Genomic DNA, 115,343 nt, shown 5'->3' on the forward strand with positions numbered 1-115,343 from the left:
GGGAGAAATCTTCGTGGATGAAACGATGGCGGTGGCGGCAGCAGATCGGCTTGTTCATCACGGTTATCTGTTTGAACTAAAGGGAGAAAGTTATCGAAAGAAAATGGCAAAGATAAAAACCGAGGCGGCATCACTGGCGCCGTAGTGAACCGGCCATTTTAATTGTCGCCGACCGGCCAAAATAATTGACGCGAGATAACTCACCATTAAAGCATCATCGAGCATCAGCGTATCGCCCGGTACCACCCGCCCATCCTTAGGCTTTTGCACCAGAGAATAACGAATGGTCATCGGGGAATTTAATTCTGAAGCAGAGTGTTCCCCTCTCCCCCTCAACGTTCTGTCACTTATCTTGTTGGTGATTTCTGCGCGGACCCACTGTTGGCCATCGTTAAAACCGAAAATCGCGGCCTGCGAGTCTTTCGTCGGAAGTTTGATGGTGTAGGAAAAGTTGCTTTTGGACTTGCTGCAGTTAAAGGTGCCGATGTACTGGGTATTGTATTGCGCCTCCCATACCGGCGTATTGGCGCTCAGCTTATCGGAAAGATCGACGAAAATCGGCGACGCAAACTCCACCCCCTTGCCATAGCAGGAAGCATAGCTATAGCCGCTGAACAGCCCAGACAGCAGCAGCAAAAAAATCAGCCTGATCATAGGTTCGGTTATCCTGTATTAGCGGCAAACGCCGGGCGACGCGTCGAGCGCCAGAGTCGGTTTGGCGATGCGGCAACGGCCGTCGCGCAGTTGCACCGTCAACGCCGTCGGCGGCTGTTCGGCGCGCAGGTACAGTACGCTGGCCTGGCCGACAAAGCCTATCGATCGGCCGTTTTCATCCAGCACTTCGGCACCGAACGGCAGCGGTGCGCCATCGGCACGCTGCGCTCGCAGCTGGAATGGCCGACGTGGGTCAGTCTCGAATTTCAGGTAGCTGACCGCACCGTAGTACGGCACGTGGTTGGCAACGTTGCCGCTGATTTCCGCCCCGCTGCTGTGGCCGGTATCCGACAGCGTGACCGAATTTTGCCGGTACGGCGTAGCATAAGGCACCAGCGCCAGGCCCTGCGCGTTGGTCACAATGCTTTCGTCGCCGTTGACCATCAGCCCTTCGGCCTGCGGCGCTTCGACCACCGTCATGGTGTTGCCGATTTCGTTCGACGCCAGCACATGCCAGGGGATCGCCACCAGGCTGCCGCGCGCGCTGAGGCCGCTCTGGCGATAGTCGTTGCCTTCGCTGTAGGAGACGCCGAGCGTCGAGAGGCGGGTGCGATAGGCCGCATTGAGGCCGGCCATGTTGTCTCCGCCGCTGCGATTGCTGCCGCTCAGCGAGTAGCTCAGGCGGTTGGATTCCAGCGCGTTGCCGCTCAGGCTGACCGTGCTTTGCTGATAGTGAGAGTCCGTCGCCGACAGGCCGGTGCTGAGATAAGCGTTGTTGTCGAACACCGACAGCGGCAGGCTGAACGACAGGTAATAACGCGTTTCTTCCTCACGCTGGCTATTACGCACCCGACTGGCGGAAACGGAGTAGCTGACGCGCCCCAGATTGTTGGAGTATCCCAGCTGGTATTCGCGGCTTTTCGCGTTGGCCGTCCAGTAATCGCGCTGGGAACCGGAGAAGAACAGCGTGCCCCACCCTTCGTTAAGACGCTGGTTCAGGTTAAGCGTAAAGGTATTTTTCGGCCGGGCGGAACGCAGCGCGTCCCAGGTGTTCATATCCAGTTCGGACACGCCCTCCTCGTCGCGCCAGCGGTCAAACTGCCGTTCCAGTTGGCGGTAGCCGTCATTGGAGTAAATGGCGTCGGTAAAGCTGTAGTAACCGCGGGTGGAGTAACGGTAGGCCGCCAGCGTGAAGTTGGTCGCGGTGACGTCGAGGAATTTACTGTAGGCAATGCGGAAACTTTGCCCGCTTTCACGGCGGTTTTTCAGGCGGGTATCGGCATGCGTCAGGTCGATGGACACCGCCCCTATCGGCAGGTTCCAGCCACTGCCGAGCAGCCAGGCCTGATAGTCGTCGCTCAAAATGCTGCCGGCATAACCGGTCACCAGGTTGTTGAAACCGTACTGCAGGGTACCCTGCACAAAGCCGGGATCGTAATCGGTATTGCTTTCGTTCACCTTGCCGGCCAGCACGCTGTATTGGCTGACACCCTGTTTCAACATGTTGGGTACGGCGGAAAACGGCACGCTGAACGACTGTTCGCGCCCATCCGCCTCTTTGACCGTCACCCACAGATCGCCCGCCGAGCCGGTCGGCTGAATGCTGTCGAGGGTAAAGGCGCCCGGCGGCACGTTTTCCTGGTAGATCACGTTGCCGTTCTGCATCACTTTCACCAGGGCGTTGGTTTGCGCCACGCCCCGCACGACCGGTGAAAAGCCCTGCTGCGAGTTGGGGCGCATGCTGATGTCCGACGCCAGCGCCACCCCGCGGATGCGTACCGAGTCGAACAGATCCCCCGGCGAATAAAAATCACCGGCGGTCAGGTTGGACTTGATGTCGGCGAAGCCGCGCTGCAGGTAGCGCGTGTTGTTCTGCCAGTGGCTCCCCCGCCCGCTGCCGTGGCGAAAGCTGCTGCTGTCGCGAAATTGCCAGCCGGCCAGATTGATCCCGGATTCCAACCCGGTATAAAAATCGTCATTGTTGCTGTGATTGCCGTCGCCGCGCGCCTCGGCGTGGTAGTACGTCGCGTTGTAAGCCAGCGTCAATGCGGAGATGCCGCGATTCCAGAAGGCCGGATCCACGTATCCCGCCTCCGACCGGTTGACCCGCGCCTGCGGCACCGTCAGCCGCAGGCTCAGCGCACCGACGTCCATATCGAACCGCCCACCCTGTACCAGCGTGGCGATCGACAGCGTCGTCAACGGTGCCTGGGGCCTCGGCAACTGACTCAGATCGATGCCCAGCCGCTGCGCATCCTGGTAGTCGATTTGGATATCGTCGCGTTGTGTGCCAAACAGCAGCGCATAGCGCCCTTTCCAGTCATGGTTGACATACACATCGATCTCCTGTCGGCCGGCAGGCATGTCATTATTGAGGTAAAAACGCGAGAGATCGGAATCGCGTGATTCGCCGGCCAACAGCGAAGTGTCGAACGTCACCGCCCAGGCCGTATCCGGCAACAAGAATGAAGAGGCGGTCAGCAGCGAGAGGACTTTTTTATTCAGCTTCATTGTTGTTCTTTCAGGTTAGTGTGCGGTGATGGCTTTAGACTTGTAAGCCCCCAGATCGTCGATATACATCAGGTCATAACGGACGTTTTTACTGACCGATCGTTTGCTGGCAGCAAACTGGGAGGAAAACGGCGCGACCATCAGCGAATCAACCAGCAGATGCTTGTCCGTACCCTGGCCGATATTCGCTACCGTGATGAAATACGGGCTGTTGTTGATGACGTTGAACCCTTTGCCATTGGCTTGCAGCGTCAGTTTTTCCATCGCGTTTTCTACGCCGCGGGTTAGCGTCTGCGGGCGGTAGAACAGCTTGATGCGTGACTTGATCGCCAACTGCAGCGTATTGGTGCCCTGGAGGTTTTCTGGCGTCGGCGGGATATCCAGCACGTTGAGATAGAACACCGATTCGCGATCCGCCGCCAATGCGGCGCCGACTTTCTGAATGCGCAGCTGCTGCCCGCTGTTGCCGTTCACTTTCACCACCGGCGGCGACAGCAAAAACGGCACGTTGGCGGTTTCCGGGGTGGAATTGATATCGCCGTCGTCTATCCAGGCCTGAACCAGTGAGGGATCGGCGCCGTTATTCAGCAGTTGGACAATCACATCCTTGTTGTTTGCCGGGTAGATCACCCGCGTCCCGTTAACCACCACATTGGCCTGGGCACCAACGGAACCGAGCAACAACGCCGCTATCATCATGTATTTTTTCATCGTTCCCCCGGGTGGCCAGGCCCATCAAGGGCCTGGCTGTCAGCGCGATTACAGGTAAGAAATGGTGTAAGTCACGTTGGAGCTCAGAGCGCCCACTTTTGCCGCTTCGGCGTTGGTTTTGTAGTAGTACGCGTCCAACGTCAGGGTTTCTGAATCCGGTGCCGCTTTGTCGCCCATGATGTCGGTGACATAAGGCACGTTCAGCTGGATGGGGGTGGAAGAACCGGTTTCCGCCAGAGAGAAGCCCACGTTCTTCGCGACGGAAGCGTCGTTCTCGTTGACCGAGTTGTTCAGCAAATATTTGCCGTCGGTGGAGATGTTATCCGCCGAGGAGAAGTAGATTTTCAGCGGAGTGCCTGCGGTACCGGCCGCCGGCGAACAGCCGGAGAAGGTCAGCGAGAAGGACTTCTTGTTCTTGGTGATTGGCCCAACGGTGTTACCCGCGTCAGTCACCGAGATCGGGCTCAGCGCTACGGTGAAATCCGCGCTCTTGCCGCCGTTAATCGTACAGGTGGTGTCGGTAATGGCGCCGGTAAAGTTAATGACGCCACCGGCGGAATTGTCTTCAGCAAAAGCCACTGGCGCAGCGACCGCAGCCGCCATGATTGCAACAGAAAGCATCTTCTTCATCATGAGATAAAACTCCATAACAGTTTGGTTTGAGGGAATAAATAAAAAACGGCCGCTGCCGGCGGGATGAAATAATCCCTCCCCGTAATACAGAGGCAAAAGGGTGAACACATTCCTGTTTTTATAAAATCAAGCCATCGAGTTATTCGTCAGCCGGTAATGAAAACGGTGAACATAACGATTTCTAGATAACCTCCGAGAAACCGGATGAAATCTCCAATAAGTTGTGCACTCGATTTTTCAATCCCATTTTGCGTAACGCACTGCATTTATGCGTGCTGACCGTTTTTACGCTTTTATCAAGAATTCGGGAAACCTGAGTCACCGTATAGCCGAAGGAAAGCAAATGGAGCGTTTCCACCTCACTTTCCGTCAGGCGGTTTTTCGTATTGCGAACCGTTCCGCCCTCAACGTCTCCATTTAATGCAGAGCACTGCGTGACCTTATCCACCAGAAAAGAAAACTCTTTACTCATACCGGGGATACTGATTTTTTTATCGAGCACAACCACATCACGCGAGACGGAACGGAATAAAAGACGGCGTTTTTCTTCCGTCGTCAAAAAAACCTTTACGCCATGAATAGCAGACAATAATGTCATCGCCATGCTAAAGCGCAGCATGCTTTTTACCGCATCATCGACGATCAGAATATCGTGGCAATTACGCCCCATAGCCAAAGGCAGATCGTCGTAGTAGGCAATAACGTGATCTTTATGAAAAATCCTTGGCATCAATATTCTTTTTATCGCCTCTCTGAAAAAGATGTTTTCAGATACGATACCGATACTGAGCATACTTCCTCCATCCATGGCTAAGGATAACGGCGATACCTTGCACTAAATACCCGCCGTCTTCTTGGAAAATTCGCATTGCCGTTCGGGAGCAAACAATAAGCGACTGGCACGTAAACCGGTGTCGTAAAACACTAAGATAATTCTGCATCAAACCATTAACAACAGGAACATTATTTTTATTAACGTAAATTTTAATTATTATAATCTATAAAATATTGCATTTTCAGAATTTAACACCAAAAAAGACCGACAAGAGGGTAATTCACCGCACATTCCTTTCGCCGGAAAAATAAAAAAAGACCTGAATTATTTATGTTTTCCGTCCGGAACCTTGACCTCTCCGAAGTTTCACTAAATACTAGCCGCGAACTGGAAGCCTATATCATTATAAAAACCTGAATACATGAAATATATTATCGACCTCTGCGTTATCTATGACGCAAACGCGTGTCGTCTCCAACTCATTGACAATGATGAGTCATCGATACGGATATCCAACCCGGCTTCACGCCTGTTAATTGAAATGCTGACTCATCCGAATATCCCATTGAAACGTGAGATGTTGATATAAAAGGTATGGGAAGAGTATGGTTTTTCAGGCTCATCGATCAGCCTCAATGTGGCCGTCAGTGAAATAAGGAAAGCATTCAAACTGCTGGGGAGAGAAACCTCCCCCATAAAGACCCTGGCGAAAGTCGGCTTTTGCTTTACCGCCATGATTGATATTTATCCATCACCGCAGACAACCGTGAACGAAACGCCGCCCTCTTCCACATCAGAGCCGCTTTCGCCTCCCCAGCCGGTTGTCGGATCTCATATCACGTCACCGCAGAAGAAGGTAAAGATTAGCGCTATTGCCGCTATCTGCGGCGTATGTATTCCGCTGTTGTTCATCGCGGCCTTCTATCCTATTGAACCGCCCGATCAACCGAGAGAAAAATTAGTTCCGCTAGGAAAAAAAGACCGCTGCACCTTGTATTCTCTGGATGCGGACAAGCATATTGATGACAATCTGGAAAAAAGCATGGTTAACCAAGCGTTAGAGAGCAGCGGCGTCGATTGCATCAACAGCAAGGCGGATATCTATTTCTCCTCCGTAAAGCACACGTTGACTTATAACACCTTTCTCGGTGTGTGTTATCTCAGTGCGCAAGATCAATATACCCAGTGTGTCACCTACAAAATTCTCAACGGAAAATAAATGGCCGCATTGCACAATCCCAAAATACTGATTATCGGATTTTTGGCGGTGATCCTCTTCATTGTCCTGTTTCGCGTTTTAACACCCGCCGCACCTGTGCATATGAATTGCCAGGCCGATACGATAACTAAAAAACGATTAGCTTCAGGCGATGACCTGGAATTAAAAGTGACGGGCAGTTTATTCATCTATGACGAACACCATGCCATGATCGTGCAGCGCGGGGACATTACCGTAAGAGGAAAAACCTATAGCCTGGATAGAAAAATAAACTTAGATATAAGGAGGTTAGCTCACGGGTTTTACATGACTACCCACCGAGAAATCAGCAAAACCCCCGACGACAACGCACCGGACGAACTGACCAAAGAAATCCCCATGATCTCTCTCGGCATTAAGAACGGCGTTTTTTCGATGCGTAAAGTTCGGCAGGATGCGTACATCGTTCATGGCGTGCTTTTCCCGGTCACGCTATGCCGTTAACGTGAAAACAGAATGTAATGGAGAGGCAGAAACAGTACAAAGGGCGCGTTTATGGCAAACACGCCCCAGATACCGATTGGGGAGGGACTATTTTACCGACATATCCGTGCGGACGATGCCGTGATTCTTCATCACCTCTTCCATGGTGAGGTTCTCATCATACGGCTTATCATCCACCACGACGTCTTGCGGGCGCACATAGGGTTTGGTCGCGCGTTTGAACATCCACCACCACACGAACACCAGGAAAGCGCCGGACTTCAAAAATATCATGGTCCATAGGGCGACTTGATACCAGTTCATCTCTGTCTCCATAAGAGCATTAAGCGAAATTGATAAGGTGGCGTTGATTATCACCCCGGCGGCGCCTGGCAGCAGCAGGCATCCGGGCAGCCAACCTTGATGACCGCATAATCTCACCGATGCGTGGCCCTTATCAATAGCCGATCGCGTTTCCTGCAAAAGCTCCCCAGTTTCTGAGCACGCAAAAGCAAAAAACCCCGTGCTCAGAGAGCACGGGGTCAGAATGTATGGCGGAGGAGCAGAGATTCGAACTCTGGAACGGTTTCCCGTCGACGGTTTTCAAGACCGTTGCCTTCAGCCACTCGGCCACCCCTCCGCAACGACGCGCACTATAAACAGACCTCATTCGCTTGTAAAGCCCAAGCGCGTTCAACCGCGCGAAAAATCGGCGAAGGCGCAGCAAACGGCGAACAAACGCGCACCTCCCCCCCGCTGTTGCCGTAATGATAACTAAGGGTAAAGATTGGTAAACAAACTTTAATCAAGCGCTTGCGCTGCCTATTATCGGGATTATTTTGTGATGGCTTGATAAGAGAGAGCATTATGGACCGCATTGTCGTCTCATCTTCTTCGCGCGACTCGCTGCTCAGCACGCATAAAGTCCTGCGCAACACCTATTTCCTGTTATCCCTGACCCTGGCCTTCTCAGCCCTGACCGCAACCGCCAGCACGATGCTGGGTCTGCCGGCTCCGGGTCTGCTGCTGATGCTGGTCGGTTTCTATGGCCTGATGTTCCTGACCCATAAACTGGCCAACAGCCCGGCGGGCATTCTGGCGGCGTTCGCGCTGACCGGTTTCATGGGATACGCCCTTGGCCCAATCCTCAGCTCGTTCCTGAACGCCGGCGCGGGCGACCTGATCATGCTGGCGCTGGGCGGTACCGCAGCCGTCTTCTTCTGCTGCTCGGCGTACGTGCTGACCACCCGTAAAGACATGTCGTTCCTGTCCGGCATGATGATGGCCGGTTTTGTGGTGCTGCTGGTGGCGGTGATCGCCAACCTGTTCCTGCAGATCCCTGCCCTGCACCTGGCTATCAGCGCGCTGTTCATCCTGTTCTCTGCCGGCGCGATCCTGTGGGAAACCAGCAACATCATTCACGGCGGCGAGACCAACTACATTCGCGCCACCGTTAGCCTGTACGTGTCGCTCTACAACATGTTCATCAGCCTGTTGAGCATTCTGGGCTTCGCCCGCAGCAACTGATCGCACGTTACGCATGCCTTCCTGGCCCCGCTCCGGCGGGGCTTTGTTTTTTGCGGCCGAAAAAATTTGCTAAACTGACGGCCGTTCCGAATTATCCGTTATCGAGGCAGTATGTTGGAGTTTGAAGGTCGGGTTATCGACACTGACGCGCAGGGCTATCTGAAAAACAGCGCCGACTGGCATGAAGGGCTGGCGCCACTGCTGGCGGCACAGGAAGAGATCGTGCTCACCGAAGCACACTGGGAAGTGGTGCGCTTCGTGCGCGACTTCTATCAGGAATTTAACACCTCCCCGGCGATTCGCATGCTGGTCAAGGCCATGGCGCAAAAATACGGCGAAGAAAAAGGCAACAGCCGCTATCTGTATCGCCTGTTCCCGAAGGGGCCGGCTAAACAAGCCACCAAGATCGCCGGATTGCCGAAACCGGTAAAATGCATCTGACCGCTCCGCCCGCAGCGCCGCTGCAGCCCGGCATTCAATAGCGAATGCCAAACCCGGCGTAATCGACCACGCCCTGCGGCTCCACCAGCACGCGTTCGACGCGCGCGCTGCGCGGGCCGCCCTGTTTCAACCACGCCACCAGCTTGTCCACCTGCGCCTGCGTGCCGCAGGCCACCACCTGAACGCTGCCGTCATCAAGGTTGCGCGCATAGCCGGTCACCCCCAGCGCCTCGGCCTGCCGCTGTGTGGAATAGCGGAACCCGACCCCCTGCACCACGCCATACACATACGCAGCTATGCAAACTTGTGTCATAATCGCCCCCTTATTCAGTTTTCGTTATGGCATTGCCGTGCTTTTGCACCGCCGTGTCACTCTTTTTCTCCTAGCTGGCAGCATTATTAATTATGACCGTACGCCTGTTTCTCGCCAAAGGACGTGAAAAGTCCTTACTCCGTCGCCACCCTTGGGTGTTCTCCGGCGCCGTTCAACGCGTTGAGGGCAAAGCCCACTCCGGTGAAACCATCGATATTCTCGACAGCCAGGGAAAATGGCTGGCGCGCGGCGCCTATTCGCCCGAGTCGCAGATCCGCGCACGCGTCTGGACCTTCCAGCCAGATGAAGAGATTAACATCGATTTCTTCATCCGCCGCCTGCAGCAAGCGCAAAGCTGGCGCGATTGGGTCGCGCAGCGCGACGGTCTGGACGGATACCGCCTGATCGCCGGCGAGTCCGACGGCCTGCCGGGCATCACTATCGATCGTTTCCAGAATTTCCTGGTGCTGCGGCTGCTGTCCGCCGGTGCCGAATACCAGCGCCCGGCCCTGCTTTCCGCCCTGCAACATTGCTACCCGGAATGTTCGATCTACGATCGCTCCGACGTTGCGGTGCGCAAAAAAGAAGGCCTGCCGCTGGCACAGGGCCCGGTGCTGGGCGATCTGCCCCCGGAACTGCTGCCGATCACCGAACACGGCATGAAGCTGCTGGTGGACATTCAGCAGGGGCACAAGACCGGTTTCTACCTCGACCAGCGCGATAGCCGCCTGGCGGCGCGCAATTACTCCGCCGGCCGTCGGGTGCTGAACTGCTTCTCCTACACCGGCGCCTTCGCCGTTTCCGCTCTGATGGGCGGCTGCGCGCAGGTAATCAGCGTGGATACCTCGCAGGCGGCGCTGGATATCGCCCGGCAGAACGTCGAGCTCAACAAGCTGGATCTGAGCAAAGCGGAGTTCGTCCGCGATGACGTGTTCCAACTGCTGCGCAACTACCGCACCCAGGGCGAGAAATTCGATCTGATCATCATGGATCCGCCGAAGTTCGTCGAGAACAAAAACCAGCTGGCTAGCGCCTGCCGCGGCTACAAAGACATCAACATGCTGGCGCTGCAGCTGCTGAATCCGGGCGGCATTCTGCTCAGCTTCTCCTGCTCCGGGCTGATGCCGACCGACCTGTTCCAGAAAATTTTGGCCGACGCCGCTGTAGATGCCGGACGTGATGTACAATTTATAGAGCAGTTCCGGCAGGCTGCCGATCACCCGGTGATCGCCACGTATCCTGAGGGGCTGTACCTGAAAGGATTCGCTTGTCGGGTGATGTAACTTGAAATGCGCTGCCTTGCCCCCATATATGAGCAAGGCATTGTTTCTCAGGAGGTCATCATGATTGCCAGCAAATTCGGTATCGGACAACAGGTTAGGCATAAACTGCTGGGGTATTTGGGTGTCGTGATCGATATCGACCCGGAATACTCTTTGGAACAACCCAAAGCTGACGAGATAGCGGCGAACGATGAACTGCGTTCCGCCCCTTGGTACCACGTGGTGATGGAAGACGAGGAAGGCCAACCGGTACACACCTATCTGGCGGAAGCACAGCTGGATAGCGAAGCCCAGGAGGCACACCCCGAGCAACCATCGCTGGATGAACTGGCGGAATCCATCCGCCACCAGCTACAGGCGCCACGCTTGCGCAATTGACCGCGCCAAGACCTGAGAAACCCGAGAGGGCCTGGCATCGCGCCAGGCCCTTTTTATTCAGCGCTCCAGCCCCAAACGCGGAATGTCGATTTTCGGACAGCGATCCATCACCACGCGCAGCCCGGCCTGTTGCGCCAGCTCCGCCGCCTGATCGTTAATCACGCCAATCTGCAGCCACAGCGCCTTGGCGCCGATCGCTATCGCCTCTTGCGCCACGCCGTAAGCCGCCTCCGAATTGCGAAACACGTCAACCATATCCACCGGCTGCGGTATAGCGGCCAGCGTAGCGTAAACCGGCTGCCCCAGCAGCGTCTGCCCCGCCAGTTTTGGGCTGACCGGGATCACCTGGTAGCCTTGCGCCAACAGATATGCCATCACCCCATAGCTGGGCCGCGACGGGTTATCGCTGGCACCGACCAGCGCGATAGTTTTCACCTGCTGCAACAGCTCGATAATCTCTTGATCTTGCATCTTTCAACTCCCGTTTATCACACCGCCACTCTCCGCTTCGAGTGTAACCGATCGGCACCCGCTCGGCTAAACGCAACGCGAGGGAAACTTCAGCGCAATCTTATGGTCAGAGGCTGTCGCGGTTCAGCTGCTCATGGTCGTGTCTAATCGCGATAAAATATGTAAAAATGTAAACATAACGCCCGATTGAAAAATTTTGACACAACCTGTGCCGTGTTCAACACTTAGAGCTACGTCACTTTATAAGGAGATAATGATGAAATTTGGTCTGGTGGTTGCGGCGTTGCTCAGCATCAGCATGCCTGCCGCGGCTACGACCCTGAAACTCTCCCCGGACATCGACCTGCTGGTGGTCGACGGCAAGAAAATGACAGGTTCGTTGTTAAAAGGCGCCGACAGTCTTGAACTGGATGGCGGACAGCACCAGCTGCTGTTTAAAGTGACCAAAAACGTCCGCGCCGGCCAGCATACGCAGGCCTATGCTTCCCTGCCGCTGGTTGCCTCCTTCAATACGCAAAAGATCAGCCAGGTGGCGATCGAACTGCCGCGCATCGAGAACGATCGCGATGCGCAACGCTTTGACAAGACGTTGAATTATCTGGTGGTCGATAAAGACGGCAACGCCCTGCCGTTCCGGCATGACGTGCTGCATCCCGACAGCGTCACCTTCAATGCCGATTTGGAAAAGGTGATGACAGATTACAACCGCCAGAATCGCTCCGCCTCCGTCGCGGCCTTCGTTCAGGCGAACGCCGATAATCCCTCAACGCCCTCGCTGGCCGGCACGCCGCTGAACGCTCCAACGGTCACGCTGAAAGGGGAAAACGTGTCGGAACAGATGCTGCAATATTGGTTCCAGCAAGCCGACAAGGAAACACAGAAGCGTTTTCTGCGGTGGGCCAATAAACAACCGGTTCGCTGATCCTTCCCGGCGTCTTTCCCCGCAAAGGCGCCTTTTCTTCGCATTTTCAAGCGCAAACGCTAGGCAGTGAAAAACAGTTTCAGTAATCTGTCGCACATCCCCGATTAGCGAAGGACACCGAGATGGAATTGACCACCCGCACTATCGCCGCGCGCAAACACATTGCGCTGGTGGCGCACGATCACCGCAAACAGGCCCTGTTGGAGTGGGTAGAGAGCCACAAGAGCATTTTGGCGCAGCACCAGCTGTACGCCACCGGCACCACCGGTAACCTGATCCAGCGCGCCAGCGGCATTCCGGTCACCAGCATGCTGAGTGGCCCCATGGGGGGTGATCAGCAGGTTGGCGCATTGATTGCGGAAGGCAAGATAGACATGCTGATCTTCTTCTGGGATCCGCTGAACGCGGTACCGCACGATCCGGACGTGAAGGCGCTTCTGCGGCTGGCGACCGTATGGAATATCCCGGTGGCCACCAACCGCTCGACCGCGGACTTTCTGATCGACTCTCCGCTGTTCAAAAGCGAGGTGGAGATCGCCATCCCCGACTATCAGCGCTATCTGCAATAGCGCCTGAAATAGTCCTCGCGGCCTGGCTACCGCCAGGCCTGATGCCTACGGTTTTTTCTGCACCGGTACGCCAAGATCTTGCAGCTGTTCGACGAACACCGAAGGGCGTTCACGATCCTGCAACAGCCAGACCTGGTGTTTGGCGCGAGTCAATGCGACATACAGCAGGCGGCGCTCTTCGGCATCCGGAAAATCCTCCGGCTGTGGCAGCAGCACCTCTTCCAACACCGACTCGCGCGCCACGGCCGGGAAACCGTCACGCCCGTCATGCAAACCGGCGATGATGACGTATTCCGCCTGCTGCCCCTTGCTGGCGTGGATGGTCATAAACTCCAGATCCAGCTTGGGCCAGCGGGTGGCCGCTTTCGCCAGCGCTTCCGGTTTCAGATGATGGTAGCGCGCCAGTACCAGAATACGCTCGTCCGGCTTGGCATAGCCGCTCAGTTTATCCAGCAAGGGCTCCAGCTGCTCGTGCGGCAGGATCGCCACCGACTTTTTATTGCCCTTGCTCAGGCTGTTGAGCGGTTTTTTCAACTGGTGCGGGTTCTGCTGCACGAACCGGTTGGCTACCTCACCGATACGTTCATTAAAGCGATAAGTGGTGTCCAGCGCGCACTGCGCCCCTTCACCGAAGTGAGTGGTGAACGCCGTGGTTAACGTCAACTCTGCGCCGCTGAAGCGATAAATCGCCTGCCAGTCATCCCCCACCGCAAACAGGCAGGTCTGTTTGTTTTGTCGACGCAGCGCCGCCAGCAACAGCGCACGCTGCGGCGAGATATCCTGAAACTCATCGACCAGAATATGTTTCCACGGGCTGACAAAGCGCCCCTTGTCGAGAATATTGACCGCCTGATGGATCAGACCGGAGAAGTCCACCGCCCCTTCCTCTTTCAAGGCGCTTTTCCAGGCTTTCAGCAGCGGTGCCATCAGCCGGATGCGTTTTGAAAACAGATCGCGGATTTCTTCATCCGCCTGCTCAATCATTTCCGCCTGGCTGCCGCCGTGCATGCGCATCAGCCCCAGCCAGCGTTCCAAGCGGCCCGCCAGCCGATCCGCCAGGCGTTGATCCTGCCAAAAGTCGCCTTCCGGCACTTCCCATTCCAGTTCGTCGCTCAACCATTGACGCCACCCCTTGGCCTGGGCTTTTTTCTCTGCGCACTGTTGTCGCCAATGGGTAATCAGCAACGCTTTGCGCGCTTTGGCATCGGTTTCCAATCGGCTGATGGCCGGGGCTTTGCGGCTGCCCTGTTGAATGATCTGCAGCGCCAATGCATGGAATGTCTTGGCCTGAATGCCGACATCGCCCAAACGCGCTTTGATGCGATCATTCATCTCACTCGCTGCCTGACGGCCGAACGCCAACAGCAAAATTTGGCCCGGCTCCGCCTCCTGACGGCGCAGCAGCCAGCCGGCGCGCGCCACCAGCACCGACGTTTTGCCGCTGCCGGCCCCCGCCAATACCAGAACGGAATCCTCGCCGTTGACCACCGCACGGCTCTGAGAGTCATTGAGCGGTGAACTCTCGACGGTCTGGAAGAAGTCGTGATGTTGCTCCAGCATGCGCTCGGTCCACTGCCGGTTGCGTTGTTCGACGCTGCGCAGCCCCTGCTGCAGCCATTGCAGACACAGATGATAATCAGCCCGGCAGTTATCAAACTCATCCAGACGCGCCACCGGCATCGGCAACGCGGAGAAAGCCTCGTGGATTTGCTGCTGCAGCTTGCCCAGCTCAGACTTTTTAAACCATTTGTCTTGCTGCTCGATGCGCTGGATCTGCGCCACCTGCTGTTGCAACACGCCGGCGCTGACCTCGCTCATTTCTGCGCTCCACTGCTGCCAGGCCTGCTGCAGATAATGATGAAAACGCTGCGTTTCCTGCCATTCGGTGCCGTGCAGCCGCACCACTTTTTCGTCCGGCAATTCAAATTCCAGCTCGCCCCAGACGATGCCGCGCTTGCACCTGACCTGAATCAATTGATTGAAGGGGATCAGGTATTCATGTTTTTCCCCGCTCACCTCAACGCCGGCGTGCAGCAACCGCACGCGGTTATAAGGGTGCTGAGCCAGGTGTTTCCCCAGCGATGTCGCTTTAAGTTCCATATCGTCGCGCCATGACTATGTTGAGATTAAATAACGGATATCTGCCAGTTTACCTGTGATAAGCAGTGGCACTCTAGCGCTAAAAAAAGGGTAGAATAGATTTGCGTTTTTATCGTGAATACGCCCGCATCGCGGTTTGGCCATCATTAGAGCAGAATGACGTCTATGCGTACTGTACTGAATATTCTTAATTTTGTGTTGGGCGGTTTCTTCACCACGCTGGGTTGGCTCATCGCCACGGTGTTCAGCGTGCTGCTGGTCATCACGCTGCCGCTCACCCGCTCCTGCTGGGAAATCACCAAGCTGTCGCTGGTGCCTTTCGGCAATGAGGCAATTCACGTCGATGAACTCTACCCGGAAAAAAGCAATGCGCTGCTCTCCGCCGGCGGTTCGCTGCTCAACATTATCTGGTTGGTGCTGTTCGGCTGGTGGCTATGCCTGTCACACATCGCCGCCGGCATCGTGCAGTGCGTTTCGATCATCGGTATTCCGGTCGGCATCGCCAATTTCAAAATTGCCGCCATCGCGCTGTGGCCGGTGGGGCGCCGCGTCGTCTCGGTAGAAATGGCCCAGCAAGCGCGTATTGAGAATGCTCGCCGCCACTATCATCAGCGTTAATTTTTTCTCCGTTTGAGGAGTTTTTCGTGCTCTCTTTTGCACCCGCAGTTCGTCGTTATACCTACAACAGCAACCTGCTGTATCACCTGCGCATCCTTATTGCGCTGATCGGCACCACCGCCGTTCCCTGGTGGCTGGGCATTCCCAAGCTGACCATCCCGCTAACGCTGGGCGTCGTGGCGGCGGCCCTGACTGATTTGGATGACCGCCTGGCCGGCAGGTTACGCAACCTGCTGATCACGCTGGTGTGCTTCTTTGTCGCCTCTGCTTCAATCGAGCTGCTGTTCCCCTACCCCTGGTTGTTCGCCCTTGGCTTAACCACGTCGACCTGCGGTTTTATCCTGCTCGGTGCCTTGGGGCAACGTTACGCCACCATCGCCTTCGGCGCGCTGCTGATCGCGGTTTATACCATGCTCGGCACCGCCATGTACGATGCCTGGTATCAGCAGCCGCTGCTGTTGGTGATCGGCGCACTGTGGTACAACCTGCTGACGCTGGCGGGCCACCTGCTGTTCCCTATCCGGCCGCTGCAAGAGAACCTGGCACGCTGCTACGATCAGTTGGCCAACTATCTGGATGCCAAAGCCAATCTGTTCGATCCCGATGCCGAGCGCGACGCCGATCTGCCCTGGATGGATGTCGCGATGGCCAACAGCGCCCTGGTCGCGTTGCTTAACCAAACCAAAGCCTCGCTGCTGACGCGCCTGAAAGGCGATCGCGGCCAGCGTGGCACCCGCCGCACCTTGCACTACTATTTTGTCGCGCAGGATATCCACGAACGCGCCAGCTCTTCCCACGTTCAGTACCACGCACTCAGCCAGCAATTCCGCCACAGCGACATTTTGTTCCGCTTCCAGCGTTTGCTGAGCATGCAGGCGCGCGCCTGCCGCCAATTGGCGCAATCGATCCTGCTGCGGCAAAAGTACCAGCACAACCCGCGCTTTGAACCGGCTTTCAGCCGCATTCAGGAGGCATTGGCGCGCATCGCCGAAACCCAGGGCAATACCGAGCAGACCAAGGCGCTGGCGCATCTGTTGAAAAACCTGCATGCGATCGATGCGCAGCTGGCCAATATCGAATCAGAGCAGACGCTGGCCAGCGGGCAAGCGGAAGAGAACAGCCTGGCCGATGACCGCTTAACTGGCTGGAGCGATATCCGGCTGCGCATCAGCCGCCATTTGACGCCCCAGTCGGCCCTGTTCCGCCACGCGATCCGCATGTCGGTGGTGCTGTGCGTGGGTTACGCCTTCATTCAATTCACCGGCATGCAGCACGGTTACTGGATCCTGTTGACCAGCCTGTTCGTCTGCCAACCGAACTACAATGCCACCCGCCGACGCCTAGCATTGCGCATCATCGGCACCCTGGCCGGTATTCTTATCGGCCTGCCAATCCTCTATTTCGTGCCTTCACTGGAAGGACAGCTGGTGTTGATCGTCATCACCGGCGTTCTGTTCTTCGCTTTCCGCACCGTACAATATGCGCACGCGACGATGTTCATCACGCTGCTGGTGCTGTTGTGCTTTAACCTGTTGGGTGAAGGATTCGAAGTGGCAGCTCCGCGCGTTTACGATACCTTGCTAGGCTGCGCCATCGCCTGGGCGGCAGTCAGCTTTATCTGGCCGGACTGGAAGTTCCGCCAACTGCCGGCGGTGGTGGATAAAACGCTGAATGCCAACTGCCGTTATCTGGACGCCATTCTGGTGCAATACCACCAGGGTAAGGATAACGGCCTCGCCTACCGCATTGCGCGGCGAGATGCCCACAACAGCGATGCCGAGCTGGCTTCGGTCATCTCCAACATGTCCGCCGATCCCAAGGCCGACAAGGCGCTGCAGGAAGCCGCCTTCCGCCTGCTCTGCCTGAACCACACACTCCTGAGTTATATCTCGGCGTTGGGTGCGCACCGCGAGCGGCTGAATACCCCTGCCACGCTCGACCTGCTCAATGATGCCGTGTGTTACGTGGACGGCGCCCTGCATCAGGAAGAACAGAACAGCCAGCGCATTGCTCAGGCGCTGGAACAGTTGGCGGAGCGGATTCGCCAAGCCGTTCCGGAACCTGAAAGCAAAGAACAGCTGGTTTTGCAGCAGGTGGGGCTGGTGCTCGAACTTCTGCCGGAACTCACCGCGCTGCACACCCAAATCAATAAGACAGCCTAATCATTCAGGGCCCGCTCGACGGGCCCTGAATCACCGGCTCATGTCCATGGCGGCGCATCGCCATCATATGATCGAACCAGCGCACCAATTCGTTATGCAATTCAGCCGGTAATGCCGCCTGATGATAACCGGCTATCGCCCCGCCCAGCGACAACAGGACTCGCAATCCCAGATTGGTCTGTTGTTGCAGCAGGCTAAGATAGCTGCGTTTCGCGCCCTGCAACCGCAGGTCATAGGCGTTGCGGATACCCGCTCGCCACAACAGCCGCTCCATATTGACATCTATATTCGGCAGCGCCTTCAATCTGCCGTGGTCGCCGGCCTTGAGCCGCTGTTCCCGACGGGCCTCCCTGACAGCTTGCCAAGCCAGCCCCACCAATTCGTTACGTTCCCGCCACAGGGACTCGTCAACCCAGTAATAGCGCAAAGTGATGGGCACTCCGCGCTTGGAATAGACCATATTGACCATGCCCCGAGCGCGAAAGGCCGGTTCCATGCTCGCCGTAGCCCGCAAATACAGCTCGCCTTCCGCTATCACTGCAAACATCACCCCCTCAGCCAACAGCCCATAGCCGCCAAACTGTGACCGCGTGGTGATGGTGCCCAGCGCCGCGAAGCAACTTTTAGCCTGCGTGATTCTTCTCGTCGACATCCTTTTCATAGCATTCCTCCTTTTTAGGTTCCGGTCGTATTATTTCTCTCATCAATGAAAAAAGTAACGTGAACAACTAATTAGAAAAATACGCACTATCCGTCTGCATGCCAATCACAAAAAACACCGGTACAAAAAATGATCGCAATTATGCGAGCCGCTACGAAAATTTGGGTTGATCTTATCCGAAATCAGGGATACTGTATAAACATACAGTAACACGACGGGCGGGAACTTTATGCGTACTCAATCACTCTACCAACCTCATTTTAGCCATGGCTCTTTTACCGCGAACAGCGTTGCGAAGAACACAAATGTCGGCAAAGAGAATGGCTTGATCAGTGAACTTGTTTACAACGAGCGCCAGCCCGCAGTGGCTCAACTGCTGTTGCCCCTGCTGCAGCAACTGGGCAAGCAGTCTCGTTGGCTTCTGTGGCTGACGCCGCAGCAAAAGTTAAGCAAGCAATGGCTGCAGCAATCCGGCCTGCCGGTGGATAAAATGGTGCAGTTGAGCCAAATCAGCCCGGTGAATACGGTTGAGGCAATGGAAAAAGCGCTGCAAACGGGGAACTACAGCGTGGTTCTCGGCTGGTTGCCCGAGCTAACGGAGGAGGATCGTCTAAAATTGAGACGTGCGGCAGAATTGGGTAATGCCTACGGGTTTATCATGCGTCCTCAACGTGACATTGACCCGACTCACGGACACTGTTCCACCCTAAAAATTCACTCTTCTTTGTATCATTAAGTAAATTTAGGATTTTTCCCATCATTTTCGCACCCCGTAGAGGGAACCTTTGCGGGATAAGGCACAAAGCTAGTCCGGCTGCGGTTTGCCAAGCAAAAACGCCCGATGAATCGCCGTTTTTTTAGGCTAAGAATGTTAGCAAATATGTACGATTCCGCGTTTTTTTTTAGAGCCTTATCACATCACACTTGTAACTTTCGCGCCACGTTGTAGACTTTACATCGCCAAGGTTGCTCTATAACGTCAGAAAAACTGGCGAGTAACAAACGAGGGCTTAAACCTTGGCGAAGGAATTTAACCAAGGGCTTAAAACAGCTTTAAAGCTCATTGCCTATTTGGATGATAACGAGGCGCAAAATGAAAAAGACAGCTATCGCATTAGCAGTGGCACTGGCAGGTTTCGCTACCGTAGCGCAAGCCGCTCCAAAAGATAACACCTGGTACACCGGTGCTAAACTGGGCTGGTCCCAGTACCACGACACTGGTTTCTACGGTAACGGTTACCAGAACGGTATCGGCAACGGCCCAACCCACAAAGATCAGCTGGGTGCCGGCGCGTTCCTGGGCTACCAGGCAAACCAATACCTGGGCTTCGAACTGGGCTATGACTGGCTTGGCCGTATGCCTTACAAAGGCAGCGTGAACAACGGTGCTTTCAAAGCGCAGGGCGTTCAACTGGCCGCTAAACTGAGCTACCCAATTGCTGACGATCTGGACATCTACACTCGTCTGGGTGGTATGGTATGGCGTGCAGACTCCAAAGCTAACTACGGCAACGGCACTCGCCTGAGCGACCACGACACCGGCGTTTCTCCGCTGGCTGCTGTTGGTGTTGAATACGCACTGACCAAAAACTGGGCTACCCGCCTGGACTACCAGTTCGTAAGCAACATCGGTGACGCAGGTACCGTTGGCGCACGTCCAGACAACACCATGCTGAGCCTGGGCGTTTCTTATCGCTTCGGTCAGGATGACGTAGTTGCTCCAGTTGCTCCAGCTCCAGCTCCGGCTCCAGTTGTTGAAACCAAGCGTTTCACTCTGAAGTCTGACGTGCTGTTCAACTTCAACAAAGCAACTCTGAAGCCACAAGGTCAGCAGGCTCTGGATCAGCTGTACTCCCAGCTGAGCTCCATGGATCCTAAAGACGGTTCCGTAGTTGTTCTGGGTTACACCGACGCCGTTGGTTCTGCTCAGTACAACCAGAAACTGTCTGAAAAACGCGCACAAAGCGTTGTTGACTACCTGGTCTCCAAAGGCATCCCGTCAGACAAAATCTCTGCACGTGGCATGGGCAAAGCTGATCCAGTTACTGGCAACACCTGTGGCTACAAAGCTGGCCGCGCTACCAAAGCTCAGATCGACTGCCTGGCACCAGATCGTCGCGTAGAGATCGAAGTTAAAGGTATCAAAGACGTTGTAACTCAGCCTCAGGGCTAAGTTTACTCGCCTAATAAAAAACCCCGCATTGCGGGGTTTTTTTTCGTCCTGCTGTTATCAGAACATTCAAGACCCAGTGTAACTAAGGCGCTCTGCCCCGTTTACTTAGGTTCTTTACCGAGAATCGCCTTCAAATCTTCTTTCAACGACGACATCTGATTCGCATACTTCTCTTTGCGCTCAGCATCTTCGATAAGCTGCACAACCGTTTCCGACAGCGTGACGCCACGACGGCGCGCCAGGGCTGCCAAGCGTTGCCAAACCAAAAACTCCAGATCGATAGATTTTTTACGCGTATGCTGGTGTTCTGCGTTAAAATGACGTTTGCGGCGGGCGCGGATCGTTTGCTTCATCCGGTTATCCAGCTCCGGATTCATATGAGCGGCAATCCATGCAAGTACCTTGACCGGCTCATTTTCCAGCTTCAGCAGCTCGTTAACCGCCTCCTGAGCAGCGCTGTTTTCAATGTAGCGGGTAATAAGTTCCCCTTCCCGGTGCTTCTTCACCAGGTACTTCCATTTCCAACCGCTCTCCAGATTTTCCAGTTGCTGATATTTCATCTTGAGCTCTTCAGTGACCGCGTAACTTCAAATAAGCATAACAGCTTTGCGCCGAATTTCCCCGGCAATTAAGCCGTCTTTTAGACTGTTTTTTGCACAGTCATCGCGCGATGTCAAACTCCCTGACGCCAACTGGCACTCCACATGTATCAAGCCGCCGTTATTCTTGTATAATCGCCCTTTCCCTTTTTAACGATTGCATCTAACACTTTGACCAATAACCGACTTGAATGGCAATCTTTATTGCCGGACGTAACGCCTTATCAGGCGATATTTGATACCGCCGCTCAGTTGGCACCCGTGCCCTTTTCCGCCATTCAGCCTCGGCTGGAAAATGCCCTGACGCTATTTTGCCACCCTCAATCGCCACCGCGTTTCATGCTGTTGAAAGCGCAAGAAACGCGAGAGTACCTGGAACTGATCGCTCACGCCGTCACACCACTGCTGGCTAAGAATACGGCATGCCGCGGCAGCCACTATGCCATTCAGGATGGCAAGGTCAGCATAGAGCCGGCCAGCCGTGGCGATGAGCCTTTCGCCGCCGGCGGTGCTTGTCTGTTCCAGGAGTGGATTGAACCGGAGCAGCTGTTTGGTTGCGTACGGATCCACAATGGCGACATTACCCTGCAACCGGGTCTGGTGCACCAGGCCAACGGCGGCGTCCTGATCCTGTCGGCTCGGGCGCTGCTGGCTCAGCCATTGCTATGGCTGCGGCTGAAGCAGATGATCGGCCAGCGCCAGTTCCATTGGGTTTCGCCAGACGAAACCCGCCCGCTGCCGGTAGCCATTCCACCGATGCCGCTGGACCTGCGGCTGATTGTGGTCGGCGACCGTCACGGCCTGGCCGATTTCCACGATATCGAGCCGGAACTGAGCGAACAAGCGGTCTACGGCGAATACGAAGACGATCTGCAGCTGACCGAAGTCGATGATATGGCGCAGTGGTGCGGCTACGTCAACGGCGTGATTGCCGATCGGCAGTTGCCGATGTTAGCGGCCGACGCCTGGTCGCCGCTGATCGTCCAGGCTGTGCGTTACACCGGCGATCAGGGCATCCTGCCACTCTCGCCGGTTTGGCTTGGCCAGCAGCTGTCCGAGGCTGCACTGTATGCCGAAGAGGAGCGCATTACCGCCAAAGCGTTTGAGGCAGCGTTGAATGCCCGCGAATGGCGCGAAAGCTATCTGGCCGAGCGTATGCAGGATGAGATTGAGCTGGGTCAGATCCTGATTGAGACCGAGGGTGAAGTGATCGGGCAGATCAACGGCCTGTCAGTCCTGGATTATCCCGGCCATCCGCGCAGCTTCGGCGAGCCCTCGCGCATCAGTTGCGTCGTGCATCTTGGCGACGGCGAGTTTACCGACGTCGAGCGCAAAGCCGAGCTGGGAGGCAACCTGCATGCTAAAGGCATGATGATCATGCAGGCGTTCCTTATCGCCGAACTGGATTTGGATCAGCAGTTGCCCTTCTCCGCTTCCATCGTCTTTGAACAATCTTACGGTGAAGTGGACGGCGACAGCGCCTCGCTCGCCGAGCTGTGCGCCTTGGTCAGCGCTCTGTCGCAGCAGCCAATCACACAGCAGATCGCCGTCACCGGCTCCGTCGACCAATTCGGCAACGTACAGCCGATAGGCGGCGTTAACGAAAAGGTCGAAGGTTTCTTCGAAGTTTGTTTACGCCGCGGCCTGACGGGCAAACAGGGCGTCGTATTGCCCGTGACCAACGTGCGCCACCTGTGCCTGCGTCAAGATGTCGTCGACGCGGTACGCGAGGGGCAATTCCATCTGTGGGCGGTAGAGAGCGCGGCGGAAGCCTTGCCTTTGCTTACAGGTTGCCTCTACTCTGATGAACAACAGCCGAATTTGTTGGCGGCCATTCAGGAACGGATTGCGCAGGTGAGCCTGCAGGAACGCCGCCGTCCATGGCCGCTGCGCTGGCTCAACTGGTTCAACCACGGCTGATCGGACTTGTTCAGCGTACACGTGTTAGCTAACCTGCGTCCTTCATTAAAATAAGGCTTACTGAGAACATGGTAGATAAACGCGATTCCTATACGAAAGAAGACCTCGAAGCATCCGGCCGTGGCGAGCTGTTCGGCGCCGGTGGCCCACCGTTGCCGGCAGGTAACATGTTGATGATGGACCGCGTGGTCAAAATGAGCGAAGACGGCGGGACTCACAACAAAGGTTATGTGGAAGCGGAGCTGGATATTAATCCGGACCTATGGTTCTTCGGTTGCCACTTTATCGGCGATCCGGTCATGCCTGGTTGCCTGGGCCTGGATGCCATGTGGCAGTTGGTCGGTTTCTACCTCGGTTGGCTGGGCGGCGAAGGCAAAGGCCGCGCGCTGGGCGTCGGTGAAGTCAAGTTCACCGGCCAGGTGCTGCCAACCGCCAAGAAGGTGACTTACCGCATTAACTTCAAGCGCGTTATCACCCGCAAGCTGATCATGGGCGTCGCCGATGGCGAAGTGCTGGTTGACGGCGAAGTGATCTATACCGCTACCGATCTGAAAGTGGGCCTGTTCAAGGATACCGCAGCGTTCTAATCACGCTGACGAGAAGACGGCCACCGCCTTCTTTTCCAACGATCGCGCATGCCGTCACGTCTCTCGTGGCGGCATTTCTTTTATCCCTCAATGCCTTGCACCGCCTCCGCCCTCCCTTTAAGGATCTCCTGTTTACCCACCGCCAGAGCGCCTAAAGCGTGCCTCGTCTATACGAATCACGCTTTCTCGCTCCTCGTCAGGCCAGCGCGAAGCAATAACCCCACTGAGAACGCCCTGGGTGATGCCACCTCAGAGGCCACAAACAAAAACCTCCGCCAAAGGGCGGAGGTTATTCCTTTTATTTGACAGGGAGCCGCTTAAGCGGTCACAGCCCTGTCTTCCATGGCTTCTCGCCAACCTCCCAGCCATTGAGACCGGGCGTCCACTGATGATTGGTAGGGACAATGTTCCCTGGAACGCCCTAAAATACCTGCCTGATACCCTCTCGAATGCGCCCTTTCCAGACGATCGCGTTTCTGTCTCTTCATGCCTCGTTTCCCTCATTTTGGTCTGGTGGAAAGAAAACAATGGCTGCTTTTTGCGCAGCCACGAGTTATCAATAGCGCTAAAAGAAGAGAAGATCAATGCGCAAAATTCACGCCAATGTCATATTTGTGAGCTACGCCCGAGGAAAGTGCTAAGTGGCTGATCTGCCGGGAAAGGGTTTAACTTTTTGAAATGAAAAAGAAATCCCTGCCAGGGAGAAAAAAAGACTTTTCACGCTGACAGGGATTAGACGATTTTAGACCAAATTATGACTAAATGCCGCCCATCTGTGCTGCGATAGCCTGGGCTTCCTGCTGCCAGCCCTGCGCCAGCGTGCGCACCAGGGCATCATAGCCGTCCTCACCCTGTTTCAACTCCAGGCTGAAAGGCCGTTTGATCAAGCGCCCCTGGCGGTTCAGCACCCACTCGCCGCGAACGATCGCCTTGCCGTCAAAGCGGCCATGGAAACCGCTGATGGTCACGTTCAGCACATCCTGATCGCTGCTCATCGGCTGCGAAGAGACCACCCAGCCCGGCAGCGCGCTGCTCAGGTTGGTGACCAGCGTTTGCTGCAGCTGCTGGTCGAGCGGGCTGGCCCACAGGTTGTTCTGGGCTATCACATACTGTACGTCGTTGGTTTGATACACCACGCCGCTCTGCGCCAGATAATCCGCCACGCTCACGTGCTCCAGCCACAGCTGGCGCGTGGAAGCGCCGCTGCTGCTGGCAGCGGCCGGCGCCCCCAGCGCCGGCAACTGATAGTAGGTCTTCTGTGGCGAACTGCTGCAGGCGCTGAGCAACAGCGCCAGGGCTACCGGGATCCATTTCATCATTTCGTGGCCTTCTTCGGCTGAGGGTCAGTGCTGCCGGCGGCTTCAAACACCAGCGCGTTGCTCTTCTCATTCAGGGTGCGCAGCACCGGTTGCAGCTCACGCAACACCTGGTCGAGGCGCTGCATATCGCCCACCATCTTGTTGTAAGCCGGTGAACCAGGCTGGAACCCTTTCATGCTGCGGTTCAGCTCCAGCAGCGTTTTCTGCATGTCCTGCGGCAGCGCCTGCATCTCTTTGCTGGCGATGATGTCGTTCAACGACTTCATGGTCTGCTGCGTCGACTTCATGGTTTTCTGACTTTCCGCCAGCGTCTTGGTCGCTTCGTTGATCATCGGATTGATCGGCATCGCGTTGATCTTGTCCAGCGTCTGCATCAGTTTCTGCTGGATCTGCGCCAGCCCGCCGCTGGTGGTCGGCATCAGCGGATAACCGAACAGTTCGCGCGGCCCTTTCCACGGTTTCTCCTGCGGATAGAAGTCGAGATCGATATACAGCGAACCGGTCAGCAGGTTGGCGGACTTCATCGAGGCGCGCATACCGCGCGATTCCGCGTCCTTCAAATGCCCTTCGATATCGAAATTACCGCCCAGCTGTTTCTGGAAGCGATCCGGCTCGATGCGGATCAGCACCGGAATGCGGTAGTCGTTATCCAGGCGTTGCGCCATGCCCTCTTTATAGAATGGCACCTGAGCCACCGTGCCCAGGCGGATGCCGCGGAACTCGACCGGGGCGCCCGGCTGCAGGCCGCGTACCGAATCGGAGAAGAACAGCAGGTAATCCTTATGCACGGTATACAGCGAATCCTGCGTGCTGCGCTGGTTGTCGAACAGCTGGTACTCCGCCTTCTCTTTCGCCAGTTCGCCGCGATCCCAGCCGTCCGGTACGTCGAAGCTGACGCCGCCGCTGAACAGGGTAGTCAGCGATCCCATCTCCACCCGCATCCCTTGCGCCGACATGTCGAACGCCACGCCGCTGTCTTTCCAGAAGCGCACGTTGGTGGTGACCAGTTGGTCGTAAGGCGCGGTGATGAACAGCTGATAGCGCATGGCGCGTTCTTTAGGATCGAAGTAGCTGGTTTCCACCGACCCGACGCGATAGCCGCGGAACAGCACCGGATCGCCGGCGTTGAGCTGGCCCGATTTCTCGCTGTCCAGCACGATGCGCAGCCCCTTGGCGTCCGGGGAGGCCAGCGGCGGCGCGTCGAGCAGCTGATAGTTGTCTTTGCCGTCTTTGCCCTTGCTGCCCGGCTGCAGTTCGATATAGGCGCCGGACAGCAGCGTGCCCAACCCGGAGACGCCTTCACGGCCGATCTGCGGCTTCACCACCCAGAAGGCGGAGTCCTGACGCAGCAATTTCTCCATACCGGAATTGAGACGCGCTTGCACCATCACCTTGCTCAGATCATCGCTCAGCGTGACGGTTTCCACCACGCCGACGTCCACGCTGCGGCTTTTGATTTTGGTTTTACCCGCTTCCAGCCCTTCCGCCGTCGTGGTGACCAGCGTCACCACCGGCCCCTGATGGCTGAAGTGGTAAAACAGGATCCAGGCGCCGATCAGCGCGGTCACGATGGGAATGATCCACACCGGCGACCAGCGTTTGATCTTCTCAACGTCTGCGACGCTATGATTATTTTCCGTCACCTTGCGGCTCCTTGTTGATTGTTTCACTTGCGCGATCCCAGGTCAGCCGGGGATCAAATGTCATGGCGGCGAACATGGTGAGGATCACCACCAGCGCGAACAGCACGGCGCCCGTCGCAGGATAAATGCTCATCAACTGCCCCATTCGCACCAGCGCCGACAATACGGCGATCACAAATACGTCGATCATTGACCAGCGGCCAACGAACTCGACCACTTCATAAATCAGGTGCATCCGCTCGCTGTCGGCACGCGGCTTCTTCCTGCCGTTGGCATCCCAGCACAGCCAGCCGATCGCCAGCATTTTCAGCGACGGCACCATGATACTGGCGATGAAAATCACCATCGCCACCGGATAAGAGCCGTCCCCCCACAGCAGGATCACCCCTGCCATGATGGTGGAGTTCATCTTGTTGCCCAGCGCCTCGGTCACCATGATCGGCATCAGGTTGGCCGGAATATACAGCATGATGGAGGTCACCAGCAGCGCCAGCGTCCACTGCAGGCTGTGGCGCCGGCGCACGTAGCCCTTGGTGTGGCAGCGCGGGCAGCGTACCTGATTGGCCGGCAGGATCGCCGTGCAGCAGGCGCAGGAGCGCACGCCCTGGCGCATGCCGGTGCGCCCCACCGTCAGTGGGCGATCGATACGCGGCGCCGGTTCGATGTCCTGCCACAGCCAGCGCCGATCCACGCACTGGAAAGCGCGCACCTGCAGCAGGCAGAACAGGCAATAAGGCACGAAGCTGCTGCCGATGCCGATATCGCCGTAGGCCATCAGCTTGACGAAGCTGACCAGCACCCCGGCGAGGAAAATTTCCACCATGCACCAGGTCTTGAACTGAAACAGCACCCGGGCCATCCACTCTTTAAGCCCCAGCGGCAAGCGCACTTTGGCGCACAGCAGAACGATCGCCACCATGCAAAACGCCGGGATCAGCTGCACGAACACCATAAATAAGGTGGCCATACTGGCGTAATCTTCCGCCACCATGACCTCCGGGATTTGAATCAGCCGGATTTCGTTGCCGAGACCGGCGACGCGCATGTTGATAAACGGGAAAATGTTGGCTAGCACCAGCATGAACAAGGCACTGAGCGCGTAACCGATCGGCCGCTTGCGCGGTTCGTCCCAGCGGACGCTGAGCGTGGTTTTGCAGCGCGGGCATACCGCTTTGCTGCCATAGGCCAGCGGCGGTAGCGCCACCAGCATGTCGCACTGCGGGCACAGCATCAGGTTATCCTGGTGCTCCGCCGAAGGTACGGAATGACTATGCTGCTGATGATTGTTGTGGGAACACACCATATTCCTCCTCAATAACGTTGCTCACCGGCACGTCGATAACCGCCCGCAGCAGCGCGCGGGCGGTATCGCAACGGTCAGCCGTTTTTCATCGCTTCCAGCTCTTCCCAACGGGCGAAGGCCTGCTCGAGCGCCTGCTCGGCGTTAGCCAGTGCCGTCAGCACTTCTTGCGTTTCGCTGTGCGGCCGCGTGAAGAAGTCGGCATCGCTCATCTGCGCCTGCAGCGCTTCGATTTCCGCCTCCAGCTGTTCGAGCCGCTGCGGCAGCTGTTCCAGTTCGCGCAGCAGGTTGTAACTCAGCTTGGCCGCCGCTTTCTTCGGCTGTTCGGCCTTTTTCTCCGCCGCCGGTTTGCTCGCGCTCGGCGCCGCCTGACGAATCGGTTTCGCCGTGGCGCGCTGATGATGCGCATCGTAATAGCCGCCGACGAAGGCGTTGATCACGCCGTTGCCTTCAAAGATCCAGCAGTCGGTCACCGAGTTGTCGACGAACTGGCGATCGTGGCTGACCAGCAGCACGGTGCCCTGATAGCCGTCGATCAGCTCTTCCAGCAGCTCCAGCGTTTCGACGTCGAGATCGTTGGTTGGTTCATCGAGGATCAGCAGATTGCTCGGTTTCAGAAACAGCTTAGCCAACAGCAGGCGGTTACGCTCACCGCCCGAAAGTGCCTTCACCGGCGTCATCGCGCGTTTCGGGTGGAACAGGAAGTCCTGCAGGTAGCCCAAGACGTGACGAGGACGGCCGTTGACCATCACTTCCTGCTTGCCTTCCGCCAGATTGTCCATCACCGTGCGCTCCGGATCGAGATCCGCGCGGTGCTGGTCGAAGTAAGCCACTTCCAGCTTGGTGCCGCAGTGCACGCGGCCGCTGTCGGCTTTCAGCTGACCGAGCATCAGTTTCAGCAGCGTAGTTTTGCCACAGCCGTTCGGCCCCACCAGCGCAATCTTGTCACCGCGCTGTACCTGAGCGGAGAAACCGCGCACCAGCACTTTTTCGCCGACCTGATAGTTGACGTCTTCCAGCTCGAATACGATTTTGCCGGAGCGGGTCGCCTCTTCCACCTGCATCTTGGCGGTGCCCATCACTTCACGGCGCTCTGAACGCTCGACGCGCAGCGCCTTCAGCGCGCGCACGCGCCCCTCGTTACGGGTACGGCGCGCTTTGATGCCCTGACGGATCCAGACCTCTTCCTGCGCCAGCTTGCGATCGAACTCGGCGTTTTGCAGCTCTTCCACCCGCAGCGCTTCTTCTTTGCTCTGCAGATACAGATCGTAGTTGCCCGGCCAGGAAACCAGCTTGCCGCGATCCAGATCGACGATGCGCGTCGCCATGTTGCGGATAAACGAACGGTCGTGCGAGATGAAGACGATGCTGCCGTCAAACTCTTTCAGGAAGCCTTCCAGCCAGTCGATGGTTTCGATATCCAGGTGGTTGGTCGGTTCGTCGAGCAGCAGCACGCGCGGCGAGCTCACCAGCGCGCGGCCCAGTGCCGCTTTACGCAGCCAGCCGCCGGACAGCGAGGAAAGCTCGGCGTCGCCGTTCAGCCCCAGCTGCAGCAGCACTTCGCTGATGCGGCTGTCAAGCTGCCAGAGCCCCTGGTGGTCGAGGATCTCCATGATTTGCGCCATGCGCGCCAGGTTTTTCTCGCTCGGATCGCTCTCCACCAGGTGGGAAATCGCATGATACGCCTTCAGGTGTTCCGCCTGCTCCGCGACGCCTTCGGCCACGAAGTCGAACACGCTGCCGCCGATATTGCGCGGCGGATCCTGTTGCAGGCGCGCCACGATCAGATCCTGTTCGTAGATCACCCGGCCGTCGTCCAGCGGGATCTCTTTGCCGAGGATCTTCAGCAGCGTGGACTTACCGGCGCCGTTGCGCCCGACCAGACACACGCGCTCGTTGTCTTCGATATGAATTTCGGTGTTGTCTAAAAGCGGCGCATCGCTGAAAGAGAGCCAGGCGCCGGACATGCTGATTAACGACATAGTAATTATTTTCCTTCGCCGGCGTGAGTCACCAGCCAGCAGTTGTGGATCTGACGGTTACGGGCAAAGTCCTGCGACAGCGTCTTGGCGGTGATCTCTTTCGCCTCCAGGCCCAGCGCGCTCAGCCCTGCCATATCCATTTGGAAACCGCGCTTGTTGTTCGAGAACATGATGGTTCCGTTACGGCGCAGCAACCGTTTCAAATCTTTCATCAGCGCCAGATGATCGCGCTGCACGTCAAAAGTGTTCTCCATCCGCTTGGAGTTGGAGAACGTCGGCGGATCGATGAAGATCACGTCGAACTGTTCGTTGGCGTTGCTCAGCCACGACAGGCAGTCGGCCTGGATCAACCGATGCTGACGGCCGGTCAGGCCGTTGGCGCGCAGGTTCTTCTCCGCCCATTCCAGATAGGTACGCGACATGTCCACCGTGGTGGTGCTGCGCGCGCCGCCCAACCCGGCGTGCACGCTGGCGGTGCCGGTATAGGCGAACAGGTTGAGGAAGTCCTTGCCGTTGCTCATCTCGCCCAGCATGCGGCGCGCGATGCGGTGATCGAGGAACAGGCCGGTATCGAGATAGTCGGTCAGGTTGACCCACAGCTTGGCGTTATACTCTTCCACCAGCAGGAATTCGCCTTTCTGCGCCAGTTTCTCGTACTGGTTCTTACCCTTCTGCCGCTCGCGGGTTTTCAGGATCAGCTGATTCGACGGCAATTCCAGCACCGCCAGCGTCGCGTTGATCACATCGAACAGGCGCTGACGCGCTTTTTGCGCATCGACGGTTTTCGGCGGCGCATACTCCTGCACCACCACCTTGCTGCCGTAGCGGTCCACCGCGACGTTGTATTCTGGCAGATCGGCATCGTACAGGCGGTAGCATTCAATGCCCTGCTGTTTCGCCCACTTGTCGAGCTTCTTCAAGTTCTTGCGCAGACGGTTGGCGAAATCTTCCGCCACCTGCACGCCGCCGGTGGTGGCGCCAGCCGGGTTCGCCGCCAGCTGATAGTTTTTCTGCACGCACTCCAGCGGGCCGTTTTTCGCCTTGAACTGGCGCTCGGCGCGCAGCTGCAGGCAGCTCAACAGCTCCGGCGAGGCGCTGAACAGCGAAAGCTGCCAGCCGCCGAAGGCGCTTTTCATCACGCGGCCCAGCATGTTGTGCAGCGCGATCAGCGCCGGTTCGCTTTCCAGACGCTCACCGTACGGCGGGTTGCTGATCACGGTGCCGTGCGGGCCTTCCGGCAGCGGATTGGTCAAGCGCGCCACGTCGCCGACGTTGAAGGTGATCAGCTCGGCGACGCCGGCGCGGCGGGCGTTGCCGCGCGCCATTTCAATCACCCGACGATCGATATCGGAGCCGAAGAAGCGAGAGGCGGTTTCCTGCAGGCCGCGGCGTGCGCGCACCTGCGCTTCGGTGGTGACTTCACGCCACAGTTCGGCGTTGTGGCCGTTCCAGGCGCTGAAGCCCCAGTGTTGGCGGTGCAGGCCCGGCGCGCGATCGGCAGCGATCATTGCCGCTTCGATCAAGAGCGTGCCGGAGCCGCACATCGGATCGAGCATCGGCGTGCCCGGCTGCCAGCCGGAACGCAGAACGATGGCGGCCGCCAGGTTTTCCTTCAGCGGCGCCTGGCCGGTGAGATCGCGGTAACCGCGCTGATGCAGGCCTTCACCGCTCAGATCGAGCGCCACGCTGGCCATATCGCGCTGCAGGAAGACGTTAACGCGAATATCCGGCTGCTGCTTGGCGACCGTCGGGCGTTGGTCAAGTTTGCGGGTGAAGCTGTCGACGATGGCGTCTTTCACCTTCAGCGCGCCATACTGGCTATTGCGGATCTCTTCGTTCACGCCGCTGAAATGCACGGCAAAGGTTTTATCCACGCCAAAAATGCTCGGCCAGTCTATCGCCTGCACCCCGAGGTAGAGATCCAGATCGCTGTGCACGCGGAATTCGTTCAGCGGCAACAGAATGCGCGAAGCCAGGCGGCTCCACAGCAGGCTTTGGTACAGAAGACGATCGTCACCCTGAAAATGTACCCCACCCTGCACCACTTTGCAGTCGTGAGCGCCAAGCGCTTCCAGCTCGCTTTTTAACAGTTCTTCCAATCCACGCGCCGTGCTGGCAAACAGAGAGTTCATATCGTGCTTATCACCAAAAAGAAAATTGTTGCGCATTATAGCTAATCCGCACCGCTTGTCATAAAGTTGCTCCCTTCTATTTAATAATCGCACGGAGATAAGGGTGATCACGCTTTCCAGACTCTACGTCCATCCGGTTAAATCACTGCGCGGTCTGCAGCTTTCTTACGCCCAGGTCGGCAGCAGCGGTCTGGCCTTCGACCGCAACTTTATGATCACCGAGCCGGATGGCACCTTTATTACCGCGCGCCAATACCCGCAGATGGTGCTGTTCACGCCGGCGCTGCTGCCGGACGGGCTATTCCTGACCGCGCCGGACGGCGAAAGCGCCGCCATTCGCTTCAGCGACTTCGCCGCCGCGCCGCAGCCGACCGAGGTATGGGGCAACCATTTCACCGCGCTGATCGCGCCGGATGAGATCAACCGCTGGCTGAGCGGCTATTTCCAGCGTGACGTGCAGCTGCGCTGGCTGGGGCCGGAGTTGACCCGCCGAGTGAAAAAGCACCCCGAAATCCCGCTGACGTTTGCCGACGGCTATCCTTATCTGCTGATTAACCAGGCTTCGTTCAACGATCTGCAGCAGCGTTGCCCCGGCAGCATCAAGCTGGAGCAGTTCCGCCCCAATCTGGTGGTGAGCGGCGCAACCGCCTGGGCCGAGGACGGCTGGCAGGTGATCCGCGTCGGCGACGTCATGTTCGATCTGGTGAAACCCTGCAGCCGCTGCGTGCTCACCACCGTCAGCACCGAGCGCGGCCGCAAGCACCCGAGCGGCGAACCGCTGAGCACGCTGCAAAAATTCCGTTCCGCCGACAACGGCGACATCGATTTTGGCCAGAATATGATCGCGCGTAACAGCGGCATCATTCGCGTGGGCGATACGGTGGAAGTGCTGTCGACCAAGCCGCCGCGCCCTTATGGCGCCGGGAAAGTGGTGGAGAGCGTGCAAGCGCCGCAAGACAGCGAGCACAGCGTCACTATCGAATACGAAGGAAAGGTGTTTACCGGCAATAACCAGCAGATCTTGCTCGAGCAGCTGGAACAGCAAGGCATCCGCGTACCTTACTCCTGCCGTGCCGGGATTTGCGGCAGCTGCCGCATTACGTTGCTGAGCGGTGAAGTCGCGCCCCTGAAGAAAAGCGCGCTGGGCGACAACGGCACCATCCTGTGCTGCAGCTGCATCCCGAAAAGTGATTTGACCCTGGCGTAATCCGCCTTATACCGCCCTGTCGTAAGCCGGGGCGGCGCTTTCATCCTGCGCACAGGGTTTCAACCGATCGTGCATCACCTTGATGGCATCGCCCAATACCATGGTGCGGCCGGCGACCGTCAGCTGATTTTGCGCCAGCAGGCACAGGCTGGCGTTATCCCCGGCCTCTACCACCAGCAGGCGCGCTTCCGCGCCGCTTTCCATCACTTTCACCGCCGCCAGCTCGCCGTTTTTCGGCTGCAACGGATAATGCTGCTGCGAAAAATGCCAGCTCTTCGGCATCAGCGGTTTCAGGAAACGGTAGGCGACCAGCGCATTCAACACCAGCTCGGCGCGCTGCTCATGGCTGAGTTTGACCTGTTTGCACTGTTCTTCATAGGTGAAATAAAGGGCAGCGTCGTCCACGCAAAAAGCGCATTCATCGAAGGCGTCCGGCGTTAACATTTTGGCCGGGAAACGTGAACGAAAGATCATACCATTAGCTAAATCCAGCATTAGCCGATCGTGTTCGGCATCAAAATACCAACGCCAATTATCGTCAGGTTTTATCTTCATTTCGTATCCTTCTCGCTGCCTATGCCAACGCTGCACTCACCCTAAAAGGCGATTTTATCACCGATAAAATAGCTTAAACATCGGATAATTCCGCGAACGATATTTATGCTAACGAACAAAATATAGACGAGCCGGGGGCAGAAATAAACCCCCGGAATAAAATGAGAGGAAAAATATTAGATATGGGTAACGATATCTTTAATCAAACGCGGGCCGTGATAGATAAATCCGGAATAAATTTGCAGCAGGCTCGCGCCGGCCTCCATTTTTTCGCGCGCCGCCGTCAGCGAATCGATGCCGCCCACGCCGATAATCGGCAGGCGCCCTTGCAGTTCGGTGGAGAGACGGCGGATCACTTCGGTGCTGCGTGATTGCAACGGACGCCCACTTAACCCGCCCGCTTGTTCGCAGTAATTCAGCCCCTGGATCAATTTTCGATCCAACGTGGTATTGGTGGCGATCACGCCATCGATATTATGCCGCACCAGGCTATCGGCAATTTGGATCAATTCTTCTTCTGAAAGATCCGGCGCGATCTTTACCGCCACCGGCACATATTTGTGATGGCGCGCATGTAATTCCTGCTGCTTATTTTTAATCGCCGCCAAAAGATCGTCCAGCGCTTCGCCATACTGTAAGGATCGTAACCCCGGCGTATTCGGTGACGAGATGTTAATCGCGATATAACCGGCATACGGATAAACTTTATCCATGCAGATCAAATAATCGTCTTTGCCCTGTTCGACCGGGGTGTCTTTATTCTTGCCGATATTGATCCCAAGAATGCCGCCGAAATGGGATTTCTTAACGTTTTCAACCAGATTGTCCACGCCATGGTTATTGAACCCCATGCGGTTGATCAGGCCTTCCGCCTCAACCACGCGGAACAAGCGCGGCTTGTCGTTGCCCGATTGCGGGCGCGGCGTCACGGTGCCGACTTCCACATGGCCGAAGCCCATCGCGCCGAACGCATCGATGCACTCGCCATTTTTATCCAGACCGGCGGCCAATCCCAGCGGGTTTTTAAACGACAGCCCCATGCAGCTGACCGGTTTGGTCGGCACGGACTGACGGACAAGAAACGCTAATGGGGTGCCGGTAATACGGCTGAGCTGACGAAAGGTCACTTCGTGCGCACGTTCCGGATCGAGCTGGAACAACGCTTTCCTGATGAGGGGGTAGTACATGGACTCTCCTGATTTCCCGGTTGCAAACCGGGGGCGTATTATCCGGTATCCCCCGCCCAATTGGAATTGATTAAAGGCAAAAAAAGCGGTTTTTACGCAACCGTTTTCCCGCTTCGCCGCCAAATCGGCGCCAATCCGCTTTTGCGCATATCGAAATCAAAAAATGAGATTTAAAAAACGCGCCCGATTGCTGGTAGGTTTAAAACACTTCCTGTTGATTTTCTAATTAAACCTAACTTTTAGTTATAAGGAGTGGCAATGCGCGTTATATCACTGGCCGGCAGCCCACGCATCCCATCACGTTCCGCCGCACTGCTCGCGCTGAGCCAGAACTGGCTGCGGCAGCAAGGGGTGGAAGTGACGGCTTATACCCTGCACGACTTCGATGCCGAAGACCTGCTGTATGCCAACTTCAACAGCCCGGCGATCAAGGCGTTTGCCGACCAGCTGGCGCAGGCCGACGGCCTGCTGATTTCCACGCCGGTTTATAAAGCGTCGTTTTCCGGCGCGCTGAAGACCTTGCTGGATCTGCTGCCGGAACGCGCTCTGGATCATAAGGTAGTGCTGCCGCTGGCAACCGGCGGTTCGATCGGCCACATGCTGGCGGTGGACTATGCGCTCAAACCGGTGCTGGCAGCGTTGAAAGCGCAGGAAGTGCTGCACGGCGTATTCGCCGACGACAGCCAGGTCCAACTGACCGGTGAAGGCGCCACGCTCACCGACGCCGTCGCTACCCGGCTGGAAGAGGCGTTGGCCAGTTTTTATCTGGCGCTTGGCCGCCGCAAACCGCCCGCGCTGCGCGTCGCCTCGCCGCTGGCGGCGCGTCAGACCGCCTGAAAGGCCTGGAAAAGGAGAGCCTGAATGAAAAAACGCATCGCTTTACGGCGCTGGCTGAGCGCCGCTACCCTCACTGGCCTGCTGTCGCTGGTCTGGGCCAATGCCGCCGCTGCGCAGGATCCGGCGCAGTTCCGCATCGGCTACCAAAAAGGATCGGTCAGCCTGGTGCTGGCGAAGAGCCACCGGCTGCTGGAGGAACGTTTCCCCGCCACCCGCATCAGCTGGATCGAGTTTCCCGCCGGCCCGCAGATGCTGGAGGCCTTGAACGTCGGCAGCATAGATCTGGGCAGCACCGGAGATATTCCGCCGATCTTCGCGCAGGCGGCCGGCGCTGACCTGCTGTATGTCGGCGTTGAGCCGCCCAAACCCAAGGCGGAAGTGATCCTGGTGCCGGAAAACAGCCCGATAAAAAACGTCGCCGATCTGAAAGGCCATAAGGTCGCCTTCCAGAAAGGATCCAGTTCGCACAATCTGCTGCTGCGATCGCTGCAAAAGGCCGGCCTGCAGTTCACCGATATCCAGCCCGCCTATCTGACGCCCGCCGATGCGCGCGCCGCCTTCCAACAGGGCAACGTCGACGCCTGGGCCATCTGGGATCCTTATTATTCCGCCGCGCTGCTGCAGGGCGGCGTGCGAGTGCTCGGCGACGGCACCGATCTGAACCAGACCGGTTCCTTCTATCTGGCGGCGCGCCCCTATGTCGAAGCCAACGGCGCCTTTATCAGCCAGGTCTTGACGGTGCTGACCCAGGCCGATGCGCTCACCCGCAGCGACCGGGCGCAAAGCGTGACCCTGCTGGCTAACGCCATGGGGCTGCCGGAACCGGTGATCGCCAGCTATCTGGATCACCGCCCGCCGACCGCCATCACACCGCTCGATGCGCGGACGATCGCCGCGCAGCAGCAAACCGCCGACCTGTTTTACGCCAACCGGCTGGTGCCGGTGAAGGTTGACATCTCGCAACGCATCTGGCGCCCAACCGCACAATAACTCATGGGAGAAGATTAACGATGAGCCTGAACGTTTTCTGGTTTTTACCCACCCACGGCGACGGCCACTATCTTGGCAGCGCACAGGGCGCGCGCAGCGTCGATCACGGTTATTTGCAGCAGATCGCCCAGGCGGCGGATCGGCTGGGATTCGGTGGGGTACTGATCCCCACCGGCCGCTCGTGCGAAGACTCCTGGCTGGTGGCCGCCTCGCTGATCCCGGTCACCCAGCGGCTGAAGTTTTTGGTCGCGCTGCGGCCGGGCATCATCTCCCCTACGCTGGCGGCGCGCCAGGCGGCGACGCTGGATCGCCTGTCCAATGGGCGTGCGCTGTTCAATCTGGTCACCGGCGGCGATCCGGAAGAGCTGGCGGCCGAGGGGCTGCACCTGAGCCATGAAGAGCGCTACGAAGCCTCAACCGAGTTCACCCATATCTGGCGCCGGGTGCTGGAAGGCGAAACCGTCGATTTCGACGGCAAGCATATTCAGGTGAAAGGCGCCAAACTGCTCTTCCCGCCGGTGCAGCAGCCGCGCCCGCCGCTCTATTTCGGCGGATCCTCCGCCGCCGCGCAGGATCTGGCCGCCGAACAGGTAGAACTGTATCTCACCTGGGGAGAGCCGCCGGCGCAGGTTAAAGAGAAGATCGAAGAGGTGCGCGCCAAAGCAGCGGCGAAAGGCCGCCAGGTACGCTTCGGTATCCGCCTGCATGTCATCGTGCGTGAAAGCACCGAAGAGGCCTGGCGCGCCGCCGACCGGCTGATCGCGCACCTCGATGAGGAAACCATCGCTAACGCGCAGCAGGCCTTTGCGCGTTTCGACTCCGTCGGCCAACGGCGCATGGCGGCGCTACACGGCGGCAAAAAGGATAACCTGGAGATCAGCCCGAACCTGTGGGCCGGCATCGGCCTGGTGCGCGGCGGCGCCGGCACCGCGCTGGTGGGAGACGGCCCGACGGTCGCGGCGCGCATGCAGGAATATGCCGATCTGGGCATCGACACCTTTATTCTCTCCGGCTATCCGCATCTGGAAGAGGCCTACCGCGTCGGCGAACTGCTGTTCCCGCACCTCGATCTGGCGCAGGAGGAAACGCCCGCGCGCCTTCAGCCGGTGCGCCCGCAGGGCGAAGTGGTGGCCAACATCTATGTTCCGCAAAAAGTGTCGCAGAGCTGAGGAGCGCCCCGATGGCAAAGAACGCGCAACGCATCCTGTATCGGCTGGCCCCCTGGGCGCTGCCGCTGGCGCTGGTGATCCTCTGGCAGATCGCCGTCGAAACCGGCTGGCTGTCCAACCGCATTTTACCGGCGCCGAGCGCAGTGCTGGCCGCCTTCTGGAGCCTGAGCCAAAGCGGCGAACTGTGGCAGCATCTGAGCATCAGCAGCCAGCGCGCGTTGATCGGCTTTGCCATCGGCGGCAGCATTGGGCTTACCCTCGGCTTTATTACCGGGCTGTCGCGCTGGGGCGAACGCCTGCTGGACAGCTCGGTGCAAATGATCCGCAACGTGCCGCACCTGGCGCTGATCCCGTTGGTGATCCTGTGGTTCGGCATCGATGAATCCGCCAAGATCTTTCTGGTGGCGCTCGGTACGCTGTTCCCGATTTATCTCAATACCTACCACGGCATCAAAAACATCGATCGCGGCCTGTTGGAGATGGCCCGCAGCTACGGCCTGAGCGGTTTCCGCCTGTTTACACAGGTGGTGCTGCCGGGCGCGCTGCCGTCGATTATGGTCGGCGTGCGTTTCGCTCTCGGCTTCATGTGGCTGACGCTGATCGTCGCCGAAACCATCTCGGCCAATTCGGGCATCGGCTATCTGGCGATGAACGCGCGTGAATTTCTGCAAACCGATGTGGTAGTGGTGGCCATCGTGCTGTACGCCCTGCTCGGCAAGCTGGCGGACGTGGGCGCGCAGCTGCTGGAGCGCGTCTGGTTGCGCTGGCATCCGGCCTATCAACTGAAACAGGGAGAAGCACTATGACCCTTCCCGCTCGCCTTGCGCAAGGCACACCGGTGACGCTGGAGTCCATCGGCAAAGGTTACGGCAACCGCACGGTGCTGGACAATATTCAGCTGCACATCTCCGCCGGGCAGTTCGTGGCAGTGGTCGGCCGCAGCGGCTGCGGCAAAAGCACCCTGCTGCGCCTGCTGGCCGGCCTGGAACAGGCCAGCAGCGGCGTGCTGCTCAGCGGCAACGCGCCGCTTGCCGCCGTTAAAGAGGATACCCGGCTGATGTTTCAGGATGCGCGCCTGCTGCCGTGGAAAACGGTGATCGACAACGTGGGGCTGGGGCTGCGCGGCCAGTGGCGCGATGCGGCGCTGCAGGCGCTGGACGCGGTCGGCTTGGCGGATCGCGCCCGCGACTGGCCGGCGGCGCTGTCCGGCGGGCAAAAGCAACGGGTCGCCCTGGCGCGCGCGCTGATCCACCGCCCTCGCCTGCTGCTGTTGGACGAACCGCTCGGGGCGCTGGATGCCCTGACGCGCATCGAGATGCAGGGGCTGATAGAAACGCTGTGGCAACAGCACGGTTTTACCGTGCTGTTGGTCACGCACGACGTCAGCGAAGCCATCGCGCTGGCGGATCGGGTGATCCTGATCGAAGAGGGGCGCATCGGGCTGGATCTCTCCCTCGATCTGCCGCGGCCGCGCCGCAAAGGCTCGGCCCGACTGGCGGAACTGGAAGCCGAAGTGCTGGAACGGGTATTATCGCCGCCGGCTACCGGGGCCAGCCCGCGCCAGGCGGCGAATTGAACGGATAAAAAAAGGGACGGCAAAAGCCGTCCCTTGATCTATTCAGAGTGAAAAAATCAGGCGTCGAGCGCCTTGCTGATCTTCTCGTACAGATCGCCGGACAGGTTTTCCAACCCTTTCAACTGTTCCAGCGCCTTGCGCATCAGCGCCTGGCGGCCCGCGTCGTAACGCTTCAGGCGAATCAGCGGTTCAATCAGGCGCGCGGCGATCTGCGGGTTACGCTGGTTGAGATCGCTGAGGATCTCCGCCAGGAACTGATAGCCGCTGCCGTCCGCCGCATGGAACGCCGCCGGGTTACCGGAAGCGAAACCGCCGATCAACGAGCGGGTGCGGTTCGGGTTGCTCAGGCTGAACGAGCGGTGTTGCAACAGCGCACGCACCTTGCTCAGCACGTCTGCCGCCGGGCTGCTGCCCTGCAGCACGAACCATTTGTCCATCACCAGACCATCCTGATGCCAGCGCTCGTCGAACGCCGCCAGCAGCGCATCGCGGCACGGCAGCTGGGCCGCGACCGCGGCGGACAGCGCCGCCAACGAATCGGTCATGTTATCCGCCTGGCGATACTGTTCGCTCACCAGCTGATCCGCCAGCGCCACATCTTCGCCGAACGCCAGGTAGCCCAGGCACACATTGCGCAAGGCGCGCTTGGCGATCTCGGCGTGCTCCACGCGGTAGCCGTCGGTCTTGTTGGCGTGATACACCGCCAGCCACTCATCGGCCAACTCACGCGCCAGGCAGCGTACTATCGCTTCGTGCACCGCAGCGATCGCTTCCGGATCGATGGTGGCGAACAGCTCGGCGATTTCGTTCTCAGACGGCAGCGTCAGGATCTGCGCCGCCAGCGCCGGATCCAGTTTTTCGTCCAGCAGCACCGCGCGGAACGCATCGGCCACGTGCAGCGGCAGCGACAACGGCTGCTTCTGCTGGTGCCGCGCCACGTTCAGCTTGATATAGGTCGCCAGCAGGCTCTGCGCCGCATCCCAGCGCGCAAATTCATTACGCGCGTGCTGCATCAGGAAGGTCAGCTGCTGGTCGCTGTACGGATAGTCCAGCTTCACCGGCGCGGAGAATTCGCGCAGCAGCGACGGCACCGGCTTGTGCGCCACGCCGTCGAACACGAAGGTCTGCTCCGCTTCGGTGACGTTCAGCACGTTGTTGACCGGCAGACCGCCCTTTTGCAGTGGAATGACGTTGCCTTCGCTGTCGTACAGTTCGATATCCAGCGGGATATGCAGCGGCAACTTCTCCGGCTGATCGGCGGTTGGCGCGGTTTTCTGGCTGACATGCAGGCGATACTGCTGAGTTTGTGCGTCGTATTCGTCGCGTACCGTCAACAGCGGCGTGCCGGTCTGGCTATACCAACGGCGGAAGCGCGAGAGATCGACGTTGGACGCATCCTCCATCGCCTGCACGAAATCGTCGCAGGTGGCGGCGCTCCCGTCGTGGCGTTCGAAATAGAGCTGCATCCCTTTCTGGAAGTTCGCTTCCCCCAGCAAGGTGTGCATCATGCGGATCACTTCGGAACCCTTTTCATACACCGTCAGGGTGTAGAAGTTGTTCATCTCGATCACTTTGTCCGGGCGGATGGCGTGCGCCATCGGGCTGGCGTCTTCGGCGAACTGCGCGCCGCGCATCACGCGCACGTTATCGATGCGGTTGACCGAACGCGATCCCAGATCGGAACTGAACTCCTGATCGCGGAACACCGTCAGCCCCTCTTTCAGGCTGAGCTGGAACCAGTCGCGGCAGGTCACGCGGTTACCGGTCCAGTTGTGGAAGTATTCGTGGCCGATCACCGCTTCGATGTTCAGGTAGTCCTTGTCGGTGGCGGTTTCTGCCTTCGCCAGCACATATTTGGAGTTAAAGATATTTAACCCTTTGTTCTCCATCGCGCCCATATTGAAGAAATCGACCGCCACAATCATATAAATGTCGAGATCGTATTCCAGGCCGAAGCGGGTCTCGTCCCACTTCATCGAGTTCTTCAGCGACGTCATCGCCCAGTCGGCGCGATCCAGGTTGCCGCGATCGACGAACAGCTCCAGCGCGACCTTACGGCCGGAGCGGGTGGTGAAGCTGTCGCGCAGCACGTCGAAGTCCCCCGCTACCAGCGCGAACAGGTAGCAAGGTTTCGGGAACGGATCCTGCCATTGCACCCAGTGGCGGCCATCGGCCAATTCGCCCTGGCCGATGCGGTTGCCGTTCGACAGCAGGAACGGATAGCGCGCCTTGTCGGCCACGATGCGGGTAGTAAAGCGTGCCAGCACATCCGGGCGGTCCTGATAATAGGTAATGTGGTGGAAGCCTTCGGCTTCGCATTGCGTGCACAGCGCATCGCCGGACAGGTACAGCCCTTCCAGGGCGGTGTTTTTCGCCGGGTGAATGTCGTTGACGATGGTAAGAGTGAATTGTGCCGGCAACTCTTCGATGATCAGCTGGTTATCCTGCTGACGATAGGCGCTCCACGGTTGACCGTCGACCTGAATGCTCACCAGCGTTAGATCTTCGCCATCCAGCACCAGCGGGGCGCCGGCCGTGCCCTGACGTTTGATTTTACTGACGGCGGTCACGCGCGTGGTTTCCGCGTCCAGACTGAAGTCCAAATCGATATCGGTCGTGGTGTAATCAGGCGCGCGATAATCGTGGCGATATTTTGCCTGTGGCTGTTGTGTCATAAAAACCCTTAAACGTCTCAGTGAGTTATAGGTGCAGGCCGCTCTTCTCCTCCGCGCCGCAGCTGGTGTGTTCCCCTGCGGCGCACGGCGGACCTGATTGTGAATAAACTGTATCACAGCTGGCCGAAAAGCCCAGAGCCGCCGGGCGACCACGAGAGAGAAATCAGAGGCAAATCATAAATCGCCCGCCAGACGACAGCGCGGGTGACCAATGGCTAAATAGAAATCAGCATTTAATGCTAAAAAACCGCCGTCCGGGCGCGCCGGCATAGTTGAGGCGGCACAGGCGGCATAGTGGTATAATTGCCGAATCAGGCCCAGGGATGACTCGCACTATGAAAATCAAATACGCAATCTATTTTTTTACCCTGTGCCTGATGACCTCCTTCTCGCTGTTCATCGTCGAGGAGCTGCTCGAAGCCCATACCGACTACCGAGATAACCAACTCAACCTGTATAAGATCGATCGCGCCAAAGAAATCTCCGAGGCCTTCCAGGCTTCGCTGCAGGCTCACCGCCTCAAACGATTGAGCCTGATCGATCCGCAAATCACCCGCGCGCAATGTTTGGCCGCCGATCGGGTGGCGCGTGAGAAAATTACCCGGATCCGCGAGCATCTGAACGATCCGGTCGTCAGGCAGCTCGGGGTGCGGCAAAAAATCGCCGCGCTGTCGATGATCGGCCTGATGGAACAGCTGTTGGATAACGACAACCTGCAGCTTTCGCAGGTCAACAACGCCAATGCCAATCTGTTCAACATCAACAGCGCCTATTACATCTCGCAAACCAGCAAGAGCTATTACCGCTACACCTACGATACCCGGATGGTGGATACCGATTCCTTTATGTTTCTCGAGGCCATTCGCCTCAACAACCGGCTGAATATGTCACTGACGGAGTTAAGCGATCAGATTATCGACGTCAACGTCAACCCGCTCGATCGCAAAGACGCCTACCTGAAGTCCATTCAGTTGACCGGCGTGCTGAACGCGCTGAGCACCCGATTGATCTTCATGAAGATCAACTACGACGACGTGCAAACCACCGAGCTCGTCAATCAGTTGCTCACCCTGGTGTCGGCCGAACGTCTCAAGCAGATCACCGATGGGTTATACACCGCCATCAATACTCAAAAACCCTATCCCGCAGCGCTTATTTCGCGCTATGTCGACGAGCTGAGCGGGCTTTCGCAGGCGCTGTATCAACGCAGCTTCGAGCTGGAAACCGTCGCTTCGCGTCACAAAATTTACGATAGCCAGACCACCATTTACGGCATGATCGCGCTCGCCGGCCTGGTGGTGTTGCTGTTCATTTTGCCGGCGCTGGTGTTCTGCACCAACATCAACCGTTGGCTGACCAAGACTCACAACAATATCGTTCGGTTGTCGCGCGGCGAGATGAATATCGATCGCAACGACGCCTTCTACAGCCGGGAACTGATCGCCATCAGCGACGCCATTCAGCAGCTCAGGCAATACCAGCTGGACAAGGTCTCTCTGGAAAGTGAGAAGCAACTGTTGATTAAAGAGCTCGAGGCCTCTTCCTTCCTCGATCCGCTCACCAATATTTATAACCGCCGTAAATTCTTCCTTGAATGCCAGCTGCTGGGTGACAGCAGCTATCCACAGGCCTTTTGCCTGATCGATATCGACAATTTCAAACAGCTCAACGACAGCTATGGCCACGACGTAGGTGACCAGGCGCTGGTGGCATTCGGCCACTTGCTGCAACGCGCGTTCCGCGCCAGCGACATTTTCTGCCGCTACGGCGGCGAAGAGTTCGCGGTGCTGCTGGGCAACTGTTCGTTGGACAACGCACGGGACATCATGGAGCAATTGCGCACTCGTACTCATCGCCTGACGCTAAATCTGACCGACGGACGGCAAGTGCGTTTCACCACCAGCTGCGGCATTGCGCCGGTCAACGCGTTCACCGCGCTGCAGGCGGCGATCAAACAGGCGGACGAAGCGCTCTATTTTTGCAAAAAGAACGGCAAGGATCGGGTCAGCGTACACACTCAGATCGGGTTTATCTGATTCGCTGTTTAAAATAATTAACATTATAATTTTTATGACTAATTAGGCTAAGTCATTCACCTTACAGGCATATCTGGCTTTTTTTCTTCCCCGCCGCCGCCAGGCCGCCATAAAGGCACGTTTAATCCTCGACCCGCTTTGGTGATTTATGGTGTGATGCAGCTTCAATAACAGGATAATCCGGGTATACTCCACCCCCACTTTTATGATTATCCGGATTTGGACACGCGCCTGACGAGGATGCTGTAACGCGCTATGACTCAATACGCTTCCCCGATTTTGACATCACTGCTTGATACCGATGCTTATAAGCTTCATATGCAGCAAGCAGTGTTCCATCGCTATCCCGCGATCAGCGTGGCGGCGGAATTCCGCTGCCGCGGCGACGAACTGCTGGGCGAATATGCCGACGAGATCCGCGCGCAGGTGGCGCTGATGAGCCGGCTGGCGCTGACCGACGCCGAATTCGCTTATCTCTCGGGCCTGCCCTTCTTCCGTCAGGATTATCTGAACTGGCTGCGGACGTTCCGCTACGATCCGCAGCAGGTGATCGTCGAGAACCGCGACGGCAAGCTGCACATCCGCATCGCCGGGCCGTGGCGCGAAGTGATCATGTGGGAAGTGCCGCTGCTGGCAGTGATCAGCGAAGTAGTACATCGCCGCCGCTCTGCGCAGGTGACGCCGGAACAGGCGGTGGCACATCTGCAGACCAAGCTGGCACAGTTCAAGACGCTGGCGGGCGATCTGGACCTTTCGCGCTTCAAGCTGATGGACTTCGGCACCCGTCGTCGTTTCTCTCAGGGCGTTCAGCAGGCCATCGTCAGCACCTTGCAGGCCGAATTCCCGTACCTGTCGGGCACCAGCAATTACGATCTGGCTCACCAGCTCGGCCTGGCGCCGGTCGGCACGCAGGCGCATGAATGGTTCCAGGCGCACCAGCAGATAAGCCCGGTGCTGGCCAACAGCCAGCGCGCCGCATTGCAAGCCTGGCTGGATGAATACCCGGACCAGCTTGGCATCGCGCTCACCGACTGCATCACCATGGATGCCTTCCTGCGCGACTTCGGCCCGCAGTTCGCCGAGCGTTATCAGGGGCTGCGCCACGATTCGGGCGATCCCGTCGAGTGGGGTGAAAAGGCCATTGCCCACTACGAGAAACTGGGCATCGACCCGATGAGCAAAACGCTGGTGTTCTCGGACAACCTGGATCTGGACAAAGCGCTGGCGCTCTACCGCCACTTCTATCAACGCATCAACCTCGGATTCGGCATCGGCACGCGCCTGACCTGCGATATTCCCGGCGTCAAGCCGCTGAATATCGTGATCAAACTGGTCGAGTGCAAAGGCAAACCGGTGGCCAAGCTCTCGGACAGCCCCGGCAAAACCATTTGTCAGGATCAGGCGTTCGTCAGAGCCCTGCGCAAAGCCTTCGATCTGCCGCTGGTGAAGAAAGCCAGCTGATCCTTCTTTGTATAAGAGAAAGCCGGCCCGGTTCACGCGCCGGCTTTTTTGTTTTTATCCCGAACGCCCTCTTTTCAGCCAGCCGCGATAAATGTTGCGCCAATCCGATGATTTCTGCTTGTGCTCTGCACCGCGGCAAGTAACATAGCCATTACCCCCATATTCTTGGGTTGTAAGCTATTTCTAAACCAAATTATTAAAGAGAGAAATCTATGAGCGTAGTGCCTGTAGTCGACGTACTGCAAGGTCGTGCTGCGGTTGACAGTGAAGTCACCGTACGCGGCTGGGTACGTACCCGGAGAGATTCAAAAGCTGGTATCTCCTTCCTGGCCGTCTATGACGGTTCCTGCTTTGATCCGTTACAGGCCGTCGTTAATAATTCTCTGCCGAATTATCAGGATGAAGTGCTGCACCTGACCACCGGTTGCTCGGTTGAAGTGACCGGTAAGGTCGTTGCCTCACCGGGCGAAGGCCAGAGCTTCGAACTGCAGGCCACCGCGATCAAAGTGGTCGGCTGGGTCGACGATCCGGACACTTACCCGATGGCGGCCAAGCGCCACAGCATCGAATACCTGCGCGAAGTGGCTCACCTGCGCCCGCGCACCAACCTGATCGGCGCCGTGGCGCGCGTACGTCATACTCTGGCGCAGGCGATCCACCGTTTCTTCCATGAAAACGGCTATTTCTGGGTGTCCACCCCGCTGATCACCGCCTCCGATACCGAAGGCGCCGGCGAGATGTTCCGCGTGTCCACGCTGGATCTGGAAAACCTGCCGCGCACCGACAAGGGCACCGTCGACTTCAGCGAAGACTTCTTCGGTAAAGAAGCCTTCCTTACCGTTTCCGGCCAGCTGAACGGCGAAACCTACGCCTGTGCGCTGTCCAAGGTTTACACCTTCGGCCCAACCTTCCGCGCCGAAAACTCCAACACCAGCCGCCACCTGGCGGAATTCTGGATGATCGAGCCGGAAGTGGCCTTCGCGACGCTGGACGACGTTGCCGGCCTGGCCGAAAGCATGTTGAAGTATGTGTTCCAGGCGGTGCTGGATGAACGTGCCGATGACCTGAAATTCTTCGCCGAGCGCGTGGATAAAGACGCAATCTCTCGTCTGGAGCGTTTCGTTTCTTCCGATTTTGCCCAGGTGGACTACACCGACGCCATCGAGATCCTGCTGGCCTCGGGCCAAACCTTCGAAAACCCGGTTTCCTGGGGCATCGATCTCTCTTCCGAGCATGAACGTTACCTGGCTGAGAAACACTTCCAGGCGCCGGTGGTGGTGAAAAACTACCCGAAAGACATCAAAGCGTTCTATATGCGCATGAACGAAGACGGCAAAACCGTCGCGGCCATGGACGTTCTGGCACCGGGCATCGGCGAAATCATCGGCGGCTCGCAGCGTGAAGAACGCCTCGACGTGCTCGATCAGCGTCTGGAAGAGATGGGGCTGAATAAAGAAGACTACTGGTGGTATCGCGATCTGCGCCGCTACGGCACCGTGCCGCATTCCGGTTTCGGCCTGGGCTTTGAACGTTTAATCGCCTATGTCACCGGCGTGCAAAACGTGCGCGATGTGATTCCATTCCCGCGCACGCCACGTAACGCAAGCTTCTAATTTATACGATCAACCGTTTTTTAAACGATTTCGTTACAAAACAAAGGCCAGCATTGCTGGCCTTTCGCATTTTTTAATATTGACGCACGTCACAAAGTTCCCTAAAAATTACATTTAGTTACACATACTTTCTTTTTGCAACCTGATTGGGACATTGGTATCATTTTCGTCCTAGATTAACCCGCCTGTGAATGGAACACTGCGTTCAGACACAGGACGACACCAATCTATCAACAATAGTTCCCAAAGAATTATTGGCGGCAGTGGCAAAGGTGTCCGAATAACACCAATGAGGGTAATAATGATGAAGCGCAACATTCTTGCAGTGGTTATCCCGGCTCTGTTGGCTGCTGGTGCAGCAAACGCAGCTGAAATCTACAACAAAGACGGCAACAAGCTGGATCTGTACGGCAAAGTTGACGGTCTGCACTACTTCTCCAAAGACAAAGGTAATGACGGCGATCAGACCTATGTTCGTTTTGGCTTCAAAGGTGAAACCCAGATTACTGACCAACTGACCGGTTACGGCCAGTGGGAATACAACGTTCAGTCCAACCACTCCGAGTCTCAGGGCACCGAAGGCACCAAAACCCGTCTGGGCTTTGCCGGTCTGAAATTCGCTGACTACGGCTCCTTCGACTACGGCCGTAACTACGGCGTACTGTACGACGTGGAAGGCTGGACCGATATGCTGCCAGAGTTCGGTGGCGATACCTACACCATCACCGACAACTTCATGACTGGCCGTACCAACGGCGTTGCGACCTATCGTAACAACAACTTCTTCGGTCTGGTTGACGGTCTGAACTTCGCTCTGCAATACCAGGGCAAAAACCAGAACGACGGCCGCGACATCAAGAAACAAAACGGCGACGGCTGGGGTATCTCCTCTACTTATGACATCGGCGAAGGCGTAAGCTTCGGCGCTGCATACGCTTCTTCCAACCGTACCGATGCTCAAAAACGTTCCAACGAGCTTGGCGACAAGGCTGATGCATGGACCGTGGGCGCGAAATACGACGCCAACAACGTTTACCTGGCGGCCATGTACGCAGAAACTCGTAACATGACTCCGTTCGGTGGTAATAATATCATCACTCCTAATACCACTTGCGCAGCATCTGAAAACTGCGGCGGCTTCGCCAGCAAAACTCAGAACTTCGAAGTGACTGCTCAGTACCAGTTCGACTTCGGTCTGCGTCCAGAAGTGTCTTACCTGCAGTCTAAAGGTAAAAACCTGAACGTCCCAGGCGCGGGTTCTGACCAAGATCTGGTTAAATATGTTTCTGTTGGTACCACTTACTACTTCAACAAAAACATGTCCACCTACGTTGATTACAAAATCAACCTGCTGGATGACAACGCGTTCACCAAAGCAACCGGCACCGCTACTGACGATATCGTAGCTGTTGGTCTGGTGTACCAGTTCTAAGTTGTCTCGCTTAACGGCGGTTTACCGTCGGCTAAGTTAAAAAACAGGGCTTCGGCCCTGTTTTTGTTTGTGTCAGCCGGTAACTTTTTATCCTGCCAATTTCTCCTTCCCCATCATTTTTTCTGCCTAATACTGCCCCTTCGCAAGATCGCGGTGTTTTTGTCGCAAACGGTTGGCAAAGCCGGTAACTGGCGTTACCCTGATGCTTCTGTCTGCTTAACTCCGAGATTTGGAAGCACCTGACATGTTTGAAAAAATCACCGCCGCACCCGCCGACCCGATACTGGGCCTGACCGACATTTTCCGCGCCGACGCCCGCCCGAATAAAATCAATTTAGGGATTGGCGTTTATAAAGACGAAACCGGTAAAACCCCGGTGCTGACCAGCGTAAAAAAAGCTGAGCAGTATCTGCTGGAAAATGAGACCACCAAAAACTATCTCGGTATTGAGGGCATTCAGGCGTTCGCCAGCTGCACGCAAGCGCTGTTGTTCGGCAAAGAGAGCCCGATCGTCGCCGATCGTCGCGCGCGCACCGCACAGACGCCAGGCGGCACCGGCGGCCTGCGCGTGGCGGCAGACTTTATCGCTAACCAGACCAGCGCCAAACGCATCTGGATTAGCAACCCAAGCTGGCCGAACCACAAGAACGTCTTTAGCGCCGTGGGCCTGGAAGTGCTGGAATACGCCTACTACGACGCCGCCAACCACGCGTTGAATTTCGACGGCCTGCTGAACAGCCTGAAACAGGCCCAGGCCGGTGATGTCGTGCTGTTCCACGGCTGCTGCCATAACCCGACCGGTATCGATCCAACGGCGGAGCAGTGGGCGCAGCTGGCCGAACTTTCCGTCGCCAATGGCTGGCTGCCGCTGTTCGACTTCGCTTATCAGGGCTTCGCCAACGGCCTGGAAGAGGATGCTCAAGGCCTGCGTATTTTCGCCGCCAAACATCAAGAGCTGATCGTCGCCAGTTCCTACTCGAAAAACTTCGGTCTGTACAATGAGCGCGTCGGCGCTTGTACCATTGTCGCCGCCGATGCCGAAACCACCGACCGCGCCTTTAGCCAGGTGAAAGCGGCGATTCGCGCCAACTACTCCAACCCGCCGTCACACGGCGCCGCCGTGGTCGCTACCATTCTGGGCAACGACGCTCTGCGCGCGATGTGGGAACAAGAGCTGACCGATATGCGCCAGCGTATTCACCGCATGCGTCAGCTGTTCGTGAATACTCTGCAGGAGAAAGGCGCGCAGCAGGACTTCAGCTTCATCATCCAGCAGAACGGCATGTTCTCGTTCAGCGGCCTGACCAAAGAACAGGTGCTGCGTCTGCGCGAAGAGTTCGGCGTCTACGCCGTGAACTCAGGCCGGGTGAACGTGGCCGGCATGACGCCGGACAACATGGCGCCACTGTGCGAAGCCATCGTCGCCGTGCTCTAAAAGCATCGACGCAGGTCATAAAAAAAGGGGCGCTCTATGCGCCCCTTGATTTTTCCTGCCGGGAAATAATCGTTACCACACCGCCGGCTCTTCGCGCAGGAACGGGTTGGTCTGGCGCTCGTGACCGAAGGTCGACATCGGGCCGTGACCGGGAATAAAGCGCATGTCGTCGCCCAACGGCAGCAGTTTGGTACGAATAGAGGCAATCAGCGCCTGATGGTCACCGCGCGGGAAGTCGCTGCGCCCCACGCCGCCGTTAAACAGCACGTCGCCCACCAGCGCCAAACGCGCCTGCTCATTGATAAAGACGATGTGGCCCGGCGTATGCCCTGGACAGTGCAGCACCTTGAGCGTCATCTCGCCCACCTGCATCTCATCGCCTTCCGACAGCCAGCGGGTCGGCGTCAGCGGCGCGCACTCTTCCAGTCCAAACATCCGGCTCTGCGCCGGCAAACCGTCCAGCCAAAACGCGTCTTCTTTATCCGGGCCGTAGATCGGCACCTGATAATGGTCCGCCAGCTCCGCCGCCGCACCGACGTGATCCAAATGGCCGTGCGTCAGCAGAATCTGAGTGATCGTCACCCCCTGCCGCGCGACTTCCGCTTTGATTTTCTCCGCTTCACCGCCGGGATCGACCAACGCCGCCTGCTGCGTGTTTTCGCACCAAATCAGGCTGCAATTCTGGCTAAAGGCGGTAACGGGAATAAGATGGTATTTCATAAGGCTCCAACGACAATAACGCCGCATCCGCAAGGGGCGGCGTTATTCACTGATGGCACAGCGATTACCAGGTCCGAACCGGGCCGGTATCGATGTGTACGAAGTTGCTACGTGGGTAATATCCTACACCACCGGCGCGCATTTTTAACGCCGCTTTACGGATATTACTCAATTGGATGCCTTCGATATGGAAATCCATCGCCTGGCCTTTGGTGTGGTAGCTGTGCTTGGCCACGCCGCGGCTATGCGCACGCAGTTCGTTGTTGGTATCTACGGAACGGTATCCGGAGATCAGCTGCACCGGCTTGCTGGTGCCCAGCAGCCCCTGCAGGCGATAGAGGTGATCAAACAAGCGGGGATCGATCGATTTAACCTTGTTGGCGCGATAATCGCGGAACAGATGATTTAGCCGCACCAACTCTTCTTTATTGTAACCTTTGCCGTCAAAGAACTCGGCTTTAATAGATTCACCGGTATTCAGGTTATTCAACACTAAAATACGCGGCCGAGCGGTGGAAAGACTGGCAAACGCCTGCCCTGGAAGCAGCGCTATGCCCATAGCGGCGCCACCTAGCGCCAGCCATTTACGGCGGTGATGATCAATTTTGTCCATGACTCTGTTAAACCCGGCAAGAATGTCAAAATAAATGCACAAAGCAGCGCACTGTCCGAACCATAACCGCCTGCGTATGCTGAGTCAACCCGCGATACGCCTAGGTTTACAGGCCCCCGGCGACGAGGGCCTGCGGTATAGCCAAACATTCTGACCGTTATTTATTTATAATTACTGCATTTACTGCATTAATTTTTTGGCCTGAGCCAAAATTTGTGCGCCCGATCGCACCGTATTATCATAATTGTAAATATCTGTACGGAATTGCGGTTGGCCGTCATCCGAAACCCAGGCGGTCAGATAATACAGTTTTACGGGAATACGCTGGCGAATATTCACATAAGTGGTATTCCCCTCTTTCAGCGTGGAAGACACGCGGCTGTTGTTCCAGCCTGCGTCCTGCAGCAGCATATTCGCCAAATCGGAAGCCTTGTTCACCCGCACGCAGCCGGAGCTGAGCGCACGGATATCTTTCTGGAACAGGCTGTGGTTCGGGGTATCGTGCAGGTAGATGGCGTCCGAGCTCGGCATATTGAACTTGAAGCGCCCCAGCGAGTTGGTGGCACCCGGCGCCTGACGGACGCGATACGGGAAATTGCGCGCAGAAACCATGCTCCAGTCGATCATCGCCGGGTTGATCACTTCCGCATCGTTGCTCCAACCCGACAGCACCGTATAGCCGTGTTTCTGGAAGTAATTACCGTCGCGCATCGCCTTCGGCACAATGTCCTCGCGCACCAGCGTGGTCGGCACGTTCCACGGCGGGTTGACCACCACGTTGTTCAACGCGCTGCTCATCAGCGGCGTCTTACGGCTCGGCCGCCCGACGATAACGCGGGAAGACAGCACTTCATTGCCGTTCTGGTAGTAGGTCAGCGAGTAGTTGGGAATGTTCACCATAATGCCGGTGCCGATATGCCCCGGTAAAATTCGCAGGCGTTGGATATTCAGCGCCAGCAGCGCGGCGCGGGTTTTCGGTGACACGTTGAGCCACTCACGGGTGCGCACGCCGATCACGCCGTCCGCCGTCAACCCCTGCCATTTCTGGAAGCGCTTGACGCCCTCCACCAGCTCATTGGTATAAAGATTGTCGCTCACCACGCTGCCAATCTGCGGCGGCGTCTGCTCCGCAGTCAACTCCGTTACCGGCGCCGCCGATGGGCTGACCGTCACGCGGCTTTTCTCTTCGTCTACCGTCAGCCCGCCGTCGTCGGGCTCATTGCTCTTCGCCGAAACCACCGCCGGTTCCGGCTCCGCTTCCGGCGCCGAGGCGGCCAGCATGCCGGTACGCGTCAGGATCTCACGCAGCGCCGGGATATCGTTGCTCATTTGGCCTGGGCGCAGGCTCGGGCCGCTGCCCACCTGTGGCCACGGACGATTGTCCGCCAGCATGTCGCGCAGCGCCTGATGCATCTTGGCGTATTGCGGATGCTGCGGCGCGAGCGAATTCACATAGCTCAGGGTACGCGCCTGGCGCACCGCCAGCTGCCATTGGTTGATCACCGCGGTGGGCGGCAAGCCAAGCTTGTAGGGAATATTGCTGTACAGCCAGTTGTTGCCGTTGGCACCGATGGCAGAGACGAACTGCAAATAGCCCAGCATCGCATCGGACAGCACCGCATCGCGGCCCGCTTCACTGAGCGCCGGATCGGTCAACATCTTCACCCATTGGGTAAACTGCGGCTGCACGCCGGACATCGCCAGTTCGGCCAGCTGCTGCTGAAACTGCTGAACGGCTTCGCGATCCTGCCACATCGGCTGCATGTGATTCGCCGCATACAGCGGTGCCAGCGTGGAAAGGTAGTGCAAATCCATGCCGCGCGGCAACGCGGCCAGCAGCTCAGAACGGCTCTGCGCAACGGACATGCCTGCTGATGCCACCGGCAACGCCGTAACGGTAGCCGATGCGGAAAACGACGACACAAGACTACAGGCGATAGCGCCACTCAGCGCCAAACGTCGTAGAGAGTTTCCCTTTTTAAGCAACATCCCTTGCCCCCTGTATGCTCACAAAAAAAACGTCAAAAACTGCATATAGTTTCAGTATACAAACAGAAAGGCCGTTTCGCCCTGCGGGCGTCGAATAACTGTTTATGTGATTAAACTAACCGCTTTTCAACGGATAAAAAAGCAGGACTATCATCCACGCGCACAAAAAAATAGCCACCCTGCGGCGGCTATTTTCGGATTTTTAGGGCGTTTTTCTGCGTTACGGCGTTTCAACCGGCGCAGTACCCAGCGCCGGCGGCTCGCCGGCGAAACCGCGCAGCCCCACCACGTGCACATGCTCGTGGTTCTGGAACACTTTACGCACCAGTTTATAGGTGGTGCCCTTCTCCGGACTGATGTTTTCCGGCGCCGCGATGATCAGCTGCATCTCCAGACGGTCGCACAGTTCGAACAGCGTAGCGATCGACTTGGCATCCAGACGCGCCGCTTCATCGAGGAACAGCAGGCGACACGGCGAGATGTCTTTACCGCGCAGGCGGCGGGATTCTTCTTCCCAGCTCTGCACCACCATCACCAGGATTGACATCCCGGTACCGATGGCTTCACCGGTAGACAACGCGCCGCTTTCCGCACGCAGCCAGCCGTCGGAGCCACGGTATACCTCCACTTCCATCTCCAGGTAGTTGCGGTAGTCCAGCAACTCCTCGCCGATGGTCTGTGGCGTGCGCTGCCCCATGTCGATCTGCGGATTCAGGCGCTGATACAGCTTGGCCAACGCTTCGGAGAAGGTCAGACGGTTGCTGTTGAACAGATCCTGATGCTGTTCCTGCTGCTCGGAGAGCACATCCAGCAGGGTGGCATGCGCTTCGCGCACATTGACGTTCAGGCGCACGCTCTTCACCTGGCCGAAGGAAACGGCCTGCAGACCCTGGTTCAGCATGCGAATGCGGTTCTGTTCGCGCTGAATGGTTTTGCGAATGATGTTGGCCACGCTTTTCGAACTGATCGCCAGCTTCTGCTCGCGCGCGGTCAGCTCTTCGGTCAGACGGCCCAGCTCAATTTCCATCTGTTCGATGGCCTCGACCGGATCGTCGGTGCGGATGATGTCCTGACGGATGCGCTCGCGCAGGTGCTGGTACACCGCGATATAGAACTGAATCTTACGCTCCGGCCGCTTCGGATCTTCCGACAGGCGCAGCACATCGCGCAGGTGTTCGTTATCCGCCACGGCCAGACGCAGCGCACCGAGCGCCTTATCCGACATCGAGCGCAGCTCGTCGCCATCCATATACGCCAGCTCGCGGCGGTGCAGGCGGCGTTCCACGCCGTTGTCTTTCACCAGGCGCATCACCGCGCACCAGCCCGCCTTGGCGGTCACCACCTGCTCACGCAGCTGATGATAATCGCGTTCCAGCTTGCGCAGTTTCTTCTGCAAGCCGTCCATTTCGGCTTCGCAGAAGGTCAGCTGCTTCTCCAGCTGGTTGCGGCGAGCGCGGTTGTTGCTCAGCGCCGCATGCAGTTCGTCGCGACGCGCACGGGCGCGCGCTTCGGCATTGGCGTCGGCCTGCACGCCGATGTCCACCAGCTCTTGGCTCAGCTCTTTCAGCATGTCGCGCTTGGCGTCGTACGAGCTTTTCAGCGAGGCCAGCACCTGGCTGTACTGGGTGAACTGGGTTTGATACTGACGCAGTTGCTCACGGGCGCGGGCGCGTTCGGCTTCCGCCTGCTCCAGACGCTGGCGCAGCTTATCGTTCAGATCGTTGTTGGCATTCTGCATGCCGGCAGAATCGGTGTAGCTGAAGTGCGCACGACGCTGCACCACTTCAGTGAGCGCGAACGCCTGCTGTTTAGCCTGACGCTGCACGCTTTGCGCCTGCGCGTAATCCTGCTGCAGCTGTTCATGCTGCTGCGGATCGCTCTGCAGCACCGACAGCAGCGGTTCCAGCTTGGTCAGCGACATGCCGTGCTGTTGGATATGACGCGCGGCGTCCTGCGCTTCTTCCAGCTCTTCGCGGATCTCGTCGACGCGGTCCTGCAGCGTTTCATCGTTCAGCAACGACACCAGCGGCATCAGGCGGTTGAGTGCGGAAATGCCCTCTTTGGCCTGTTCGTACTGCTGACGCTGCTGCTGGTTCTGCGCTTCGTGATTGTTCAGCGCACGTTCGATCTCGCCACGACGGGCGTTCAGGCCGCGGATCTCCGCTTCCGGGTCGGCGTCGAACGCCACCGCCAGATGGGTACCAATAAAGCGGCTGAAAGCCTGGTGCGAGCGCTGGGTTTTCTGCACGTCGAACGACAGCGTGGCGTAGCGCTCCGCCAGCGTTTCACGCTCGGCATGCAGCACTTCCAGACGGTTCTCGCGCGCCGCGCGGCCGAACAACGGCACTTCCGGATAACGGGAGTAACGCCACTGGCGATCGGCGATTTTCACCACCACCGCTTTGTCCTGCTCTTCAACGGCGAACACGCTGTCATCGAACGACTGCGGATCCCCTTCGATCAGGTAAAGATCTTCCGGGCAATCTTCCAGCCCTTCAAGCATCTCACGCACCAGCGACAGATCCGGCACCACGATAGCGTGGCGCGAAGGGCCGTACAGCGCCGAGAAGTAAGGCGCGTCGTCGATGGTGACGTCATCGTAAATTTCCGACAGCAGCACGCCGCCGAAACGTTCGGCCAGCGTGACCAGGCGCTGATCTTCCGCGCCGCCCGGCTGGCTGAGACGTTCGATCTGCGCTTCCACTTCACGTTTGCGGGCCGCCACTTCGTCGCGCTCGACGGTGGTTTCACGCTCGCGCTCCAGCAACTGCTGCATGTATTCGGTCACCTGCTGGCTGTTTTCCAGCGGCTCTCCGCTCTGATCGCTGAGCTGGCCCAGGGCGTCCTGAGCCGCCAGCCACACCGGCGCGCGCGCCGTCAGCTCACGGATGCGCTGCTGGATCTGCTCCAGCTCCTGGCGCATCTCCATGCGGCGTTCGCCGGCTTCGCTGACGTTCTGCGACAGCGCTTCCAGGCGCTCTTCCAGCTCCTGCTGCAGCATATCGAGATCGTCAGGCTGGTACTCTTGGCCATGGCGTTTGCAAAACTCTTGCAGCAGACGCTCGGCGTCCTGCTGCGAGCGCAGGCGCTGTTCCAGTTCGCTCAGGCGCAGGCGCAGCGGCTGAACGCGCTCGGCGAGGTGCTGCTGCGAAGGCCAGTCGCGCAGCAATTCGCGCGCGCACTGCCAGGCTTCGCTGCGGCTGACCTGGCCGGCGATTTTCCCCACCAGCTGATAGGCCTGTTCGAACTGGCCGTGCGCGGCGTCGGCCACGCTCAGCTTCTGTTCCAGCATCAGCAACGCTTCGGTCGCTTCCTGTTCGCGGGCCTGGAAGGTGTCTAGCCACTGTTCGGCGTTATCGGCGGTCAGATCCGGCAGTTGGCACAGGGCGCGTGCGCGTTCCAACGCCTGCAGCGCCTGCTGGTACTGAATGGCGCGGGTCTGCTGCACGTCGAGCGCCTGCTGGTAGTCGGCCAGCTGGCTCTTCAGCTCATCCACTTCCAGCTCGGCCGCTTCGGCGCGCGCTTCGTTTTCGGCCTGCTGCTCGCTCGCCTCGGCCACCACTTCGTTCTGCTCTTCCAGACGGTAGGTCAGCTCTTCCAGATCGGCTTCATAGCGTTCGATCTTCTCCTGCTGACGCATCGCCGTCTGCACCAGATTCAGGTGATCGCTGGCGGCCTGGTAATCGGTTTCCAGGTCGGATTCGGCACCGCTCTGTTCGCTCAGCTCACGCGCCATTTCCACATGGCGATACTGTTCGGCGGCCAGCTGCTTGCGGCTGCCCAACAGATCGCTGCGAAGCGCCAGCGCGCCGTCCAGATGGATGCGGCGTTCGTTGGCGTGGCGCATATAGTCCGCCGCCACATAGGAAGTGGCCTCGGAAATCAGATGTTTGAACAGATCGCGGTCCGACTGGGTGACGCGAATCGCCTCCAGCGTCATGCGGTTTTCGCGCAGCGCCGCTTCCATGTCCTGGAACGCCTTGCGCACGCCGCTGTTTTCCGGCAGCAGGTAATCGCGCAGCGAGCGGGTGATGGCGCTGGAAATACCGCCGTACAGCGACGCTTCAATCAGACGGTAGAACTTGCTGCGATCGGCGGACGAACGCAGACGTTTCGGGATCACGCCCAGATCGAACATCAGCGAGTGGTAATCGGTGATGGAGTTGAACTGCTTGAACTGCACCCCCTCCATCTCTTCCACGCGATCCTTCAGCTCCTGCAGCGACAGCACGCGCGCCTGGCGCTCACCCACCGTCTGGGTCAGCAACTCGGTCGGCTGAACCGCGGTCGGCAGGCCCTGGATGGTGAACGGTTTGATGTCGACCTTGCGATCGCGCCCCGCCACCTGCTGCAGGCGCACGCCCACCACCACGCGCTGGTGGCGCGAGTTGACGACGTCGAGAGTCGAGTAACACACGCCGGCACGCAGCTTGCCGTGCAGGCCTTTATCGCGCGAGCCGCTGGTGGCGCCCGCTTCGGTGGTGTTACGGAAGTGCAGCAGCGTCAGATCGGGGATCAGTGCGGTGACGAAGGCCGCCATGGTGGTGGATTTCCCTGCCCCGTTACCGCCGGACAGCGTGGTCACCAGCTCATCCAGATCAAAGGTGCGGGCGAAGAAGCCGTTCCAGTTAACCAGCGTCAGCGAGCGAAATTTACCGCGTTCAATCATTCCTGTTCATCCTCTGCACCGTCAGGAGCGTTATCAACCTGCTGATCCTCAGCCTCATTCTCATCGTTCAGCGACAGGCTGGTTTCAACCGGCATCGCCTCGCCGTCGCGAATCATGCGCAGCTGCGCTTCACGCGGATCGTCGCCGCTGCGCACGTCGGCGCCGAAGCGGAACACCGCCTCGGTAATGCGGAACTTGCTGCTGTCATTGCCCATGAAGTAGACCATGCCGAGGCGGCGCAGGCGGTTCAGCGAGGTGCGCACCTTTTCGTGCAGCTTCTGCCGATCGAGATCCGAGCCGGTGGAGCGCTGGTTGACGAACTTCAGCAGCTTGTTCTCATCGGCCAGGCTCAACAGCTCGTCGTACAGCTCCTGATGGCTGAAAATACCCTCATGCGCCAGGCGCTCGGGGCTGAGATACAGGTAGCACAAGATTTTACCGACCATCATATCCAGCTCGGACAGCACCGAACGCGGGATCAGCGTGGTGGAGCGCGGGCGCAAATAGAAGAAACCTTCCGGCGCCCGAATCAGCTCGACGCTGTAACGGGTGTAAAATTCTTCCAGCTCATCCTGGAAATCCATTAAAAAGGCGTGGTTGTCCAGCTCATCGATACCGATGTGACGACCCGCGCGCAGTTGGCTGTCCAGCGCCGGGAACAGCGAGTTGGACAGTGCCTTGGCCAGCTTGACTGGCATTACTTGTTCAATATTTGTCGATGACATGGGCCTGGACCTTGGCTCCGTAATCATTGATTGCCTGCCATTCCGCCGGCAACCCTGAGAAATCTGCTTCAGCCACACCGAGGCGCACTGCCTGGTCGACCACTAAGCGTGCCACGTCGAAATGACGCGCACGCGGATATTGCGCCAGATAATCGCGCATCACCGCTGCAAGGTTGAGCGGCATCTGCTGTTCCTGATACACCTTCAGCGCCTCTTCGATCATCGCCGCCAGCTGTTCGCGAATTTCGCTGAACTCTTCGAACTCCAGATCCGGCGGCAGTTCCCCGGTCACTTCCTCACTGCGCAGTGCCAGTTCTTCGTCGCGCATGTCCAGCAGACGATCGGCATTGGCATGGGTCAGCGCCCACGGGTGGTCGAAATAGGTTTGCACCGACTGGCGCAAGCGTTGGGCGAACACGCGGTTTTTATCCATATCGATAGCGGTACGGATAAATTTATGTACGTGGCGATCGTAGCCGATCCACAGGTCGATCGCCTGCTGGCCCCAGCTGATGATGCGATCCAGCTTGCTCTGCAGATCGAACACCAGCTTGTCGACGAAGCCCAGCTCCACGTTGCCGAGGGTCGCGTCCTGGATGCGCAGCAGGCTGGCCTGCAGCTTATCGCCCGCCGCATCCAACGTATCTTGCAGCTCGCGCAGGGTGCCCGAGGTTTCCGACAGCAGCATCTCGCAGCTGGAGATCGCCGCCCGCCAGTCTTTACTCAGCAGCGCCGCGATGTCGTTTTTCACGCTCTGCTGCTGCTCGTCCATCACGCGTTGGGTCATGTCTATGCTGTCGAAGATTTCCGCCACCGAATATTTCAACGGCGCGAACACGTTGCGGTGCCAATGGAAATCGTCGCCGCCCTCGTCGGCGGCGTCGGCGGCGCGCTTGAGTTCCTGCGCCACGATCGACAGCTGCATCGACAGACGCAGCGTGGAGAATTCGCGTTGGCGAATATAGTAATCGGTAATGCCGATACCCAGCGGCGTGAGGCGGTAAATCGCATTGCCGTCCGCCAGTTCGCTGGTAAAGCGGTTCAACAGGCGCTGGCGCACCATGTCGTTGATCGCATTGTTGGCGCGCATCGCCACCGTTTCATGCGTCTGTTCAAAACCCTTGCTGACATGGCGAAATGCATCAACCAGCTCACCTTCGCTCATCTCGCCGTCCAGCCGTTCGCCGTTCAGGGTGGCGATGGCGAGCAGAAATGCGAGACGCTCCGTAGGGAGCGAAATAGAGAAATCATTTTTCCGTGCCCAGGCGACCAGTTCGGGTACTGTCTGGGAAAATTCACTCATAGTTCGTCCTTCAGGTTTGGTTTATGCGCCATGACGTGAATATAGCGCCCCAAACTCACGTACGGCTCCTGCCGGCAATAGTGCTGTTCAAGCGCCAGTAACTCTTCAAATTTTTGTGTTTGCAGCTGTCTGCTCTGCAGATAGTCGTGGAACACCCGCACGCCGGTTTTACCACCGATACGCATGCCCAGCTGTTCCAGCCAACCGTAGACCAATAGCGGATCGTGCGGATATTGCGGCGACAGCGAACGCTTGCGGCGCCGCCTGACCTCGGGATCCACCAGTTGGAAATTACCCAACACCACGTTGCGCATCAAGAGGCCGTTGGCGTTGAAGAACATCAGCGACAGCGCGCCGCCCGGCGTCAGGCAGTCATACAACGCCTGCAGCGCCGCTTCGGGCTCGGCGATCCATTCAAGCACTGCATGAAACAATATCAGATCAACCGGCTGTTCCAAATGTTGAGCGATATCCTGCGCAGAACTTTGTACGAATTGCATGTTCTGGCTCACACCTTTCTGTTCCGCCAGCTGCGCGGCGCGCTGGATCATCTCACCAGAAAGATCGCACAACAACACCTGATGTCCTAATTCTGCCAGCTGGCAGGCCATATGGCCTTCACCGCCCCCGGCGTCGAGGATGCGCAGCGGCCGCTGCGGCAACTGCGCCAGCAACCCGGTCAGATCCTGCCAAACCACCGCCTGGCGGATTTTTCCTTTCGTGGTGCCGTAAATATTACGCGCAAATTTTTCAGCAATATCGTCAAAATTGCGATCCTGCATGGACAACGGCTCCGCTGATCTCATTCTTGTCGGCGGCAAAGCGCACGCCGATTCAAACCTGCTATTTTGGCACAGACTGGCTTAGAATGTATCTTCTTGCGGCCTGTTTATGCCTGGATGCCGCTTTTTCACCCAAAAGGATCTGATTTTCGATGCTGTTCAACCTGAAAAAGTTCTTTGGCGCCATGCTGATGCCGCTGCCGCTGTTGATGCTGCTGATGGGGCTGGCGCTGCTGCTGCTGTGGTTCACCCGCTGGCAAAAAAGCGGTAAGACGATTTTTACGCTGAGCTGGCTGTTTTTACTGCTTTTCAGCCTGCAGCCGGTGGCCGACCGGCTGCTGGGGCCGATCGAAGCCCAATACCAGACTTATCGCGGCAACGATCCGGTCAGTTACATCGTGGTGTTGGGCGGGGGCTATACCTACAATCCCGATTGGGCACCCAGCTCGAATTTGCTCGGCAACAGCCTGCCGCGCGTGACGGAAGGCGTGCGGCTTTACCTTGCGCATCCCGGCGCCAGAATGGTGTTTACCGGCGCATCCGCCGGCAGCATGCAAAGCAACGCCGCCACGGCGGCGCTGGTGGCCGAAAGCCTGGGCGTGCCGCGCAGCGATATGGTGATCCTGAGGGAACCGCGCGATACCGAGGAAGAAGCCGCTCAGGTCGCCAAGTTGGTCGGCGAGCAACCGTTCATTCTGGTGACCTCCGCCAACCATCTGCCGCGCGCCATGCGCTTCTTCGAGGCGAAAGGCCTGCACCCGATCCCGGCGCCGGCCAACCAGTTGGCGATCGACTCGCCGCTGAATATCTGGGATCGCGCCACACCGTCCTCGATGTTCCTCGGCCATACCGAACGTGCCTGGTATGAAACGCTGGGCAGCCTGTGGCAGTGGCTGAAAGGCGCGGATCGCGCCGGCGCCGAGTAAGGCCCGTTCAACCGGCCAGCCAGGGCAGCAGCTGTTGCGACGCATAGTCGAACGGCCGCCGCTCCAGCTTGCCGGTATGAACCAAGCGCCCTACCGCTTCCCACACCACATACAGCCAGCGCCGCGCCAGGAAAGCGTCGGCGACCGGCGCGCGCTGCAGATAGCGGAACAGCAGTTGGCTGGGCATGCCCGCCTCGCACAGGCGAAAAAGATCGTATTCGCGCGGCGCCCACAGCACCACGCCGGGATTGAGCATCGCCAGCAGCTGATCGCTTTTGGGATCCTTCAGCATGCTGCGCAGCGACAGGTTACCGTGCACCAGAACACAGGGATCGTCGAAGCCGACGAAGAAATGGGTCAGCGCTTCGCGCGTGCGGTACAGCAAACGCCGATCCGCCATGGTCAGCTGCGGGGTGGTGAGATTGACTACCGTCGCCCACAGCACTTCGACCCGCTGTTGATACCAGCAAAACCAGTCGTTCTCCTGCGTGCTGTCAACGCTGCCGACGCTGCCGTGGCTGTCGATGCGATGCCAGGCCAATATTCCGTCAACGATCTGTTCCATCAGCATGTTCCAGCGATCCGGCGAGCGCGTCGGCGCTTCAGCCGACACGCCGCGCAGGCGCTCGATCAGCAGGATTTCCTTATACGGCGTCTGTTGAGTACATACCACGCCGTACACCGTGGGCAGCCGAATATCCCCGTCGCGCGCCAGCATCGACAGCTTGTAAGCCTCCTGCTGGGCGATGCCTTGACAGATAAAGCTTTTCGCCATCAGCGGGATCGCGTTGCCCTGCCGATCGTACAGCGAATACATATGCGCATAAGGCTGCTCGCTCACCCGCTCCAGCCGGCTGATGGACTCACCCAGCACAATGCTCAGTTCGGCGCGTAACTGCTCCATAAGGCATTCACCTCAGGCTAATAAGGGGGGATGTAACATCATCGAACGGTGAGCAGAAAAATTCTTCAACGCAGATCAACAAAACGGGGAACAATCATGGGGGGTGTTGCATCGTCGGCGCGTTGCGCGGCGCGCCGACGAACTCAGGCTCAGGGTTGGATGCTGTCGCGCACGCGCTGGAGATCTTCCGGCGTATCGACCCCCACGCTCGGGATCGCTTTCGCGACCGCCACGTGGATTTTTTCACCGTACCACAGCACGCGCAGCTGTTCCAACAGCTCGATCTGTTCCAGCTGGCTCGGCGCCCAGCTGACGTAGCGACGCACGAAGCCGGCGCGGTACGCGTAGATGCCGATATGACGCAGCAGGCTGTCGCCGATGCTCTCTTTCGACGCGGCGAAACGCTCACGATCCCACGGAATGGTGGCGCGTGAAAAATAGAGCGCGTAGCCCTGCGCGTCCATCACGACCTTCACCGCGTTGGGGTTGAAAGCCTCTTCGGCGCTCTCGATCGGCACCGCCAGCGTCGCCATACCGGCCTGGCTGCCCGCCAGGTTCTCCGCCACCTGACGCACGATCACCGGTGGGATCAGCGGTTCGTCGCCCTGCACGTTAACGATGATCTGGTCGTCGGCAAAGCCGTAGTGTGCGATCACTTCCGCCAGCCGCTCGGTGCCGGAATGGTGATCCGGGCTGGTCATGCACACTTCGCCACCGGCGGCTTCCACCGCTTTGGCGACTTCAGGGTGATCGGTCGCCACGATGACGCGGCTGGCGCCGGACTCGCGGGCGCGCTCCATGACGTGTACCACCATCGGCTTGCCGTGAATATCGGCCAGCGGTTTACCCGGCAAACGGGTCGAGGCGTAGCGGGCGGGAATAATAGCGATAAAACTCATGCGTGTTTCTCATCCAGCGACAGCGCACGCGCTTCATTTTCCAACAGCACCGGAATGCCATCGCGCAGCGGGTAAGCCAACCCGTCCGCTTTGCACACCAGTTCCTGGTTTTCTTTATTGAAATAGAGTTTGCCGTTGCATACCGGGCAGGCAACGATTTCGAGTAAACGGTGGTCCATGCATCCTCCGTAAGGGGATAGGTCATCTGGGAAAGGCTGTGAGGATAGCATAACGCCCGGCCTCAGGTTAATCACCGGTGGCGCCAACCCACCGATATTTCCTCATCGCGCGGGGGCAACCGCTTGAACTGGGGCGCATCCCAGCGTAGAATTTTGTGATACAAATCACAAAAAGGCCGTGATACGTGATCAAACGTCTGCATAAAATCATCGCTCTGTTCGCTAACTTCAGCCACTGAGCCCCTTTGTAACGAGCGGCGCTGAACTTCGTTTTACCCACCGACGGCGTCGTTCGTTATTCCACTTCCCAGCCGGTCCCCCATTCAGCGGCCAACGCCGCCGGAATGTCGCCCAGCGCGACGCGTTGCGCACCGTGCCATTTGGCCGTACGCGCGATGGCCTGCCGGATATCCTGCGCCCGCTGTTTGCCGAAGCGCACCTGCGGCTCCGCATGGAAACTGATGATCTCGAACACCCCCTGGCGACGGTGCGCCTTGGCGTCAATGCGCCCCACCAGCTCACCGCGGTGCAGCACCGGCAGGGTGAAGTACCCATAGCGACGTTTTTCTTTCGGCGTATAACACTCCAGCCGATAGTCAAAGTTGAACAACTCCAGCGCCCGCCGCCGATCCCAAACCACCGGATCAAAGGGGGACAACAGGCTGGTGACCGTCGATTTGAGTTTGCCCTGTTCCGCCAGCGGCAGCAGTTCCGCCAGAGATTCATGCACATAGAGCGGCCCTTCCAGCCCTTCTACCTGTACGGGCGTAATCTTCCCCTGCTCCTGCAGCTCTGCCAGCAAGGCTTTTGGCGCCACGCGTTTCAGCCGATAGTAATCTGCCAACCATTCAGCGCGAAAGATACCCAGATAGCGGCAGGTGCGGCGCAGCATCTGCCTGCGCGCCTGCTCCGCAGGCAGCGTATGACGCGCATCGTCCCAGGCCGGCAGCAACCTTTCGGTCAGATCGTAAACCCGGTGGAAGTTGCGGCGTTCGGCCACCATCAGCTTACCGGCGGTAAACAGGATCTCCAGGTGTCGTTTCTCCGGTTTCCAGTCCCACCATCCGCTGTTGCCCTTTTTCTCGGCGCTGAAATCGGCGGAGCGCACCGGCCCCTGTTGTTCGATGTGCCGCAGCAGGCTGTCCATCGCCGCCTGGTGCTGCTGCACCCAGTCGGCGGAATATTTCCAGCCCATATCATGAGGCGCCAGCATGCGATGCCGCAGCAAACCAAAATCCTCAATCGGCAGGAAACAGGCTTCGTGCGCCCAATATTCGAACAGTTTGCGGCCGGCAAGCGCCTGCTCCAGCCACTCCGACTGATAGACGCCCAAACGGCTGAACAGCACCAGATACGGGCTGCGGGCGACGACGCTAATGGTATCGATTTGTAACAGCCCCATGCGCTGGATCGCGCTCACGACGTCATCGGGCTTAGCCTGGCGTTTAAGCGGAGAAAGCAGCCCCTGGGCGGCAAGGTGCAGCGCGCGAGCGGCGGTAAGGGAAATTATCGGGGTGGTCATCCTGATATCCGTGGCAAGTAGGCAGTGGCCTGATAATAGTGGATATCGAGGGATTTATCTTCGCCAGTGCTTGCGGGTGGCGACACCGGCACTGGCGAGGAAGGAGGGTGCGATCAGAACGCGATAACGTCTGCCGCGGACAGCCCATGCGAGCTGCGATAGATCGAGAACTCAACGTTCTGACCTTCGTTCAACGACTTATTTTTGGTGTTGGCGATAGCGTTGCGATTGACATAGATTTCGTCGCTGCCATCTACCGGTGAAATAAAACCATAGCCTTCGGCCTGATTAAACCATTTCACGCGGCCCATTTTTAACACAGTATTTTTAAACATAACTTATATCCTTTTACTTGAGCATCCTTGACAACGTCATTTTTTATATTGTCTGGACGCTACCAGCCCATCCTAAAGTTTTTCGTAACAAACCTCTCGTGAGCAAAAAAATAAAAAACCCGCACTAAGGCGGGCTTGTTGAACTTAATATCTTCCGCATGACTCGGCGCTAAAGCGTCACCATGGTTGTATTAAGATCTCTTATACGCGTTCCCTGTAATCTTACAGAGCAACTACGTTGGCGGCAGCCGGCCCGCGCGGGCTGTCCTGGATGGTGTACTCGACGCGCTGGCCTTCAGCCAGGGTCTTGAAACCGTCGGTCATGATTGCGGAGAAGTGTACGAATACATCTTTGCCGCCGTCGTTCTGCTCAATGAAACCAAAACCTTTGCTTTCGTTGAACCACTTAACCTGACCAGTCTTCTTAGACATTACATTTACCTTTAAATATATTTACAAAACCTGCCATAAGAGGCAATTGGGGCCATTTCAGAAACATTACTTATGGGAGGTACTTAGAAGGTTCGTCTTTGAAGCGGAATCGGATGATAACGTTTTTGGAGGAACTGCTTAACTCTAAACTCGAACATAAATAGGTCTGGATTACAGGCCGACTTGCATTTACTCATAAATCTGGTGAATGCACAAGAGGTTTATTGCATTAAATTCGCCATTACGCCGAATTTATTTGTATCCCCCTGAATACACATGAATTAATTTACCGTTCTTCGCAGCCCATCCACCGCCTCTTCCCCCAGGCCGGCGCATCATTTGTCCGTCTGTGCGCTGCAAATGAGAGCTAACGCATAAAACTCTAATATGCTTGGCGCCTCTATAACAAATCCCAAATCAGATGGCTAAACTTGAGGGGAAAACAAGGCAGACGGCTTTTTCGCCAGCACTTTTGCCGCTAAAAACACGATTTTTCAGATTATGCTGAATCAAGGAGCTATGCGCATGACCGCCCAGCAGTTCGTTTCACCTAATGAAATCCGCGCCAGATTCTCCCACGCGATGTCGGACATGTACCAAAAGGAGGTACCGCTGTACGGCGATCTGCTGGAGTTGGTGGCGGAAACCAATCGACAGGTTCTGCGCGAAGACGCCGCACTGGCTCATCAGTTGCAAATCACCGGCGAGATAGAGCGCCTCGCCATGGAGCGCCACGGCGCGATCCGGGTCGGCACCGCGGATGAGCTGGCCACCCTGCGCCGCCTGTTCCGGGTGATGGGCATGGCGCCGGTCGGTTACTATGACCTGTCGGTAGCGGGCGTTCCGGTGCACTCCACCGCTTTTCGCGCCGTACATGAAGACGCGCTGCAGATCAGTCCTTTCCGCGTGTTCACCTCCCTGCTGCGCCTGGAACTGATAGAAGATCCCGCGCTGCATGAACTGGCCGAGCGCTTGCTGGCACGCCGCCGCATCTTTACCGATCGCGCGTTAGAACTGATCGCGCTGCAGGAAGCGCAAGGCGGATTGAATGCAGCGCAGGCGCAGGAATTTGTCGAACAAGCGCTGGAAACCTTCCGCTGGCACAATCAGGCGACGGTCAGCGCCGAAGAATACCGGCAGTTGCACGATCAGCATCGCCTGATCGCCGACGTCGTGGCGTTTAAAGGGCCGCATATCAACCACCTGACGCCGCGCACGCTGGATATCGATCGCGTTCAACAGGCGATGCCCGGCCGCGGCATTACGCCCAAAGCGGTCATCGAGGGCCCGCCCCGCCGCCGCCGTGCGATCCTGCTGCGCCAGACCAGCTTCAAGGCGTTGGAAGAAAGCGTCGATTTCGTTGAGCACGACGGCCACGCCATCGCCGGCCATCATACCGCGCGCTTCGGCGAGATCGAACAGCGCGGCGTGGCGCTGACGCCTAAAGGGCGCGCCCTCTACGACCGCCTGCTGCAGGCGACCAACGATGCACTGCAGGCACCGCCAAGCGAGAAGAACGCCGAGCGCTACTATCAACTGCTGGAGGAAAACTTCCGGGCGTTTCCGGATGATTACGCCACGCTGCGCGAGCAACAGCTGGCGTGGTTCCGCTATTTCCCGACCGAATGCGGCCTGGCGGCCAAAGAGTCGCTGGATAAGCACAGTACCCTGGAGCAACTGATCGAGAAAGAACACGTTCGCTTCCAGCCGCTGGTGTATGAAGATTTTCTGCCGGTCAGCGCAGCGGGGATTTTCCAGTCAAATCTGGGGGACAGCCGCCACGCGCAGTACAATGCCGCTTCCAGCCGGGCTACGTTTGAACAAGCGTTGGGCAGTGAGGTGATCGACGAGCTGGCGCTGTATCAGCAAACCCAGCAGCGTTCGCTGGAGGCATGCGCGCAAGCCCTGGGGCTTGTCACGCTGGCATCCTGAGGTTACTTGGTCAGCAGAGATTCGATATCCTGCAGCAGTTGCTCAGCCTGAGCGGACGGTAGCACCGCGTCAACCGGTAAATACCACCAATTAGGCTGGGCAAAGGCGCGGCACTTCACCGCGTCCTTCTCCGTCATCAGCAGCGTTTGATCGGCTGCAACCAGCGCCGTCAGCTGCGGCTGCTGATATTCCTGATGATCGGCAAACGCCACTTCCTGCACCACCTCGACGTTCAGCTTTTCCAACGTCGCGAAGAAACGCGGCGGATGACCGATGCCCGCCATCGCCACCACGCGCGGCAGCTCGGCCGCCGGGCGACGTTCACCGCTCAGCAGGTTCACCGCGTCACGCGCCTGCAGGCGCATGGCAATCTCCCCCGCCTGCGCCACGCCGCCATTGGCGACGCGCGCATCGACGCTGCCAAGCCGCGCGGCACGCTCGCGCATCGGCCCGGCCGGTAACCACCAGCCATTGCCGAAACGGCGCACGCCGTCGATGACCACCAGCTCGAAGTCACGCTGTAAGGCATAGTGCTGCAAGCCGTCGTCGGTGATGATCGCATCCAGCGGCTGTTGTTGCAGCAAGGCCTGTACCGCCTCGGCTCGCTTGGGCGCGATCGCCACGGGCGCGCCGGTGCGCTGATAAATCAGCACCGGCTCATCCCCCGCCTCGCGGGTCGAGGTATTCTGATTGAGCACCAGGGGATAGACCGCCGACTTGCCGCCGTAGCCGCGTGAAACCACGCCAACGCGATAGCCCCGCTGCTGCAGGTGTTCCACCAGCCAGATCACCATCGGCGTTTTGCCGTTGCCGCCGGCGGTGAGATTGCCTACCACCACCACCGGCACCGGCGCGCGCCAGCTTTTGCGCAGGCCACAGCGGTAGCTGAGGCGAATCAGCCAACTGAGCAGGCCATACAGCCAGGAGAGCGGCAGCAGCGCCAGATAAAGCAGCGAACCGCCGGACCAGATGCGCTCAATCATTATTGACCAAACTGCATGCGGTGCAGCTGCGCATAGGCGCCCTGCCGTTCAAGCAATTCGGCGTGCTCGCCGCGTTCGACGATACGGCCGTCCTCCACCACCAGGATCTCGTCCGCCTTCTCAATCGTCGACAGACGGTGCGCGATCACCAGCGAAGTACGGTCTTTCTGCAACTCGTCCAGCGCAGCCTGGATGGCACGTTCGGACTCGGTATCCAGCGCAGAAGTCGCCTCATCCAGGATCAGGATCGGGCAGTCGCGCAGTAACGCACGCGCGATGGCGATACGCTGACGTTGGCCGCCGGACAGCATTACACCGTTCTCACCGATCACCGTATCCAGGCCGTTCTCCATCTTGTTGATGAAGTCCATCGCGTACGCCATTTCGGCCGCTTTCTCAATCTGCTCGCGGCTGTATTCGCTCTCGCGCGCATAGGCGATGTTGTTGGCGATGGTGTCGTTGAACAGGTGCACGTTTTGCGAGACCAGCGCCACCTGATTACGCAGTGAGGCCAGGGTATATTCACGCAGATCGTGGCCGTCCATCAGGATTTCGCCTTCCTGAATATCGTAGAAACGCGTCAACAGGTTGGCGATGGTGGATTTGCCCGAACCGGAACGGCCCACCAATGCGACGGTCTTGCCTTCGGCGATTTTCAGGTTGATATCACGCAGCGCCGGCGTTTCCTTGGACGGGTAGTAGAAGGTGACGTTGCGGAATTCGATGTCGCCTTTCGCACGCTTCACTTCGCGGGTGCCGGTGTCTTTTTCCTGTTCCATATCCAAAATGGAGAACAGCGTCTGGCATGCCGCCATCCCGCGTTGGAACTGGGCATTGACGTTGGTCAGCGACTTCAGCGGGCGCATCAGCGCGATCATCGACGAGAACACCACGGTAATGGTACCGGCGGTCAGGGTTGACATCACGCTTGGGAAGCTGGCGGCAAACAGCACGAACGCCAGCGCCAGCGAAGCGATCAGCTGAATGATCGGATCGGAAATCGAAGACGCGGAGACCAGTTTCATGCCCTGTTGACGCATGCGGTTGCTGACCGAGTTAAAGCGCTCGGTTTCCACCTGCTGGCCACCGAAGATCAGCACTTCTTTATGGCCTTTCAGCATCTGCTCGGCGCTGGTGGTCACCTGTCCCATGGTGTTCTGCATGTTCTTACTGATGTTGCGGAAACGCTTGGACACCAGGCGAATGGCGATGGAGACGATCGGCGCCAGCACGATCAGGATCACCGACAGCTGCCAGCTGTAGTAGAACATCATGATGAACAGGCCAATGATCGAGGCCCCTTCACGCACCACGGTCACCAGGGCGCTGGAAGAGGAGGAAGCCACCTGCTCGGAGTCATAGGTAATGCGCGACAACAGCGTCCCGGTAGACTGCTGATCGAAGAAGGCCACCGGCATTCTCATCATGTGGCCAAACAGGCGGCGGCGCATCTGCATCACCACCATGCCGGAAACCCAGGAAATGCAGTAGCTTGAAACAAAGCTGGTCACGCCACGCATCAGCATCAGCGCAATCACCGCCAGCGGCATCCACACCAGCACGCTGCTGTCGGTTTTTCCAAACCCATCGTCCAATAGCGGTTTAAGCAGAGACAGCATCAGCGTGTCCCCCGCTGCGTTCATAATCAACGCAATGGCGGCCACAATCAGCCCGGTCTTAAAAGGAGTGATCATCGGCCAGAGTCGACGGAACGTCTGCCAGGTCGAGAGATCTTTATCATTCATCATGCAAATACCAGCATCGGAAGAAATAGCGGCCTATTTTACTCATTATCACCCTCTACGCCAAACCGCTGATGGTACCAACGGGGCATTAATTGTTCGCGAAAGCCTTTAATTTGCCAATCGTTGTCGAAAAAAAGTACCGATAACTGGCCGGAGCGCGTCGTATCACGCCATGTAATGCCATTTGCCCGGTATCTGGCGACCACTTTACGCGCCGGCAATCGCCATTTGTTGTAACGAGATGCTGACGCCAGCGCCACCTCAGGATTGACCGCGCGCAGAAACGGCGGCGTCGAAGACGTTCTGCTGCCATGGTGCCCCACCTGCAATACCGTGGCCGCCAAACGGTCGCGGCGCAATCGAATCAGCTGTGCCTCCGCCTTCTTTTCCGCGTCGCCGGTAAGCAGCAGGCTGTATTTCCCGTCGTCGATGCGAATCACACAGGAGTCGTCATTGACCGGCCTTTTGAGCGTTTTCGGCGGCCACAACACCTCGAATTGCAACGACTGCCATCGCCAACGCTCTCCGGCGACGCAGGGCAAGTGCCCCTCCCCGCGTATCGGGCTGCGCACCGTCGCCTGTGGAAACGCACTCTGTACCGTCGACAGCCCGCCGATATGATCGAGATGAGCATGGCTGATGATGATCTGTTCCAGCTCAATGCCCCGCCAGTTCAGCATCGGCAAAATATGCCGCTCGGCGGCGCTGCCTGCAGGCCAACGATCGCCGGTGTCATACAATATGCCTTTGCCGTTTTGCTCTATCACCATCGCCAGGCCGTGCCCGACATCGAGCATATCGACGCGCCAGCGGTATCCCGGCTCTTTTCCTCGCCACAGCACGCAGCATATCGCGATCGTCGCCAGGCCCGGCGCATAGCGCCACCACCAATGAAAGCGCCAACAGATAACGATAAGCCATCCCGCTATGCTGGCCAGCAGCGAGGCAGCCCCCAAATCTACCCAACCGCGCTGCAGGTAATGCAGCGGCACAAACACCCCGCTCAACGTGAAATCGGCCAACCACCAAAGCCCGTAACTTAGCGAGGGGAAGACGCCGCCGATCACCGCCAGCAAAATCAACGGCACCGTCACCAATGAGACGATGGGCACCGCCCAGAGATTGGCCGGCAATGAGGTCAGCGTCAGGCCTAAAAACAGCGCGACCTGCATCGGCACCAGCAGCAGCGTCATGCCCAGCTGAATATGCAGCCAGCGTACCGGCGCCCAATACCAGGCGGAACGAAATCGCTCGCCGAGCGGCGCCCATTCGAACCAAAAAATCAAACACCCTACCGCCAGCACCGACAGCCAAAAACTGTCTGACAATACCGCCAGCGGATCGCACAACAAAATCAGCCCGACGCACCACAGCCACACTTGCCAGGAAGAACAATGAACGCCGCGCAAGCGCAGCAGCATCCACAGCGTCATCGCCAGCGCGGTGCGTACCGCCGGTGGCTGGGCGCCCACCAACCAGACATAGATCAGCGTCGCCACCCAGCCCGCGACCAGCGGAAAGCGATAACCAATCAGATGGGCGGGAAGAAAAAACTGCAGCGCACGCAGCACCGCCCAAAACAAAATGGCGACCATCGCCACATGCAGCCCCGAAATAGCCATCAGGTGCGCAATGCCGGTTTTCAGCATCAGCGTGCGCAAAGCCTGTTCCAGTGCGGTGCGTTCCCCAAACGCCAGCGCCAGCAACACCGCCTTGTAACGCAATTCACCGATGTTGGTTTCCGCATGGCTGATTATGCGCTGGCGCAGGCCGCAATCGCCATCCAGCAAACGAGCCTGCCTGACCTGCGCGGTCAAAGGTTGGCGCTGCGCGATTGCCCAACGCTGGCTGTCAAAGCCGCCTTCATTGAGCTTGCCGTGCACCGGCCGCAAACGCAGTTTCAACTGCCAGCGCTGCCCGGCGCACAGACGCTGCCGTTCTGGGGCCCACGTCGTGGTAAACGTCAGCGCAGGCACCAACCAATGGCCGTCGACTCGCTCGATGCGCATCAGCGTCTGCTTACTGGCGGCAGGCTCCAGTGCGACACTACTCACCTGCGCCACCGCCGTTACATCCGGCATGCGGCTTAGGTGCTCCATTTGCCCAAGCAGGCTTCCGGCGTTGAAAACCGCCCATATGAATCCCAAACCCAGACAGGCCAAATAACGGCAGATCGGCCAACGGATGCGCAGCAGTAAACCGGCGACAAACAGCATCGGCCACAGCAGCCATGGCTCTGGCAACCGCGGTAAAACCAGCAGCGGCAGGATGCCGCAGATAACGGCGAATATCGCCAGATCCAGCGAAATTTTGATCGCTCTTCTCCCATCGGCTCCACCATGAGCAAAAACGCGTCACGGCAAGCAAGCAGGATCGTTGAGGCGATATGTCGCCGCCAGCGGGCTTTAACGAAGATGCGGTGAGCATGGCAGGATAAGAGAGGCCTATGCAGCAGCCACACCGCAAATGCGGCGCAGTACGCAATTCACTTGCGTGTCATGGAGAATCGCAGGCGAAAAAAAACGGCGCCTTAAAGGCACCGTTTTATATTCTTTACAAGCAACAACGCTATGAGCAGTCAGCGACTAGCCATAGATATTGGCGCGGTCACGCAACTCTTTGCCGGGTTTGAAGTGAGGAACGTACTTGCCGTCCAGCTCAACTTTGTCACCGGTTTTCGGGTTGCGGCCTACACGCGGGGCACGGTAGTGAAGAGAAAAACTGCCGAATCCGCGGATCTCAATGCGTTCGCCCTCGGCCAGCGTTGCGGCCATGTGCTCAAGCATCTCTTTCACTGCATCCTCAACGGCCTTCGCCGGAATATGAGATTGCTGGCCAGCAAGTCTTTCAATAAGTTCAGACTTGGTCATAGTACCTCCAAGCTTTGCAGCTAAACTACCGTATCGGGGCGGTCAGAAACCGCCCCCCGTCATTACTCGCCTTTAGCCGCTTTGAAAGCTTCAGCCATTGCGTTAGAGAAGTTGCCTTCTTCCTGTTTGTTGTTAACAGTTGCGATGGCGTCTTTCTCGTCAGCTTCGTCCTTAGCACGTACGGACAGGCTTACAACGCGGTTCTTACGGTCAACGCCGGTGAATTTAGCTTCAACTTCGTCACCTACGTTCAGAACCAGAGTTGCATCTTCAATGCGGTCGCGAGAGGCTTCAGATGCACGCAGGTAACCTTCTACGCCGCCTGCCAATTCAACTGTAGCACCTTTGGCGTCAACTGCAGTGACTTTACCAGTAACAATAGCACCTTTCTTGTTCATAGACAGGTAGTTATTGAACGGGTCTTCAGCCAGCTGCTTCACGCCCAGGGAGATACGCTCGCGCTCTGCGTCAACTTGCAGAACAACCGCTGCGATTTCGTCGCCTTTCTTGTATTCACGTACTGCTTCTTCGCCTGCAACGTTCCAGGAGATGTCAGACAGGTGAACCAGGCCGTCGATGCCGCCGTCCAGGCCGATGAAGATACCGAAGTCAGTGATAGACTTGATTTTACCTTCAACGCGGTCGCCCTTGTTGTGGGTTTCTGCGAACTGCTGCCATGGGTTGGATTTGCACTGCTTCAGGCCCAGGGAGATACGACGACGCTCTTCATCGATGTCCAGAACCATCACTTCCACTACGTCGCCCACGTTAACAACTTTGGACGGATGGATGTTTTTGTTGGTCCAATCCATTTCAGAAACGTGTACCAGACCTTCAACGCCTTCTTCGATTTCTACGAAGCAGCCGTAATCAGTCAGGTTGGTTACACGACCAGTCAGCTTGGTGCCTTCTGGGTAACGTTTCGCGATAGCAACCCATGGATCTTCGCCCAGCTGTTTCAGGCCCAGGGATACACGAGTACGCTCGCGGTCGAACTTCAGCACTTTAACAGTGATTTCATCGCCAACATTGACGATTTCGCTTGGGTGCTTAACGCGTTTCCAAGCCATGTCAGTGATGTGCAGCAGGCCGTCTACGCCGCCCAGATCAACGAATGCACCGTAGTCAGTGAGGTTCTTAACGATACCTTTAACTTCCATGCCTTCCTGCAGGTTTTCCAGCAGTTGATCGCGCTCAGCGCTGTTCTCGGATTCGATAACCGCACGGCGAGAAACGACAACGTTGTTGCGCTTCTGATCCAGCTTGATGACTTTGAACTCAAGCTCTTTGCCTTCCAGGTGCAGAGTGTCACGTACCGGACGCACGTCAACCAGGGAACCTGGCAGGAACGCGCGGATGCCGTTCAGCTCGACGGTGAAGCCACCCTTCACTTTGCCGTTGATAACACCGGTTACAGTCTCAGCTTCTTCGTATGCTTTTTCCAGCGTGATCCAAGCTTCGTGTCGCTTAGCTTTCTCACGGGACAGCAGGGTTTCACCGAAGCCGTCTTCAACAGCATCCAGAGCAACGTCAACTTCGTCACCAACCTGGATTTCCAGCTCGCCCTGGGCGTTTTTGAATTGCTCAGCCGGGATGGCAGACTCAGATTTCAGACCGGCGTCAACCAGTACGATATCTTTGTCGATAGCAACAACGACGCCACGAACGATGGAACCCGGGCGGGTTTCGATTTCTTTTAAGGATTCTTCAAAGAGTTGAGCGAAAGATTCAGTCATGTTGTTAATCTTCAGGGTTCTTTAGTTTAACGTCCATTTAGCGTCCCGCCGAATGGGGTTGTTTCACATACCCCGCCATTGGCTCCATGCCGACAGGGTTTAAGGTTACAGGGGTAAAATTTTACCCGATATATTGCGATACCGCTATGACAAATATGACAAAAAGCCAATAGCGCCGCCGCGCTTATTGCTGCGGCAACGCCAACACTTTCTGTGCATACATCAACGCCTGCCGGATCACTTCTTCGATCGACATGCTGGTAGAATCCAGCACGAGGGCGTCAGAAGCGGGCACCAGAGGCGCGATAGGCCGATTACGGTCACGGTCGTCCCGTTCCTTTATCTCGGCTAAAAGACGTTCAAAGTTAACATTAAAGCCCTTCTCCTGCAACTGCAGCATGCGGCGGTGCGCGCGCTCCTCCGAGCTGGCGTCGAGGAAAATCTTGACCGGCGCGTCCGGGAACACCACCGTGCCCATGTCACGGCCATCGGCAATCAGGCCGGGCGCCTCGCGGAATGCGCGCTGGCGGCGCAGCAGCGCCTCGCGCACGCGCGGAAACGCCGCCGCTTGTGACGCGGTGTTGCCGACGGTTTCGGTGCGGATCTCATTGCTGACGTCCTCACCTTCCAAAATCACCTGCAGCTTGCCGTCCTGGGCAACTAAGCGAACATCGAGATGTGCGGCCAGCGGAACCAGCGCTTCCTCAGAAGTGATATCCACCTGATGATGCAACGCCGCCAGCGCCAGCACGCGATAGATCGCGCCGGAGTCCAGCAAACGCCAACCAAGGGACTCGGCCAACGCTTTACACAGCGTGCCTTTGCCTGCGCCACTTGGTCCATCAACGGTTATCACCGGGGCTGTAGCCGTCATTTCTCTCTCCTTCAGGTAGAAAACCTCACAGAGACACGGTGCGCTTCGGCTCAAGGCCCGCGCGCCGCACTCTCTGTCACCTGCCCAATCAGGGGCAAATACGGTGGCGTATTATACGCTGCCCTACGGCGATCTGTTACCCTGGAACTGTCCGGTTGTTGAAAATAAGCGCACAACCGCGAAAAAGTATAGAAGAAACGCCGGTCGCCAAAGGTTAAAAACGATAAAGGCCCACAAAGGGGCCTTAAAATAAACGATTTGACGGGTTACGCCGGCTGGCTGATGCGCGCCAGCTGTTCGAAATAGTCCGGGAAGGTTTTCGCGGTGCATTTCGGATCGAGAATGGTGACCGGAGTATCCGACAGCGCCACCAGCGAGAAACACATCGCCATACGGTGATCGTTGTAGGTGCCAATCTCGGCAAACTGCAGTTTGGCCGGCGGCACGACGTGAATGTAGTCTTCGCCTTCGTCCACTTCCGCCCCCACTTTACGCAGCTCGGTGGCCATCGCCGCCAGACGGTCGGTCTCCTTTACCCGCCAGTTGTAGATATTGCGAATGGTGGTCGGCCCCTCGGCGAACAGCGCTGCGGTGGCGATGGTCATCGCCGCGTCCGGAATGTGGTTCATGTCCATGTCGATGCCGCGCAGTTCACCGCGGCTGCATTCGATGAAATCGTCGCCCCAGGTAATGCGCGCGCCCATTTTCTCCAGCACGTCGGCAAACTTGGTGTCGCCCTGCACGCTTTTGCGGCCGATGCCGGTCACGCGCACGGTGCCGCCCTTGATAGCCGCCGCCGCCAGGAAGTAAGAGGCGGAAGAAGCATCGCCCTCAACCAGGTAATCGCCCGGCGCGATATACGTCTGACGCCCCTGGATATGGAACACCCGGTAGTTGTCGTGGCTCACCGATACGCCGAAGGTGCGCATCAGATGCAGCGTGATGTCGATGTACGGCTTGGAAACCAGCTCGCCCTTGATGTGGATCTGCGTATCCTGCGGCGCCAGCGGCGCGGTCATCAGCAACGCGGTCAGGAACTGGCTGGAGACGCTGCCGTCAACGGTGACCTCGCCGCCCTGGAAGCCGCCGCGCAGGCGAATCGGCGGGTAATCGGTCTGCTCGAGGTAATCAATCTGCGCCCCGCCCTGGCGCAACGCGTCCACCAAATGGCCGATCGGGCGCTCTTTCATGCGCGGTTCGCCGGTCAACACCACGTCGCCTTCACCGAGGCACAGCGCCGCCGCCAATGGGCGCATCGCCGTCCCGGCGTTGCCGAGGAACAGTTCCAGCGGCTGGCCGGCCACCAGCGGCCCGGCCACGCCGGTCACTTCGCACACGGTGCGATCGGCGGAAAGCTGATAGTTCACGCCCAACGCCTGCAGCGCGTTCAGCATATGACGCACGTCGTCGCTGTCCAGCAGGTTGGTCAGCCGGGTCGTGCCTTTCGCCAGCGCCGCCAGCAGCAGAGCGCGGTTAGAAACGCTCTTGGAGCCGGGTAAGTTGACGGTGCCATTGACCAGGGCGACCGGGTGTAACGTCAGGGAATCCACCATGTGAACAAAACTCTCCAATTCTGATAAACGAAACGGCTCCGGAATAATGCCGGAGCCGCTTTAATGCAAAAGGACAACAGCCTGAGCAGCCCGCGTCGGGCGAGCTGACGGGATCAACCGTGACGACGTTCGAAGTCGGCCATGAAGTCGGTCAGCGCCTGCACGCCGGCCAGCGGCATGGCATTGTAAATAGAAGCGCGCATGCCGCCAACTACCCGGTGGCCTTTCAGCGCCTGCAGGCCGATGGCTTCGGCTTCGCTGAGGAACACCTTGTCCAGCGCCGCATCGGCCAGCTGGAACGGCACGTTCATCCAGGAACGGTTGGCGATCGCCACCTGGCTGCGGTAAAAGTCGGATTTATCGATGGTCGCGTACAGCAGTTCGGCCTTGGCCTGATTGCGTTTTTGCATCTCCACCAGGCCACCCTGCTCTTTCAGCCATTTGAACACCAGCCCGGACAGGTACCAGGCGAAGGTTGGCGGGGTGTTGAACATCGAGTCGTTTTCGGCCAGCACGGTGTAGTCGAGGATCGACGGCACTTCTTTGCGCGCCTTACCCAGCAGATCGTCGCGCACGATCACCAGCGTCAGGCCGGCCGGGCCGATATTTTTCTGCGCGCCGGCGTAAATCACGCCGAAACGGCTGACGTCGAGCGGGCGGGACAGGATGGTCGAGGAGTAATCGCCGATCACCACCTTGTCGCCGAAGTCCGGCGTTTCATCGATGGCCACGCCGTCGATGGTCTCATTCGGGCAATAGTGGACATAAGCCGCGTCGTCGCTGAGCTGCCACTCTTTCATCGGCTTGATGCCGCTCAGGCCGTCGATACGGGTTTTCACGTCGATGACGTTCGGCGCGCAATACTTTTCAGCTTCCTTGATGGCGCTGTGCGCCCAATAGCCGCCGTCGATATAGTCGGCGGTGGCCTTGTCGCCCAGCAGGTTCAGCGGCAGTGCGGCGAACTGCGCGCGGGCGCCGCCGTGGCAAAACAGCACTTTATAGTTGGAGGGGACTTTCAGCAGATCGCGCAGATCCTGTTCCGCCTGCTCGGCAACGGCGATGAATTCTTTGCTGCGGTGACTGATCTCCATCACTGACGTGCCCAGACCGTGCCAGTTGCACAGTTCCTGTTCCGCACGACGCAACACTTCCACCGGCAGCATCGCCGGGCCAGAGCTAAAATTATAAACCTGAGTCATTTCCCCTCACCACATTCACTGTTCGCCGCAGAAAAGCGACCTGTCGAAAAGACGCCCGAAGTTAACGCTCGCGTTAACCAACCCATCGGTTTTATCACTCACGCCCCATGGCTGCAACGCTTATTCACCCGTCGGCGGCAAACGGCCGCGCCGGGTGATGACAGGCTCTGCGGCCGTCGCGATTGTTTGGACGATAAAACCCTGCGACATGGGGAAATTCAGCGGGTTAACGCGGTGTTTTATGCTGTATTCAGCCAAGATGGCTGCGGGAGCCCCGGTCGGCCCCCGCAGAAGAGAAAACGATCAGTACTGATTAAACATCTGCTGGATTTGCTTCGCATCTTTGGTTTGCGTCAGCGCCAGCTGCAGCAGAATGCGCGCTTTTTGCGGATTCAGCGTGCCGGCGGCAACAAAGCCGTACTTGGCGTCGTCCACTTCCGCATCTTCGGTGGTGGCGCCGGTTGGCACGCGCGATGAACGCACCACCGCCACACCGTTGTGCGCCGCCGTCGCCAGGGTGTCGAACACCGTTTTATACAGGTTGCCGTTGCCGACCCCAGCGCTGACGATGCCCTGATAGCCTTCGGCGATCAGCGCCTTGGCCGGTGCATCGGAGGCGTTGGCATAGTTGTAGACGATGCCGACCTTCGGCAGTTCGTTCAGCTTGCTGACGTCGAACGGCGTATCCCGGGTATGCTTACGCTGCGGCGAGCGCTGGTAATCGATTTTGCCGTTGTGGATATACCCCAGCGGGCCGTAGTTTGGCGACTGGAAGGTCTGCACGGCGGTGGTGTTGGTCTTGGTGACATCGCGCGCATCCAGCACGGTGTCGTTCATCGCCACCAGCACCCCGCGGTTGGCCGATTGCGGATCCGCCGCCGTCACCACCGCATTATACAGGTTGAACGGACCATCGGCGCTCATCGCCGTCGCCGGTCGCATCGCCCCCACCAGCACCACCGGCTTGTCGCACTTCACCGTCAGATCGAGGAAGTAGGCCGTCTCTTCCAGCGTATCGGTGCCGTGGGTGATGACGAAGCCGTCGGTCTTGCCGCAGTCGGCGTCAATTTTCTTCGCCAACGTCAGCCAGACCCGATCGTTCATGTCCTGCGAACCGATGTTCACCACCTGCTCCCCCTGCACGTTGGCGATGTTTTTCAGCGCCGGCACCGCATCGACCAACGCCTCGACGCCCAGCTTGCCCGCCGTATAGTTGGATTTCGTCGCCGAATCGCCGCCGCCGGCGATGGTGCCGCCGGTCGCCAGCAGAGTGATGTTGGGCAGCGCCAGCGCCGAGGCGCTGAAGCCGGTCAACAGGAGGGTTAACGCGCTGAGTTTCACTGATTTCATTAGATTTCTCCGTGACAGATAACTCGCTGAATTATGGCCTTTATCCTTAAAAAAACTGTGACTTTGCCGCCGCTTTAGGAATACGTGGAGCTCCAGCGTAAAACCCCGTATCATTGCGCGTTTTTAGTACGCGCAAAAAGTGAAGACAATGACGCAAACTTTTATCCCCGGTAAAGACGCCGCCCTGGAAGACTCCATCGCCCGTTTCCAGCAGAAACTGAGCGATCTCGGTTTCAACATCGAAGAAGCCTCCTGGCTGAACCCGGTGCCGCACGTGTGGTCAGTGCACATTCGCGATCGCGATTGCCCGCTGTGCTTCACCAACGGCAAAGGCGCCAGCAAAAAAGCCGCGCTGGCCTCCGCGCTGGGTGAATATTTCGAGCGCCTGTCCACCAACTACTTCTTCGCCGATTTCAATCTGGGCAAGCAGATTGCCGAAGGCGATTTCGTGCACTACCCGAATGAGAAATGGTTCCCGATCCCTGAAGACGACGCGCTGCCGGCCGGCATCCTCGACGAACGCCTGCACGCCTTCTACGATCCGCAGCAAGAGCTGAGCGCCAGCGATCTTGTCGATCTGCAATCCGGCAACGCCGATCGCGGCGTGTGTGCGCTGCCGTTTACCCGTCAGTCCGATCAGCAAACCGTGTACATCCCGATGAACATCATCGGCAACCTGTATGTTTCCAACGGCATGTCCGCCGGCAACACCGCCAACGAAGCGCGCGTGCAGGGCCTGTCGGAAGTGTTCGAGCGCTATGTGAAAAACCGCATCATCGCCGAATCCATCAGCCTGCCGGCGATCCCGGACGAAGTGCTGAACCGTTACCCGGGCGTGGTGGAAGCCATCGCCAAGCTGGAAGAGGAAGGTTTCCCGATCCTCTCCTATGACGCCTCGCTGGGCGGCAACTACCCGGTCATTTGCGTGGTGCTGTTCAACCCGACCAACGGCACCTGCTTCGCTTCGTTCGGCGCGCACCCGGACTTCGGCGTGGCACTGGAGCGCACGGTAACCGAACTGCTGCAGGGCCGCAGCCTGAAAGATCTCGACGTGTTCACCGCACCGACCTTCGATGACGAAGAAGTGGCGGAACACACCAACCTGGAAACGCACTTCATCGACTCCAGCGGCCTGATCTCCTGGGATCTGTTCAAACAGGACGCCGATTACCCGTTCGTTGACTGGAACTTCAGCGGCAGCACGCAGGAAGAATTCGCCACCCTGATGAGCATCTTCGACAAAGAAGACGCGGAAGTGTACATCGCCGACTACGAGCACCTGGGCGTCTACGCTTGCCGCATCATCGTGCCGGGCATGTCCGACATTTATCCGGCGGAAGACCTGCTGCTGGCCAACAACAGCATGGGCGCGCACCTGCGCGATACGCTGCTGGCGCTGCCGGGCAGCGAGTGGGAGCCGGAAGAGTACCTGGCGCTGATCGAGCAGTTGGACGACGAAGGGCTGGACGACTTCACCCGCGTACGCGAACTGCTGGGCATTGCCAGCGGCAAAGACAACGCCTGGCATACCCTGCGCGTGGGCGAGCTGAAGTCGATGCTGGCGCTGGCGGGCGGCGATCTGGATCAGGCGCTGATCTGGACCGAATGGACGCAGGACTTCAACGCCTCGGTGCTGAGCCCGGCGCGCAGCAACTACTACCGCTGTCTGCAAACGCTGCTGCTGCTGGCGCAGGAGCCTGAACGCGAAGCGGCGCAGTACTACACCGCGTTCGTGAAGATGTACGGCCAGGAAGCGGTCGACGCCGCCTCCGCCGCCATCAGCGGTGAAGCGCGCTTCAACGGGCTGTTCGCCGTCGATGCCGATCTGAAGGCGCTGCCGGCCCATCAGGCGCTGCTGGCGGCCTACGAGAAGCTGCAGGCGGCCAAACGCCGCCATTGGGCCAAGGCCTAAGCATCATCAGGGGATACTGCCACTTTGGGAGTACCCCTGCTGCCAAACGCCGCACTTCGCTGCGGCGTTTTCATTTTTGCGGTGTATTTCAACGCATTCGCTTTTATTTTCTCGCCGGAAAATTGGCGGTTAAACGACCATAAAAATAAATAAACCGTCAATTGTTGCCGGACGGTGAAATAATAATTAACCGATAATTAAACTTTCAGCGCTGCGCGGCGACAAAACGCCTAAAAATTTAACTTTACCCTACGCCGTCCACCCGGTGAATTCAAAAAATTTTGCAAACATTAAAAAAATGTTTTTACTTAAAAATCAATAAATTAACCATAAAAACCACACAAAAAACACGCCATTTTGCCGCTCTACTTCCCCGCCTTATGATCCAAATCAAATTTTCCCCTATACTGCTTTGCTAGTATCTCATTGCGTTGTTTTAACCCTTAAGAGCGAGAGTTAGTTTGAAAACTGACAGCCCCTTCGATCTGATTTTACCTGCGGCCACGGCGAAAATCGCTGAAGATGCCGGCGTGTATAAAGCCACCAAACATCCGCTGAAAACGTTTTATTTGGCGATCACCGCCGGTGTCTTCATTTCCATCGCCTTCGTCTTCTACATCACGGCGACCACCGGCACCGCCGGCGTGCCTTTCGGGCTGGCGAAACTGGTCGGCGGCATCTGTTTCTCTCTCGGGTTAATGCTGGTGGTGGTGTCAGGCGCCGACCTGTTCACCTCTACCGTACTTATCGTCATCGCCAAGGCCAGCGGCCGCATCAACTGGGGCCAGCTGGGTGCCAACTGGCTGAACGTTTATCTCGGCAATCTGGTCGGCGCGCTGTTCTTCGTGGCGCTGATCTGGTTCTCCGGCGAGTATATGGTCGCCAACGGCCAGTGGGGCCTGAATGTCCTGCAAACCGCAGACCACAAGCTGCATCACACCTTTATCGAAGCCGTGTGCCTCGGCATTCTGGCTAACCTGATGGTCTGCCTGGCGGTCTGGATGAGCTACTCCGGCCGCACTCTGACCGACAAGATGCTCGCCATGGTGCTGCCGGTCGGGATGTTTGTCGCCAGCGGTTTCGAACACAGCATCGCCAACATGTTTATGATCCCTATGGGCATCGTGGTCAAACACTTCGCCACGCCGGAGTTCTGGCAAGCCGTAGGGGCGGTACCTGAGCAATTCGCTCATCTGACAGTAAGCAATTGCATCATCGACAACCTGATTCCGGTCACCATCGGCAACATCATCGGCGGCGGTCTGCTGGTTGGGTTGACTTACTGGGTAATTTATCTGCGCGGGGGCCGCGAACAGCACTAAGCTGTGAGTTACCGCGCGCAGAGTTAGAAATCCACAATCAAAGGTAGGTGTACAATGACCGAACTTAACGAGAAATTAGCCAACGCTTGGGAAGGTTTCAGCAAGGGTGACTGGCAGAATGAAGTCAACGTTCGTGACTTCATCCAGAAAAACTACACGCCTTATGAGGGTGACGAATCCTTCCTGGCTGGCGCAACTCAAGCCACCACCACCTTGTGGGACAAGGTTATGGAAGGGATCAAACTGGAAAACCGCACTCACGCGCCGGTTGATTTCGACACCAACGTTGCTTCAACCATCATTTCTCACGACGCGGGTTACATCGCCAAAGAGCTGGAAACCATCGTAGGTCTGCAGACCGACGCCCCTCTGAAACGCGCGCTGATCCCGTTCGGCGGCATCAAAATGGTCGAAGGTTCGTGCAAAGTGTACGGCCGCGAACTGGATCCGCAGCTGAAAAAAGTGTTCACCGAATACCGTAAAACCCACAACCAGGGCGTATTCGACGTTTACACCAAAGACATCCTGAACTGCCGTAAATCCGGCGTGCTGACCGGTCTGCCAGATGCCTACGGCCGTGGCCGCATCATCGGCGACTACCGCCGCGTGGCGCTGTACGGGATCGACTTCCTGATGGCCGACAAACTGAACCAGTTCAAATCGCTGCAGGAAAAACTGGAAAACGGCGAAGATCTGGAAATGACCATCCAGCTGCGCGAAGAGATCGCTGAACAGCACCGCGCTCTGGCTCAGATCAAAGAGATGGCCGCCAAATACGGTTACGACATCTCCGGCCCGGCCACCAGCGCGCAAGAAGCGGTGCAGTGGACCTACTTCGGCTACCTGGCCGCGGTAAAATCCCAGAACGGCGCCGCCATGTCCTTCGGCCGCGTGTCCACCTTCCTCGACGTGTTCATCGAGCGCGACATTAAGGCGGGCAAACTGACCGAAGAACAAGCGCAGGAACTGATCGACCACCTGGTGATGAAACTGCGTATGGTGCGTTTCCTGCGTACCCCTGAGTACGATGAGCTGTTCTCCGGCGACCCAATCTGGGCAACGGAATCCCTGGCCGGTATGGGCGTCGACGGCCGTACCCTGGTCACCAAAAACAGCTTCCGCTTCCTGAACACCCTGTACACCATGGGGCCGTCTCCGGAGCCGAACATGACCATCCTGTGGTCTGAGAAGCTGCCGCTGAACTTCAAGAAATTCGCGGCGAAAGTGTCCATCGACACCTCTTCCGTTCAGTACGAAAACGACGACCTGATGCGCCCTGACTTCAACAACGATGACTATGCCATCGCTTGCTGCGTCAGCCCGATGATCGTCGGTAAACAAATGCAGTTCTTCGGCGCCCGCGCCAACCTGGCGAAAACCATGCTGTACGCCATCAACGGCGGCGTTGACGAAAAACTGAAAATGCAGGTCGGCCCGAAAGAAGCGCCGATGATGGACGAAGTGCTGGACTATGACAAAGTCATGGCGCGCATGGACCACTTTATGGATTGGCTGGCCAAGCAGTACGTGACCGCGCTGAACATCATTCACTACATGCACGACAAGTACAGCTACGAAGCTGCGCTGATGGCGCTGCATGACCGTGACGTTTATCGCACCATGGCTTGCGGCATCGCCGGTCTGTCCGTGGCGGCCGACTCCCTGTCTGCCATCAAGTACGCGAAAGTCACCACCATTCGCGACGAAGACGGCCTGGCCATCGACTTCAAAGTAGAAGGCGAGTATCCGCAGTTCGGTAACAACGACGCCCGCGTCGATGACATCGCCTGCGACCTGGTGGAACGTTTCATGAAGAAAATTCAGAAACTGCGCACCTACCGCAATGCGGTACCGACCCAGTCCGTACTGACCATCACCTCCAACGTGGTGTACGGTAAGAAAACCGGTAACACCCCGGATGGCCGCCGCGCAGGCGCACCGTTCGGCCCAGGTGCCAACCCGATGCACGGCCGCGACCAGAAAGGCGCAGTAGCCTCCCTGACCTCGGTAGCCAAACTGCCGTTTGCCTACGCGAAAGACGGGATCTCCTACACCTTCTCCATCGTGCCGAACGCGCTGGGTAAAGACGACGACGTGCGTAAAGCCAACCTGGCGGGCCTGATGGATGGTTACTTCCACCATGAAGCCTCCATCGAAGGCGGCCAGCACCTGAACGTCAACGTGATGAACCGCGAAATGCTGCTGGATGCGATGGAAAACCCTGAGAAATACCCTCAGCTGACCATCCGCGTTTCCGGTTACGCCGTGCGCTTCAACTCGCTGACCAAAGAGCAACAGCAGGACGTCATTACTCGTACCTTCACTCAAACGATGTAATACGCCAACCGGGCGGGAAACCGCCCGGTGCCAACGTCGGGGCCGGTTCTGCCGGCCCTTTTCTCCCACCGCTCTCCCCTGACTCTGTACGAGTCTGTTTTGCCGGACATCTATACTGAATGGATAGCCGGCAAAACAGTTATCCGGCAACTGACCGGCCGACAGGCATCATTACCCCCGGTGGCGGGCTCACCCCGCCACTGCATCGCAGATACCTGGCCGGCGGCCACGCGCCTATTTTTAGACTGCGTTTGACAGTCAATATTGGAGAAAAACCCGCAATGTCAGTAACTGGTCGCATCCACTCCTTCGAATCCTGCGGCACCGTCGACGGGCCCGGGATCCGCTTTATCGTCTTCTTCCAGGGCTGCCTGATGCGCTGCCTCTATTGCCATAACCGCGACACCTGGGATACCCACGGCGGCAAAGAAGTGACCGTCGAAGAGCTGATGAAAGACGCGGTGGCCTACCGCCACTTCATGAACGCCTCCGGCGGCGGCGTGACCGCGTCCGGCGGCGAGGCGATCCTGCAGGCTGAATTCGTGCGCGACTGGTTCCGCGCCTGCCACGCCGAAGGCATCAATACCTGCCTGGACACCAATGGCTTCGTGCGCCGCTACGATCCGGTGATCGACGAGCTGCTGGACACCACCGATCTGGTGATGCTGGACCTGAAACAGATGAACGACGAGATCCACCAGAACCTGGTCGGCGTCTCCAACCACCGCACGCTGGAATTCGCCCGCTACCTGGCGAAACGCAACCAGCGCACCTGGATCCGCTACGTGGTGGTGCCGGGTTGGTCAGACGACGATAAGTCGGCGCACCTGCTGGGCGAGTTCACCAAAGACATGACCAACATCGAGAAAATCGAGCTGCTGCCCTACCACGAGCTGGGCAAGCACAAATGGGTGGCGATGGGGGAAGAATACAAGCTGGACGGCGTTCATCCGCCGAAGGCCGAGACCATGGATCGCGTCAAAGGCATCCTGGAAAGCTACGGCCACAAAGTCATTTACTGATTGGCGCAGCGCCAAAGAAAAACCGGCTCATGGCCGGTTTTTTTATGCTCAGGCGGCGGCGAACGGCGTGTGATGGTGATCCGGCTTCTGCTTCTTCAGCAGCATCAGCAGGTAAACCAGCGCCACGGCGGCGATCATCACGAACAGCACGCGATCGGAGTAGTTTTGCATCAGCAGCGCCGTCATCGACGGGCCCAGCAGGCTGCCGATGGTGTAACTCATCAGCAGCGCCTGGTTCATCGCCACCAACTCGTGCGGTAGCGCCTTCTCGCAGGCCCAGGACATCGCCACCGGGTACAGGGTAAAGCCGGCGCAGCCGAGGATGAACAGCGAAGGCGCCATGGCGTAGTTGCCGAGCATCGCTACGCTGGCGAGGATCACCACGAACACCTGAATGCGCAGCACCAGCAGACGCCCGTAACGATCGGCCAGCCGCCCGACCGGCCACTGGCCGACGATGCCTGAGCTGACCAGCAGCGCCATCCAGTAACCGACGTTGGCGTCGCTCATGCCCTGATGGGAGAGGTACAGCGGCATCAGGCCGTACAACGAACCGAGCACGATGCCGGAAATGATGCAGCCATTGATGCCGAGGCGCGCGCTGCGGCGTCTCAGCATTGTCCACACCGCCGCCTGCTGCGGCTCGTCTTCATGGCGGTTGACCCGCGCAAACAGCATCGGCAACATCGCGCTGATCACGATGGCAGTCACCCACGGCACCACGTGCAGCAATTCCGTCGAGGTCATGCTCAACAGCAATTGGCCGGTCACCGTACCGAGGTAATAGACAATCATATAGGCCGCCAGCAGCTGGCCGCGGTTGCTGAGATTGCCGCTGCGCAACAGCGCGCTTTCCACGATCACCCAAATCCAGGCGCAGCCGACGCCGGCGAAGAAGCGCCAGCCCAGCCAGCTCCAAAAATCGATCGACAGCACCATGCCGGCGGTCGCGGCGGCGAACACCAGACAAGAAAGATGATAGCTGCGGGTAAAGCCGACGCGCTGGATCAGTTTGCCCGCCACCAGCGTGCCCAACAGGTTGCCGCTGAAATAAGAGGAGCTGACCATTCCCACCTGCCAGGTCGACAGCTGAGCATGGGTTAACCAAAGAGGCACGAGCGTATTCAAAACGGCAATGGATACCGTGAGCAGCAAGAGGCCACAGAGCAATAAGAGCACTGGGCGGGAGTATGCGGACATAGTGAAATTGTGACCGAACGCGCAATGAGAGTGCGCGCATCATGCCACTGGCGATAAAAAAGTCAATCGCCTCTTATCATTCCACCGCACGATTTGTTTCCGGCTAACTGGCTGAAAAAGCGCTATGCTCAGCGCAGAGCGAATTTGACGACAAAGAGGCAAAATGAGTCAGGCAAATGATGCGGCGGTAGAGGCCCTGCTGGCGGACATCGGCAGTACGCAAGGTGACCTGCTGGCCATTGTGCAGCAGGTGCGGCGGATCGCTGCGGCGAGCGGCAACGGCGTCACCGAATCAGTCAAATACGGCGGCATCATGTTCTCGCATAGCCAATTTTTCTGCGGCGTTTTCGCCTATCGCCACCACGTCACGGTGGAGTTCGGCCACGGCTACCGATTGGAAGATCGTTATCTCCAGCTCGAAGGCAACGGCCAGTATCGGCGGCACATCAAGCTCCACTCGCCCGACGAGGTGAAAAGCAAGCATCTGGCGGACTACATTCAACAGGCTTATACGCTGGCGACGGGCTGAACTCTCGGCATAAAAAAAGCGCCCGCAGGCGCTTTTTTCGTGGTTTGTCGTTTAGCCGATGTATTCCAGGCCGCCCATATATGGACGCAGCACTTCAGGTACCTGAATGCGGCCGTCGGCCTGCTGGTAGTTTTCCAGCACCGCCACCAGCGTACGGCCAACCGCCAGGCCGGAGCCGTTCAGGGTGTGAACCAGACGCGGCTTCTTGTCGGCTTTGCTGCGGCAGCGCGCCTGCATGCGGCGTGCCTGGAAGTCCCACATGTTGGAGCAGGACGAGATTTCGCGGTAGGTATCCTGCGCCGGCAGCCACACTTCCAGATCGTAGGTTTTGCATGCGCCGAAGCCCATGTCGCCGGTGCACAGCAGCACCTTGCGGTAAGGCAGGTTCAGCAGCTGCAGCACTTTTTCCGCGTGGCCGGTCAGCTCTTCCAGGGCATCCATCGAATCTTCCGGACGAACGATCTGCACCATTTCAACCTTGTCGAACTGGTGCATGCGGATCAAACCGCGGGTGTCACGGCCGTAAGAACCGGCTTCCGCACGGAAGCATGGCGTGTGTGCGGTCATTTTCAGCGGCAGAGATTCCTCTTCCACGATCTCGTCGCGCACCAGGTTGGTCAGCGGCACTTCCGCCGTTGGGATCAGCGCATAGTTGCTGCTGTCGGCTTCTTCTTCCAGCGGACGGGTATGGAACAGATCTTCGCCGAACTTCGGCAACTGGCCAGTACCGTACAACGTGGCGTGGTTGACCAGGTAAGGCACGTAGGCCTCCAGGTAGCCGTGCTGCTCGGTGTGCAGATCCAGCATGAACTGGGACAGCGCACGGTGCATGCGGGCGATTTGCCCTTTCATCACCACGAAGCGCGAACCGGTCAGCTTAACCGCGGCGGCAAAATCCAGCCCGCCGGCCATTTCGCCCAGATCGACGTGATCGCGCACCGCGAAGTCGTACTGGCGCGGTTCGCCCCAGCGGGTCACTTCCAGGTTTTCGCTGTCGTCCTTACCATCCGGCACGGCGTCGTCCGGCAGGTTAGGCAGCGTCAGGGCGTAATCGCGGATCTCGCTCTGCAGCGCATCCAGCGCCGCCTTGGCGGCATCCAGCTTGTCACCCAGCTCGTTCACTTCGCGACGCAGTGGCTCGATGTCTTCCCCACGCGCTTTGGCCGCGCCGATGGATTTCGATCGGGAGTTGCGTTCCGCTTGCAGCGTTTCAGTTTCTACCTGCAGAACTTTGCGACGTTCTTCCTGCGAACGCAGCAGATCCAGATCGAGTTTAAAGCCTCGGCGAGCCAGTTTGACGGCGACTGCGTCTAGCTCATTACGCAGCAGATTGGGATCGAGCATGCTAATCCTGTGCTTGTTGTTATTGAAAGAAGTGTTGTTGTTCTATGCGGCTGATTTATAGCCGCATAAAAGAAGAGTGATACCCGCTAACCTTACCGCAACGGCCTCGCTAGCGGTAGCGTTTTGTCGGGCTATTTTGATCCTGCTCAGCCAGCCATGCCAACTTTTCGCCGATTTTCCCTTCCAGCCCACGCGAGGTCGGTTGATAGTAGCGCGTATGGGCCATTTCAGGCGGGAAATAGTTCTCGCCGGCGGCGTAGGCGTTGGGTTCGTCGTGGGCGTAACGGTACTCCGCCCCTAGCCCCATCTCCTTCATCAGCTTGGTCGGCGCGTTGCGCAGGTGCTCCGGCACGTCATAATCTGCCTGCTCTTTGGCGTCGCGCATGGCGGCCTTGAACGCGGTGTAAACCGCGTTGCTCTTCGGCGCGCAGGCGAGATAAACGATCGCCTGCGCGATGGCGCGCTCGCCCTCCGCCGGCCCCACGCGGGTGAAGCAATCCCAGGCGGCGATCGCCACCTGCATGCCGCGCGGATCGGCGTTGCCTACGTCTTCAGAGGCAATCGCCAACAGACGGCGGGCCACATAGAGCGGATCGCCGCCGGCGGTAATGATGCGCGCATACCAGTACAGCGCCGCGTCCGGCGCCGAGCCGCGCACCGACTTATGCAGCGCGGAAATCAGGTCGTAATAACGGTCGCCCTTGTTGTCGAAGCGCGCGCTGCGTTCGCCCGACACCTCTTTCAGCAGCTCCGGTGTCAGCACCCGCACGCCTTTGGCGTCTAACTCCGCCATGTCCGCCATCATTTCCAGGCTGTTCAGCGCCCGGCGCGCGTCGCCGCCCACCAGCTCCGACAGCAGGCGGCGCGTTTCCGCCGGCAGTTCGACGTTCTGATTGCCAAAGCCGCGCGCCTTGTCGCCCATCGCCTGATCCAGCACCTGGCCGATATCTTCGGCGGTCAGCGCCTTCAGCAGGTAAACACGGGCGCGGGACAACAGCGCCGAGTTCAGCTCGAACGACGGATTTTCGGTGGTGGCGCCGATAAAGGTGATGGTGCCGTCTTCAATGTGCGGCAGGAAAGCGTCCTGCTGGCTCTTATTGAAGCGGTGCACTTCGTCGACGAACAGGATGGTGCGGCGGCCGGCGTCGCGATTTTGCCGCGCCCGTTCGATCGCCTCGCGGATCTCCTTGATGCCGGAGGTCACGGCGGAGATCCGTTCGACATCCGCCTGACCGTAACGGCCAATCAGCTCTGCCAGCGTCGTCTTCCCGGTGCCCGGCGGCCCCCATAAAATCATCGAGTGCAGCTGCCCGGCCTCGATGGCGCGCGGCAGCGGCTTACCGGCGGCCAGCAGATGCTGCTGGCCGATATACTGCGCCAGCGTGGTCGGCCGCATACGCGCGGCCAACGGCTGGAACTCGTTCTGGGAAAAATCGAGCGACAGATTATTACTCACTTGCACCTCACTGGCGCTGGTCGTCCAGCGTCACCCCCTTCGGTGGGGTAAATTTGAATTTGGCCGGATCGGCGGCGACGTTCTGCTGGCTTTTCAGCGTGTAGGAACTGCGCTGACCATCCTGCTCCACCGCAGCGAAGCTGCGAATGGTACCGCTGTTGGTCACGCTGATGGCGAACTGCTTCAGGTTGCCGCTGGCGGACTTCGGCGTCAGCTCGAAATCATCGCCCTTTTGCTTCACGTTGTACTGTTTCCAGTCGCTGGCATTATTGCGGGTGATCAGCATAAACGGCGTATTGCCGGTGGCGTTCTTCAGCCAGGTCGCCGTCACCTGCTCGACGAACGGGTTATAGAACCACAGGGTCTGGCCATCGGAGACCAGCACGCTCTCATCAGGCGACGTCATATGCCAGTTGAACAGGTTTGGCCGCTTCACCCACAGCTCGCCTTCCCCCTGTTGCACCGCGGCGCCGTCGGCGCTGGTCACGGTTTGTGAGAAGCTGGCGTGGAAACTGTTCACCTTCGCCAGGCGACTTTGCAGATCCTGCGCGGCATCGGCCAGCACGGAGGTAGAAGCGAATCCCGAAAGCAGACAGCAGGCAACTAACAGTTTTTTCATTATTCCAGATACCTTATGAAATGCGTTAACCGCAGGGCGACGCCGTGCGGGTCAAATCAACCCTTTACCCGCTTACTTTACCCGAAGCCGGCGATCGGCCGGTAGGCCAATGTTCCGAGAAGAAACGGGTTTACGCTTCTTTGCACAAGGGCCGCTTAAGCGGCCCTTTCTTATTGAATTGCAATGGCTAAACGACCATCAATCGTGCCGAGGCGGCGCCAGCACCTCGCGGTTGCCGTTGTGCCCCTGCTCGCTGACGATGCCCTGCGCTTCCATCTGTTCGATGATGCGCGCCGCGCGGTTATAACCGATGCGGAACTGGCGCTGCACGCCGGAGATGGAGGCACGGCGTTTATCCACCACGAAATCCACCGCCTGGTCAAACAACGGATCCAGCTCTTCGTCACCGTCCATACCGCCGCCGGCACCGCCCTCGCCGTCTTCGCCGCCGCTAAGAATGCCCTCTTTATATTGGGGCCGCTCGCGCGCTTTCCAATCCTTGACCACCGCGTGCACTTCCTGATCGCGCACGAATGCGCCATGTACGCGCACCGGAATCGAGGAGTTCGGCGCCAGATAGAGCATGTCACCCATACCCAGCAAGGACTCGGCGCCCCCCTGATCGAGGATGGTGCGGGAGTCGATTTTGCTCGACACGGTAAAGGCGATACGCGTCGGGATGTTGGCCTTGATAAGACCCGTGATCACATCCACCGACGGACGCTGGGTCGCCAGCACCAGGTGGATACCCGCCGCACGCGCTTTCTGCGCCAGGCGAGCGATCAACTCTTCGACCTTCTTGCCGACCGTCATGATCAGATCGGCGAATTCGTCGACCATCACTACGATGTACGGCTCTTTCTCCAATACCGGCGGCGTGATGTCCATGCTGTCGGTCGGCTTCCAGAACGGATCCGGGATCGGGCGCCCCATCGCTTCGGCCTGATCGACTCGCTCGTTGTAGCCAGCCAGGTTACGCACGCCCAGGGCAGACATCAGCTTGTAGCGGCGTTCCATTTCACCCACGCACCAACGCAGCGCATTGGCGGCGTCTTTCATGTCGGTGACCACATCGGTCAACAGGTGCGGAATGCCTTCGTAAACCGACAGCTCCAGCATTTTCGGGTCGATCATGATAAAGCGCACTTCTTTCGGCGTGGCTTTATACAGGATGCTCAGGATCATGGCGTTGACCCCGACCGACTTACCGGAACCGGTGGTACCGGCGACCAGCAAGTGCGGCATTTTGCCCAGATCGGCCACCACCGGCTCGCCGGAGATGTCTTTACCCAATACGATGGACAGCGGCGACGGGTTGTCACGGAAGGCCGGGCAATCCAGCACTTCGCGCAGGTACACCGTTTGCCGCTTGGCGTTCGGCAGCTCCAGACCGACGTAAGGCTTGCCGGGGATCACTTCCACCACGCGCACCGCCGAAGTCGACAGCGAGCGCGCCAGATCGCGCGACAGGTTGGAAATGCGCGCCGCTTTAACGCCCGGCGCCAGATCCAGCTCGAAGCGGGTGATGACCGGCCCCGGCAGGATGTCCACCACATCGGCTTTCACGCGGTAATCGGCCAGGCTGGCCTCCACCAGGCGCGCCTTCTGTTCCAGCGCGAAGGAGTCGACCGGCTCCACCTCTTTCGGCGCTTCGGTCAGCAGATCCAGCGTCGGCAGCGGCGTGGTCGGCTTCTGCAGCGGCTGATCGTTGCGCATCAGGAACGGGTGAATCAAGCTGTCCATCGCCGGATGTTGCTCGGCCTGAGTTTGCTGAGGCGGCTGCTGCACCGGTTGCTGCGGCTGCTGATATTGCGGCTGCGACGGCTGCTGATACTGCTGCGGCTGTTGGTACTGTTGAGGCTGCGAGTGCGGTTGCTGAGGTTGGGCAACCGGCGCGGCAGGCTCAAACTGGCCGAACGGCACGTCGTCCTCTTGCTCGCTTTGCTGTTCAATGCGCTCTTCAAGCTGCGGGGACAGCGTGAACATCGGCTCGCTCGGGCCATCGTCCACTAAATCCGCCATCGGCGAGAAGCTGAAAGCATTGCGGGTATCGACCGGGCTGGCAGCCGGCGCCTGCGGGGCCGGTTCTTGCTGGCCGTAGCGTGCCTGCTGCTGCTCGGCGAACGCCTGGCGCAGCGCGGCCTCTTGCAGCGCCTCTTCGTCGTTCTGTTGATAACCTTCGCCATAACGTTGGCTCTGCTGTTCGGCAAACGCCTTGCTCAGCTCAGCTTCCTGCAGGGCGCTCTCGTCATCTTGCTCCGGCGCATAGGTTTCACCGTAGCGTTGGCTTTGCTGCTCGGCAAACGCCTGACGCAGCGCAGCTTCCTGCAGCGCCTCTTCTTCCTGCGGGCTCACCGCCGTCGGCTGCTGAGGCTCCACCTCGGCCTGGCGCTGTTCCTGCTCGGCCGCACGCTGCGAAGGCAGCTTGATGCCGTAAGAAGCCAGCTCGCGGCGGGTCGGAATACGTACCGGATTCGGCCGCGGCAGCTCAGGGCCGATGCCCTGTTTAACCTGCGGATTGCCGTCGCTGGTGGCCGTGAAAGCCGGCATGAAGGTCGCCGCTGCGGCGCCCGCAGCGGCAGCGGCTGCCGTATCCAGCTGTGGCTTGGCGCCGGTGGCGCTGAAACCACCCGCTCCGCTGACGTCGGCACTGTCGCGCTGCGCGGCGGTAAAATCAAAGGGAGAACGCGCCGGCGACTGCGGCGCAGCCGGCTCTTGCCAATTGCCCAGGCGCGGCTCATCGTCGTCCCGATAAGGATCGACGGGACGCGTCGCCTTAGGCGCAGGCGTTTCTTCCGGGATTTCGAAGGAATACAGCGGCGGCGTGGCGTCTTGCGCCGGGGCGCTCACCGGGTGCTGATTGACCGAGGTCGGCGCGGCCGGCGCCACCGTTACCGACGGCGCCTGTGTGGCGATCGGTGCGGCAACGGGCTCGTGGATCTCTGCCGTCACCGCCGGTGCAGGCGAAGCCGCCGGCGCGATTGGCGCGGCGTCGGCTTCAACCTCACCATCGTCGGCTCGCAGGCCGCTGAGCAACGGATCGGCGGCGTCTTCCGCCGCCTCTTTGGCGCTTTCGGTGACCGAAGGCGCGGAGAACAACACGTCGTCATCGGCGGCCGCGGCTCCGGCGGCGGTCGCGGCAACCGCGGCTGCGGCGCCCTTCCCTGCCTGCTCAGGCTCGTCGTCAACGTAACGTTCGTCATCCTCGAAATAGCGCTCTTCGCGGCGCGAGCGGTTGGTCATCACCGTCGCGACGCCCAGCACAGCACCGCCGATCTTCTCGGCGATCACCAGCCAGGACCAGCCGGTAAACAGCGTCAGCCCCGCCGCCCACACGCACAGCAGCGCCAGCGTGGCGCCGATGCCGTTGAACCACGGCAACATGGCGTTGCTCAGCAGGCTGCCGATCACGCCACCGGAAGCGAAGTAATAGAGATCGTCAACGTTCAGCGCCGCCAACCCACAGGAGGTAAGCACTAACGCCAGGGTGCCGATCAGGCGCAGGGAGAGCGCGAAATAGTCGATGTAGTCTCTGTTGCCGCGCTGGCGATAGGCCGCCCAGCACAGGACCAGCATGATCGGCGGTATCGCGTAGGCGAGCACCCCGAAGGTGAAGAACAGCGTGTCGGCCAACCAGGCCCCAACACCGCCGCCCAAATTGTGAATCGGCTCATGCCACGCGGTCTGTGACCAGCTTGGGTCAGACGGGTTGAAGCTGACCAGCGCAGCCATGAGGTAAACGGCAAAAATCGCTACCACGATAAGCACAGCTTCCAGCAAACGCCGGCCACTGCTGAGTCTTTTCAGGGTAACTTCTTTATCTTCTGTATATTCCTGGCTCAAGAAAGGCTCTCCAGGTTCCTGTTAGCTGACATAGCAACAGCGCCGAGAAGCGTCCCCGGCGCCGAAACTGTATGAATAAACAGGAGTGTAACCAATTTAATCAGGTTTTGCACCTGCACCTTACCGTGTTTTGATAACCAGACGGTTACTCTGTTTCACTTCTTCCATCACTACGTAGGTACGGGTGTCGTTGACCCCCGGCAAACGCAGCAAGGTTTCACCCAACAGTTTGCGGTAAGCCGACATGTCCGGTACGCGGGTTTTCAACAGGTAGTCGAAATCGCCGGAAACCAGATGACACTCCTGAATTTCTTCAAGCTTCTGCACTGCCGAGTTGAATTGCTCAAACACATCCGGCGCGCCGCGGTTCAGCGTGATCTCCACGAAAACCAGCAGGGACGCATCCAGATAATGCGGGTTGAGCAATGCGGTATAGCCATGAATGAAACCCTGGCGCTCGAGACGGCGCACGCGTTCTAAACATGGTGTCGGGGATAACCCCACGCGCTTCGAAAGCTCGACGTTCGAAATACGCCCATCCTTCTGCAGCTCATTCAGGATGTTGCGGTCGATACGGTCAAGATCTTTACCCGGGCGTTTCTTGTTGTCTGCCATTATTATTGTCTCTCTTATTTTCTTCCGTGCACTTGCCACACCCTAGCCAACGTCAATGTGTAAGGGTTCGTTCCAAGCGAAGACCCGATGCCTGTCATATGCTTCTTCACTACCATCATTCCACGCCGCGCAGCCTGTCTGTCCAACCCCGCGCGACGCCGGTAACGACGTTTAGGTCGAGAAAAAATCTGCAAACGCTTGCGCGCCCTGCTCCGCACATCCACCGCGCATTGCCGCCTCGCGGCGCAAATACGTACGATTTGCTGGTGTTACGGGGATAATTTCTTCTTCCTATGATGTTTTCGCAAATGCGCAGCGGATTGTCAAAGTAAAAGAAGCAAAATCAGAACAACGTACCGTCACGAAAAGTCTGCATCCCATTTTTGGTTATGAATCGCTGGCAGATAAACCCCGGCAGGGAGCGGCTGAAGTCGCAGAAGGCGCCGTTTTTGCGCGGTTGGCGATTCGGCAGCCGAATGCGGCTTTGATAAGGTAAATTTCTGCGTTCAGCGTACGATTTGCCGACAGCGGGTGCATTAATAGGCGACAACTATCATACAAATCGTTAACAACGTCGCCCGGCGCTTTTTTTACTGCGCCATTTTCCCTACAATCGGTTCCATTGTCCGCCATTGTGGAATAAAGAGGTTATTCATGGGCACGGCTAAACATAGCAAATTACTGATTCTGGGCTCCGGCCCGGCCGGTTACACCGCCGCCGTTTACGCGGCGCGCGCCAACCTGAGCCCGGTGCTGATCACCGGTATGGAACAAGGCGGCCAGCTGACCACCACCACCGAAGTGGAAAACTGGCCGGGCGACGCCGAAGGCCTGACCGGCCCGGCGCTGACGGAGCGCATGCGCGAGCATGCGGAGAAGTTCCAGACTGAAATCGTCTTCGATCACATCAACAGCGTCGATCTGCAGCAGCGTCCGTTCCGCCTGTTCGGCGACAGCGGTGAATACAGCTGCGACGCGCTGATCATCGCAACCGGCGCCTCCGCCCGCTACCTTGGCCTGCCTTCCGAAGACGCGTTCAAGGGCAAAGGCGTTTCCGCCTGTGCGACCTGCGACGGTTTCTTCTACCGCAACCAGAAAGTCGCCGTGGTCGGCGGCGGCAACACCGCCGTTGAAGAAGCGCTGTACCTGTCCAATATCGCCGCCGAGGTTCACCTGATCCACCGCCGCGACAGCTTCCGTTCGGAGAAGATCCTGATCGACCGGCTGATGGAAAAAGTGAAAAGCGGCAATATCGTGCTGCACACCGACCATACGCTGGACGAAGTGCTGGGCGATGAAATGGGCGTGACCGGCGTGCGTATCCGCAGCACCAAAGCGGAAAACGAAACCCGCGAACTGGAACTGGCCGGCGTGTTCATCGCCATCGGCCACAGCCCGAACACCGGCATCTTCGGCGGCCAGCTGGAGCTGGAAAACGGCTACATCAAGGTGCAGTCCGGCATTCACGGCAATGCGACCCAAACCACCATCCCCGGCGTCTTCGCCGCAGGCGACGTGATGGATCACATTTACCGCCAGGCGATCACCTCCGCCGGCACCGGTTGCATGGCGGCGCTGGACGCAGAGCGTTACCTGGACGGCATCGCCGGCGCAGAAGTCTGCTAAGACTTTCTCGCCACCAGCAAAAAGCGGCTCTCGAGCCGCTTTTTTTGTCCCTTTCTTCAGCGATCCCCTATCGCGTCTGTTATAGCCACATTTGGCCGCTTTATTATTTTCAGTCTGCCGGGTGACGAGGTAACATGGGACCTCGCTTGTTTGCCGCCGATTGCGCCAAACACTATTATTTAACAGTACGTTAACCCAGCCCGTAACAAACGGGCGCCGGCGATGCAGACGCATATCTGATGAAAAAAACCAGACAGCAACAGTTAACCCGTTGGCTTAAAACCCAGAGTTCGTTAGCGCAGCGTTGGCTGCGCCTTTCCATGCTGTTGGGGCTGTTCAGCGGCCTGCTGATCGTGGCGCAGGCGTGGCTGCTGGCCAGCCTGCTGCACGCCCTGATCATCGAGCATACCCCACGCGAACAGCTGATCCCTTCGTTTATCTGGCTGGCCGCCGCGTTCGCGCTGCGGGCACTGTTAAGCTGGCTGCGGGAACGGATTGGTTTCCTGTGTGGGCAGGTGATCCGCCAGCGCATGCGCCAACAGGTGCTGGATAAGCTGCAGCAGCTCGGCCCGGCCTGGATCCAGGGCAAACCGGCGGGCAGCTGGGCCAGCATCATCGTCGAACAGATCGAGGATATGCAGGACTATTACTCGCGCTATCTGCCGCAGATGTATCTGGCGGTTTTCATCCCGCTGCTGATTTTGATCGCCGTCTTCCCGATCAATTGGGCCGCGGGCATCATTCTGCTGGCAACCGCGCCGCTGATCCCGCTGTTTATGGCGCTGGTCGGCATGGGAGCCGCCGACGCCAACCGTCGCAACTTCGTGGCGCTGGCGCGCTTGAGCGGCAACTTCCTCGACCGCCTGCGCGGCCTGGACACCCTGCGGCTGTTCGACCGCGCGCAGGCCGAAACCGCGCAGATCGCCAAATCCTCCGAAGACTTCCGCAGCCGCACCATGGAAGTGCTGCGCCTGGCCTTCCTCTCTTCCGGCGTGCTGGAGTTCTTCGCCTCGATCTCCATCGCCGTAGTGGCGGTGTACTTCGGCTTTTCCTACCTCGGCGAACTCAACTTCGGCAGCTACGGCCTCGGCGTGACGCTGTTTTCCGGTTTTCTGGTGTTGATTCTGGCGCCGGAGTTTTTCCAACCGCTGCGCGATCTCGGCACCTTCTACCATGCCAAAGCGCAGGCGATCGGCGCGGCGGAAGCGCTGGAAACTTTCCTGAGCGCCGAAGGCGAGCAGATGGGCAACGGCACGCGGCAACTGCCCGCCGATCAACCGCTGACGCTGCAGGCGAACGCGTTGGAAATCCTGTCGCCGAACGGCGTACTGCTGGCCGGGCCGCTGAGCTTCACCCTGCAACCGCAGCAGCGCGTGGCGCTGGTCGGGCTGAGCGGCGCCGGTAAAAGCTCGCTGCTGAATCTGCTGCTCGGCTTCCTGCCTTATCGCGGGTCGTTGACCGTCAACGGCATTGAGCTGCGTGAACTGTCCGCCGAAACCTGGCGTCAGCAGCTGAGCTGGGTCGGCCAGAACCCGCACCTGCCGGCGCAAACCCTGCGCGCCAATATCCTGCTGGGCTGCCCGCAGGCCGACGAAGCGCAGCTGCAGCAGGCGGTGGAACTCGCCTACGTCAGCGAACTGCTCCCTTATCTGCCGCAGGGGCTCGACACCGAAGTGGGCGACACCGCCGCTCGCCTGTCGGTCGGCCAGGCGCAGCGCGTGGCGGTCGCCCGGGCGCTGATCGGCCCGCGCAGCCTGCTGCTGCTGGATGAACCGGCCGCCAGCCTCGACGCCCACAGCGAACAACGGGTGATGCAGGCGTTGAATGCCGCTTCGCATCAGCAAACCACCCTGCTGGTAACGCACCAGCTGGAAGATACCGAAGACTACGATCAGATTTGGGTGATGGATAACGGGCGCATCGTGCAACAGGGCGATTACGCCACCCTCAGCGCCCAACCGGGCCTGTTTGCCACTCTGATCGCCCATCGCCGCGGGGAGCTTTAATCATGCGCGTTTTGCTGCCGTTTTTGGCGTTGTATCGCCGCCATAGCCTGCTGATTAGCCTGGGCATCCTTTTGGCGATCGTCACTCTGCTGGCCAGCATCGGCCTGCTGGCACTCTCCGGCTGGTTCCTGGCCGCCTCGTCGCTGGCCGGATTGGCGGGCCTGTTGACCTTCAACTACATGCTGCCGGCCGCCGGCGTGCGCGGCGCGGCAATCTTCCGCACCGCCGGGCGCTATGCCGAGCGAGTCGTCAGCCACGACGCCACCTTCCGCGTGCTGTCGCATCTGCGGGTGTTCACCTTCAGCAAGATCCTGCCGCTGACGCCGGGCGGCATCGCCCGCTTTCGCCAGGCCGAGCTGCTCAACCGCCTGGTGGCGGACGTGGACACGCTGGATCATCTTTATCTGCGGGTGATCTCGCCGCTGATCAGCGCGGCGGTGGTGATCCTGGTGGTCACCTACGGCCTGAGCTGGCTCGATCCTGCGCTCGCCCTGACGCTGGGCGGCATTCTGTTACTGTTGCTGCTGCTGGTGCCGCCGGTGTTTTATCGCGCCGGCAAGCCGATCGGCGGCCAGCTTACCGCCCTACGCGGCCAATACCGAACCGACCTGACCGCCTGGCTGCTGGGGCAGGCCGAGCTGGTGGTGTTCGGTGCCGTCAACGACTTCCGCCAGACGCTGAACGCCACCGAACAGCGGTGGCAACGCCGCCAGTGGCAGCAAGCCTCGCTGAGCGGCAAGGCGCAGGCGCTGATGATCCTCGCCAGCGGGCTGACGGTGACGCTGCTGCTGTGGCTGACCGCCGCCGGCATCGGCGGCGATACCCAGCCCGGCGCGCTGATCGCGCTGTTTGTCTTCGCCGCGCTGGCGTCGTTCGAAGCGCTGATGCCGGTCGCCGGTGCCTTCCAGCATCTCGGCCAGGTGATCGCCTCCGCCACGCGGGTCAAACAGATCATCGCTCGTCAGCCGGAGGTCACCTTCCCGACCACCGGCCCGGCCGCCGCCGATCGCGCTCAGCTTAGCCTGCGGCAGCTGAGTTTCACCTACCCCGACCAGCCGCAGCCGGTGCTGCGCGACGTCACGCTCGAGGTCGCGGCCGGCGAACACATCGCCTTGCTCGGCCGCACCGGCTGCGGCAAGTCCACCCTGCTGCAGCTGCTGACCCGCGCCTGGCGCACCGACGGCGGCAACATTCTGCTCAACGGCGAACCGCTGGAGGATTATGATGAAACCACGCTGCGTCGGATGACCACGGTCGTCAGCCAGCGTGTGCATATCTTCAGCGATACGCTGCGGGAAAACCTGCGGCTGGCCGCGCCGGACGCCGACGACACTCGCCTGAGCGAGGTGCTGCAGCAGGTGGGGCTCGGCAAATTGCTGGACAGCGACGGCGGGCTGAACGCCTGGCTGGGCGAAGGCGGCCGGCAGCTGTCCGGCGGCGAACAGCGCCGTCTGGGCATCGCCCGCGCGCTGCTGCACCCAGCCCCGCTGCTGCTGCTCGACGAACCGACCGAAGGGCTGGACGCCGAAACCGAGCAGCAGATCCTGGCGCTGCTGCGCCGGCATTGTCAGGGCAAGACGCTGATCCTGGTGACGCACCGTCTGTACGGCCTGGAGCATCTCGACCGCATTTGCGTGATGGACGACGGCCGGATTGTCGAACAGGGCGATCACGCCACCCTGATGCGCCGGCAGGGCCGCTATGCCCGCTTTCGCAACCGTATCAGCAACCTGGCGCCGTAATCGGCCCGTAGAGGACGCAGAGAGCCTGTATGCGCATCGTTAAGCTTTCCCCCCAATCGCTGGCGTTTCCCTCGCCTGAGGGCGCCCTGCGCGATCCCAACGGCCTGCTGGCGATCGGCGGCGACCTGACGGCGCCGCGGCTGCTGGCGGCCTACGAGCGCGGCATTTTCCCCTGGTATTCGCCGGGGGAAGCGATTCTGTGGTGGTCACCCGATCCGCGTGCGGTGTTGTTCCCTGCCGAGTTTCATCTCAACCGCAGCCTGAAACGCTTTTTGCGCCACGATCCGTTTCGCATCACGCTCAACCACGACTTCGCCGCGGTGATCGCCGCCTGCGCCCATCGGCCGGATGAAGGCACCTGGATCGGCCCGGAGGTACAGCACGCCTATCAGCATCTGCACCGCCTCGGCTACGCGCACTCGGTGGAGGTATGGCAGGATGATCAACTGGTCGGCGGCATGTACGGCGTGGCGCAGGGCGCGTTGTTCTGCGGCGAATCGATGTTCAGCCGCGTCACCAACGCCTCAAAATGCGCATTGATGGCCTTTTGCCGCCATTTTGCCGCTTATGGCGGGGAATTGATTGACTGCCAGGTGCTGAACGCTCACACTGCCCGCCTTGGCGCGCGTGAAATTCCGCGCCGTCAATTTTTGCAGCAGCTCAGCACCCTTCAACGGCGGCCTTTGGCGCCGGCGTGCTGGGAGCAGCAAGTCATATCCCCACAGCCGGTTGAACCGCCCTCTCCAGTAAACTAATTGATGGAAACGGTGCAATGTTCACCGACACATCTTTACATAATGGGGGTTTTTCGGCATTATCTTGCCGGTTAAAAACTAAGGTAGTTAGACCTAGAGGATTCGATGGCCAAAGAAGACAATATTGAAATGCAGGGCACCGTTCTTGATACGCTGCCGAACACCATGTTCCGCGTTGAATTGGAAAACGGGCACGTGGTAACCGCACACATCTCCGGTAAAATGCGTAAAAACTATATCCGCATCCTGACGGGCGACAAAGTCACTGTAGAGCTGACCCCGTACGACCTGAGCAAAGGCCGCATTGTCTTCCGTAGCCGTTAATCGGCTCACCGCGCGCCACACGCTGGCGGCATCGAGGATGTAATCCCTCGGGAGCCCTTTCCGTTTACCCCCGCAGCGACGTTACACAACGGGTTGCAGGTGCGCAGGTAAACTGAGAGGGCTCACTCGTTTCTGTTGTACGGTGAATCTCACCCATAAAAAAAGCGATGCCGAAGCATCGCTTTTTCTTTGCCTGAAGGCAGCCTTAGTGTACCGCGCCCTCGTCCGCCTTGCGTTTGGCGGCGCTGAGGAAGTGGTAGGTCAGCTGTTTCTTGTCCTTGTCCAGCTCGACCTTCACGGAACCGCCGTCCACCAGCGAGCCGAACAGCAGTTCGTTGGCCAACGGTTTTTTCAGGTTCTCCTGCATGACGCGCGCCATCGGGCGAGCCCCCATCGCACGGTCGTAGCCCTTCACCGACAGCCAGTCGCGCGCTTCGTCGCTCACTTCCAGCGAGACGCCCTTAGCATCCAGCTGCGCCTGCAGTTCGACGATGAACTTGTCGACCACCTGCTGGATCACCTCGGTAGACAGATGGTTGAACCAGATGATGTTGTCCAGACGGTTGCGGAACTCCGGCGTAAACACCTTCTTGATCTCTTCCATCGCGTCGGTGCTGTTGTCCTGCTGCACCAGGCCGATCGATTTGCGTTCGGTTTCCCGTACCCCGGCGTTGGTGGTCATCACCAGGATCACGTTGCGGAAGTCCGCCTTGCGGCCGTTGTTGTCGGTCAGCGTCCCGTTGTCCATCACCTGCAGCAGCAGGTTGAACACGTCCGGATGCGCCTTCTCGATCTCATCGAGCAGCACCACCGCATGCGGATGCTTGATCACCGCATCGGTCAGCAGCCCGCCCTGATCGTAACCGACATAGCCCGGAGGCGCGCCGATCAGACGGCTGACGGTATGCCGCTCCATGTACTCGGACATGTCGAAACGCAGCAGCTCGATATCCATCGCCTTGGCCAACTGTACGGTGACCTCGGTTTTCCCGACCCCGGTCGGCCCGGCGAACAGGAAGGAACCGACCGGCTTGCGCTCGTGGCCCAGACCGGCGCGGCTCATCTTGATCGCTTCGGTCAACGCTTCGATCGCCTGATCCTGGCCGAACACCAGCATCTTCAGGCGATGGCCCAGGTTTCTCAGCACGTCGCGATCGCTGGCCGACACGGTTTTCTCCGGGATGCGAGCGATGCGCGCCACCACGGATTCGATATCGGCCACGTTGACGGTTTTCTTGCGCTTGCTGGCCGGCATCAACCGGCTGCGGGCGCCCGCCTCGTCGATCACGTCGATCGCCTTGTCCGGCAGATGACGATCGTTGATGTATTTCACCGACAGCTCCACCGCGGCGCGGATCGCCTTGGCGGTATAACGCACGTCGTGGTGCGCTTCATACTTGGCCTTCAGGCCGTTGATGATCTGAACGGTCTCTTCCGCCGTCGGCTCGGTGATGTCGATCTTCTGGAAACGGCGCGCCAGGGCGCGATCCTTTTCGAAGATGTTGCTGAACTCCTGGTAGGTGGTCGAGCCGATCACCCGGATCTTGCCGCTCGACAGCAGCGGTTTGATCAGGTTGGCGGCATCCACCTGCCCACCGGAAGCCGCGCCGGCGCCGATGATGGTGTGAATTTCATCGATGAACAAAATGCTGTTCTGATCCTGTTCCAGCTGCTTGAGCAGCGCTTTGAAACGCTTCTCGAAGTCGCCGCGGTATTTGGTGCCGGCCAGCAGTGAACCGATATCCAGCGAATACAGCGTGCAGTCCGCCATCACTTCCGGCACGTCGCCCTGCACGATACGCCAGGCCAGCCCTTCGGCGATGGCGGTCTTGCCGACGCCGGATTCGCCGACCAGCAGCGGGTTGTTTTTACGACGGCGGCACAGCACCTGAATCGCGCGCTCCAGCTCACGATCGCGGCCGATCAACGGATCGATGCCGCCCACACGGGCCAACTGATTGAGGTTGGTGGTGAAGTTTTCCATACGGTCTTCCCCTCCGGACTGCTCTTCGTTCACCGGGTTTTCCGCATTCGGCGCTTGGCCCGGCTCGTCTTTACGCGTGCCATGTGAAATAAAGTTCACCACGTCGAGACGGCTGACGTCGTGTTTGCGCAGCAGATAGGCCGCCTGCGACTCCTGCTCGCTGAAGATGGCCACCAACACGTTGGCGCCGGACACTTCGCTGCGGCCGGAAGATTGCACATGGAAGACCGCACGCTGCAGCACGCGCTGGAAGCTGAGCGTCGGCTGAGTGTCGCGCTCTTCTTCGCCGGCGGGCAGCGTCGGTGTGGTTTGTTCGATGAAGGCTTCCAGCTCCTGGCGCAACGCGGCCAGATCCACCGTACATGCCTCAAGCGCTTCTCGCGCGGCAGGGTTGCTCAGCAACGCCAGCAACAGGTGCTCCACGGTCATAAACTCGTGTCTGTGCTCACGCGCCCTGGCGAAAGCCATGTTGAGACTGAGTTCCAGTTCTTGATTGAGCATAAGCACCTCCCCAATAGATTGCCTTATTCAGGCTTTTTCCAGCGTACAAAGCAACGGATGCTCGTTCTCCCTTGCGTACCGGTTCACATGGACGACTTTGGTTTCCGCCACCTCGGCGGTAAAAACACCACAGATCGCCTTGCCTTGATAGTGGACCGTGAGCATCAGTTGCGTTGCGCGTTCAATATCATAAGAAAAGAACTTTTGCAGAACGTCAATCACAAATTCCATCGGTGTGTAATCGTCGTTGTTAAGTATAACTTTATACATAGACGGCGGTTTTACCGCATCGATTTGTTTTTCTTCGGCCAAGTGTTCAAAGTTTAGCCAGTCGTTGTTATTGCCCATCGCTGCTCATCTTCTCTGCTCTGCCCTCTTATATGGGGGCAGGTTTCGGTTATTCAAAGTGGGGGATAGTTACTATTTTATCATCTTCGGCTTCGTCCCGCCGCACTGTAACGTGCGCAAAAAAACGGGCCAATTGTGACTGAATCGTGGCAATAGCGTTACCTGCTTCAAACTTTGGTGAACTGCTCCCCGCCGACAAAAGCCGATCCCTTGACGGCCCGATCATTTGCTCTAGAGTGTAAATTCGTGGCTGGTGGTCTTTTAACCACCCTTTGTCCACGCTGCTACCCGCCCACGGCGAGTGCGAAATCAGTTATTCATCTCACTTAAAATAGCGTTGCGAGGGATGTAAAAGCATGGAGACGGGTACTGTTAAATGGTTTAACAACGCCAAAGGTTTTGGCTTCATCTGCCCAGCCGGCGGTGGCGAAGATATTTTCGCGCATTATTCCACCATCAAGATGGATGGTTACAGAACGTTGAAGGCGGGCCAGCAGGTCAGCTTCGACGTGCATCAAGGGCCAAAAGGGAACCATGCCAGCCTTATTGTGCCGGTGGAAAGCGAGGCGCTGTCCTAAACGCTTCCGGCAGCGTCGCGCTGCATTGACCGTGACTGCGATAAAAATGCCAGCCGCCGTGTGACTGGCATTTTTTATGCCTTTTACTTACTCGCGCGCCAGCGCATCGATCGGATTCAGCCGCGCGGCATTACGCGCCGGCAGATAGCCGAACACCACCCCGATGCCGGTGGAACACAGGAACGCGCTCAGCAACGCCGCCGGCGGGAAGCTGATCTGCCAGCCCGGCAATACCAGCTGCACCGCCAGACCAATGGCGAACGACAGCGTAATCCCCAGCGCGCCCCCCACCAGGCAGACCAATACCGCCTCGATCAGGAACTGCTGCAACACGTCGCCGGAACGAGCACCCACCGCCATGCGGATGCCGATCTCGCGCGTACGTTCGGTCACCGACACCAGCATGATGTTCATCACGCCGATACCGCCGACCACCAGCGAAATCACCGCCACCAGCGTCAGGAACAGCTGCAGCGTGCGGGTGGTTTTCTCGGCGGTTTGCACCAGGCTGTCCATGTTATAGGTGAAGAAGTCCTTCTTGCCGTGGCGCAGCGTCAACAGGCGCGACAGCTGCTGTTCCGCTTCCTTGCTGTCGTAACCGTCGCGGATGCGCACGGTGATCGAGTCGAAATAATTGTTGCCCATCAGCCGGTTGGCCATGGTGCTGTAAGGCACCCACACGTTCAGCGTCTTGCTGCTGCCGAACATCGACTGCTTCTCCTTGGCCACGCCGACCACCGTCGCCGGCATATTGCCTACCAGGATCACCTCGCCCACCACGTTCTTCTGGTGCGGGAACAGCCGCCGCTGGGTATTGGCGTCGATCACCACCGTCTGCGCTTGCGACTGCACCTGCAGCGGATCGATGCCGACGCCCTGGGTAAAGCTCATGCCGTACACGCGGAAGAACTGCTCGCTGACGCCGTTGACGTTGGCCGCCGCGTCGACGTTGCCCAAGCGCAGCCGCATGCTGCTGCTGATGCTCGGCGACAGCGCGCTGATGTAAGGCTGTTCGCGCAGCGCATCGAGATCGCCGTATTTCAACGATTGCCGGTAGGTCGGATCGTCATCGCCGAAGTCCTTGCCGGGATAGATATCGACGGTGTTGGTGCCGATGGATTTGATGTCCGCCAGCACCATCTGCTTGGCGGCGTCGCCGATCACCAGGATCGACACCACCGAGGCAATGCCAATAATGATACCAAGCATGGTCAGCGCGGTGCGCATCTTGTTGGCCGCCATCGCACGCCAGGCCATCACCAGCGCCTCGCGGAAACGACCGCCCATCTGCCGCCAGGAAGCCGCCGCCGCGGCCAGCGCCAGCGGCTTGGCCTGCGCATTCTCCTGCGGTGCCGGACGCGAATCGGCGATAATCTCGCCGTCGCGGATCTCGATGATCCTCTCCGCCTGGCGCGCTACCGCCGGATCGTGGGTCACCAGGATCACGGTGTGGCCCTGGGCGCACAGCTGTTTGAGGATCGCCATCACTTCTTCGCCGGAGTGGCTGTCGAGCGCGCCGGTCGGTTCATCCGCCAGGATCACCTGCCCGCCATTCATCAGGGCGCGGGCGATGCTGACGCGCTGCTGCTGGCCGCCGGAAAGCTGGCTCGGCCGGTAGTTGACGCGCTCCCCCAGCCCCAGACGCCGCAACAGCGCCACCGCCCGTTCGCGCCGCGCCGCTTTGCCCAGCCCCGCATACACCGCCGGCACTTCGACGTTGTGCGCCGCGCTCAGGTGCGGCAGCAGATGATAGCGCTGAAAGATAAAGCCGAAATGCTCGCGCCGCAGCTGCGCCAGCGCATCGTCGCTCAGGGTGGCCACATCCTGCCCGGCCACCCGATACACGCCGGCGCTCGGTTTGTCCAGACAGCCGAGAATGTTCATCAGCGTCGATTTGCCGGAGCCGGAGGCCCCCATGATCGCCACCATTTCACCGGCTTCAATGCTCAGGCTGATCCCCTTCAGCACCTCCACCGTCTGCTCGCCGGAACGGTAGCTGCGGCGGATGCCGCTCAGCTGCAACAGCGCCGCCATCAGCCGGCCTCCACGCCGCCGCGGCTGACGATCACCTCATCGCCCGCCTCGAGGCCGCTGAGGATCTGCACGTCGATATTGTTGCGCAGGCCGATAGCCACCTCGCGCTTCTCTTCCTTGCCCTGTTTCAGCACCGAGACGTGGTAGCGATTGTCGGCGATCTGATCGCCCAGCGCCGCCAGCGGGATCACCAGCGCCTGCTCGACGCCGGCCAGCTGAATATGCACCTGCGCCGTCATTTGCAAGCGCAGCAACCTTTCCGGGTTGGGCACTTCGAAACGCGCATAATAGAAGATGGCGTTGTTGACCTTTTCCGGCGTCGGCTGAATGTCTTTCAGCACGCCGTCGAAGCGCCGGGTCGGATCGCCCAGCACCGTGAACCAGGCCTTCTGACCCGGCTTGAGGTTAATGACGTCGGCCTCCGATACCTGCGCCTTCACCAGCATGGTGCCGAGATCCGCCAGCGTCAGAATGTTCGGTGCCTGCTGCGCCGCGATCACCGTCTGGCCCTGCAGCGTGGTGATCTGCACCACGTCGCCATCCATCGGCGCCTCGATGCGGGTATAGGCCAGGTTGATCTTGGCGGTATCCAGGCTGGCCTGGTTCCGCGCGATCTGCGCATTGATGGTGCCCACCTGCGCTTTCTTCACCGCCAGCTGCGTCGCCGCCTGATCCAGATCCTGGCGCGACACCGCCTGCAGCTTGGCCAGCGCCTGGTTGCGCTGCAGCGTGACCGCCGCCAGCTGCTGTTCGGCCTGCGCCTGCAGCAGTTGCGCATGCAGTTCACGCAGCGTCGCCTCGCCTTCGCGGATGCTGTTCTGCGCCTGTTGCGGATCGATAACCCCCAGCAACTGGCCTTTCTTCACCTTGTCGCCGATCTCGACATACAGCTTTTCCAGCTGTCCGCTGACCTGCGCGCCGACGTCGACCTTGCGCACCGCGTCCAGTTGGCCGGTCGCCAACACGTTCTGCTGCAGATCGCGCTGGGTGGCCTTTACCGTTTTGAAATCGGTTGGTGCCGGATGGCGAAAGTGCCAAACGGCCGCCGCGGCAAGCGCCGCAATGACCGCCAGAACGAGTATCCAGCGGCGTTTATGTCCTTTAAACCCTGTCAAAATTGACCTGCCTGTGCTTGTGAATATCAACCGCCCATTGCGGCGGCGGAGCTAAATTAGCACGCACCGTAGGGAATAACTAAACCTTAGCTCAACACAATGTGGAGACACGCCTGGTTACAGTTCAGCATTGAACTCCCGTTTAGTGAAGCCTTGATGAAATAGCGCCATTCAATACAGCCAAGGATTTCATCATGTCACAGCTCAGCTACCCACTCGCCTCCGCCCGGCCGCTTAACGGCTGGCAACTGATGACGGCGCTGATCAATGGCGAAAAGGCACCGAGCAACGCCTGGAAAAAAACCTCGTTTCGCCTGAAGTTTCTCGGCCGTTCGCTGCTCAACTGGCGCACTACCAGCGGCCTGCTCAGCACCCTGGCCAGCAACCCGCTGCTGGAAGAGATCCTGAGCGCGCAGCCGAACCTGCCGTGCAAACTGCATCGCCCGTATCTGGCGGCCAACATGAGCAAGATCGAATGCCTGTTCGCCCTGCGCGATCATTACGATCTCATCGCGCAGCGCATGCCGCTGAAGATGCGCCTCGGCCACCTCGGCCCGCAGTCTTTCGTGCTGGCCAGCGCGATGGGCAAAAACGAAGCGCCGATCGCGCTGGAACTGGCGGCGATCGACAAGCTGAATAAGGAAGGGGAAGCCACGCTGCTGCTGCGCAACGCCAACGGCGTGATGCTGGCGGAGATCACCTTTGCGCTGATGCATTATCAGCAGCAACCCACGCTGTTCATCGGCGGCCTGCAGGGCGCCAACCATGAGGTGCCGCACGCCGAGATCCAGCACACCACCAAAGAGTGTCACGGCCTGTTCCCCAAACGCCTGGTGCTGGAAGGCATCTGCACGCTGGCGCGGCACCTCGGTATCCGCCAGATCGTGGCGGTCAGCAACGCCACCCATATCTATCAAAACTGGCGTTACCAGAGTAAGAAGAAGGACAAACTGCACGCCGATTACGATCAGTTCTGGCTGTCGATGGGCGCCAAACCGCTCGACAGCGGCTATTTCCTGCTGCCCGAACGCATCGCTCGCAAGCCGATCGAAGAGATTGCCAGCAAGAAGCGCGCCGAGTATCGCCGCCGCTATCAGCTGCTGGACGAGCTGGAACAAGGATTGGCGGCGCATTTCTGCGCCCGATAACGCCCGGCTGGCCGTCAGTCCGCCCGGCCGCGCGCCAGCCAGATCACCCGTGAGAACATTTTCTTCAGCAGCGGCGGCACCGAGTCCGTGCCCCATTCGCCGGCCTGCATCGCGACCTCGATCGCCAGATCCGGCTTCGACGAGTGGTGGACCGCTTTCAGGATCACCTTGCGCACCGGCATCTGCGCGTTGAGCGGCACCGACGCCATCCGGTGATAAACCGGGCCGAACCCTTCGCGGAACATGAAGTGCTCCATGTCCGGCGCCGGCAGCGCGGTCAGCCGATCGCGCTCGTTGTCTTCATGATTGTCCAGCAGGCTGCGCACGGTATTGGCGTACTTTTTTCCCGCCTCGTCGCCGTCCACCAGCGCATGCCACTCGATGCCCATGCGGCGGGCAAAGCGCAGCAGCGGCTTCAGGCCGCACTGGGCGAATTCGATGACCCTCACCCCTTCCGCCTCGAAATGGTAGCCGCACTGGCGCGCCAGCTCGTTCAGCAGCCACACTTCGGTCTCGCCTTCCACCAGCAGCCAGCAGCGGGCGAACAGCGACGACGGCCGGTTGAAACGGATGTGAAACGCGATGCGCCGCCCGTCTTCGGCGCTCAGCCCGCGCGGCCCGAGACGGTAGGTCGCGACCCGCCCCGACTCGCGCACCAGCCGGGAGACGTGCTCCACCGGCACCAGCGACACCAGTTCGCTGGAGTTGGTGGTGGTGATGCGCTGCAGCGGCAGCTGATTGAGCAGCCCCCAGGCCACCGACAGCATGATCGGGTGCAGGCGAGTTTCCGGGTCTTCCACCAGCAGCAGCGGCCGGGCATGCGGATCCAGCTTGACGTCGCCCTTGGCCTGCAGCAGGGTGGAAAACATCCCGAGCAGGATCAGGCGCATGCTGCGGCTGTTCGGTTCGGCCACCATGCGGTTGATGCCGTCCAGCGCACGCCAGGCATCCTGCTCCGGTTCGCCGCCGCGGCGGCGCGGCCGCGCCACCTGCGAACTCTGCTCGGCAAAATAGTGCTCCAGCAGCTGCTGCATGGCCGCCAGGCCCTGGCGCAGCTCACCGTTGGTCAGCTTCTGCGGATTGCGCACCAGCTCGCGCGTCAGCTGATCCAGCTGCTGCGCCAGCGCTTGGGTATCGGGTTTGCGTTCATCGCCGAGGCTGCTGGGGCGCAGGCGGCGAATAAAGCGCGCGTCGCGCAGGCGCAATACCGGGTGGATGCGGATGATGGCGTGGGCCAGCTGTTCGATATGGTGCAGTTGAAAGGCGTTGCCGTCGGCGTCGAGAAAACCGCGCCAGGTGCACACCGTGCCGTCGTCGGCCAGCTCGCCCTCGCAGCGATAATGAATGCGGCTCAGGCCATCTTCCCCCTTGACCCACAGCGGCGTCAGGTGGCGATAGCGCGGCAGGTGCGCATGGCCGATGTCTTTTTCGCAGAAGGTGAACACCACCTGCAGGTGGCGCTCTTTGGCCGACTCTTCACCGGGGGGAAAATGAAAGTCGTGCGCTTCAAACCGATACAGCTTCTGCTCCGGCGCCAGCAGCAGCGTCAGCGCATCCAGCAGGCTGGATTTACCCCAGGCGTTTTCGCCGAGCAACAGCGTGTTGTCGTCCAGCATCAGGGACAGCCGATTAATGCCGCGAAAACCTACAATTTCGATACGCTCCAAGAACATCCGCCGCCTCCCGTGCGCGCCGTCGCCTCTTCAATGAGGTGACCTTCACAGAGCATGGTCAAAAAACCCCTTGCAGGTCAAGCGGCCAACGTCAAATCTGCCGCTTTACTCCGGCCGGGCTTTTGGTTAGCGTGTGCTCCTCGCCGCCGTTCGGCGCGCTTCAAAACTCAAGGACACAAGCTGCACCATGTACTCAGGACTGTTGATTATTCTGTTACCGCTGATTGCCGGTTACCTCATTCCCTTACGCCATCGCCCGCTGCTGGTGCTGATCAACCGGCTGCTGAGCTGGATGGTGTACGTGATCCTGTTTTTCATGGGTATCAGCCTGGCGTTCATGGAAGATCTCAGCAGTAACCTGGTGCTGATCTTCCAGTACAGCGCGGTGTTCTTCTTCTGCATTCTCTGCGCCAATCTGCTGTTGCTGACGCTGCTGGAGCGGCGCATGCCGTGGCGCAGCAGCCATAAACAGGAAAAGCTGCCTTCGCGCGTGCACATGGCGCTGGAGTCGCTCAAGCTGTGCGGCGTGGTGCTCGGCGGCTTCCTGCTCGGCCTGACGCAGTGGCAATGGCTGCAGTTCGCCCATAAAGGCAGTGAATATGCGCTGATCTTCCTGCTGTTGTTGGTCGGCATTCAGCTGCGCAACAGCGGCATGACGCTGCGCCAGATCGTGCTCAACCGCCGCGGCACGCTGGTGGCGCTGGTGGTGACCGTCGCGTCGCTGGCCGGCGGCGCGCTGGCGGCGCAGCTGCTGGGGCTGCCGGTCAAGGCCGGGCTGGCGATGGCCTCCGGCTTCGGCTGGTATTCGCTGTCGGGCATTCTGATCACCGACGCCTACGGCCCGGTGATGGGCAGCGCCGCGTTCTTCAACGATCTGGCGCGCGAGCTGGTGGCGATCATGCTGATCCCGACGCTGGTGCGCCGCAGCCGCTCCACCGCCCTCGGCCTGTGCGGCGCCACCTCGATGGACTTCACCCTACCGGTGCTGCAGCGCAGCGGCGGGCTGGACATGGTGCCCCCCGCCATCGTGCACGGCTTCCTGCTCAGCCTGCTGGCGCCGGTGCTGATCGCCCTGTTCTCCTGATCCTTTCCCCTGGGGCCGCCCGGCCCCCAAAGCGTAATAATTCCCATCCGCACGGCAAAATTGCGCTAAATCAAACTTGCCCGCAGTAGTCGCACAAAAGCCTTTTGCAACCCCGATCGCCGATCTATGCTTTTAAACAAGCATTACAAATGCAACTTTAAAAATAAAAGGAAGCGACTATGTTCTGTGTGCAATGTGAACAAACCATCCGTACCCCGGCAGGCAACGGCTGCGCGTATGCTCAGGGCATGTGCGGCAAGACGGCGGAAACCTCCGATCTGCAGGATCTGCTGGTGGCGGCGCTGCAGGGGCTCTCCGCCTGGGCGCTGCAGGCGCGTTCGCTGGGCATCGTCGACCACGAGATCGACAGCTTCGCCCCGCGCGCCTTCTTCTCCACCCTGACCAACGTTAACTTCGACTCTCAGCGCATCATCGGCTACGCGCGCGAAACCCTGCTGCTGCGCGATTCGCTGGCCGCCCGTTGCCGGCTGCTGGACGCCGGCGTACGCGTCGATCACCCGATGGCGACGCTGCAGCTGGCCGGTGACGATATGCCTACGCTGCTGCAACAGGCGGCGCAGTTTGCCCTCAACAGTGACAAGGCCGAGGTAGGCGACGACGTCCACGGGTTGCGCATGCTGTGCCTGTACGGCCTGAAAGGCGCGGCGGCCTATATGGAACACGCGCACGTGCTCGGCCAGTTCGACGAGCAGCTCTATGCCGACTACCACGCCTTTATGGCCTGGCTCGGCACCCGGCCGCGCGACGTCGACACTCTGCTGAACAACGCCATGGGCATCGGCAAGATGAACTTCAACGTGATGGCGATCCTCGATCGCGGCGAAACCCAGGCCTACGGCGATCCGCAGCCCAGCGCGGTCAACGTGCGCCCGGTAGCCGGGAAAGCCATTCTGATCTCCGGCCACGATCTGAAAGATCTGCGCATGCTGCTCGAACAAACCGAAGGGCAAAACGTCAACGTCTACACCCACGGCGAAATGTTGCCGGCGCACGGCTATCCGGAACTGAAAAAATTCAAGCACCTGGTGGGCAACTACGGCAGCGGCTGGCAGAACCAGCAGACGGAATTCGCCAAATTCCCCGGCCCGATCGTGATGACCTCCAACTGCATCATCGATCCGAACGTCGGCAACTACGGGGATCGCATCTGGACCCGCAGCATCGTCGGCTGGCCGGGCGTCAACCATCTGGAAGGCGACGACTTCGGCGCCGTGATCCGCCAGGCGCAGGGCATGAACGGCTTCCCTTACACCGAAATTGAGCACCTGATCACCGTCGGCTTCGGCCGCCAGACGCTGCTGAACGCCGCCGACACGGTGATCGATCTGGTGTCGCAGAAAAAACTGCGCCACGTCTTCCTGGTGGGCGGCTGCGACGGCAGCCGCGACGAGCGCAGCTACTTCACCGACTTCGCCCGCAGCGTGCCGCAAGACTGCCTGATCATGACGCTGGCCTGCGGCAAGTACCGTTTCAACAAGCTTGACTTCGGCACCCTGGAAGGGCTGCCGCGCCTGCTGGACGTCGGCCAGTGCAACGACGCCTACTCCGCCATCATGCTGGCGGTCAAGCTGGCGGACACGCTCGGCTGCAGCGTCAACGAGCTGCCGCTCAGCCTGGTGCTGTCCTGGTTTGAACAGAAGGCGATCGTCATTCTGCTGACGCTGCTGTCGCTGGGGGTGAAAAACATCGTCACCGGCCCGACTGCGCCGGGCTTCCTGACCGACAAC

Annotated in this window: 95 protein-coding genes and 1 tRNA gene (1 of these 96 running past the window's edge); 42 read left to right on the forward strand and 54 right to left on the reverse strand. The window is 58.8% G+C overall.

Going from position 1 to position 115,343, the window contains the following annotated elements; all coding sequences use genetic code 11:
- Positions 1-145: ATP-binding protein (locus tag AC4PR2_RS10640; RefSeq protein WP_492175144.1), on the forward strand; the 145-nt coding region annotated here is incomplete at its 5' end.
- On the opposite strand, the gene AC4PR2_RS10645 is transcribed toward AC4PR2_RS10640, so the two are convergent.
- The 5 genes from AC4PR2_RS10645 to AC4PR2_RS10665 all read right to left on the reverse strand — a co-directional run bounded on the left by AC4PR2_RS10645 (position 91) and on the right by AC4PR2_RS10665 (position 5,302).
- A complete protein-coding gene (locus AC4PR2_RS10645; RefSeq protein WP_492175111.1) occupies positions 91-654 on the reverse strand; it encodes a hypothetical protein in 564 nt (187 codons plus the stop codon). The genes AC4PR2_RS10640 and AC4PR2_RS10645 overlap by 55 nt on opposite strands.
- A gap of 18 nt (positions 655-672) precedes the next feature.
- Positions 673-3,165 carry a fimbria/pilus outer membrane usher protein gene (locus tag AC4PR2_RS10650; protein WP_060440255.1) on the reverse strand — a complete coding sequence of 831 codons (2,493 nt, stop codon included), beginning with the start codon at positions 3,163-3,165 and terminating at the stop codon, positions 673-675.
- A 15-nt stretch (positions 3,166-3,180) separates the two neighbouring features.
- Complete coding sequence (locus AC4PR2_RS10655; RefSeq protein WP_060440256.1) at positions 3,181-3,876, reverse strand: fimbrial biogenesis chaperone; 696 nt, start codon at positions 3,874-3,876, stop codon at positions 3,181-3,183.
- A 48-nt stretch (positions 3,877-3,924) separates the two neighbouring features.
- Entirely contained in the window at positions 3,925-4,509 is a 585-nt protein-coding gene (locus AC4PR2_RS10660; protein WP_038875270.1) for a fimbrial protein, read from the reverse strand.
- 181 nt (positions 4,510-4,690) lie between these two features.
- On the reverse strand, positions 4,691-5,302 hold the full coding sequence (locus tag AC4PR2_RS10665; protein ID WP_492175113.1) for a response regulator transcription factor: 612 nt from the start codon (positions 5,300-5,302) through the stop codon (positions 4,691-4,693).
- A gap of 619 nt (positions 5,303-5,921) precedes the next feature.
- Between AC4PR2_RS10665 and AC4PR2_RS10670 the strand changes: the two genes are divergently transcribed.
- Positions 5,922-6,503 carry a hypothetical protein gene (locus AC4PR2_RS10670; protein ID WP_492175114.1) on the forward strand — a complete coding sequence of 194 codons (582 nt, stop codon included), beginning with the start codon at positions 5,922-5,924 and terminating at the stop codon, positions 6,501-6,503.
- Positions 6,504-6,986 carry a FidL-like protein gene (locus AC4PR2_RS10675; RefSeq protein WP_060440259.1) on the forward strand — a complete coding sequence of 161 codons (483 nt, stop codon included), beginning with the start codon at positions 6,504-6,506 and terminating at the stop codon, positions 6,984-6,986. It begins immediately after the preceding gene.
- Positions 6,987-7,073: 87 nt separating this feature from the next.
- On the opposite strand, the gene AC4PR2_RS10680 is transcribed toward AC4PR2_RS10675, so the two are convergent.
- Both AC4PR2_RS10680 and AC4PR2_RS10685 read right to left on the reverse strand, forming a co-directional pair.
- Positions 7,074-7,289: a hypothetical protein gene (locus AC4PR2_RS10680; RefSeq protein WP_038875263.1), complete on the reverse strand. Its 216-nt coding sequence runs from the start codon at positions 7,287-7,289 to the stop codon at positions 7,074-7,076.
- Positions 7,290-7,517: 228 nt separating this feature from the next.
- Positions 7,518-7,605: transfer RNA gene (locus AC4PR2_RS10685), tRNA-Ser, on the reverse strand.
- Positions 7,606-7,832: 227 nt separating this feature from the next.
- Here AC4PR2_RS10685 and yccA point away from each other — a divergent pair.
- Both yccA and tusE read left to right on the forward strand, forming a co-directional pair.
- Complete coding sequence (gene yccA / locus AC4PR2_RS10690; protein WP_004928091.1) at positions 7,833-8,492, forward strand: FtsH protease modulator YccA; 660 nt, start codon at positions 7,833-7,835, stop codon at positions 8,490-8,492.
- A gap of 111 nt (positions 8,493-8,603) precedes the next feature.
- Positions 8,604-8,933 carry a sulfurtransferase TusE gene (gene tusE, locus AC4PR2_RS10695; RefSeq protein WP_033642601.1) on the forward strand — a complete coding sequence of 110 codons (330 nt, stop codon included), beginning with the start codon at positions 8,604-8,606 and terminating at the stop codon, positions 8,931-8,933.
- Between the two features lie 34 nt (positions 8,934-8,967).
- On the opposite strand, the gene yccX is transcribed toward tusE, so the two are convergent.
- Positions 8,968-9,246: an acylphosphatase gene (gene yccX / locus AC4PR2_RS10700; RefSeq protein ID WP_060419652.1), complete on the reverse strand. Its 279-nt coding sequence runs from the start codon at positions 9,244-9,246 to the stop codon at positions 8,968-8,970.
- Between the two features lie 92 nt (positions 9,247-9,338).
- Between yccX and rlmI the strand changes: the two genes are divergently transcribed.
- Positions 9,339-10,529, forward strand: coding sequence for a 23S rRNA (cytosine(1962)-C(5))-methyltransferase RlmI (gene rlmI, locus AC4PR2_RS10705; protein ID WP_492175116.1), 1,191 nt, complete (start codon positions 9,339-9,341; stop codon positions 10,527-10,529).
- Positions 10,530-10,589: 60 nt separating this feature from the next.
- Complete coding sequence (gene hspQ / locus AC4PR2_RS10710; RefSeq protein WP_033637900.1) at positions 10,590-10,907, forward strand: heat shock protein HspQ; 318 nt, start codon at positions 10,590-10,592, stop codon at positions 10,905-10,907.
- Positions 10,908-10,964: 57 nt separating this feature from the next.
- On the opposite strand, the gene AC4PR2_RS10715 is transcribed toward hspQ, so the two are convergent.
- Positions 10,965-11,378 (reverse strand): CoA-binding protein, encoded by a 414-nt coding sequence (locus AC4PR2_RS10715; RefSeq protein ID WP_060419657.1) that lies wholly within the window; start codon positions 11,376-11,378, stop codon positions 10,965-10,967.
- Positions 11,379-11,634: 256 nt separating this feature from the next.
- On the opposite strand from AC4PR2_RS10715, the gene AC4PR2_RS10720 reads away from it, so the two are divergent.
- Together AC4PR2_RS10720 and AC4PR2_RS10725 are read left to right on the forward strand one after the other, a co-directional pair.
- Entirely contained in the window at positions 11,635-12,300 is a 666-nt protein-coding gene (locus AC4PR2_RS10720; protein WP_060419659.1) for a DUF2057 family protein, read from the forward strand.
- A 122-nt stretch (positions 12,301-12,422) separates the two neighbouring features.
- Positions 12,423-12,869, forward strand: a complete 447-nt coding sequence (locus AC4PR2_RS10725; RefSeq protein ID WP_492175117.1) for a methylglyoxal synthase — start codon at positions 12,423-12,425, stop codon at positions 12,867-12,869.
- A 45-nt stretch (positions 12,870-12,914) separates the two neighbouring features.
- Here AC4PR2_RS10725 and helD read toward each other — a convergent pair whose 3' ends face one another.
- A complete protein-coding gene (gene helD, locus AC4PR2_RS10730) occupies positions 12,915-14,969 on the reverse strand; it encodes a DNA helicase IV (RefSeq protein ID WP_060440262.1) in 2,055 nt (684 codons plus the stop codon).
- A 165-nt stretch (positions 14,970-15,134) separates the two neighbouring features.
- Between helD and AC4PR2_RS10735 the strand changes: the two genes are divergently transcribed.
- On the forward strand, positions 15,135-15,587 hold the full coding sequence (locus tag AC4PR2_RS10735) for a YccF domain-containing protein (protein WP_004928120.1): 453 nt from the start codon (positions 15,135-15,137) through the stop codon (positions 15,585-15,587).
- A 26-nt stretch (positions 15,588-15,613) separates the two neighbouring features.
- The gene (gene yccS / locus AC4PR2_RS10740) at positions 15,614-17,749 is read left to right on the forward strand and encodes a YccS family putative transporter (RefSeq protein ID WP_492175118.1); all 2,136 of its coding nucleotides are present in this window, start codon (positions 15,614-15,616) and stop codon (positions 17,747-17,749) included.
- 4 nt (positions 17,750-17,753) lie between these two features.
- Here yccS and AC4PR2_RS10745 read toward each other — a convergent pair whose 3' ends face one another.
- Positions 17,754-18,410, reverse strand: a complete 657-nt coding sequence (locus AC4PR2_RS10745; protein WP_060419667.1) for a TfoX/Sxy family DNA transformation protein — start codon at positions 18,408-18,410, stop codon at positions 17,754-17,756.
- A gap of 229 nt (positions 18,411-18,639) precedes the next feature.
- Between AC4PR2_RS10745 and sulA the strand changes: the two genes are divergently transcribed.
- Both sulA and ompA read left to right on the forward strand, forming a co-directional pair.
- The gene (gene sulA / locus AC4PR2_RS10750) at positions 18,640-19,146 is read left to right on the forward strand and encodes an SOS-induced cell division inhibitor SulA (protein WP_047727899.1); all 507 of its coding nucleotides are present in this window, start codon (positions 18,640-18,642) and stop codon (positions 19,144-19,146) included.
- Between the two features lie 357 nt (positions 19,147-19,503).
- Complete coding sequence (gene ompA, locus AC4PR2_RS10755) at positions 19,504-20,583, forward strand: porin OmpA (RefSeq protein ID WP_060419786.1); 1,080 nt, start codon at positions 19,504-19,506, stop codon at positions 20,581-20,583.
- A 101-nt stretch (positions 20,584-20,684) separates the two neighbouring features.
- On the opposite strand, the gene matP is transcribed toward ompA, so the two are convergent.
- Positions 20,685-21,143, reverse strand: coding sequence for a macrodomain Ter protein MatP (gene matP, locus AC4PR2_RS10760; protein ID WP_019454505.1), 459 nt, complete (start codon positions 21,141-21,143; stop codon positions 20,685-20,687).
- A gap of 210 nt (positions 21,144-21,353) precedes the next feature.
- Here matP and AC4PR2_RS10765 point away from each other — a divergent pair, with 210 nt between their 5' ends.
- Complete coding sequence (locus AC4PR2_RS10765) at positions 21,354-23,102, forward strand: AAA family ATPase (protein WP_060419669.1); 1,749 nt, start codon at positions 21,354-21,356, stop codon at positions 23,100-23,102.
- A gap of 68 nt (positions 23,103-23,170) precedes the next feature.
- A complete protein-coding gene (gene fabA, locus AC4PR2_RS10770; protein ID WP_049200448.1) occupies positions 23,171-23,689 on the forward strand; it encodes a bifunctional 3-hydroxydecanoyl-ACP dehydratase/trans-2-decenoyl-ACP isomerase in 519 nt (172 codons plus the stop codon).
- 317 nt (positions 23,690-24,006) lie between these two features.
- Here fabA and rmf read toward each other — a convergent pair whose 3' ends face one another.
- The 6 genes from rmf to rlmKL form a co-directional block, all read right to left on the reverse strand.
- A complete protein-coding gene (rmf, locus tag AC4PR2_RS10775) occupies positions 24,007-24,177 on the reverse strand; it encodes a ribosome modulation factor (protein WP_004928150.1) in 171 nt (56 codons plus the stop codon).
- 270 nt (positions 24,178-24,447) lie between these two features.
- The gene (gene pqiC, locus AC4PR2_RS10780) at positions 24,448-25,008 is read right to left on the reverse strand and encodes a membrane integrity-associated transporter subunit PqiC (protein WP_049272921.1); all 561 of its coding nucleotides are present in this window, start codon (positions 25,006-25,008) and stop codon (positions 24,448-24,450) included.
- On the reverse strand, positions 25,005-26,651 hold the full coding sequence (pqiB, locus tag AC4PR2_RS10785) for an intermembrane transport protein PqiB (RefSeq protein ID WP_060440264.1): 1,647 nt from the start codon (positions 26,649-26,651) through the stop codon (positions 25,005-25,007). The genes pqiC and pqiB overlap by 4 nt, the downstream gene beginning before the upstream one ends.
- Positions 26,638-27,954: a membrane integrity-associated transporter subunit PqiA gene (pqiA, locus tag AC4PR2_RS10790; RefSeq protein ID WP_197801720.1), complete on the reverse strand. Its 1,317-nt coding sequence runs from the start codon at positions 27,952-27,954 to the stop codon at positions 26,638-26,640. Before pqiA ends, pqiB begins: the two co-directional genes overlap by 14 nt.
- Positions 27,955-28,028: 74 nt before the next feature.
- The gene (locus AC4PR2_RS10795) at positions 28,029-29,933 is read right to left on the reverse strand and encodes an ABC transporter ATP-binding protein (RefSeq protein WP_492175119.1); all 1,905 of its coding nucleotides are present in this window, start codon (positions 29,931-29,933) and stop codon (positions 28,029-28,031) included.
- 5 nt (positions 29,934-29,938) lie between these two features.
- Entirely contained in the window at positions 29,939-32,065 is a 2,127-nt protein-coding gene (rlmKL, locus tag AC4PR2_RS10800; protein WP_087762369.1) for a bifunctional 23S rRNA (guanine(2069)-N(7))-methyltransferase RlmK/23S rRNA (guanine(2445)-N(2))-methyltransferase RlmL, read from the reverse strand.
- Positions 32,066-32,168: 103 nt separating this feature from the next.
- On the opposite strand from rlmKL, the gene AC4PR2_RS10805 reads away from it, so the two are divergent.
- Positions 32,169-33,272: a YcbX family protein gene (locus tag AC4PR2_RS10805; RefSeq protein WP_038874255.1), complete on the forward strand. Its 1,104-nt coding sequence runs from the start codon at positions 32,169-32,171 to the stop codon at positions 33,270-33,272.
- A 6-nt stretch (positions 33,273-33,278) separates the two neighbouring features.
- On the opposite strand, the gene AC4PR2_RS10810 is transcribed toward AC4PR2_RS10805, so the two are convergent.
- Positions 33,279-33,827, reverse strand: coding sequence for a cell division protein ZapC (locus AC4PR2_RS10810; protein WP_004928171.1), 549 nt, complete (start codon positions 33,825-33,827; stop codon positions 33,279-33,281).
- 176 nt (positions 33,828-34,003) lie between these two features.
- Positions 34,004-35,014: a quinone-dependent dihydroorotate dehydrogenase gene (pyrD, locus tag AC4PR2_RS10815; RefSeq protein WP_060421813.1), complete on the reverse strand. Its 1,011-nt coding sequence runs from the start codon at positions 35,012-35,014 to the stop codon at positions 34,004-34,006.
- Between the two features lie 258 nt (positions 35,015-35,272).
- Between pyrD and ssuE the strand changes: the two genes are divergently transcribed.
- Genes ssuE through ssuB form a run of 5 tightly spaced genes read left to right on the forward strand, consistent with a single transcriptional unit; the run spans position 35,273 to position 39,586 of the window.
- Complete coding sequence (ssuE, locus tag AC4PR2_RS10820) at positions 35,273-35,851, forward strand: NADPH-dependent FMN reductase (RefSeq protein WP_060440267.1); 579 nt, start codon at positions 35,273-35,275, stop codon at positions 35,849-35,851.
- Between the two features lie 24 nt (positions 35,852-35,875).
- A complete protein-coding gene (locus tag AC4PR2_RS10825) occupies positions 35,876-36,841 on the forward strand; it encodes an aliphatic sulfonate ABC transporter substrate-binding protein (RefSeq protein ID WP_197801727.1) in 966 nt (321 codons plus the stop codon).
- A 20-nt stretch (positions 36,842-36,861) separates the two neighbouring features.
- Positions 36,862-38,010 (forward strand): FMNH2-dependent alkanesulfonate monooxygenase, encoded by a 1,149-nt coding sequence (ssuD, locus tag AC4PR2_RS10830; protein WP_197801729.1) that lies wholly within the window; start codon positions 36,862-36,864, stop codon positions 38,008-38,010.
- Positions 38,011-38,021: 11 nt separating this feature from the next.
- A complete protein-coding gene (ssuC, locus tag AC4PR2_RS10835; protein ID WP_060440270.1) occupies positions 38,022-38,816 on the forward strand; it encodes an aliphatic sulfonate ABC transporter permease SsuC in 795 nt (264 codons plus the stop codon).
- Entirely contained in the window at positions 38,813-39,586 is a 774-nt protein-coding gene (ssuB, locus tag AC4PR2_RS10840) for an aliphatic sulfonates ABC transporter ATP-binding protein (protein WP_038874242.1), read from the forward strand. Before ssuC ends, ssuB begins: the two co-directional genes overlap by 4 nt.
- Positions 39,587-39,642: 56 nt before the next feature.
- On the opposite strand, the gene pepN is transcribed toward ssuB, so the two are convergent.
- Positions 39,643-42,261 (reverse strand): aminopeptidase N, encoded by a 2,619-nt coding sequence (gene pepN / locus AC4PR2_RS10845; RefSeq protein WP_492175121.1) that lies wholly within the window; start codon positions 42,259-42,261, stop codon positions 39,643-39,645.
- Between the two features lie 335 nt (positions 42,262-42,596).
- On the opposite strand from pepN, the gene AC4PR2_RS10850 reads away from it, so the two are divergent.
- The 5 genes from AC4PR2_RS10850 to AC4PR2_RS10870 all read left to right on the forward strand — a co-directional run bounded on the left by AC4PR2_RS10850 (position 42,597) and on the right by AC4PR2_RS10870 (position 50,238).
- Positions 42,597-44,297 (forward strand): diguanylate cyclase, encoded by a 1,701-nt coding sequence (locus AC4PR2_RS10850; RefSeq protein WP_197801735.1) that lies wholly within the window; start codon positions 42,597-42,599, stop codon positions 44,295-44,297.
- A gap of 255 nt (positions 44,298-44,552) precedes the next feature.
- On the forward strand, positions 44,553-45,758 hold the full coding sequence (gene pncB, locus AC4PR2_RS10855) for a nicotinate phosphoribosyltransferase (RefSeq protein WP_060440274.1): 1,206 nt from the start codon (positions 44,553-44,555) through the stop codon (positions 45,756-45,758).
- A 212-nt stretch (positions 45,759-45,970) separates the two neighbouring features.
- Positions 45,971-47,371, forward strand: coding sequence for an asparagine--tRNA ligase (asnS, locus tag AC4PR2_RS10860; RefSeq protein WP_038874233.1), 1,401 nt, complete (start codon positions 45,971-45,973; stop codon positions 47,369-47,371).
- Positions 47,372-47,672: 301 nt separating this feature from the next.
- On the forward strand, positions 47,673-48,803 hold the full coding sequence (ompC, locus tag AC4PR2_RS10865; RefSeq protein WP_060440275.1) for a porin OmpC: 1,131 nt from the start codon (positions 47,673-47,675) through the stop codon (positions 48,801-48,803).
- A gap of 244 nt (positions 48,804-49,047) precedes the next feature.
- On the forward strand, positions 49,048-50,238 hold the full coding sequence (locus tag AC4PR2_RS10870) for an aromatic amino acid transaminase (protein WP_197801740.1): 1,191 nt from the start codon (positions 49,048-49,050) through the stop codon (positions 50,236-50,238).
- Between the two features lie 72 nt (positions 50,239-50,310).
- On the opposite strand, the gene AC4PR2_RS10875 is transcribed toward AC4PR2_RS10870, so the two are convergent.
- The 7 genes from AC4PR2_RS10875 to cmoM form a co-directional block, all read right to left on the reverse strand.
- On the reverse strand, positions 50,311-50,958 hold the full coding sequence (locus AC4PR2_RS10875; protein WP_038880818.1) for an MBL fold metallo-hydrolase: 648 nt from the start codon (positions 50,956-50,958) through the stop codon (positions 50,311-50,313).
- A 64-nt stretch (positions 50,959-51,022) separates the two neighbouring features.
- Positions 51,023-51,571: a peptidoglycan L,D-endopeptidase MepK gene (gene mepK / locus AC4PR2_RS10880; RefSeq protein WP_025302289.1), complete on the reverse strand. Its 549-nt coding sequence runs from the start codon at positions 51,569-51,571 to the stop codon at positions 51,023-51,025.
- Positions 51,572-51,751: 180 nt separating this feature from the next.
- The gene (ldtD, locus tag AC4PR2_RS10885; protein ID WP_337046485.1) at positions 51,752-53,560 is read right to left on the reverse strand and encodes a L,D-transpeptidase; all 1,809 of its coding nucleotides are present in this window, start codon (positions 53,558-53,560) and stop codon (positions 51,752-51,754) included.
- Positions 53,561-53,780: 220 nt separating this feature from the next.
- Entirely contained in the window at positions 53,781-58,229 is a 4,449-nt protein-coding gene (gene mukB / locus AC4PR2_RS10890) for a chromosome partition protein MukB (RefSeq protein WP_060421770.1), read from the reverse strand.
- Positions 58,226-58,954 (reverse strand): chromosome partition protein MukE, encoded by a 729-nt coding sequence (gene mukE / locus AC4PR2_RS10895; protein WP_033637863.1) that lies wholly within the window; start codon positions 58,952-58,954, stop codon positions 58,226-58,228. The genes mukB and mukE overlap by 4 nt, the downstream gene beginning before the upstream one ends.
- Positions 58,935-60,257 (reverse strand): chromosome partition protein MukF, encoded by a 1,323-nt coding sequence (mukF, locus tag AC4PR2_RS10900; protein ID WP_492175123.1) that lies wholly within the window; start codon positions 60,255-60,257, stop codon positions 58,935-58,937. Before mukF ends, mukE begins: the two co-directional genes overlap by 20 nt.
- Positions 60,254-61,039, reverse strand: coding sequence for a tRNA uridine 5-oxyacetic acid(34) methyltransferase CmoM (gene cmoM, locus AC4PR2_RS10905; protein ID WP_015377334.1), 786 nt, complete (start codon positions 61,037-61,039; stop codon positions 60,254-60,256). Before cmoM ends, mukF begins: the two co-directional genes overlap by 4 nt.
- A gap of 152 nt (positions 61,040-61,191) precedes the next feature.
- On the opposite strand from cmoM, the gene elyC reads away from it, so the two are divergent.
- On the forward strand, positions 61,192-61,965 hold the full coding sequence (elyC, locus tag AC4PR2_RS10910; protein ID WP_197801747.1) for an envelope biogenesis factor ElyC: 774 nt from the start codon (positions 61,192-61,194) through the stop codon (positions 61,963-61,965).
- Between the two features lie 7 nt (positions 61,966-61,972).
- On the opposite strand, the gene AC4PR2_RS10915 is transcribed toward elyC, so the two are convergent.
- The 6 genes from AC4PR2_RS10915 to cspE all read right to left on the reverse strand — a co-directional run bounded on the left by AC4PR2_RS10915 (position 61,973) and on the right by cspE (position 66,236).
- Complete coding sequence (locus tag AC4PR2_RS10915) at positions 61,973-62,869, reverse strand: YcbJ family phosphotransferase (RefSeq protein ID WP_060421759.1); 897 nt, start codon at positions 62,867-62,869, stop codon at positions 61,973-61,975.
- A gap of 149 nt (positions 62,870-63,018) precedes the next feature.
- Entirely contained in the window at positions 63,019-63,768 is a 750-nt protein-coding gene (kdsB, locus tag AC4PR2_RS10920; RefSeq protein ID WP_004928235.1) for a 3-deoxy-manno-octulosonate cytidylyltransferase, read from the reverse strand.
- The gene (locus AC4PR2_RS10925; protein WP_004928237.1) at positions 63,765-63,947 is read right to left on the reverse strand and encodes a Trm112 family protein; all 183 of its coding nucleotides are present in this window, start codon (positions 63,945-63,947) and stop codon (positions 63,765-63,767) included. The genes kdsB and AC4PR2_RS10925 overlap by 4 nt, the downstream gene beginning before the upstream one ends.
- A gap of 295 nt (positions 63,948-64,242) precedes the next feature.
- A complete protein-coding gene (locus AC4PR2_RS10930) occupies positions 64,243-65,469 on the reverse strand; it encodes a winged helix-turn-helix domain-containing protein (protein ID WP_197801748.1) in 1,227 nt (408 codons plus the stop codon).
- Between the two features lie 113 nt (positions 65,470-65,582).
- Complete coding sequence (locus AC4PR2_RS10935) at positions 65,583-65,804, reverse strand: cold-shock protein (protein ID WP_004928241.1); 222 nt, start codon at positions 65,802-65,804, stop codon at positions 65,583-65,585.
- Positions 65,805-66,026: 222 nt separating this feature from the next.
- On the reverse strand, positions 66,027-66,236 hold the full coding sequence (cspE, locus tag AC4PR2_RS10940; protein WP_019454537.1) for a transcription antiterminator/RNA stability regulator CspE: 210 nt from the start codon (positions 66,234-66,236) through the stop codon (positions 66,027-66,029).
- 525 nt (positions 66,237-66,761) lie between these two features.
- On the opposite strand from cspE, the gene hglS reads away from it, so the two are divergent.
- Positions 66,762-68,168: a 2-oxoadipate dioxygenase/decarboxylase HglS gene (gene hglS / locus AC4PR2_RS10945; RefSeq protein ID WP_197801749.1), complete on the forward strand. Its 1,407-nt coding sequence runs from the start codon at positions 66,762-66,764 to the stop codon at positions 68,166-68,168.
- A 2-nt stretch (positions 68,169-68,170) separates the two neighbouring features.
- Here the strand turns inward: hglS and lpxK are convergent, their stop codons facing one another.
- The 9 genes from lpxK to ansB all read right to left on the reverse strand — a co-directional run bounded on the left by lpxK (position 68,171) and on the right by ansB (position 80,478).
- Positions 68,171-69,151: a tetraacyldisaccharide 4'-kinase gene (gene lpxK, locus AC4PR2_RS10950; protein WP_087762276.1), complete on the reverse strand. Its 981-nt coding sequence runs from the start codon at positions 69,149-69,151 to the stop codon at positions 68,171-68,173.
- A complete protein-coding gene (msbA, locus tag AC4PR2_RS10955; RefSeq protein WP_047727931.1) occupies positions 69,151-70,899 on the reverse strand; it encodes a lipid A ABC transporter ATP-binding protein/permease MsbA in 1,749 nt (582 codons plus the stop codon). The genes lpxK and msbA overlap by 1 nt, the downstream gene beginning before the upstream one ends.
- 35 nt (positions 70,900-70,934) lie before the next feature.
- Positions 70,935-73,205 (reverse strand): ComEC family protein, encoded by a 2,271-nt coding sequence (locus AC4PR2_RS10960; RefSeq protein WP_197802071.1) that lies wholly within the window; start codon positions 73,203-73,205, stop codon positions 70,935-70,937.
- A gap of 276 nt (positions 73,206-73,481) precedes the next feature.
- Entirely contained in the window at positions 73,482-73,766 is a 285-nt protein-coding gene (gene ihfB, locus AC4PR2_RS10965) for an integration host factor subunit beta (protein WP_004928264.1), read from the reverse strand.
- Positions 73,767-73,828: 62 nt separating this feature from the next.
- On the reverse strand, positions 73,829-75,502 hold the full coding sequence (gene rpsA, locus AC4PR2_RS10970; protein ID WP_004928267.1) for a 30S ribosomal protein S1: 1,674 nt from the start codon (positions 75,500-75,502) through the stop codon (positions 73,829-73,831).
- 184 nt (positions 75,503-75,686) lie between these two features.
- On the reverse strand, positions 75,687-76,376 hold the full coding sequence (gene cmk, locus AC4PR2_RS10975) for a (d)CMP kinase (RefSeq protein ID WP_492175124.1): 690 nt from the start codon (positions 76,374-76,376) through the stop codon (positions 75,687-75,689).
- Between the two features lie 266 nt (positions 76,377-76,642).
- On the reverse strand, positions 76,643-77,929 hold the full coding sequence (gene aroA, locus AC4PR2_RS10980; protein ID WP_060440282.1) for a 3-phosphoshikimate 1-carboxyvinyltransferase: 1,287 nt from the start codon (positions 77,927-77,929) through the stop codon (positions 76,643-76,645).
- Between the two features lie 113 nt (positions 77,930-78,042).
- Positions 78,043-79,128, reverse strand: a complete 1,086-nt coding sequence (serC, locus tag AC4PR2_RS10985) for a 3-phosphoserine/phosphohydroxythreonine transaminase (protein ID WP_033637853.1) — start codon at positions 79,126-79,128, stop codon at positions 78,043-78,045.
- A gap of 303 nt (positions 79,129-79,431) precedes the next feature.
- A complete protein-coding gene (gene ansB / locus AC4PR2_RS10990) occupies positions 79,432-80,478 on the reverse strand; it encodes an L-asparaginase 2 (protein WP_070913952.1) in 1,047 nt (348 codons plus the stop codon).
- 148 nt (positions 80,479-80,626) lie between these two features.
- Between ansB and ycaO the strand changes: the two genes are divergently transcribed.
- From ycaO to pflA, 4 genes are all read left to right on the forward strand, one after another.
- Positions 80,627-82,390 (forward strand): 30S ribosomal protein S12 methylthiotransferase accessory factor YcaO, encoded by a 1,764-nt coding sequence (gene ycaO / locus AC4PR2_RS10995; RefSeq protein ID WP_492175126.1) that lies wholly within the window; start codon positions 80,627-80,629, stop codon positions 82,388-82,390.
- A gap of 461 nt (positions 82,391-82,851) precedes the next feature.
- Positions 82,852-83,712 (forward strand): formate transporter FocA, encoded by an 861-nt coding sequence (gene focA, locus AC4PR2_RS11000; RefSeq protein ID WP_492175127.1) that lies wholly within the window; start codon positions 82,852-82,854, stop codon positions 83,710-83,712.
- A 54-nt stretch (positions 83,713-83,766) separates the two neighbouring features.
- Positions 83,767-86,049, forward strand: coding sequence for a formate C-acetyltransferase (gene pflB / locus AC4PR2_RS11005; RefSeq protein WP_016928324.1), 2,283 nt, complete (start codon positions 83,767-83,769; stop codon positions 86,047-86,049).
- Positions 86,050-86,330: 281 nt separating this feature from the next.
- Positions 86,331-87,071 (forward strand): pyruvate formate lyase 1-activating protein, encoded by a 741-nt coding sequence (pflA, locus tag AC4PR2_RS11010; protein WP_015377324.1) that lies wholly within the window; start codon positions 86,331-86,333, stop codon positions 87,069-87,071.
- 48 nt (positions 87,072-87,119) lie between these two features.
- Here the strand turns inward: pflA and AC4PR2_RS11015 are convergent, their stop codons facing one another.
- Entirely contained in the window at positions 87,120-88,271 is a 1,152-nt protein-coding gene (locus tag AC4PR2_RS11015) for an MFS transporter (protein ID WP_033637849.1), read from the reverse strand.
- 163 nt (positions 88,272-88,434) lie between these two features.
- On the opposite strand from AC4PR2_RS11015, the gene AC4PR2_RS11020 reads away from it, so the two are divergent.
- The gene (locus tag AC4PR2_RS11020) at positions 88,435-88,800 is read left to right on the forward strand and encodes a DUF1801 domain-containing protein (RefSeq protein ID WP_060421731.1); all 366 of its coding nucleotides are present in this window, start codon (positions 88,435-88,437) and stop codon (positions 88,798-88,800) included.
- 51 nt (positions 88,801-88,851) lie between these two features.
- Here AC4PR2_RS11020 and serS read toward each other — a convergent pair whose 3' ends face one another.
- The 5 genes from serS to lrp all read right to left on the reverse strand — a co-directional run bounded on the left by serS (position 88,852) and on the right by lrp (position 96,677).
- On the reverse strand, positions 88,852-90,144 hold the full coding sequence (serS, locus tag AC4PR2_RS11025; RefSeq protein WP_038880767.1) for a serine--tRNA ligase: 1,293 nt from the start codon (positions 90,142-90,144) through the stop codon (positions 88,852-88,854).
- Between the two features lie 109 nt (positions 90,145-90,253).
- The gene (locus AC4PR2_RS11030) at positions 90,254-91,540 is read right to left on the reverse strand and encodes a replication-associated recombination protein A (RefSeq protein WP_060421860.1); all 1,287 of its coding nucleotides are present in this window, start codon (positions 91,538-91,540) and stop codon (positions 90,254-90,256) included.
- A gap of 67 nt (positions 91,541-91,607) precedes the next feature.
- A complete protein-coding gene (lolA, locus tag AC4PR2_RS11035) occupies positions 91,608-92,219 on the reverse strand; it encodes an outer membrane lipoprotein periplasmic chaperone LolA (RefSeq protein WP_019454555.1) in 612 nt (203 codons plus the stop codon).
- Positions 92,220-92,417: 198 nt separating this feature from the next.
- Entirely contained in the window at positions 92,418-96,062 is a 3,645-nt protein-coding gene (locus tag AC4PR2_RS11040; RefSeq protein WP_337046483.1) for a DNA translocase FtsK 4TM domain-containing protein, read from the reverse strand.
- Positions 96,063-96,182: 120 nt separating this feature from the next.
- Positions 96,183-96,677: a leucine-responsive transcriptional regulator Lrp gene (gene lrp, locus AC4PR2_RS11045; RefSeq protein WP_004928318.1), complete on the reverse strand. Its 495-nt coding sequence runs from the start codon at positions 96,675-96,677 to the stop codon at positions 96,183-96,185.
- A gap of 654 nt (positions 96,678-97,331) precedes the next feature.
- On the opposite strand from lrp, the gene trxB reads away from it, so the two are divergent.
- The 5 genes from trxB (at position 97,332) to infA (ending at position 103,130) form a co-directional block, all read left to right on the forward strand.
- The gene (gene trxB, locus AC4PR2_RS11050; protein WP_492175128.1) at positions 97,332-98,303 is read left to right on the forward strand and encodes a thioredoxin-disulfide reductase; all 972 of its coding nucleotides are present in this window, start codon (positions 97,332-97,334) and stop codon (positions 98,301-98,303) included.
- A 239-nt stretch (positions 98,304-98,542) separates the two neighbouring features.
- Positions 98,543-100,309, forward strand: a complete 1,767-nt coding sequence (gene cydD, locus AC4PR2_RS11055; RefSeq protein WP_337046482.1) for a heme ABC transporter permease/ATP-binding protein CydD — start codon at positions 98,543-98,545, stop codon at positions 100,307-100,309.
- A 2-nt stretch (positions 100,310-100,311) separates the two neighbouring features.
- The gene (gene cydC / locus AC4PR2_RS11060) at positions 100,312-102,051 is read left to right on the forward strand and encodes a heme ABC transporter ATP-binding protein/permease CydC (protein WP_337046481.1); all 1,740 of its coding nucleotides are present in this window, start codon (positions 100,312-100,314) and stop codon (positions 102,049-102,051) included.
- Positions 102,052-102,080: 29 nt separating this feature from the next.
- Entirely contained in the window at positions 102,081-102,806 is a 726-nt protein-coding gene (gene aat, locus AC4PR2_RS11065) for a leucyl/phenylalanyl-tRNA--protein transferase (RefSeq protein ID WP_197801757.1), read from the forward strand.
- Between the two features lie 105 nt (positions 102,807-102,911).
- Complete coding sequence (gene infA / locus AC4PR2_RS11070) at positions 102,912-103,130, forward strand: translation initiation factor IF-1 (RefSeq protein ID WP_002211347.1); 219 nt, start codon at positions 102,912-102,914, stop codon at positions 103,128-103,130.
- A gap of 205 nt (positions 103,131-103,335) precedes the next feature.
- Here infA and clpA read toward each other — a convergent pair whose 3' ends face one another.
- Positions 103,336-105,615, reverse strand: coding sequence for an ATP-dependent Clp protease ATP-binding subunit ClpA (gene clpA / locus AC4PR2_RS11075; protein WP_492175131.1), 2,280 nt, complete (start codon positions 105,613-105,615; stop codon positions 103,336-103,338).
- A 27-nt stretch (positions 105,616-105,642) separates the two neighbouring features.
- Positions 105,643-105,963 carry an ATP-dependent Clp protease adapter ClpS gene (gene clpS / locus AC4PR2_RS11080; protein ID WP_004928347.1) on the reverse strand — a complete coding sequence of 107 codons (321 nt, stop codon included), beginning with the start codon at positions 105,961-105,963 and terminating at the stop codon, positions 105,643-105,645.
- A 356-nt stretch (positions 105,964-106,319) separates the two neighbouring features.
- On the opposite strand from clpS, the gene cspD reads away from it, so the two are divergent.
- Positions 106,320-106,541, forward strand: coding sequence for a cold shock-like protein CspD (gene cspD, locus AC4PR2_RS11085; protein ID WP_004928349.1), 222 nt, complete (start codon positions 106,320-106,322; stop codon positions 106,539-106,541).
- Between the two features lie 87 nt (positions 106,542-106,628).
- Here cspD and macB read toward each other — a convergent pair whose 3' ends face one another.
- Both macB and macA read right to left on the reverse strand, forming a co-directional pair.
- Complete coding sequence (gene macB / locus AC4PR2_RS11090; protein WP_089185759.1) at positions 106,629-108,575, reverse strand: macrolide ABC transporter ATP-binding protein/permease MacB; 1,947 nt, start codon at positions 108,573-108,575, stop codon at positions 106,629-106,631.
- A complete protein-coding gene (gene macA, locus AC4PR2_RS11095) occupies positions 108,575-109,690 on the reverse strand; it encodes a macrolide transporter subunit MacA (protein WP_060440293.1) in 1,116 nt (371 codons plus the stop codon). Before macA ends, macB begins: the two co-directional genes overlap by 1 nt.
- A gap of 194 nt (positions 109,691-109,884) precedes the next feature.
- On the opposite strand from macA, the gene AC4PR2_RS11100 reads away from it, so the two are divergent.
- Positions 109,885-110,838 carry a VirK/YbjX family protein gene (locus AC4PR2_RS11100; RefSeq protein WP_443014817.1) on the forward strand — a complete coding sequence of 318 codons (954 nt, stop codon included), beginning with the start codon at positions 109,885-109,887 and terminating at the stop codon, positions 110,836-110,838.
- A 14-nt stretch (positions 110,839-110,852) separates the two neighbouring features.
- On the opposite strand, the gene AC4PR2_RS11105 is transcribed toward AC4PR2_RS11100, so the two are convergent.
- Positions 110,853-112,511 carry an ATP-dependent endonuclease gene (locus AC4PR2_RS11105; RefSeq protein WP_492175132.1) on the reverse strand — a complete coding sequence of 553 codons (1,659 nt, stop codon included), beginning with the start codon at positions 112,509-112,511 and terminating at the stop codon, positions 110,853-110,855.
- A gap of 187 nt (positions 112,512-112,698) precedes the next feature.
- Between AC4PR2_RS11105 and AC4PR2_RS11110 the strand changes: the two genes are divergently transcribed.
- On the forward strand, positions 112,699-113,595 hold the full coding sequence (locus tag AC4PR2_RS11110; protein WP_087762266.1) for a LysO family transporter: 897 nt from the start codon (positions 112,699-112,701) through the stop codon (positions 113,593-113,595).
- Positions 113,596-113,774: 179 nt separating this feature from the next.
- On the forward strand, positions 113,775-115,343 hold the 5' portion of the coding sequence (gene hcp, locus AC4PR2_RS11115) for a hydroxylamine reductase (RefSeq protein WP_087762265.1). 81 nt of this gene lie beyond the right edge of the window; only the first 1,569 of its 1,650 coding nucleotides appear in the window; it begins with the start codon at positions 113,775-113,777; its stop codon lies off the right edge, out of view.

It is taken from the genome of Serratia sp. A07, from assembly GCF_058725505.1.

Bases quoted from the DNA above. Each gene is read 5' to 3' on its own strand.
- pflB (WP_016928324.1), top strand. From the start codon at position 83,767: ATGACCGAACTTAACGAGAAATTAGCCAACGCTTGGGAAGGTTTCAGC.
- serS (WP_038880767.1), bottom strand. From the start codon at position 90,144: ATGCTCGATCCCAATCTGCTGCGTAATGAGCTAGACGCAGTCGCCGTC.
- AC4PR2_RS10915 (WP_060421759.1), bottom strand. From the start codon at position 62,869: ATGGAGCAGTTACGCGCCGAACTGAGCATTGTGCTGGGTGAGTCCATC.
- AC4PR2_RS10715 (WP_060419657.1), bottom strand. From the start codon at position 11,378: ATGCAAGATCAAGAGATTATCGAGCTGTTGCAGCAGGTGAAAACTATC.
- pflA (WP_015377324.1), top strand. From the start codon at position 86,331: ATGTCAGTAACTGGTCGCATCCACTCCTTCGAATCCTGCGGCACCGTC.
- pqiA (WP_197801720.1), bottom strand. From the start codon at position 27,954: ATGGTGTGTTCCCACAACAATCATCAGCAGCATAGTCATTCCGTACCT.
- AC4PR2_RS10825 (WP_197801727.1), top strand. From the start codon at position 35,876: ATGAAAAAACGCATCGCTTTACGGCGCTGGCTGAGCGCCGCTACCCTC.
- elyC (WP_197801747.1), top strand. From the start codon at position 61,192: ATGCTGTTCAACCTGAAAAAGTTCTTTGGCGCCATGCTGATGCCGCTG.
- ldtD (WP_337046485.1), bottom strand. From the start codon at position 53,560: ATGTTGCTTAAAAAGGGAAACTCTCTACGACGTTTGGCGCTGAGTGGC.
- AC4PR2_RS10735 (WP_004928120.1), top strand. From the start codon at position 15,135: ATGCGTACTGTACTGAATATTCTTAATTTTGTGTTGGGCGGTTTCTTC.
- aat (WP_197801757.1), top strand. From the start codon at position 102,081: ATGCGCATCGTTAAGCTTTCCCCCCAATCGCTGGCGTTTCCCTCGCCT.
- mukE (WP_033637863.1), bottom strand. From the start codon at position 58,954: ATGTCATCGACAAATATTGAACAAGTAATGCCAGTCAAGCTGGCCAAG.
- mukB (WP_060421770.1), bottom strand. From the start codon at position 58,229: ATGATTGAACGCGGTAAATTTCGCTCGCTGACGCTGGTTAACTGGAAC.
- sulA (WP_047727899.1), top strand. From the start codon at position 18,640: ATGCGTACTCAATCACTCTACCAACCTCATTTTAGCCATGGCTCTTTT.
- trxB (WP_492175128.1), top strand. From the start codon at position 97,332: ATGGGCACGGCTAAACATAGCAAATTACTGATTCTGGGCTCCGGCCCG.
- rlmI (WP_492175116.1), top strand. From the start codon at position 9,339: ATGACCGTACGCCTGTTTCTCGCCAAAGGACGTGAAAAGTCCTTACTC.
- rlmKL (WP_087762369.1), bottom strand. From the start codon at position 32,065: ATGAACTCTCTGTTTGCCAGCACGGCGCGTGGATTGGAAGAACTGTTA.
- infA (WP_002211347.1), top strand. From the start codon at position 102,912: ATGGCCAAAGAAGACAATATTGAAATGCAGGGCACCGTTCTTGATACG.
- rmf (WP_004928150.1), bottom strand. From the start codon at position 24,177: ATGAAGAGACAGAAACGCGATCGTCTGGAAAGGGCGCATTCGAGAGGG.
- AC4PR2_RS10680 (WP_038875263.1), bottom strand. From the start codon at position 7,289: ATGAACTGGTATCAAGTCGCCCTATGGACCATGATATTTTTGAAGTCC.
- AC4PR2_RS10725 (WP_492175117.1), top strand. From the start codon at position 12,423: ATGGAATTGACCACCCGCACTATCGCCGCGCGCAAACACATTGCGCTG.
- kdsB (WP_004928235.1), bottom strand. From the start codon at position 63,768: ATGAGTTTTATCGCTATTATTCCCGCCCGCTACGCCTCGACCCGTTTG.
- AC4PR2_RS10720 (WP_060419659.1), top strand. From the start codon at position 11,635: ATGAAATTTGGTCTGGTGGTTGCGGCGTTGCTCAGCATCAGCATGCCT.
- cspE (WP_019454537.1), bottom strand. From the start codon at position 66,236: ATGTCTAAGAAGACTGGTCAGGTTAAGTGGTTCAACGAAAGCAAAGGT.
- AC4PR2_RS10645 (WP_492175111.1), bottom strand. From the start codon at position 654: ATGATCAGGCTGATTTTTTTGCTGCTGCTGTCTGGGCTGTTCAGCGGC.
- ssuE (WP_060440267.1), top strand. From the start codon at position 35,273: ATGCGCGTTATATCACTGGCCGGCAGCCCACGCATCCCATCACGTTCC.
- cmoM (WP_015377334.1), bottom strand. From the start codon at position 61,039: ATGCAGGATCGCAATTTTGACGATATTGCTGAAAAATTTGCGCGTAAT.
- AC4PR2_RS11105 (WP_492175132.1), bottom strand. From the start codon at position 112,511: ATGTTCTTGGAGCGTATCGAAATTGTAGGTTTTCGCGGCATTAATCGG.
- AC4PR2_RS11020 (WP_060421731.1), top strand. From the start codon at position 88,435: ATGAGTCAGGCAAATGATGCGGCGGTAGAGGCCCTGCTGGCGGACATC.
- clpA (WP_492175131.1), bottom strand. From the start codon at position 105,615: ATGCTCAATCAAGAACTGGAACTCAGTCTCAACATGGCTTTCGCCAGG.
- AC4PR2_RS10810 (WP_004928171.1), bottom strand. From the start codon at position 33,827: ATGAAGATAAAACCTGACGATAATTGGCGTTGGTATTTTGATGCCGAA.
- AC4PR2_RS11015 (WP_033637849.1), bottom strand. From the start codon at position 88,271: ATGTCCGCATACTCCCGCCCAGTGCTCTTATTGCTCTGTGGCCTCTTG.
- AC4PR2_RS10665 (WP_492175113.1), bottom strand. From the start codon at position 5,302: ATGCTCAGTATCGGTATCGTATCTGAAAACATCTTTTTCAGAGAGGCG.
- mepK (WP_025302289.1), bottom strand. From the start codon at position 51,571: ATGGACAAAATTGATCATCACCGCCGTAAATGGCTGGCGCTAGGTGGC.
- lolA (WP_019454555.1), bottom strand. From the start codon at position 92,219: ATGAAAAAACTGTTAGTTGCCTGCTGTCTGCTTTCGGGATTCGCTTCT.
- tusE (WP_033642601.1), top strand. From the start codon at position 8,604: ATGTTGGAGTTTGAAGGTCGGGTTATCGACACTGACGCGCAGGGCTAT.
- AC4PR2_RS10660 (WP_038875270.1), bottom strand. From the start codon at position 4,509: ATGATGAAGAAGATGCTTTCTGTTGCAATCATGGCGGCTGCGGTCGCT.
- AC4PR2_RS11100 (WP_443014817.1), top strand. From the start codon at position 109,885: ATGTCACAGCTCAGCTACCCACTCGCCTCCGCCCGGCCGCTTAACGGC.
- yccX (WP_060419652.1), bottom strand. From the start codon at position 9,246: ATGACACAAGTTTGCATAGCTGCGTATGTGTATGGCGTGGTGCAGGGG.
- cydD (WP_337046482.1), top strand. From the start codon at position 98,543: ATGAAAAAAACCAGACAGCAACAGTTAACCCGTTGGCTTAAAACCCAG.
- AC4PR2_RS10795 (WP_492175119.1), bottom strand. From the start codon at position 29,933: ATGTCGTTAATCAGCATGTCCGGCGCCTGGCTCTCTTTCAGCGATGCG.
- AC4PR2_RS10655 (WP_060440256.1), bottom strand. From the start codon at position 3,876: ATGAAAAAATACATGATGATAGCGGCGTTGTTGCTCGGTTCCGTTGGT.
- AC4PR2_RS10935 (WP_004928241.1), bottom strand. From the start codon at position 65,804: ATGTTTAAAAATACTGTGTTAAAAATGGGCCGCGTGAAATGGTTTAAT.
- clpS (WP_004928347.1), bottom strand. From the start codon at position 105,963: ATGGGCAATAACAACGACTGGCTAAACTTTGAACACTTGGCCGAAGAA.
- ssuC (WP_060440270.1), top strand. From the start codon at position 38,022: ATGGCAAAGAACGCGCAACGCATCCTGTATCGGCTGGCCCCCTGGGCG.
- AC4PR2_RS10675 (WP_060440259.1), top strand. From the start codon at position 6,504: ATGGCCGCATTGCACAATCCCAAAATACTGATTATCGGATTTTTGGCG.
- ompC (WP_060440275.1), top strand. From the start codon at position 47,673: ATGATGAAGCGCAACATTCTTGCAGTGGTTATCCCGGCTCTGTTGGCT.
- ssuB (WP_038874242.1), top strand. From the start codon at position 38,813: ATGACCCTTCCCGCTCGCCTTGCGCAAGGCACACCGGTGACGCTGGAG.
- ycaO (WP_492175126.1), top strand. From the start codon at position 80,627: ATGACGCAAACTTTTATCCCCGGTAAAGACGCCGCCCTGGAAGACTCC.
- AC4PR2_RS10875 (WP_038880818.1), bottom strand. From the start codon at position 50,958: ATGAAATACCATCTTATTCCCGTTACCGCCTTTAGCCAGAATTGCAGC.
- ansB (WP_070913952.1), bottom strand. From the start codon at position 80,478: ATGAAATCAGTGAAACTCAGCGCGTTAACCCTCCTGTTGACCGGCTTC.
- macB (WP_089185759.1), bottom strand. From the start codon at position 108,575: ATGGCGGCGCTGTTGCAGCTGAGCGGCATCCGCCGCAGCTACCGTTCC.
- ssuD (WP_197801729.1), top strand. From the start codon at position 36,862: ATGAGCCTGAACGTTTTCTGGTTTTTACCCACCCACGGCGACGGCCAC.
- pqiC (WP_049272921.1), bottom strand. From the start codon at position 25,008: ATGATGAAATGGATCCCGGTAGCCCTGGCGCTGTTGCTCAGCGCCTGC.
- helD (WP_060440262.1), bottom strand. From the start codon at position 14,969: ATGGAACTTAAAGCGACATCGCTGGGGAAACACCTGGCTCAGCACCCT.
- AC4PR2_RS10850 (WP_197801735.1), top strand. From the start codon at position 42,597: ATGAAAATCAAATACGCAATCTATTTTTTTACCCTGTGCCTGATGACC.
- AC4PR2_RS10925 (WP_004928237.1), bottom strand. From the start codon at position 63,947: ATGGACCACCGTTTACTCGAAATCGTTGCCTGCCCGGTATGCAACGGC.
- msbA (WP_047727931.1), bottom strand. From the start codon at position 70,899: ATGATGAATGATAAAGATCTCTCGACCTGGCAGACGTTCCGTCGACTC.
- pyrD (WP_060421813.1), bottom strand. From the start codon at position 35,014: ATGTACTACCCCCTCATCAGGAAAGCGTTGTTCCAGCTCGATCCGGAA.
- mukF (WP_492175123.1), bottom strand. From the start codon at position 60,257: ATGAGTGAATTTTCCCAGACAGTACCCGAACTGGTCGCCTGGGCACGG.
- pepN (WP_492175121.1), bottom strand. From the start codon at position 42,261: ATGACACAACAGCCACAGGCAAAATATCGCCACGATTATCGCGCGCCT.
- fabA (WP_049200448.1), top strand. From the start codon at position 23,171: ATGGTAGATAAACGCGATTCCTATACGAAAGAAGACCTCGAAGCATCC.
- cmk (WP_492175124.1), bottom strand. From the start codon at position 76,376: ATGACGGCTACAGCCCCGGTGATAACCGTTGATGGACCAAGTGGCGCA.
- AC4PR2_RS10745 (WP_060419667.1), bottom strand. From the start codon at position 18,410: ATGAAAAGGATGTCGACGAGAAGAATCACGCAGGCTAAAAGTTGCTTC.
- rpsA (WP_004928267.1), bottom strand. From the start codon at position 75,502: ATGACTGAATCTTTCGCTCAACTCTTTGAAGAATCCTTAAAAGAAATC.
- AC4PR2_RS11110 (WP_087762266.1), top strand. From the start codon at position 112,699: ATGTACTCAGGACTGTTGATTATTCTGTTACCGCTGATTGCCGGTTAC.
- hspQ (WP_033637900.1), top strand. From the start codon at position 10,590: ATGATTGCCAGCAAATTCGGTATCGGACAACAGGTTAGGCATAAACTG.
- ompA (WP_060419786.1), top strand. From the start codon at position 19,504: ATGAAAAAGACAGCTATCGCATTAGCAGTGGCACTGGCAGGTTTCGCT.
- yccA (WP_004928091.1), top strand. From the start codon at position 7,833: ATGGACCGCATTGTCGTCTCATCTTCTTCGCGCGACTCGCTGCTCAGC.
- serC (WP_033637853.1), bottom strand. From the start codon at position 79,128: ATGACTCAGGTTTATAATTTTAGCTCTGGCCCGGCGATGCTGCCGGTG.
- AC4PR2_RS10650 (WP_060440255.1), bottom strand. From the start codon at position 3,165: ATGAAGCTGAATAAAAAAGTCCTCTCGCTGCTGACCGCCTCTTCATTC.
- pncB (WP_060440274.1), top strand. From the start codon at position 44,553: ATGACTCAATACGCTTCCCCGATTTTGACATCACTGCTTGATACCGAT.
- AC4PR2_RS11030 (WP_060421860.1), bottom strand. From the start codon at position 91,540: ATGCGGCCGACCACGCTGGCGCAGTATATCGGCCAGCAGCATCTGCTG.
- cspD (WP_004928349.1), top strand. From the start codon at position 106,320: ATGGAGACGGGTACTGTTAAATGGTTTAACAACGCCAAAGGTTTTGGC.
- cydC (WP_337046481.1), top strand. From the start codon at position 100,312: ATGCGCGTTTTGCTGCCGTTTTTGGCGTTGTATCGCCGCCATAGCCTG.
- hglS (WP_197801749.1), top strand. From the start codon at position 66,762: ATGACCGCCCAGCAGTTCGTTTCACCTAATGAAATCCGCGCCAGATTC.
- aroA (WP_060440282.1), bottom strand. From the start codon at position 77,929: ATGGTGGATTCCCTGACGTTACACCCGGTCGCCCTGGTCAATGGCACC.
- lpxK (WP_087762276.1), bottom strand. From the start codon at position 69,151: ATGATTGAGCGCATCTGGTCCGGCGGTTCGCTGCTTTATCTGGCGCTG.
- AC4PR2_RS10870 (WP_197801740.1), top strand. From the start codon at position 49,048: ATGTTTGAAAAAATCACCGCCGCACCCGCCGACCCGATACTGGGCCTG.
- lrp (WP_004928318.1), bottom strand. From the start codon at position 96,677: ATGGCAGACAACAAGAAACGCCCGGGTAAAGATCTTGACCGTATCGAC.
- matP (WP_019454505.1), bottom strand. From the start codon at position 21,143: ATGAAATATCAGCAACTGGAAAATCTGGAGAGCGGTTGGAAATGGAAG.
- asnS (WP_038874233.1), top strand. From the start codon at position 45,971: ATGAGCGTAGTGCCTGTAGTCGACGTACTGCAAGGTCGTGCTGCGGTT.
- ihfB (WP_004928264.1), bottom strand. From the start codon at position 73,766: ATGACCAAGTCTGAACTTATTGAAAGACTTGCTGGCCAGCAATCTCAT.
- AC4PR2_RS10930 (WP_197801748.1), bottom strand. From the start codon at position 65,469: ATGACCACCCCGATAATTTCCCTTACCGCCGCTCGCGCGCTGCACCTT.